This window comes from Pseudomonas sp. AM14(2022) (assembly GCF_036346455.1).
In the GTDB taxonomy this organism is placed as follows: Bacteria; Pseudomonadota; Gammaproteobacteria; order Pseudomonadales; family Pseudomonadaceae; genus Aquipseudomonas; species Aquipseudomonas putida_A.
This window is the reverse complement of record NZ_JAOTNY010000003.1, coordinates 451,888-561,659: the sequence shown is the minus strand read 5'-3', so window position 1 is coordinate 561,659 and position 109,772 is coordinate 451,888. Positions and strand designations below refer to the sequence as shown.

Annotated in this window: 102 protein-coding genes and 1 tRNA gene (1 of these 103 running past the window's edge); 46 read left to right on the top strand and 57 right to left on the bottom strand. The window is 60.3% G+C overall.

Annotation, left to right across the window (positions count from 1 at the left end):
* Window positions 1–699: 699 nt before the first annotated feature.
* Complete coding sequence (locus V3W27_RS09455) at window positions 700–9,306, bottom strand: retention module-containing protein (protein ID WP_330206453.1); 8,607 nt, start codon at window positions 9,304–9,306, stop codon at window positions 700–702.
* 531 nt (window positions 9,307–9,837) lie between these two features.
* Here V3W27_RS09455 and V3W27_RS09450 point away from each other — a divergent pair.
* The 3 genes from V3W27_RS09450 (at window position 9,838) to V3W27_RS09440 (ending at window position 15,048) form a co-directional block, all read left to right on the top strand.
* Window positions 9,838–11,196, top strand: coding sequence for a TolC family outer membrane protein (locus V3W27_RS09450; RefSeq protein ID WP_027614579.1), 1,359 nt, complete (start codon window positions 9,838–9,840; stop codon window positions 11,194–11,196).
* Between the two features lie 157 nt (window positions 11,197–11,353).
* The gene (locus V3W27_RS09445; protein ID WP_027614578.1) at window positions 11,354–13,516 is read left to right on the top strand and encodes a type I secretion system permease/ATPase; all 2,163 of its coding nucleotides are present in this window, start codon (window positions 11,354–11,356) and stop codon (window positions 13,514–13,516) included.
* A 173-nt stretch (window positions 13,517–13,689) separates the two neighbouring features.
* Entirely contained in the window at window positions 13,690–15,048 is a 1,359-nt protein-coding gene (locus tag V3W27_RS09440; RefSeq protein WP_139056004.1) for an HlyD family type I secretion periplasmic adaptor subunit, read from the top strand.
* Window positions 15,049–15,168: 120 nt separating this feature from the next.
* On the opposite strand, the gene V3W27_RS09435 is transcribed toward V3W27_RS09440, so the two are convergent.
* Window positions 15,169–15,765, bottom strand: coding sequence for a tRNA-uridine aminocarboxypropyltransferase (locus V3W27_RS09435; RefSeq protein WP_330206452.1), 597 nt, complete (start codon window positions 15,763–15,765; stop codon window positions 15,169–15,171).
* A 5-nt stretch (window positions 15,766–15,770) separates the two neighbouring features.
* Window positions 15,771–16,664 (bottom strand): LysR family transcriptional regulator, encoded by an 894-nt coding sequence (locus V3W27_RS09430; RefSeq protein WP_007956593.1) that lies wholly within the window; start codon window positions 16,662–16,664, stop codon window positions 15,771–15,773.
* A 340-nt stretch (window positions 16,665–17,004) separates the two neighbouring features.
* Here V3W27_RS09430 and speB point away from each other — a divergent pair, with 340 nt between their 5' ends.
* From speB to V3W27_RS09400, 6 genes are all read left to right on the top strand, one after another.
* The gene (gene speB / locus V3W27_RS09425) at window positions 17,005–17,955 is read left to right on the top strand and encodes an agmatinase (RefSeq protein WP_003222717.1); all 951 of its coding nucleotides are present in this window, start codon (window positions 17,005–17,007) and stop codon (window positions 17,953–17,955) included.
* Between the two features lie 10 nt (window positions 17,956–17,965).
* Window positions 17,966–18,388 carry a YybH family protein gene (locus tag V3W27_RS09420; RefSeq protein ID WP_330206451.1) on the top strand — a complete coding sequence of 141 codons (423 nt, stop codon included), beginning with the start codon at window positions 17,966–17,968 and terminating at the stop codon, window positions 18,386–18,388.
* Between the two features lie 56 nt (window positions 18,389–18,444).
* Entirely contained in the window at window positions 18,445–19,947 is a 1,503-nt protein-coding gene (locus tag V3W27_RS09415) for a purine-cytosine permease family protein (RefSeq protein WP_330206450.1), read from the top strand.
* Window positions 19,948–20,100: 153 nt separating this feature from the next.
* Window positions 20,101–21,480 (top strand): sodium:solute symporter, encoded by a 1,380-nt coding sequence (locus V3W27_RS09410; protein WP_247267753.1) that lies wholly within the window; start codon window positions 20,101–20,103, stop codon window positions 21,478–21,480.
* An 86-nt stretch (window positions 21,481–21,566) separates the two neighbouring features.
* A complete protein-coding gene (locus V3W27_RS09405) occupies window positions 21,567–22,292 on the top strand; it encodes an MBL fold metallo-hydrolase (protein ID WP_330206449.1) in 726 nt (241 codons plus the stop codon).
* Window positions 22,293–22,334: 42 nt separating this feature from the next.
* Window positions 22,335–22,583 (top strand): acyl carrier protein, encoded by a 249-nt coding sequence (locus tag V3W27_RS09400; protein WP_330206448.1) that lies wholly within the window; start codon window positions 22,335–22,337, stop codon window positions 22,581–22,583.
* Between the two features lie 202 nt (window positions 22,584–22,785).
* Here V3W27_RS09400 and V3W27_RS09395 read toward each other — a convergent pair whose 3' ends face one another.
* Window positions 22,786–22,914, bottom strand: coding sequence for a PA1414 family protein (locus V3W27_RS09395; protein ID WP_003184145.1), 129 nt, complete (start codon window positions 22,912–22,914; stop codon window positions 22,786–22,788).
* A gap of 142 nt (window positions 22,915–23,056) precedes the next feature.
* Window positions 23,057–23,950 (bottom strand): putrescine utilization regulator PtrR, encoded by an 894-nt coding sequence (gene ptrR / locus V3W27_RS09390; protein ID WP_330206447.1) that lies wholly within the window; start codon window positions 23,948–23,950, stop codon window positions 23,057–23,059.
* 104 nt (window positions 23,951–24,054) lie between these two features.
* On the opposite strand from ptrR, the gene V3W27_RS09385 reads away from it, so the two are divergent.
* On the top strand, window positions 24,055–25,236 hold the full coding sequence (locus V3W27_RS09385; RefSeq protein ID WP_330206446.1) for an MFS transporter: 1,182 nt from the start codon (window positions 24,055–24,057) through the stop codon (window positions 25,234–25,236).
* Here V3W27_RS09385 and V3W27_RS09380 read toward each other — a convergent pair.
* The 3 genes from V3W27_RS09380 to V3W27_RS09370 form a co-directional block, all read right to left on the bottom strand.
* Complete coding sequence (locus V3W27_RS09380; protein ID WP_330206445.1) at window positions 25,181–26,113, bottom strand: DMT family transporter; 933 nt, start codon at window positions 26,111–26,113, stop codon at window positions 25,181–25,183. The two genes, V3W27_RS09385 and V3W27_RS09380, sit on opposite strands and share 56 nt — an antisense overlap.
* A 256-nt stretch (window positions 26,114–26,369) precedes the next feature.
* Window positions 26,370–26,759, bottom strand: coding sequence for a DUF2177 family protein (locus tag V3W27_RS09375; protein WP_330206444.1), 390 nt, complete (start codon window positions 26,757–26,759; stop codon window positions 26,370–26,372).
* Between the two features lie 45 nt (window positions 26,760–26,804).
* Window positions 26,805–27,641, bottom strand: a complete 837-nt coding sequence (locus tag V3W27_RS09370) for a CvfB family protein (RefSeq protein ID WP_247267759.1) — start codon at window positions 27,639–27,641, stop codon at window positions 26,805–26,807.
* A 349-nt stretch (window positions 27,642–27,990) separates the two neighbouring features.
* On the opposite strand from V3W27_RS09370, the gene V3W27_RS09365 reads away from it, so the two are divergent.
* The 3 genes from V3W27_RS09365 to V3W27_RS09355 all read left to right on the top strand — a co-directional run bounded on the left by V3W27_RS09365 (window position 27,991) and on the right by V3W27_RS09355 (window position 30,043).
* The gene (locus tag V3W27_RS09365) at window positions 27,991–28,179 is read left to right on the top strand and encodes a hypothetical protein (protein WP_016985943.1); all 189 of its coding nucleotides are present in this window, start codon (window positions 27,991–27,993) and stop codon (window positions 28,177–28,179) included.
* A gap of 206 nt (window positions 28,180–28,385) precedes the next feature.
* A complete protein-coding gene (locus V3W27_RS09360; protein WP_330206443.1) occupies window positions 28,386–29,102 on the top strand; it encodes a TorF family putative porin in 717 nt (238 codons plus the stop codon).
* Between the two features lie 71 nt (window positions 29,103–29,173).
* The gene (locus V3W27_RS09355; protein WP_330206442.1) at window positions 29,174–30,043 is read left to right on the top strand and encodes a DUF6279 family lipoprotein; all 870 of its coding nucleotides are present in this window, start codon (window positions 29,174–29,176) and stop codon (window positions 30,041–30,043) included.
* A gap of 113 nt (window positions 30,044–30,156) precedes the next feature.
* On the opposite strand, the gene V3W27_RS09350 is transcribed toward V3W27_RS09355, so the two are convergent.
* On the bottom strand, window positions 30,157–30,549 hold the full coding sequence (locus V3W27_RS09350; protein ID WP_096797478.1) for a transcriptional regulator: 393 nt from the start codon (window positions 30,547–30,549) through the stop codon (window positions 30,157–30,159).
* Window positions 30,550–30,724: 175 nt separating this feature from the next.
* Between V3W27_RS09350 and V3W27_RS09345 the strand changes: the two genes are divergently transcribed.
* From V3W27_RS09345 to V3W27_RS09330, 4 genes are all read left to right on the top strand, one after another.
* Window positions 30,725–31,459, top strand: coding sequence for a DUF899 domain-containing protein (locus V3W27_RS09345; RefSeq protein WP_330206441.1), 735 nt, complete (start codon window positions 30,725–30,727; stop codon window positions 31,457–31,459).
* A 106-nt stretch (window positions 31,460–31,565) separates the two neighbouring features.
* On the top strand, window positions 31,566–31,841 hold the full coding sequence (locus V3W27_RS09340) for a hypothetical protein (RefSeq protein WP_097086740.1): 276 nt from the start codon (window positions 31,566–31,568) through the stop codon (window positions 31,839–31,841).
* 262 nt (window positions 31,842–32,103) lie between these two features.
* Window positions 32,104–32,688, top strand: coding sequence for a papain-like cysteine protease family protein (locus V3W27_RS09335; protein WP_097086739.1), 585 nt, complete (start codon window positions 32,104–32,106; stop codon window positions 32,686–32,688).
* 12 nt (window positions 32,689–32,700) lie between these two features.
* A complete protein-coding gene (locus V3W27_RS09330) occupies window positions 32,701–33,300 on the top strand; it encodes a hypothetical protein (RefSeq protein WP_330206440.1) in 600 nt (199 codons plus the stop codon).
* Between the two features lie 63 nt (window positions 33,301–33,363).
* Here V3W27_RS09330 and V3W27_RS09325 read toward each other — a convergent pair whose 3' ends face one another.
* A complete protein-coding gene (locus V3W27_RS09325; RefSeq protein WP_041070247.1) occupies window positions 33,364–34,704 on the bottom strand; it encodes a DEAD/DEAH box helicase in 1,341 nt (446 codons plus the stop codon).
* Between the two features lie 191 nt (window positions 34,705–34,895).
* On the opposite strand from V3W27_RS09325, the gene V3W27_RS09320 reads away from it, so the two are divergent.
* Entirely contained in the window at window positions 34,896–36,194 is a 1,299-nt protein-coding gene (locus tag V3W27_RS09320) for a mechanosensitive ion channel family protein (RefSeq protein ID WP_330206439.1), read from the top strand.
* Window positions 36,195–36,304: 110 nt separating this feature from the next.
* On the opposite strand, the gene V3W27_RS09315 is transcribed toward V3W27_RS09320, so the two are convergent.
* The 3 genes from V3W27_RS09315 to V3W27_RS09305 form a co-directional block, all read right to left on the bottom strand.
* The gene (locus tag V3W27_RS09315; RefSeq protein WP_247267767.1) at window positions 36,305–37,171 is read right to left on the bottom strand and encodes a carboxylate/amino acid/amine transporter; all 867 of its coding nucleotides are present in this window, start codon (window positions 37,169–37,171) and stop codon (window positions 36,305–36,307) included.
* A gap of 343 nt (window positions 37,172–37,514) precedes the next feature.
* Complete coding sequence (locus V3W27_RS09310) at window positions 37,515–38,114, bottom strand: FMN-dependent NADH-azoreductase (RefSeq protein ID WP_027614552.1); 600 nt, start codon at window positions 38,112–38,114, stop codon at window positions 37,515–37,517.
* Window positions 38,115–38,344: 230 nt separating this feature from the next.
* Window positions 38,345–38,659, bottom strand: a complete 315-nt coding sequence (locus V3W27_RS09305) for a 3-phosphoglycerate kinase (protein WP_202369388.1) — start codon at window positions 38,657–38,659, stop codon at window positions 38,345–38,347.
* 49 nt (window positions 38,660–38,708) lie between these two features.
* Between V3W27_RS09305 and V3W27_RS09300 the strand changes: the two genes are divergently transcribed.
* The 5 genes from V3W27_RS09300 (at window position 38,709) to aqpZ (ending at window position 43,925) form a co-directional block, all read left to right on the top strand.
* The gene (locus V3W27_RS09300) at window positions 38,709–39,632 is read left to right on the top strand and encodes a LysR family transcriptional regulator (protein WP_027614550.1); all 924 of its coding nucleotides are present in this window, start codon (window positions 38,709–38,711) and stop codon (window positions 39,630–39,632) included.
* 14 nt (window positions 39,633–39,646) lie between these two features.
* Window positions 39,647–40,450, top strand: a complete 804-nt coding sequence (locus V3W27_RS09295; protein ID WP_330206438.1) for an alpha/beta fold hydrolase — start codon at window positions 39,647–39,649, stop codon at window positions 40,448–40,450.
* 3 nt (window positions 40,451–40,453) lie between these two features.
* Window positions 40,454–41,017 (top strand): peptidylprolyl isomerase, encoded by a 564-nt coding sequence (locus V3W27_RS09290; protein WP_027614548.1) that lies wholly within the window; start codon window positions 40,454–40,456, stop codon window positions 41,015–41,017.
* An 88-nt stretch (window positions 41,018–41,105) separates the two neighbouring features.
* A complete protein-coding gene (locus V3W27_RS09285; protein ID WP_095138579.1) occupies window positions 41,106–42,938 on the top strand; it encodes an ABC transporter ATP-binding protein in 1,833 nt (610 codons plus the stop codon).
* Window positions 42,939–43,229: 291 nt separating this feature from the next.
* Window positions 43,230–43,925, top strand: coding sequence for an aquaporin Z (aqpZ, locus tag V3W27_RS09280; RefSeq protein WP_027614546.1), 696 nt, complete (start codon window positions 43,230–43,232; stop codon window positions 43,923–43,925).
* Window positions 43,926–44,083: 158 nt separating this feature from the next.
* Here aqpZ and V3W27_RS09275 read toward each other — a convergent pair whose 3' ends face one another.
* On the bottom strand, window positions 44,084–45,208 hold the full coding sequence (locus V3W27_RS09275; RefSeq protein WP_330206437.1) for a GNAT family N-acetyltransferase: 1,125 nt from the start codon (window positions 45,206–45,208) through the stop codon (window positions 44,084–44,086).
* 278 nt (window positions 45,209–45,486) lie between these two features.
* On the opposite strand from V3W27_RS09275, the gene V3W27_RS09270 reads away from it, so the two are divergent.
* Window positions 45,487–46,809, top strand: coding sequence for a putative porin (locus V3W27_RS09270; RefSeq protein WP_123586864.1), 1,323 nt, complete (start codon window positions 45,487–45,489; stop codon window positions 46,807–46,809).
* Between the two features lie 182 nt (window positions 46,810–46,991).
* Here V3W27_RS09270 and V3W27_RS09265 read toward each other — a convergent pair whose 3' ends face one another.
* The 5 genes from V3W27_RS09265 to aceK form a co-directional block, all read right to left on the bottom strand.
* Complete coding sequence (locus V3W27_RS09265) at window positions 46,992–47,225, bottom strand: anti-sigma factor family protein (RefSeq protein ID WP_330206436.1); 234 nt, start codon at window positions 47,223–47,225, stop codon at window positions 46,992–46,994.
* The gene (locus V3W27_RS09260; protein ID WP_003222662.1) at window positions 47,219–47,833 is read right to left on the bottom strand and encodes an RNA polymerase sigma factor; all 615 of its coding nucleotides are present in this window, start codon (window positions 47,831–47,833) and stop codon (window positions 47,219–47,221) included. The genes V3W27_RS09265 and V3W27_RS09260 overlap by 7 nt, the downstream gene beginning before the upstream one ends.
* Before the next feature lie 191 nt (window positions 47,834–48,024).
* Window positions 48,025–49,146, bottom strand: a complete 1,122-nt coding sequence (locus V3W27_RS09255; protein ID WP_027614543.1) for a beta-ketoacyl-ACP synthase III — start codon at window positions 49,144–49,146, stop codon at window positions 48,025–48,027.
* Between the two features lie 326 nt (window positions 49,147–49,472).
* Window positions 49,473–53,384: an ATP-dependent RNA helicase HrpA gene (gene hrpA, locus V3W27_RS09250; protein ID WP_330206435.1), complete on the bottom strand. Its 3,912-nt coding sequence runs from the start codon at window positions 53,382–53,384 to the stop codon at window positions 49,473–49,475.
* 212 nt (window positions 53,385–53,596) lie between these two features.
* Window positions 53,597–55,318: a bifunctional isocitrate dehydrogenase kinase/phosphatase gene (gene aceK, locus V3W27_RS09245; protein WP_096796623.1), complete on the bottom strand. Its 1,722-nt coding sequence runs from the start codon at window positions 55,316–55,318 to the stop codon at window positions 53,597–53,599.
* Between the two features lie 409 nt (window positions 55,319–55,727).
* Between aceK and V3W27_RS09240 the strand changes: the two genes are divergently transcribed.
* Window positions 55,728–57,353, top strand: coding sequence for a methyl-accepting chemotaxis protein (locus V3W27_RS09240; RefSeq protein WP_330206434.1), 1,626 nt, complete (start codon window positions 55,728–55,730; stop codon window positions 57,351–57,353).
* 85 nt (window positions 57,354–57,438) lie between these two features.
* Complete coding sequence (locus V3W27_RS09235; RefSeq protein ID WP_047598166.1) at window positions 57,439–58,347, top strand: DMT family transporter; 909 nt, start codon at window positions 57,439–57,441, stop codon at window positions 58,345–58,347.
* Window positions 58,348–58,483: 136 nt separating this feature from the next.
* Here V3W27_RS09235 and V3W27_RS09230 read toward each other — a convergent pair whose 3' ends face one another.
* On the bottom strand, window positions 58,484–59,347 hold the full coding sequence (locus tag V3W27_RS09230) for a DMT family transporter (RefSeq protein ID WP_330206433.1): 864 nt from the start codon (window positions 59,345–59,347) through the stop codon (window positions 58,484–58,486).
* A gap of 664 nt (window positions 59,348–60,011) precedes the next feature.
* Between V3W27_RS09230 and V3W27_RS09225 the strand changes: the two genes are divergently transcribed.
* On the top strand, window positions 60,012–60,344 hold the full coding sequence (locus V3W27_RS09225; RefSeq protein WP_330206432.1) for a hypothetical protein: 333 nt from the start codon (window positions 60,012–60,014) through the stop codon (window positions 60,342–60,344).
* Window positions 60,345–60,604: 260 nt separating this feature from the next.
* On the opposite strand, the gene V3W27_RS09220 is transcribed toward V3W27_RS09225, so the two are convergent.
* Both V3W27_RS09220 and cysK read right to left on the bottom strand, forming a co-directional pair.
* On the bottom strand, window positions 60,605–61,543 hold the full coding sequence (locus V3W27_RS09220; protein ID WP_027614536.1) for an aspartyl/asparaginyl beta-hydroxylase domain-containing protein: 939 nt from the start codon (window positions 61,541–61,543) through the stop codon (window positions 60,605–60,607).
* Window positions 61,544–61,727: 184 nt separating this feature from the next.
* Window positions 61,728–62,702: a cysteine synthase A gene (gene cysK / locus V3W27_RS09215; protein ID WP_041070300.1), complete on the bottom strand. Its 975-nt coding sequence runs from the start codon at window positions 62,700–62,702 to the stop codon at window positions 61,728–61,730.
* A gap of 127 nt (window positions 62,703–62,829) precedes the next feature.
* Here cysK and V3W27_RS09210 point away from each other — a divergent pair, with 127 nt between their 5' ends.
* On the top strand, window positions 62,830–63,906 hold the full coding sequence (locus tag V3W27_RS09210) for a DUF748 domain-containing protein (protein ID WP_096796619.1): 1,077 nt from the start codon (window positions 62,830–62,832) through the stop codon (window positions 63,904–63,906).
* On the opposite strand, the gene V3W27_RS09205 is transcribed toward V3W27_RS09210, so the two are convergent.
* Window positions 63,866–64,159: a DUF2442 domain-containing protein gene (locus tag V3W27_RS09205; RefSeq protein WP_247267776.1), complete on the bottom strand. Its 294-nt coding sequence runs from the start codon at window positions 64,157–64,159 to the stop codon at window positions 63,866–63,868. The genes V3W27_RS09210 and V3W27_RS09205 overlap by 41 nt on opposite strands.
* Before the next feature lie 291 nt (window positions 64,160–64,450).
* On the opposite strand from V3W27_RS09205, the gene V3W27_RS09200 reads away from it, so the two are divergent.
* Window positions 64,451–65,296 (top strand): AAA family ATPase, encoded by an 846-nt coding sequence (locus tag V3W27_RS09200; protein ID WP_003222636.1) that lies wholly within the window; start codon window positions 64,451–64,453, stop codon window positions 65,294–65,296.
* A 12-nt stretch (window positions 65,297–65,308) separates the two neighbouring features.
* Window positions 65,309–66,487 carry a vWA domain-containing protein gene (locus V3W27_RS09195; protein ID WP_007969609.1) on the top strand — a complete coding sequence of 393 codons (1,179 nt, stop codon included), beginning with the start codon at window positions 65,309–65,311 and terminating at the stop codon, window positions 66,485–66,487.
* A 92-nt stretch (window positions 66,488–66,579) separates the two neighbouring features.
* Here the strand turns inward: V3W27_RS09195 and V3W27_RS09190 are convergent, their stop codons facing one another.
* The 4 genes from V3W27_RS09190 to V3W27_RS09175 form a co-directional block, all read right to left on the bottom strand.
* The gene (locus tag V3W27_RS09190; protein ID WP_330206431.1) at window positions 66,580–67,503 is read right to left on the bottom strand and encodes a biotin-dependent carboxyltransferase family protein; all 924 of its coding nucleotides are present in this window, start codon (window positions 67,501–67,503) and stop codon (window positions 66,580–66,582) included.
* The gene (locus V3W27_RS09185; RefSeq protein ID WP_330206430.1) at window positions 67,500–68,204 is read right to left on the bottom strand and encodes a 5-oxoprolinase subunit B family protein; all 705 of its coding nucleotides are present in this window, start codon (window positions 68,202–68,204) and stop codon (window positions 67,500–67,502) included. The genes V3W27_RS09190 and V3W27_RS09185 overlap by 4 nt, the downstream gene beginning before the upstream one ends.
* Window positions 68,201–68,953, bottom strand: coding sequence for a 5-oxoprolinase subunit PxpA (locus V3W27_RS09180; RefSeq protein ID WP_330206429.1), 753 nt, complete (start codon window positions 68,951–68,953; stop codon window positions 68,201–68,203). Before V3W27_RS09180 ends, V3W27_RS09185 begins: the two co-directional genes overlap by 4 nt.
* 63 nt (window positions 68,954–69,016) lie before the next feature.
* Window positions 69,017–70,303 carry an MFS transporter gene (locus V3W27_RS09175; RefSeq protein WP_096796615.1) on the bottom strand — a complete coding sequence of 429 codons (1,287 nt, stop codon included), beginning with the start codon at window positions 70,301–70,303 and terminating at the stop codon, window positions 69,017–69,019.
* Between the two features lie 158 nt (window positions 70,304–70,461).
* Between V3W27_RS09175 and V3W27_RS09170 the strand changes: the two genes are divergently transcribed.
* Window positions 70,462–71,376 (top strand): LysR family transcriptional regulator, encoded by a 915-nt coding sequence (locus V3W27_RS09170; protein ID WP_330206428.1) that lies wholly within the window; start codon window positions 70,462–70,464, stop codon window positions 71,374–71,376.
* 95 nt (window positions 71,377–71,471) lie between these two features.
* On the opposite strand, the gene V3W27_RS09165 is transcribed toward V3W27_RS09170, so the two are convergent.
* From V3W27_RS09165 to V3W27_RS09155, 3 genes are read right to left on the bottom strand one after another with little or no spacing between them, the layout of a single operon-like run.
* Window positions 71,472–72,014 (bottom strand): DUF2937 family protein, encoded by a 543-nt coding sequence (locus tag V3W27_RS09165; protein WP_330206427.1) that lies wholly within the window; start codon window positions 72,012–72,014, stop codon window positions 71,472–71,474.
* Window positions 72,015–72,028: 14 nt separating this feature from the next.
* Window positions 72,029–72,805, bottom strand: a complete 777-nt coding sequence (locus V3W27_RS09160; protein ID WP_007969599.1) for a class II glutamine amidotransferase — start codon at window positions 72,803–72,805, stop codon at window positions 72,029–72,031.
* Window positions 72,806–72,821: 16 nt separating this feature from the next.
* Window positions 72,822–73,319: an MFS transporter gene (locus V3W27_RS09155; protein WP_247267782.1), complete on the bottom strand. Its 498-nt coding sequence runs from the start codon at window positions 73,317–73,319 to the stop codon at window positions 72,822–72,824.
* A 236-nt stretch (window positions 73,320–73,555) separates the two neighbouring features.
* On the opposite strand from V3W27_RS09155, the gene V3W27_RS09150 reads away from it, so the two are divergent.
* Window positions 73,556–75,610 (top strand): S9 family peptidase, encoded by a 2,055-nt coding sequence (locus tag V3W27_RS09150; protein ID WP_330206426.1) that lies wholly within the window; start codon window positions 73,556–73,558, stop codon window positions 75,608–75,610.
* Between the two features lie 206 nt (window positions 75,611–75,816).
* Window positions 75,817–76,290, top strand: coding sequence for a cyclic nucleotide-binding domain-containing protein (locus V3W27_RS09145; protein ID WP_097086754.1), 474 nt, complete (start codon window positions 75,817–75,819; stop codon window positions 76,288–76,290).
* On the opposite strand, the gene V3W27_RS09140 is transcribed toward V3W27_RS09145, so the two are convergent.
* Window positions 76,287–76,571, bottom strand: coding sequence for a hypothetical protein (locus V3W27_RS09140; protein ID WP_003222617.1), 285 nt, complete (start codon window positions 76,569–76,571; stop codon window positions 76,287–76,289). The two genes, V3W27_RS09145 and V3W27_RS09140, sit on opposite strands and share 4 nt — an antisense overlap.
* 80 nt (window positions 76,572–76,651) lie before the next feature.
* Here V3W27_RS09140 and V3W27_RS09135 point away from each other — a divergent pair, with 80 nt between their 5' ends.
* The 4 genes from V3W27_RS09135 to V3W27_RS09120 all read left to right on the top strand — a co-directional run bounded on the left by V3W27_RS09135 (window position 76,652) and on the right by V3W27_RS09120 (window position 78,883).
* Entirely contained in the window at window positions 76,652–77,338 is a 687-nt protein-coding gene (locus V3W27_RS09135) for a spermidine synthase (protein WP_330206425.1), read from the top strand.
* Window positions 77,339–77,387: 49 nt separating this feature from the next.
* Window positions 77,388–77,759, top strand: a complete 372-nt coding sequence (locus tag V3W27_RS09130) for a YajD family HNH nuclease (protein ID WP_003222612.1) — start codon at window positions 77,388–77,390, stop codon at window positions 77,757–77,759.
* Between the two features lie 192 nt (window positions 77,760–77,951).
* On the top strand, window positions 77,952–78,422 hold the full coding sequence (locus V3W27_RS09125; protein WP_007911337.1) for an RNA methyltransferase: 471 nt from the start codon (window positions 77,952–77,954) through the stop codon (window positions 78,420–78,422).
* 83 nt (window positions 78,423–78,505) lie between these two features.
* Entirely contained in the window at window positions 78,506–78,883 is a 378-nt protein-coding gene (locus V3W27_RS09120; RefSeq protein ID WP_047598116.1) for a YgaP family membrane protein, read from the top strand.
* A 108-nt stretch (window positions 78,884–78,991) separates the two neighbouring features.
* Here V3W27_RS09120 and V3W27_RS09115 read toward each other — a convergent pair whose 3' ends face one another.
* Both V3W27_RS09115 and V3W27_RS09110 read right to left on the bottom strand, forming a co-directional pair.
* Window positions 78,992–80,221 carry a hypothetical protein gene (locus V3W27_RS09115; RefSeq protein WP_247267785.1) on the bottom strand — a complete coding sequence of 410 codons (1,230 nt, stop codon included), beginning with the start codon at window positions 80,219–80,221 and terminating at the stop codon, window positions 78,992–78,994.
* Window positions 80,222–80,257: 36 nt separating this feature from the next.
* Window positions 80,258–80,707, bottom strand: a complete 450-nt coding sequence (locus V3W27_RS09110; protein ID WP_098967686.1) for a YcgN family cysteine cluster protein — start codon at window positions 80,705–80,707, stop codon at window positions 80,258–80,260.
* A 165-nt stretch (window positions 80,708–80,872) separates the two neighbouring features.
* On the opposite strand from V3W27_RS09110, the gene V3W27_RS09105 reads away from it, so the two are divergent.
* On the top strand, window positions 80,873–81,466 hold the full coding sequence (locus V3W27_RS09105) for a nitroreductase family protein (RefSeq protein ID WP_330206424.1): 594 nt from the start codon (window positions 80,873–80,875) through the stop codon (window positions 81,464–81,466).
* 124 nt (window positions 81,467–81,590) lie between these two features.
* Here V3W27_RS09105 and V3W27_RS09100 read toward each other — a convergent pair whose 3' ends face one another.
* The 3 genes from V3W27_RS09100 to rnd form a co-directional block, all read right to left on the bottom strand.
* Window positions 81,591–82,523: a D-2-hydroxyacid dehydrogenase gene (locus V3W27_RS09100; protein WP_003222601.1), complete on the bottom strand. Its 933-nt coding sequence runs from the start codon at window positions 82,521–82,523 to the stop codon at window positions 81,591–81,593.
* Window positions 82,524–82,641: 118 nt separating this feature from the next.
* Window positions 82,642–82,935: a YcgL domain-containing protein gene (locus V3W27_RS09095; RefSeq protein WP_097086697.1), complete on the bottom strand. Its 294-nt coding sequence runs from the start codon at window positions 82,933–82,935 to the stop codon at window positions 82,642–82,644.
* The gene (rnd, locus tag V3W27_RS09090; protein WP_097086696.1) at window positions 82,932–84,065 is read right to left on the bottom strand and encodes a ribonuclease D; all 1,134 of its coding nucleotides are present in this window, start codon (window positions 84,063–84,065) and stop codon (window positions 82,932–82,934) included. The genes V3W27_RS09095 and rnd overlap by 4 nt, the downstream gene beginning before the upstream one ends.
* A gap of 254 nt (window positions 84,066–84,319) precedes the next feature.
* On the opposite strand from rnd, the gene V3W27_RS09085 reads away from it, so the two are divergent.
* Together V3W27_RS09085 and V3W27_RS09080 are read left to right on the top strand one after the other, a co-directional pair.
* A complete protein-coding gene (locus V3W27_RS09085; protein WP_330206423.1) occupies window positions 84,320–85,501 on the top strand; it encodes a cyanate transporter in 1,182 nt (393 codons plus the stop codon).
* 200 nt (window positions 85,502–85,701) lie between these two features.
* A complete protein-coding gene (locus V3W27_RS09080; RefSeq protein WP_027614513.1) occupies window positions 85,702–86,637 on the top strand; it encodes a LysR family transcriptional regulator in 936 nt (311 codons plus the stop codon).
* Window positions 86,638–86,640: 3 nt separating this feature from the next.
* Here the strand turns inward: V3W27_RS09080 and V3W27_RS09075 are convergent, their stop codons facing one another.
* The 7 genes from V3W27_RS09075 to V3W27_RS09045 form a co-directional block, all read right to left on the bottom strand.
* Window positions 86,641–87,006, bottom strand: coding sequence for a 5-carboxymethyl-2-hydroxymuconate Delta-isomerase (locus tag V3W27_RS09075; RefSeq protein WP_330206422.1), 366 nt, complete (start codon window positions 87,004–87,006; stop codon window positions 86,641–86,643).
* A gap of 52 nt (window positions 87,007–87,058) precedes the next feature.
* Window positions 87,059–88,267: a low temperature requirement protein A gene (locus V3W27_RS09070; protein WP_247267787.1), complete on the bottom strand. Its 1,209-nt coding sequence runs from the start codon at window positions 88,265–88,267 to the stop codon at window positions 87,059–87,061.
* A 176-nt stretch (window positions 88,268–88,443) separates the two neighbouring features.
* Window positions 88,444–89,364, bottom strand: a complete 921-nt coding sequence (locus V3W27_RS09065; protein ID WP_027614510.1) for a LysR substrate-binding domain-containing protein — start codon at window positions 89,362–89,364, stop codon at window positions 88,444–88,446.
* An 81-nt stretch (window positions 89,365–89,445) separates the two neighbouring features.
* Window positions 89,446–91,551: a DUF6311 domain-containing protein gene (locus V3W27_RS09060; protein ID WP_330206421.1), complete on the bottom strand. Its 2,106-nt coding sequence runs from the start codon at window positions 91,549–91,551 to the stop codon at window positions 89,446–89,448.
* Window positions 91,548–91,934, bottom strand: a complete 387-nt coding sequence (locus V3W27_RS09055; RefSeq protein WP_027614508.1) for a GtrA family protein — start codon at window positions 91,932–91,934, stop codon at window positions 91,548–91,550. Before V3W27_RS09055 ends, V3W27_RS09060 begins: the two co-directional genes overlap by 4 nt.
* Window positions 91,931–92,641 carry a class I SAM-dependent methyltransferase gene (locus V3W27_RS09050; RefSeq protein ID WP_210557897.1) on the bottom strand — a complete coding sequence of 237 codons (711 nt, stop codon included), beginning with the start codon at window positions 92,639–92,641 and terminating at the stop codon, window positions 91,931–91,933. The genes V3W27_RS09055 and V3W27_RS09050 overlap by 4 nt, the downstream gene beginning before the upstream one ends.
* 3 nt (window positions 92,642–92,644) lie before the next feature.
* Window positions 92,645–93,610 carry a glycosyltransferase family 2 protein gene (locus tag V3W27_RS09045; RefSeq protein WP_330206420.1) on the bottom strand — a complete coding sequence of 322 codons (966 nt, stop codon included), beginning with the start codon at window positions 93,608–93,610 and terminating at the stop codon, window positions 92,645–92,647.
* A gap of 276 nt (window positions 93,611–93,886) precedes the next feature.
* Between V3W27_RS09045 and V3W27_RS09040 the strand changes: the two genes are divergently transcribed.
* Together V3W27_RS09040 and V3W27_RS09035 are read left to right on the top strand one after the other, a co-directional pair.
* Entirely contained in the window at window positions 93,887–94,078 is a 192-nt protein-coding gene (locus tag V3W27_RS09040) for a YegP family protein (protein WP_007963291.1), read from the top strand.
* 138 nt (window positions 94,079–94,216) lie between these two features.
* On the top strand, window positions 94,217–94,423 hold the full coding sequence (locus V3W27_RS09035) for a hypothetical protein (RefSeq protein ID WP_027614505.1): 207 nt from the start codon (window positions 94,217–94,219) through the stop codon (window positions 94,421–94,423).
* A gap of 128 nt (window positions 94,424–94,551) precedes the next feature.
* On the opposite strand, the gene V3W27_RS09030 is transcribed toward V3W27_RS09035, so the two are convergent.
* The 7 genes from V3W27_RS09030 to dapA form a co-directional block, all read right to left on the bottom strand.
* The gene (locus V3W27_RS09030) at window positions 94,552–94,884 is read right to left on the bottom strand and encodes a type II toxin-antitoxin system HicB family antitoxin (RefSeq protein WP_027614504.1); all 333 of its coding nucleotides are present in this window, start codon (window positions 94,882–94,884) and stop codon (window positions 94,552–94,554) included.
* Window positions 94,881–95,075, bottom strand: a complete 195-nt coding sequence (locus tag V3W27_RS09025) for a type II toxin-antitoxin system HicA family toxin (RefSeq protein WP_330206419.1) — start codon at window positions 95,073–95,075, stop codon at window positions 94,881–94,883. The genes V3W27_RS09030 and V3W27_RS09025 overlap by 4 nt, the downstream gene beginning before the upstream one ends.
* Window positions 95,076–95,481: 406 nt before the next feature.
* Window positions 95,482–95,571, bottom strand: a tRNA-Ser gene (locus V3W27_RS09020).
* A gap of 84 nt (window positions 95,572–95,655) precedes the next feature.
* Entirely contained in the window at window positions 95,656–96,369 is a 714-nt protein-coding gene (purC, locus tag V3W27_RS09015; RefSeq protein ID WP_007963288.1) for a phosphoribosylaminoimidazolesuccinocarboxamide synthase, read from the bottom strand.
* Between the two features lie 28 nt (window positions 96,370–96,397).
* Window positions 96,398–97,159 (bottom strand): MBL fold metallo-hydrolase, encoded by a 762-nt coding sequence (locus tag V3W27_RS09010; protein WP_330206418.1) that lies wholly within the window; start codon window positions 97,157–97,159, stop codon window positions 96,398–96,400.
* 4 nt (window positions 97,160–97,163) lie between these two features.
* Window positions 97,164–98,279 (bottom strand): outer membrane protein assembly factor BamC, encoded by a 1,116-nt coding sequence (bamC, locus tag V3W27_RS09005; RefSeq protein ID WP_027614466.1) that lies wholly within the window; start codon window positions 98,277–98,279, stop codon window positions 97,164–97,166.
* Window positions 98,280–98,296: 17 nt separating this feature from the next.
* Window positions 98,297–99,175, bottom strand: a complete 879-nt coding sequence (gene dapA, locus V3W27_RS09000; protein WP_330206417.1) for a 4-hydroxy-tetrahydrodipicolinate synthase — start codon at window positions 99,173–99,175, stop codon at window positions 98,297–98,299.
* 325 nt (window positions 99,176–99,500) lie between these two features.
* On the opposite strand from dapA, the gene V3W27_RS08995 reads away from it, so the two are divergent.
* Window positions 99,501–100,061 carry a glycine cleavage system protein R gene (locus tag V3W27_RS08995; RefSeq protein ID WP_007963284.1) on the top strand — a complete coding sequence of 187 codons (561 nt, stop codon included), beginning with the start codon at window positions 99,501–99,503 and terminating at the stop codon, window positions 100,059–100,061.
* A gap of 10 nt (window positions 100,062–100,071) precedes the next feature.
* Entirely contained in the window at window positions 100,072–100,545 is a 474-nt protein-coding gene (locus tag V3W27_RS08990; RefSeq protein ID WP_003222570.1) for a peroxiredoxin, read from the top strand.
* 124 nt (window positions 100,546–100,669) lie between these two features.
* On the opposite strand, the gene V3W27_RS08985 is transcribed toward V3W27_RS08990, so the two are convergent.
* On the bottom strand, window positions 100,670–101,740 hold the full coding sequence (locus V3W27_RS08985) for an AI-2E family transporter (RefSeq protein ID WP_027614463.1): 1,071 nt from the start codon (window positions 101,738–101,740) through the stop codon (window positions 100,670–100,672).
* 31 nt (window positions 101,741–101,771) lie between these two features.
* Window positions 101,772–102,011 carry a sulfurtransferase TusA family protein gene (locus V3W27_RS08980; RefSeq protein ID WP_007963279.1) on the bottom strand — a complete coding sequence of 80 codons (240 nt, stop codon included), beginning with the start codon at window positions 102,009–102,011 and terminating at the stop codon, window positions 101,772–101,774.
* 98 nt (window positions 102,012–102,109) lie between these two features.
* On the opposite strand from V3W27_RS08980, the gene V3W27_RS08975 reads away from it, so the two are divergent.
* The gene (locus V3W27_RS08975; RefSeq protein WP_007963277.1) at window positions 102,110–103,543 is read left to right on the top strand and encodes a M48 family metalloprotease; all 1,434 of its coding nucleotides are present in this window, start codon (window positions 102,110–102,112) and stop codon (window positions 103,541–103,543) included.
* Window positions 103,544–103,621: 78 nt separating this feature from the next.
* Here the strand turns inward: V3W27_RS08975 and V3W27_RS08970 are convergent, their stop codons facing one another.
* The 4 genes from V3W27_RS08970 to rpoE form a co-directional block, all read right to left on the bottom strand.
* Window positions 103,622–105,052 carry a DegQ family serine endoprotease gene (locus V3W27_RS08970; protein WP_330206416.1) on the bottom strand — a complete coding sequence of 477 codons (1,431 nt, stop codon included), beginning with the start codon at window positions 105,050–105,052 and terminating at the stop codon, window positions 103,622–103,624.
* Between the two features lie 210 nt (window positions 105,053–105,262).
* Entirely contained in the window at window positions 105,263–106,225 is a 963-nt protein-coding gene (locus V3W27_RS08965) for a MucB/RseB C-terminal domain-containing protein (RefSeq protein ID WP_115988030.1), read from the bottom strand.
* An 8-nt stretch (window positions 106,226–106,233) separates the two neighbouring features.
* A complete protein-coding gene (locus V3W27_RS08960) occupies window positions 106,234–106,821 on the bottom strand; it encodes a sigma-E factor negative regulatory protein (RefSeq protein WP_003222558.1) in 588 nt (195 codons plus the stop codon).
* A 30-nt stretch (window positions 106,822–106,851) separates the two neighbouring features.
* Window positions 106,852–107,433: an RNA polymerase sigma factor RpoE gene (gene rpoE / locus V3W27_RS08955; RefSeq protein WP_003172477.1), complete on the bottom strand. Its 582-nt coding sequence runs from the start codon at window positions 107,431–107,433 to the stop codon at window positions 106,852–106,854.
* Window positions 107,434–107,991: 558 nt separating this feature from the next.
* Here rpoE and nadB point away from each other — a divergent pair.
* Window positions 107,992–109,608, top strand: a complete 1,617-nt coding sequence (gene nadB, locus V3W27_RS08950; RefSeq protein WP_330206415.1) for an L-aspartate oxidase — start codon at window positions 107,992–107,994, stop codon at window positions 109,606–109,608.
* On the opposite strand, the gene V3W27_RS08945 is transcribed toward nadB, so the two are convergent.
* Window positions 109,577–109,772, bottom strand: partial view of a protein YgfX gene (locus tag V3W27_RS08945; RefSeq protein ID WP_330206414.1) — the 3' end only. The gene runs 257 nt beyond the window's last position; only the last 196 of its 453 coding nucleotides appear in the window; its start codon lies beyond the right edge, outside the window — the gene reads right to left on this strand; it ends in the stop codon at window positions 109,577–109,579. The two genes, nadB and V3W27_RS08945, sit on opposite strands and share 32 nt — an antisense overlap.

Genomic DNA, 109,772 nt, shown 5'->3' with positions numbered 1-109,772 from the left:
TAGGCCGCCATCGCTGGCAAGCCAGCTCCCACCATTTGACCGAGTGTATTCAGTTGGGGATTGGTCGATTGTGAGGCCGCTTTCGCGAGCAGGCTCGCTCCCACAGTTGGATTGCGTGCATTCAGATGGGAGGTTGGTCGGCTGGTTGGCCGCCATCGCTGGCAAGCCAGCTCCCACCATTTGACCGAGTGTATTCAGTTGGGGATTGGTCGATTGTGAGGCCGCTTTCGCGAGCAGGCTCGCTCCCACAGTTGGAATGCGTGCATTCAGGTGGGAGGTTGGTCGGCTGGGAGGCCGCCATCGCTGGCAAGCCAGCTCCCACCATTTGACCGAGTGTATTCAGTTGGGGATTGGTCGACTGTGAGGCCGCTTTCGCGAGCAAGCTCGCTCCCACAGTTGGAATGCGTGCATTCAGGTGGGAGGTTGGTCGGCGGGTAGGCCGCCATCGCTGGCAAGCCAGCTCCCACCATTTGACCGAGTGTATTCAGTTGGGGATTGGTCGGCTGGGAGGCCGCTTTCGCGAGCAAGCCCGCTCCCACAGGGGAGCCTTGTTGTTCACACAATGGTGAGCACCCTAAATCCAATGTGGGAGCGAGCTTGCTCGCGAAGGCTGACTCACTGGCAACACAGTTCTCCAGACAGACAAAACCCGCCGTCCCGACTGATCGGGGCGGCGGGTTTTGTCGTTTCAGGCCTTGATCACACCGTGTCCACTTTCAGCGAATGATCATTGAGCATGCCGCTGATGATCGTCGCCGTGTCGTGCCCGCCGGCCACTACGCCGCCCGCCCCCGGGGTCACGCCGTAGTGGCTGGCGAGGTTGACGCCGGCGAGGTCGATGGTCTGGTTCGGGGTGGCGCCGGCCAGGGAGCTGACGTCGATGCTGGTGAGCACCGAGGCGCCGCTGCCGGTGACGGTGAAGTGCAGGTAATCGTCGAGCGACGCGGTGGTGCCGTTTTCACCTTGCAGCAGTTGCGACAGGTCGAGCTTGTCGGTGCCGGGGGTGAAATCGGTGATGGTGTCGTGGCCACTGTTGCCCTTGAGGTACTGGAAGGTGTCCGCGCCGGCCCCGCCCGTCAGGGTGTTGTTGCCCATGCCGCCGATCAGTAGGTCATCACCGCCGCCACCGTTGAGGATGTCGTTACCCAGCCCGCCGTTGATCACGTTGTTATTGTTGTCGCCGGTCAGGGTGTCGTTGAAGTTCGAGCCGACCAGGTTTTCGATGTTGCTGATCGTGTCGGTGCCGGCGCCGATGGTGTTCTGCGCGCCGAGCAGGCCGAGGTTGACCGTGACCCCGGCGGTGGCGTGGGCATAGCTGACCGTGTCGATGCCGGTGCCGCCGTCGAGAATGTCATTGCCCGGGCCGCTGTAGAGCAAGTCGTTACCCGCGCCGCCGTGCATCTCGTTGTTGCCGGAACCGGCGGTCAGTACATCATTGCCGTCGCCGCCATTGAGGATGTTGTTGCCGGTGCCCGCCACCAGAATGTCATCCCCGGCCGTGCCGGTGAGGGTGTGGCCATCCTGATAGGTGATGCTGACGTTGGCGGTGTCGCTGCCGCCATGGTTGTCATTGGCGGTGTAGGTGCCGTTGAAGTCCGGCGTCACGTCATGGGCGCCGGCGTAGTTGACCGTCATGGTCAATTGATAGTTTTCCGCTGCCGTCGGATTGCTGCCACTGGTGTTGCTGATGTTGGTCACGTGAATCTGGTAGGTGCCATCGGCGCTGGCGGTGATGGTGCCGCCATCGGCGATGCTGACGAACGCGCCGCCGTTGACCGAGTACTCCATGGTGACGTGGCCGGCCGCGAGGTTGTGATCCAGGTTCAGCGTCTCGCCCTGTTTCAGTTTGACGGTGATCAGGTCTTCATCGTTGGCATTGGCGCTGGTCACCGCACCGAGGTAACCGCTGACCACCAGCACTGCGGTCATCGCGGCGGTGTTGGCGGCGAACGCAGCGCGTACGTCAGCCAGGTTCTGGTTGGCGGCAGTGTTGCCGGTGCCGGCGAAGTTGATCGCGCCGGTACCGGTGAAGTCCGCGCCCTTGGCTACCCAACCGGTGTTGAAGCTGGTCGGCGAGGCGTTGAGCGTGTCGCCGTCCGGGTCGGTGTCGTTGGCCAGCAACAGTTCGCCCGGCACGGTGATGTTGCTCGACAGCACGTTGGTGATGACGTGGTCGTCCGTCGCCACCGGTGGCGAGTTGGGGATCACTTTCACGGTCAGCGTCGAGCTGGCGAGGTCGCCGTCGTTGTCGCTGAGGGTGAAACCGATGTTCTCGGTGATCACCGTGGTTGTGGTTTTCTGCGAGGTGTAGCTGTAGTCACCGGTGTCGAGGTTGATTACCAGCGTGCCGCTGTTGTTGGTGGCGATGCTGATCGTGTTGTTCACGGTGTTGAACGTGCCGTGGTTGGTGCCGCCGGATGCGGTCAACGAACCCTGGCCGCTGTTGGCGCGCGGGTCATAGGTGTAGGTGGTGCCGTCGACCACGATGGATTTGATGAAACCGCCATCGGCGCCGAAGGTACCGCCCTCGCCCAGCAGCGAACCGGTGACCGGCGCGCCTTCGACGGTGCCCGAGAGCACCGAGTTGAGCTGATTGAGATCTGTGACCACCACCGCGTTGGTGTTGGTGTGGCTGATGCCGTCATAGGCCAGCGGATCGAGGTTGGCGTTGCTCACGCCGCTGCCCAGACCGATGGCGTAGTTCTTGATGTTGTTGGCATCGAGGAAGTTTTTCAGCGCGGCTTCGTCGGCAGCGTTGATGTCGCCTTCGTTGGGTTTGCCGTCGGAGAAGAAGTAGCCGACGTTCTGCGCCCCGGTGAGTTTGCCCGAGGTGTTGAACGCGGTCTGCATCACCGCCACGGCAGCGTCGTAGTTGGTACCGCCACCGGCGGTGAGGCCAGCGAGTATGGACTTGGCCGTCGCCACATCGACCCACACCGAAGTCCGGTCAGTGGCATTACTGCTGAAGGTGACGAGCTGTACCTTCACATCGCCAAGATCATCGTACTTGTCGAGCAAGGCACTGATGGCCTGCTTGGCCAGCGCCAGCCGTGACAGCCCCGGTACACCGGAGGCGTCGGCCATACTGCCGGAGATGTCGAGGACGATCAGCAGGTTGGAATCGATCTCCACCGCCGCCACCGAACGATCCGACGCCACGGCTTTGGGCACGTCGTCGATGATGTTGACCACAATCGTGCTGGTGGTGCTGTTGCCCAGCGCATCGGTGGCTTTGTAGGTAAAACTTTCGCTCAGGGTGTTGGCGCCGTCGTTGGCGTTCGGCGTGGTTTTCGGTGCCGAGGTCAGGGTGTAAGTGTAAGTGCCGTCGGCGTTGAGCTGGATCTGCCCGTAAGTGCCGGTGGCGCTGCCGACCAGGGTGTAGGTGAGCGCCCCGCTGCCGCCAGTGACCGCACCGACCAGTGTGCCGGTGGCGGTTTCGCCGGTGTTGGTCGGGTCGCTGCCGGTGACCGTGCCGGGGGCCAGGTCCTGGCCGTCCTTGGTCAGGTCGAGGGCTTTTTCGTAGACCGTCACGTCCTGATCGACCGAAGCAATCAGTTTGCTGTCGGCGACATTGATGGTGATGGTGGTGGTGCTTTCGTCGCCGTCACCGTCGCGGATGGTATAGGTGAATGTATCGGTGGCGCCCGGTGGGCTCACCGAGTTCGGGTTGCTGTGGTAAATGGCGTTGCCCGCCGCGTCCAGAGTCAGGTAGCCGTAGGCGCCGTTGATGTTGCTGTTGAGGCCGCCGATGGCCGAGGTCGCGGTGTTGCTGCCGGCGCGCACGCCGACCACGGCCCCGCCTGCCGCTGCGCCATCGGCACCGGTGACGTCGTTGCCGAGCACGCTGATATTGAGCGTGCCGCCCTCCGCCACCGAGCCGGTGTCGGCCTTGGCGGTCGGCAGGTCATCGATGATGTTGACGTTGATCTGGCCGCTGGCGGTGCTGCCGTCGGTGTCGGTCGCGACCACGTTGAAGTTTTCGGTGAGGCTGTTGGCGCCGTTACCGGTCGGGTGGTTTTCGTTGTCCACCAGGGTGTAGCTGTAGCTGACCACGCCGGTCGCCGGGTTGTAACCGGTGACGGTGAACGTGCTGCCCAGCGGCGACACCACCGATTGCGGGAAGCCTGCGGCGACCCCGTTGGTCACGACGGCAATGCCACCGACGGTGAGGGTTTGCAGGCCATCCAGGGCAGTGACGGTGAACGTACCGCTCTGGGTCAGTGCCGGGGTGTCAGGGCTGGTGCCGTCACTGAGGTTTTTCTCGTAGACGGTGAGTTCGCCGCCATTGACGTCGAGGCCGTTGAGCACCACCGGATCGTCGTTGTTGTGGATGTTCAGCACCAGGTTGGCGGTGCTGGTATCGCCGTCGGCATCGGTGAGCGTGTAGGTGAATGTCTCGGTGCCGTTTCCACCGCCGTGCAGCGCTTTGAAGTCGGCGTCAGCCGGGTTAAGCGTGTAGGTGTAAGTGCCGTTGGCATTGAGCACCAGCGTGCCGTAAGTCCCGGTGAAGGTACCGGCGGTGATCGGCCCGGCATTCGGTCCGGTGGCGACCACGTCCGCACCCTGCACGTCGTTGCTCAGCACGTTGCCGGTCAGGGTCAGCTGGGTTTCCGAGGCGCTGGTGGCGTTACTGTCGTTCATCGCCTTGGGCACGTCATCGACAATGCTGACAACGATGGTGCTGGTGACCACATTGCCCAGCGAATCGGTGGCCTGATAGGTGAAGGTTTCAGTCAGGGTATTGGCCCCGTCGTCGGCATGCGGTGTGGTGGTCGCGGGCGAGGTCAGGGTGTAGGTGTAAGTGCCGTTGGGGTTGAGCACGATCTGCCCATAGTTGCCGGTGGCACTGCCGACCAGCGCATAGCTGATGGCGCCGACCGCACCGGTGACCGAACCGACCAGTGTGCCGGAGGCGGTTTCGCCAGTGTTGGTCGGATCGCTGCCGATGACCGTACCCGGGGCCAGATCGGCGCCGTCCTTGGTCAGGTCGAGGGCTTTTTCGTAGACGGTGACGTCGGTGTCGCTGGTCGCATACAGCTTGCTATTGGCGACATCGATGGTGATGGTGGTGGTGCTTTCATCGCCATCGGAATCGCGCACGGTGTAGGTGAATACATCCACCGCACCGGGGCCGCTCACGGTATTGGGGTTGCTGTGATAGACCGCGTTGCCGTTGGCATCGAGGGTCAGGTAACCGTAGGTGCCATTGATGTTGCTGTTGAGGCCGCCGATGGCCGAGGTGGATGTGTCGGAGCCGGCGCGCACACCGACCACCGCGCCGGTCACGGCCGGGCCGTCGGCGCCGCCGATGTCATTGTCAAGCACGTTGCCGCTGACGGTGCCGCCCTCCGCCACCGACGCGGCATCGGCATGCGCGCTCGGCAGGTCATCGATGATGTTGACGTTGATCTGGCCGCTGGCGGTGCTGCCGTCAGTGTCAGTCGCCACCACGTTGAAGTTCTCGGTGATGCTGTTGGCGCCATTGCCGTTCGGATGGGTTTCGTTATCGACCAGGGTGTAGCTGTAGCTGACCACGCCAGTCGCCGGGTTGTAGCCGGTGATGGTCAGCGTGCTGCCCAACGGCGTAACGATCGATTGCGGGAAGCCTGCGGCCACACCACCGGTGACGACGTTGATGCCGCCCACGGTCAGGGTTTGCAGACCGTCGAGCGCGGTCACGGTGAAGGTGCCGCTTTGAGTCAGCGCCGACGCATTGGGGCTGGTGCCGTCGCTGAGGTTTTTTTCGTAGACGGTGAGTTCGCCGCCATTCACATCGAGACCGTTAAGGATCACCGGATCGTCGTTGTTGTGGATCTGCAGAACGAGGTTGGCGGTGCTGGTATCGCCGTCGGAATCGGTGATGGTGTAAGTGAAATTCTCGGTGCCGTTGCCGCCGCCGTGCAGGTTTTTGAAGTCGGCGTCGTTGGTGTTCAGCGTGTAGGTGTAGGTGCCGTCGGTGTGCAGTTCCAGCGTGCCGTAGGTGCCGGTGAACGTACCGGCAGTGACCGGGCCGGTGGGCACGCGGTCGGCGCCTTGCACGTCGTTGGTCAGCACATTGCCAGTCAGGATCAACTGACTTTCCGACGCGGTGTTGGCGTTGCTGTCGTTCACGGCTTTTGGCAGGTCATCGATGATGTTCACATCGAGGGTTGCGTTAGCGGTGGTGCCGTTGTCGTCCACTACGGTGACGGCGAACTGTTCAGGCAGATTGTTGGCGCCGTTGGCGGTTGGGTGTGCCTCGTTGTCGACCAGGGTGTAGCTGTAGCTGACGACACCCGTAGTCGCGTTGAATCCGGTGATGGTCAACGTGCTGCCCAGCGGTGTGGTGACCGATTGCGGGAAGCCTGCGGCTACACCGTTGGTGACCACGGCGATGCCACCGACGGTCAGGCTCGTCACGCCGTCCAGCGCAGTGATGGTGAAGGTGCCGCTTTGGGTCAGTGCGGTGGAATCCGGTGCGCTGCCGTCAGTGAGATTTTTCTCGTAGACGGTGAGTTCACCGCCATTGACGTCGAGCCCGTTGATGATCACCGGATCGTCGTTGTTGTGGATCTGCAGGACGAGGTTGGCGGTGCTGGTATCGCCGTCGGAATCGGTGATGGTGTAGGTGAAGGTTTCGGTGCCATTGCCGCCACCGTGCAGGTTTTTGAAGTCGGCGTCGCTGGTATTCAGCGTGTAGGTGTAGGTGCCGTCGGTGTGCAGTTCCAGGGTGCCGTAGGTGCCGGTGAACGTACCGGCAGTCACTGGGCCGGTCGGTACGCGGTCGGCGCCTTGCACGTCGTTGGTCAGGACATTGCCGGTGAGGGTCAGATTGGTCTCTGACGCGGTATTGGCGTTGCTGTCGTTCGCGGCTTTTGGCAGGTCATCGATGATGTTCACATCGAGGGTCGCGTTGGCGGTGGTGCCATTGTCATCCACTACCGTTACGGCGAACTGCTCGGGCAAGTTGTTTGCGCCGTTGGCGGTTGGGTGTGCCTCGTTGTCGATCAACGTGTAGCTGTAACTCACAACACCCGTAGTGGCGTTGAAACCGGTGATGGTCAGCGTGCTGCCGAGCGGTGTAGTAACCGATTGCGGGAAACCTGCGGCCACGCCGTTGGTGACCACCGCAATGCCGCCGACGGTCAGCGTGGTGACGCCGTCCAGAGCGGTGATGGTGAAGGTGCCGCTTTGAGTTAGCGCGTTGGTATCAGGCGCGCTGCCGGTGCTGAGGTTTTTTTCGTAAACGGTGAGTTCGCCGCCATTCACATCCAGGCCACTGATGACCACCGGATCGTCGTTGTTGTGGATCTGCAAAACCAGATTCGCGGTGCTGGTATCGCCGTCCGAATCGGTGATGGTGTAGGTGAAAGTCTCGGTGCCATTACCGCCGCCGTGCAGGTTTTTGAAGTCGGCGTCGTTGGTGTTCAGCGTGTAGGTGTAAGTGCCGTCGGTGTGCAGTTCGAGGGTGCCGTAGGTACCGGTGAAAGTGCCGGCAGTGACGGGCCCGGTGGGCACGCGGTCGGCACCTTGCACGTCGTTGGTCAGCACGTTGCCAGTGAGGGTCAGATTGGTTTCCGACGCAGTGTTGGCGTTGGAATCATTCACCGCTTTTGGCAGGTCGTCGACCACATTAACGTCAAGGGTCGCATTGGCAGTCGTGCCGTTGTCGTCCACCACGGTGACAGCAAATTGCTCAGGCAAGGTATTGGCACCGTTGCCGGTCGGATGCGCATCGTTGTGATCGAGGGTGTAGCTGTAACTCACCACCCCGGTGGTCGCATTGAAACCGGTGATAGTCAGCGTGCTGCCCAGCGGTGTAGTCACCGATTGCGGGAAGCCTGCAGCAACGCCGTTGGTGACCACGGCAATGCCGCCCACCGTCAGCGTGGTGACGCCGTCCAGCGCAGTGATAGTAAACGTGCCGCTCTGGGTCAGCGCAGCGGAATCCGGCTCGCTGCCGGTGCCGAGGTTTTTTTCATAAACCGTCAGCTCGCCACCCTCGACGCTCAAGCCGTTGATCAGCACCGGATCGTCGTTGTTGTGAATCTGCAGAACCAGATTCGCAGTGCTGGTATCGCCGTCCGAATCGGTGAGGGTGTAGGTGAAAGTCTCGGTGCCATTGCCGCCACCGTGCAGCGCTTTGAAGTCTGCGTCGCTGGTATTCAGCGTGTAGGTGTACGTGCCATTGGCATTCAATACGAGGGTGCCGAAAGTGCCGGTAAAGGTACCGGCAGTGACCGGGCCGGTGGGCACGCGGTCAGCGCCTTGCACGTCGTTGGTCAGGACGTTGCCGGTCAAGGTCAACTGGGTTTCCGAGGCGGTGTTGGCGTTGCTGTCATTCGCCGCTTTGGGCACGTCATCAATGATGTTGACGTCGAGCGAGCCGGTGGCGCTGTCGCCATTGCTGTCGCTTGCGGCCACGGTGAAATGTTCACTGAGGCTGTTGGCGCCGTCACCGGCCGGATGGGCATCGTTGCCGTTGAGGGTGTAACTGTAGCTGACCACGCCGGTGCTGGCGTTATACCCGGTGATGGTCAGGGTGTTGCCCAGTTGCGTGGTGATCGACTGCGGGAAACCGGCCGCCACACCACCGCTGATCACGTTGATACCGCCGATGTTCAGGCTGCTCAGACCGTCCGGCGCCGACACCGTAAAGCTGCCGCTCTGGGTCAGCGCGCCGGGGTTGGCCGAGGAGCCGGCAGGCAGGTTGGCTTCGTTGAGGGTCAGCTCACCGCCAGGCACGGCGAGGCCACTGAGGGTCACCAGGTTGTTGACCGGTGGCGGCACGATCGGCGTGTTGTCGCCATTGTCGATGACTGCGTTATGCCGCTCTTCGGGAAACTCGGGAATACCGTTGAACCCGGCGGTCGGGAAGCCGATCACCGGATCCACGCGCCCACCGACTTCCGTCAGCAGCACAAAACTGTGGCCGCCACCCAACTCACCTGGCGCGCCGCCCGGTGCATTCGGGCCGGCGGCGGTGGCCTCTGCCGCTTTGGTCGGGTCTTCGCCGGCGGCGATGGCTTTCTGAATCTGCTCGACATCGGTCAGTTGCGCTTCGCTCGGCGTCAGCGCTTCAGGGGAATCAATGTGCACCGCCTGATTGGCCAGCAGCTGCCCGGACATGGTCATGCTGCTGTCGCGGCCCAGGGTCAACTCGTGGCCATTTTGCAGATGAATGGCGACGGCACCTTCTGCGCCGGTGATCACTTGATCGCCGGCAAACAAGCGGTCGCCCTCGATCAGGGCGCGGCGCGTGCCGTCGGTGCCCTGCGCAAAAACCTGACCAATGACTTTAGTGACTGTCCCGATGAGCGTTGCCATGTGAATTCCTCCGCTGCCGACCACCGTCGGCACTGGTTCGCGAAGCAGCCCATGGCTCAATCGGGTTGTCGGGGCGACGCTCGCACCTCGACAGTTCGTTTCGCAGGTTGCGCAAACGAGGAAACTTCAGTGCTTTCAAGCACTTCAGAATCCTGATCAATGCAGCGAACCCACTAACGCTACGTAACGGTGGTGAATCACCCGAGTGACAAAAATCTGTCGCTCATCTGCCGCTACGCGTCCCTCCCCTTCAGCAGTACTTCGCCGTATGTCGCAAAGTGAATGGAACTTTCCTCAAGCCTTTTTGTGCTCCCTAAAGCGCATGAAACAAAGGCTTTCGATCTGAACAATGTGCTGGTTTTCGCCAAGCGCATAAGTTTTTTTCGGCATAAGCCTTATGAAAATTTTTTCTTAGCTACGCTTCAGGATGTTCTTAGCTCTGTTGTTACAAGAGTGAAACGCTTACACCTCAAATTATCGTCAAATATTTGGCGACAGTAACGCACCATCAGGACCAGGGAGATGCACCCCATGCGCGTTTTAACCCCCCTCTGCAGCGCGGTTTTGCTGGCCATGGCTTGCACTTCCCAAGCCCAGGCCATGAATCTGACCGAAGCGATTCAAAGCACCATCGCCACCCACCCGGATCTCGCCTCGCGCGTGGACGCCAAACTGTCCGCCGATGAACAGGTGAAAGTGGCCAAGGGTGGCTTCTATCCGTCCGTCGATTTGAATGCCGCCTACGGGCGCGGCTACAGCGACAACACCAATACCCGGGCTTTCGGTAATCACCACACCGAAATCCTCAATTACACCCAGTCGGAACTGCGCCTGCGGCAGATGATCTTCGACGGCTTCAACACCGCCAACGAGGTCGAGCGCACCAAGGGCGTTTCCAACTCGCGCGCCTATTACGCGCAAGGCACCGCTCAGGATCTGGCGTTGCGTACCATCGAGGTCTACCTCGAAGTGCTCAAGCGCCGTGAACTGGTGACCCTGGCCCGGAACAACCTGCAAGCGCACTTGCGCGTCAACGATCAGATCGGCCTGCGCACCCAGCGCGGCATCGGCAGCACCGCCGACTCCGATCAGTCGGTCGCCCGTAAGGCGCTGGCGCAGAACAACCTCGACACCGCCGAAGTCGATCTGGCCGACGCCGAATCGAACTTCTACGCTGTGGTCGGGCGCATGCCCGATGAACTGGAAGCGCCACCGTCGACCCGCGGCGAGGTTCCTGCCAGCCTGCCGGAAGCCCAGCAGAGCATGGTCGAGAACAACCCGTACCTGAAATCCGCGCAGGCGGACGTGCAGTCGGCCGAGAGCCAGTATGAAGTTGCCAAGTCGCCGTTCTACCCACGTTTCGATGCCGAGGCCGCAGTGGGTGCGAACAACAACGTGCAAGGTGATGAAGGCCACGACAACGAATGGCGCGTCGGCGTGATCATGAATTACAACCTGTTCCGTGGCGGCAGCGACAAGGCTCGTCTGGCCTCCGATGCGCACCAGATCAATCAGGCGATGGACATCCGCAACAACGCCTTGCGTCAGTTGAACGAGAACATTCACCTGGCCTGGAACGCCATGGTCAACGCGAACAAACAGACCCCGACCGCCCGCGAATACGCCGAGACCACCAAGCGTGTGCGCGCGGCGTATCAGGATCAGTTCGGCCTCGGCCAACGCACCCTGCTCGACTTGCTCGACAGTGAAAACGAGCTCTACAACGCCAACCGTCGCTACACCGAAATTCGCTACACCGAGGAATATTCGATGTACCGCGTGCTGGCGAACATGGGCCAGTTGCTGAGCAAGCAACGGGTGGTGCTGCCGGCGGATGCCATTGCGGCGACCGAAGTCAAAAACGAAGCACGCCTGCCTGAGCTGAAGTAAGTCCCACGACCCTTTGTGGCGAGGGAGCTTGCTCCCGCTGGGTTGCGCAGTGACCCCAAAGATTTGAGCAGCAATGAGTTCCATGGGGCTGCTGCGCAGCCATCGGGGATAAATCCCCTCGCCACAGGTTGGACCAGTCATTACAGGGGCGATCAATATGACCAGCATGGCCGAAGGCGGACACTCCGGGATTGATCCGCGGCTGAGCTTCGATGACCCGTTACTCGACGGTCTGCTGATCCTCTGCAAACTCCACGGCGCGACGGTCAGTCGTGCCAGCCTGAGTGCCGGGCTGCCCCTGAACAAGCAACGTCTGAGCCTGGATCTGCTGCCCCGTGCAGCGGCGCGGGCCGGTTTGCAGGCGCGCTTGTTGCGCCGCGAACTGAAGGATATTTCCGCGCTGAATCTGCCGATTCTGTTGCTGCTCAAGGATGGGCGCACCGCCGTCCTGCGGCGTTTCGCCGACGACGGCAAGGCGCTGATCCTGCCCAGCGAAGCCGATGGCGGCGAGCAATGGGTCGAGCGCGAAGAACTCGCCGAACACTACAGCGGCCAGGCCTTGTTCGCCCGGCCGCGCCACGAACTTGAAGACTTGCGTTCACCGCTGGTGCCGCGAGTGCATGCCTGGTTTCGCGACACTCTCAAGCTGTCGAAATGGCTGTACAGCGATGCGATCCTCGCCAGCTTTCTGATCAACCTTTTAGGCCTGATGGTGCCGCTGTTCGTCATGCAGACCTACGACCGCGTGGTGCCGAATCAGGCCACGTCGACCCTGTGGGTGTTGGCGATCGGCCTGCTGATCGGCACCGGTTTCGAACTGGTGCTGCGGGTGGTGCGCGCGCACCTGCTGGACACCGCCGGGAAGAAAACCGATGTGATCCTTTCCGCGACTTTATTTGAACGGATCACCGGCATGGCGATGAAGGCGCGGCCGGCAACCATCGGCGGTTTCGCCCAGAGCATTCATGACTTTCAGGGCCTGCGCGAATTCCTCACCGCCGTGACCCTGACCAGCCTGATCGACCTGCCCTTCGTGGTGTTGATGCTGGTGGTGATCGGTCTGCTCGGTGGCTGGCTGGTGGTGATTCCGCTGCTGGCGTTTCCAATCACGATCATATTTGCTCTGGCGATTCAGGTGCGCCTGCGTGACACCGTGCAGAAAAGCCTGAGCCTGGGTGCCGAACGGCAGGCGCTGCTGATCGAAACCCTCGGCGGCCTGGAAACCCTCAAGGCCTGCAGCGCCGAAAGCGAGCGCCAGCACAAATGGGAAAGTACCCACGGCGCCCTCACCCGCCTCGACAGCCACGCGCGCAACCTCTCGGCGCTGGCGACCAACGGCACGCTGTTCATCCAGCAGTTCTCGGGGATGGCGACGATTGTCGCCGGGGTCTACAGCATCATCGCCGGCAACCTCAGCGTCGGTGCGCTGGTGGCCAGCTACATGCTCGGCAGCCGGGTACTCGCGCCGCTGGGGCAGATCGCCGGGCTGATCACCCGCTACCAGCAAGCGCAACTGACCATGAAAAGCACCGACGCGCTGATGGGCCTGCCACAGGAGCGCGACGGCAAGCAGCGGCCACTGGAACGCACGCAGCTGCAAGGTGCGCTGGACGTCAGCGGCGTGACCTTTCACTACAACGGCCAGAACGCACCGGCGCTGAGCAACGTCAGCTTCAGCATGAAACCCGGCGAGCGGATCGGCATCATCGGCCGTAGCGGCTCGGGCAAGAGCACCCTGGCGCGACTGGTGATGGGCTTCTATGAACCCGAGGAAGGCCAGTTGCTGCTCGACGGTCTCGACCTGCGGCAACTGGATGTCGCCGACCTGCGCCAGCAGATCGGTTATGTCGCGCACGACCTGCCGCTGCTGGCCGGCAGCCTGCGCGACAACCTGACCCTCGGCGCCCGCTACATCAGCGATTCACGCATGCTCGAAGTTGCCGAGCTGACCGGCGTCACTGAACTGGCCCGCCAGCATCCGCAAGGGTTCGACCGGCCAGTGGGCGAACGCGGGCAACTGCTTTCCGGTGGTCAACGCCAGGCCGTATTGCTGGCCCGGGCGTTGCTGCTCGACCCGCCGATCATGCTGCTCGACGAACCCACCAGCGCCATGGACAACAGCAGCGAAGACCTGCTGCGCCAGAAGCTCCACGGTTGGGTGCAAGGCAAGACCCTGCTGCTGGTCACCCACCGCACCTCGATGCTGAGTCTGGTGGACCGGTTGCTGGTACTGGACAACGGCCGGGTTGTCGCCGACGGCCCGAAAGAAGCGGTCATCGATGCACTGCGCAAGGGCCGCGTCGGCTCGGCGGCGGTTTAGTCGATGCAACACAAACCTGTGGTCACCTGCTGTCTGTGGCGAGGGAGCTTGCTCCCGCTGGGTTGCGAAGCAGCCCCAAAGATCTTGTGGGCGCTGCGCACCCAAGCGGGAGCAAGCTCCCTCGCCACAAGGAATGTTTTGACCTGTTTCTCTTGAGTGAGGGGTATCGCCGCATGTCAGCTTCATCTTCGAAAGAGCGCGGCTACTTCGACAGTTTCGGCAAAAGCGCCGAAGCCGAGTTCATGCCGGAAACCGCCGGCGCTTCGTTGCAGGATTCGCCGCGCTGGTCGCGGATCACCGTGTGGCTGGCGGCAGCGCTGTTGATCAGTGCGCTGGTCTGGGCCAAGTTCGCCGTGCTGGAAGAAGTGACCATGGGCGAAGGCAAGGCGATTCCGTCAAGCAAGGTCCAGGTGATCCAGAACCTGGAGGGCGGGATCGTCACCGAGATTTTTGTTCGTGAAGGACAAATGGTGAACAAGGGTGACAAGCTGCTGCGCCTGGATGACACACGCTTCCTCTCGAACAAGGGTGAGAGCGAGGCCGATCGTTACGCCCTGACCGCGCAAGTCGAACGCCTTTCCGCCGAAGCCGAGGGCCGTCCGTTCAAACTGTCTGACGAGGTGATCGCCAAGGCGCCACAGGTCGCCGAAGACGAGCGCGCGCTGTACGACCAGCGCCAACGGCGTCTGGCCAGCGAACAACGCACCCTCACCGAACAGCTGCGGCAGAAGACTCAGGAGCTGGCGGAGTTCCGCTCCAAGCAAGGCCAGTACAGTTCCAGCCTGGCGCTGCTGCAGCAAGAGATGAACATGTCGGCGCCACTGGTCGGCACGGGTGCGGTGTCACCGGTGGAGATCCTGCGACTCAAGCGCAGCGCGGTGGAAATTCGCGGTTCACTGAACGCAACGACTCTGGCCATCCCAAGGGCGGAATCGGCAATCAACGAGATCAAGAGCAAGATCGACGAATCGGAACAGACCTTCCGCTCCGACGCGGCCAAGGACCTCAATCAGAAACGCACCGACCTGTCGAAAATCACCGCGTCGAGCATCGCCATCGACGACCGCGTCAGCCGTACCACCGTGACTTCGCCGGTGCACGGAGTGATCAAGCAACTCAAGGTCAACACCATCGGCGGCGTGGTGCAGCCGGGCAGCGACATGGTGGAAATCGTGCCGCTGGAAGACAACCTGCTGATCGAAGCCAAGGTCCGTCCGCAAGACGTCGCGTTCCTCCATCCGGGCCAGAAAGCCATGGTCAAGTTCAGTGCCTATGACTACACGATCTACGGCGGGCTGAGCGCAAAACTGGAACTGATCGGCGCCGACACCATCACCGATGACAAGGGCAACAGCTTCTACCTGATTCAGGTACGCACCGATAAAAACCATTTGGGCGGCGATGTGAAACCGCTGCTGATCATCCCGGGGATGGTGGCGACGGTGGACATTATTACCGGGGAGAAAAGTGTGCTGGATTATCTGCTTAAACCAGTGCTCAAAGCCCGGACCGAGGCGATGCGCGAGCGGTAGGTATTGTTGAGATTTGCGGTGATTGATCCGGCGCCTTCGCGAGCAAGCCCGCTCCCACATTTGGAATGCATTCCCCTGTGGGAGCGGGCTTGCTCGCGAAGAGGCCAGCTTAGACGACGACTATCTGTCGCCATGATTACGCTGAAAAACCTCCTCCCCCATCGCCGCAATCTGCCCCTCGATCAGCGCCTCGAACGGCTTGAGCAACGGCGCAAACGTCGTCGGCGCTTCCAGAGTTTCCAGCGCATGCACAATCGCCTCAATGGTCGACAACGCCCCCGGCCCTGGTGGCTTGCGCAACCGGTAGCGCGACACCCCGTCCTGCGCCAGCGTCACCCGCGGCAACGCCGCCAACAACGGATTGAGATGAAGCATTTTGCGCGCCTTGCGCCAGGTGCCATCCGGCACCACCAGCAACAACGGTTCAGCGGATTCGCGGTAAGCCTGCATCGGCTGCGCATCGTCAGCGGGAAACAACAACCGCGCCTGATACCCCCGCCGATTGAGCAGCGTCGGCAGATCCTCGAACACTTCACCGACAATCAACTCGGCATTGGTCAAACCCAGAGCTGCCAGTCGCGCGGTGTTAAGCGCGTGATTGACCTCGCTCGGATGCTGCAACAGCAACACCCGGGTGCGGCTATCGAGGCTCGGGATCAGCGGGCACAGGCAATGGGTGTGTGGGCGCAGGCAGCGCGGGCATTGGGGTCTGGACATGGTTCTTATGCCTGATTGAGCTGTGCTTTGAGCAAATCACGGAAGGTCTGGATCAGCGGCTCGCGGCTGCGGCCACGGCGCATGATCATCGAGAATGGCGCCTGATAACCGAAGGTCGCCGGCAGCAACACGCGCAGGTCGCCCTTGTCGGCCCAGGCCTGGGCGTAGTGTTCTGGCAAGTAACCGATGTAGGCGCCGGAGAGCACCAGAATCAGTTGCGCCTCCATACTTTCCACAGTCGCCGCGCTGTGTTTGAAACCGTGCCGTGCCAGCTCGGCCTGGCTCCAGTAACCACGGCCGACCATGCGTTGCTGGGTGATGACCTGCTCGGGGATCCGCCGCTCGTTGAACAGCGGATGCCGGCTGCTGCAATACAGCCAGTGCTGCTCGCGGTACAGCGGCATGTACACCAGACCGCTCATGCGCGTGGAGAACGCGCCGATGGCCAAGTCGAGGCGGTTGTCCTGCACGCCGAGTTGCAGTTCGTAGGGGCTCATCACCGACAGATGCAAATGCACCGCCGGGTGTTCCTGACTGTAGGCGCCAATGGCCTCGGCGAACGGCAAGGCCTTGTCGCTGACGGTGGAGTCGATCACCCCGAGGTTGAGCGTGCCGCGCAGTTCGCCCTTGAGCGCCGCGGCGTATTGCTCGAAACCTTCGAGTTCGGCGAGCAGGCGCAGGGTTTCCTGATGGAACAGCTCGCCCTTGCTGGTCAGGCTGAACCCACCGCGCCCGCGATGGCACAGCACCAGACCGAGCGCCGCTTCGAGCTGGCTCATGTAAGTGCTGATCGCCGAGGTCGACAGGTTGAGTTCCTGCTGCGCATTGGCAAAGCCCTGATGCCGGACCACGCTGACGAAGATGCGCAATAGTTTCAGGTCGGGTAAAGCGTTGGCCATGTCTACTCCATCACAACAAGCATTCGGTGCGTCCGAAGAAACACAGTTCCTGTGGGAGCGGGCTTGCTCGCGAAGGCGTCGTATCAGTTGGCATCCATGTTGCTGACACACCGCATTCGCGAGCAAGCCCGCTCCCACACAGGCGTCATGTTCACCCCGGCGAACAACGACGAGTCTATCTCCAGCCTCCGCATTAGTTTAGAAAAATCTGAACTAAGTTTTTGCCCGTAGCGATTCTTCCCCGCCACTACATTTCGCAGAATCGGCCCCACAGCGGCGTCCGAACCTGTGCTCAACGGTGCGCCGACATAAATAAAACAAAGACGATGAGGCCCTACCCGTGGACAAGATTCTTCACCAACCACTGGGCGGCAACGAAATGCCGCGCTTCGGCGGCATCGCCACCATGCTCCGACTCCCCCATGTACCGACCGCTGCCGGCCTGGACGCTGCCTTCGTTGGCGTGCCACTGGACATCGGTACTTCGTTGCGCCCCGGCACCCGCTTCGGGCCGCGCGACATCCGCACCGAATCGGTGATGATCCGCCCGTACAACATGGCCACCGGCGCCGCGCCGTTCGACTCGCTGTCGGTTGCCGACATCGGTGACGTGGCGATCAACACCTTCAACCTGCTCGACGCCGTGCGCATCATCGAAGAAGCCTACGACAACATCCTCGAGCACAACGTGATCCCGATGACCCTGGGTGGCGACCACACCATCACCCTGCCGATCCTGCGGGCGATTCACAAGAAGCACGGCAAGGTCGGTCTGGTGCACATCGATGCCCACGCTGACGTCAACGATCACATGTTTGGCGAGAAAATCGCCCACGGCACGACCTTCCGTCGTGCCGTCGAAGAGGGTCTTCTGGACTGCGACCGCGTGGTGCAGATTGGTCTGCGCGCGCAGGGTTACACCGCTGACGACTTCAACTGGAGCCGCGATCAGGGCTTCCGCGTCGTACAAGCCGAAGAGTGCTGGCACAAGTCACTGGCGCCGCTGATGGCCGAAGTGCGCGAGAAAGTCGGTGGCGGCCCGGTGTACCTGAGCTTCGACATCGACGGCATCGATCCGGCCTGGGCGCCAGGCACCGGCACCCCGGAAATCGGTGGTCTGACGACCATTCAGGCGATTGAAATCGTACGCGGCTGCCAAGGCCTCGACCTGATCGGCTGCGATCTGGTAGAAGTCTCGCCGGCCTACGACACCACCGGCAACACCTCGCTGCTGGCCGCCAACCTGCTGTACGAAATGCTCTGCGTACTGCCAGGCGTGGTCCACCGCTGAGGGTTCGGCCATGAACGAACGTGATCAGGTGTTGAAAGCGGCTGCCGATCTGGTGTCCGCCTTCGCTCGTAACGATCGCGAGGCTTATTTCGGCGCGTTCAGCGCCGATGCAAGTTTCGTGTTTTACACCCTCGAACAGCCGCTGCTGTCGCGCGATGCCTATCAGGCCTTGTGGGACAGCTGGCGCGCCGAGGATGGCTTTGAAGTGCTGTCGTGCACTTCGAGCAACGCCTTCGTCAGCCTGCAAGGTAACGTGGCGGTGTTTATCCATGACGTGGCCACCGAGCTGCGCATGCAAGGGGAGCAACATTTCAGCCAGGAGCGCGAGACGATTGTTTTCAAGAAACAAGCGTCGAGCCTAGAACAACAAGGCCATTGGCTGGCCTGCCACGAACATTTGTCCGCAATGCCGGAAGGGCTGCCATCCCCTTAGCCAAACAGGTGACGCCTCACACACGATGAGGCGCGCCTTTATGATCGGAGCAGATCATGAATAACAACAACAACGACCAAAGCCTTACGCAAATTGAAACCCACGGGGTCGAACAGATCCCGGATCACGAACGCACCGCAGGCCCGACGGAATTGTTCCGGATGATCTTCGGTGGTTCCAATACCTTTGCCACCGCCGTGCTCGGCAGTTTCCCGGTGCTGTTCGGTCTGTCGTTTCAGGCCGGTGTCTGGGCGATTGTGTCGGGCGTACTGCTCGGCTCGCTGATCCTTGCGCCCATGGGCCTGTTCGGCCCGATCAATGGCACCAACAACGCCGTGTCGTCAGGTGCGCACTTCGGCGTGCACGGGCGGATCGTCGGTTCGTTCCTGTCGCTGTTGACCGCCATCGCGTTTTTCTCGCTCTCGGTGTGGAGTTCGGGGGATGCGTTGATCGGTGGGGCGAAACGCCTGATCGGTCTGCCGGAAACCGACTTGACCCTGGGCCTGGCCTACGGCTTGTTCGCGATTCTGGTGCTGACCGTGTGCATCTACGGCTTCCGCTTTCTGCTGTGGGTGAACAAGATCGCGGTATGGAGCGCCAGCCTGTTGTTCCTGCTGGGCATCTTCGCCTTCGCCGGTCCTTTCGACGTCAACTACGCCGGTACGGTGAGCCTCGGTCAGCCGGGCTTCTGGGCCGCGTTCATCGGCGCCGCGCTGGTAGCCATGAGCAACCCGATTTCCTTCGGTGCGTTCCTCGGCGACTGGTCGCGCTACATCCCGCGTGACACCTCCAAGCAGCGGATCATGGCCGCTGTGGTGCTGTCGCAGATCGCCACGTTCATCCCGTTCCTGTTCGGCCTGAGCACCGCGACCATCGTCGCGATCAAGGCGCCGGACTACATCGCGGCGAACAACTATGTGGGCGGCCTGCTGGCGGTATCGCCGAGCTGGTTCTTCCTGCCGGTGTGCCTGATTGCGGTGATCGGCGGCATGTCCACCGGCACCACCTCGCTGTATGGCACCGGGCTGGACATGTCCAGCGTATTCCCACGGGTGCTGTCGCGGGTCAAGGCGACGTTGCTGATCGGCCTGCTGTCGATTGCCTTCATCTTCATCGGGCGCTTCGCGGCGAACCTGGTGCAAAGCGTGTCGACCTTCGCCGTGCTGATCATCACCTGCACCACCCCTTGGATGGTGATCATGATCATCGGCCTGCTGGTGCGTCGCGGCTTCTACTGCCCGGACGACCTGCAAGTGTTCACTCGCGGTGAGCAAGGCGGACGCTACTGGTTCAATCACGGCTGGAACTGGCGTGGTCTAGGCGCATGGATCCCGAGCGCGGCGGTCGGCCTGTGCTTCGTCAACCTGCCGGGGCAGTTCGTCGGTCCGCTGGGTGAGCTGGCCGGCGGCATCGACATCAGCCTGCCGGTGACTCTGGGCCTGGCCTCGGTGGTGTACCTGACGCTGCTGAGCCTGTTCCCGGAACCGCGGGAGGTGTTCGGGCCCACGGATGCACGCCGCAAAGCCGCAGAAACACCTGAACTGCGCCAGGCCGTCTGACGCAAATCCCCTGTGGGAGCGGGCTTGCTCGCGAAGACGGCGGCACATCCAACATAGATGTGACTGACCCAAAGCATTCGCGAGCAAGCCCGCTCCCACAAGGGCAAATCGAATTCAGCCTCACATAAAAAAGACAATCGGAGACACGCCATCATGGCTTTGGATTTATTCGTCGTCCTCATCTACGCCGCCGGCATGCTGTTGCTCGGCTACTACGGCATGCGCAAGGCCAAGACCAACGAGGACTTTCTGGTCGCCGGGCGTAACCTGGGCCCAAGCCTGTATATGGGCACCATGGCCGCGACCGTACTGGGTGGCGCGTCCACCGTCGGCACCGTGCGCCTGGGTTACGTGCATGGCATCTCCGGTTTCTGGCTGTGTGCGGCGCTGGGTTGCGGCATCGTCGCGCTGAATCTGTTCCTCGCCAAACCGCTGCTGAAACTGAAGATCTACACCGTTACCCAGGTGCTTGAAAAACGCTATAACCCGATGGCCCGCTCGGCGAGCGCGGCGATCATGCTGGCGTACGCGCTGATGATCGGCGTGACCTCGATCCTGGCGATCGGCACCGTGCTGCAAGTGCTGTTCGGCCTGCCGTTCTGGATCTCGGTATTGCTCGGCGGTGGCGTGGTGGTGATCTACTCGGCGATCGGCGGCATGTGGTCGCTGACCCTGACCGACATCGTCCAGTTCATCATCAAGACCGTAGGTCTGATGTTCATCCTGTTGCCGATCTGCCTGTACCGCGTCGGCGGCTGGGACGAACTGGTGCTGAAACTGCCGGCAGCGGCGTTCAACTTCACCACCATCGGCTGGGACACGATCATCACCTACTTCATGATCTACTTCTTCGGCATCCTGATCGGTCAGGACATCTGGCAACGGGTGTTCACCGTCAAGACCGCCAAAGTCGCCCAGTACGCCGGCAGCATCGCCGGTATCTACTGCATCCTCTACGGTCTGGCCTGCGCGCTGATCGGCATGGCCGCTCACGTGCTGATCCCGGATCTGGACAACGTCAACAACGCCTTCGCCGCCATCGTCAAACTGTCGCTGCCGGACGGCATCCGTGGCCTGGTGATCGCTGCGGCTCTGGCGGCGATGATGTCCACCGCCAGCGCCGGCCTCCTGGCTGCTGCCACCACGCTGACTGAAGACCTGCTGCCGAAACTGCGCGGCGGCAAACAGTCGAGCCTGGCAATCAACCGCCTGTTCACCTTGCTGACTGGTGTTGCGGTACTGGGCATCGCGCTGGTGGTGAATGACGTGATCAGCGCCCTGACCCTGGCCTACAACCTGCTGGTGGGCGGCATGCTGATTCCGCTGATCGGTGCGATCTTCTGGAAACGCGCGACCACCGCCGGCGCCATCGCCAGCATGGGCCTGGGTTTCGCCACCGCACTGCTGTTCATGTTCAAGGACGGTCTGGATGCGAACACGCCGATCTACTACAGCCTGGCTGTGGGTCTGATCAGCTTTGTGGTGGTCAGCCTGGTCTCCCCTCGCCCGGCGACGGTGGCGAGTGCGATCTAAGCTTTGATGTAACGACTTGATGCTTTCTTCGACGGGTGTGGCGTCGGTTGCCACACCCGTTTTTTTACGTCTGGAGAAAATGGCTCATGAAGATCGTTTCGCGCGATCAGTGGTTCGAAGTTCAGCACTTGAGCGATGGCATTCGGCTGATCCATGAGCCGTATATCCGCCCGTTCTACCGCTGCAATTTGTGGCACGTGCAGGGGCGCGACAAAGACTTGTTGCTCGACAGCGGCTCGGGGCTGGTCAGCCTGCGCGAGCAGTTACCGTGGATTACCGAGCGGCCATTGGTGGCGGTGGCCAGTCATTGCCACTTCGACCACATTGCCGGGCATCACGAATTCGCCGAACGCCTGGTGCATCGCGCCGAGGCCGACATCCTCGCCGCGCCGGACGGCGAGAATGACCTGAGCCGGGCCTTCGTCGGCGACGACATGTTCGAGGCGCACCCGGACTGCCCGCTGTGCTACGCCGAATACCGGGTCAAGGCAGCGCCGGCCACCGGGTTTGTCGAGGATGGCGACGTGCTGGATCTGGGCAATCGCACCTTGCAGGTGCTGCACACGCCGGGGCATTCGCCGGGCGGGATCAGCCTGTATGAAGCGGCGACCGAAACGTTGTTCAGCGGCGACATCATCTACGACGGGCCGCTGATCGAAGACGCCTACCACTCCAATCTGCAGGATTACGCGGCCAGTCTGCGGCGTTTGCAGGCGCTGCCGATCCGCACCGTGCATGGCGGGCATTTCGGCAGTTTTTCCGGCGGGCATTTACGTTCGATGATTGACGAATGGCTGCGCGGGCACGCTTGAGGCCTGCTGTAATCAGTCGAAACAACCACGAATACCTCTGCCATGAGAAGAGCTGCCGTGCGTGCTGCGGTGCACCGATATATTCAGCGCCTGCTGGACTCCCGCGAATTCAACGACGACACCAGCCTGGTGCAATTAGGGCTGGAGAAGGCGGATATCGAGGATCTGATCTTTCATCTGGAAGATGAGTTCGGACTGACGGCGTTTACTGCCGAAGAGGATCACATGCTCAAGACCGCGAGGACTACGAAGGACCTGAGTCGATTTCTGCTAGAGATTGGAAGGCATTGAGAGGGTTTGCCAAATACAACCATCAGGGTGATCTGAAACCCTGTGGCGAGGGAGCTTGCTCCCGCTGGGCTGCGAAGCAGCCCCAAAACCATTCAGCCCGGTTATGTCAGACGGACCTTGTTCAGTGACCTTACGACTGCTGCGCAGCCGAGCGGGAGCAAGCTCCCTCGCCACAACAAGCGTCACTCACATGGAGCCGTACTTACCGCCGGCGAGGCTGACGCCGGCGCTGTTCGTCATCGGTGCGGATCGGTACGGGTTGCAGAGGCGGTTCGATCAAGCCGAGGGCAACACCCAAATCGTGCAGCCAGTTCTGAATTTTCTCTTTCATCGTCATGCCCCCTTCAGGGTAGTGCTGAGCGGCCGGAATTCTGAGGCCGCTTCGCACTGATAATAGTCCGAAGTCCTACGCAATGCTCGGCCAAATCCGCAATGATCTGTTACTGAATTGAACAGAATTATCATCGGTTGGTTCATGCCGTCTGCCGGGTTTCTTTCGCAGCCACGGGATAGAGCGCTTGCTGCTGTTCAATCCAGGCATTGAGGTTGGCCCCGACCATGCCCTTGCGCCACATGAGCCATGTTGTCGCACTGGCAAACGGTTCGGCCAACGGGTGCACTGCAACGCTCTCGCGCCCCGGCAGACTGGCGAGCATCGACTCCGACATCAATGCCACACCGCTGCCGGCAATCACGCAGGCGAGCATGCCCTGATACGACTCGATCTCCATCGCCCGTCCCATCGCCGCCTGATAGTGAACGAACCACGCCTCCAGCCGCGCGCGGTAGGCGCAACCATGACGAAAGGTGAACACCGCCCTGCCCTCGACCTCCTTGGCGCTGCGGATCGGCGGATGGTCAGCTTCGCTGATCAGCACCAGACGCTCGTCGTACAGCGGCACGCCGTCGATCCCCGCCAATTGTGGCGGGCCGTCCACCAACGCCGCATCGAGACGCCCGGAGACCAGACCTTCGAGCAACTCGCCGCTAGGCCCGGACTGCACTTGCAGATTCACCGCCGGATATTGCTTGTGATAGCGCGCCAGCAACGCCGGCAAATGGATCGCCGCGGTGCTGTACAGCGTGCCGAGGACAAAATCACCGGCCGGCTGCCCGCCCATCACCGCTGCACTGGCCTGATCGCGCAAGGCAAACAGCTTGCCGGTGTAGTCCAGCAGGACTTTTCCCGCAGGCGATAACTGCAAACGCTGACGCTCACGAACGAAAAGTTCGACGCCCAATTGCTCTTCCAGCTGTTTGAGCCGGGTCGACAGGTTGGACGGCACTCGGTGCAGGCGTTCTGCTGCGCGGGTGATCGAACCTTCCTCGGCGACTGCCTGAAAGATCCGCAACTGGCTGAACTCCACGACCTTTCTCCATAACAGAACAAGTTACTCACTATTATTCAATTTTAAAGAAAGTCAATCGCTTCTAGCCTGACGGTCATTGCTCCTTCAAAGGAATCCCGACCATGTCGCCCCTGATTCGCTTATCCGCCTGTTTCGTCGCCCTGATGATGGCCATGGGCATCGGGCGCTTCGCCCTCACCCCGCAACTGCCGCACCTGCTCAGCGAAGGCCAGGTCGACCTGACGGCCGCCGGTCTGATTGCTGCGGCCAACTACCTCGGTTACCTGCTGGGCGCGGTGGACGCGATGTTCGCCCACCGTCCGCAGCAAGTGCAGCGCCGGTTGCATGGCGGTTTGTGGCTGTGTGTGCTGCTGACCCTGGCATCGTTCTGGGCCAACGGCTTCTGGGCGCATTTGCTGCTGCGCTTTGGCACCGGCGTGGCGAGTGCCTTGGTGCTGGTGATGATCACCGCACTGAGTCAACCACTGGCAGCGGCGGCAGGCCGGCCACGGCTGGGGGCACTGGTATTTGCCGGTCCCGGACTGGGAATTTTTCTGACCGGGTTACTGGCACTGTTCTCACATCTGCTGAACCAGACATCTGCCACCTTGTGGCTGATCTATGCCGCCGTGGCGCTGGTGATATTGCTGGGGATCGTGCGGATCCTGCCGCAACCGGGCCTGCACACGCCGGTCGCCACCCTCAACGTCAATCATTCGAATCGCGGCATCCCGCGACTGGCAGCGGTGTATGCGTTATATGGCGTGGGTTACATCATCCCGGCCACGTTTCTCTCGCAAATGGCCAACGCGCAGTTTCACGGGCAATGGCAGGCCGACCTGTTCTGGCCGTGCTTCGGTCTTGGTGCGGCGATTGGCGTGCTGTTGGTGAGCCTGCGTCGCCATGATCCGAACACCACACGGCACTGGCTGACCGCCACCCTGTGGTTGCAGGCGCTCGGGGTCTTCGCCTGTCTGTTGGGCAGTGGTTATGGCCTGGCGCTGGGGGTGGTGTTGTGCGGCATGCCGTTCCTGGCCTGCATGCAACTGGTGATGCAACGCTCGCGAGAACTGGCGCCGCACACAACTCAGCGCAACGCCGGACTACTGACCGCATGCTTCGCCGTTGGCCAGCTCAGCGGCCCGTTGCTGGCGGCGCTGAGCAGCCATTTCAGCGGTGGTCTGCAACCGGCGCTGATCATTGCCGGCAGCGGTCTGCTGATTGCCGGCGGGCTTGCGCTGCAATCGGTCAGCGCTGGCCGAGGGCTTTGCGCAAACGCCGACGCACCCACTGTTCAGCGCTGACAAAGGTGATGCCGAGCAACACCAGCACCGCGCCGATGACGAAGTTCACGCTCAATTCCTCACCGAGCAGCACCACGCCGAACGTGACGCCGAACAACGGCGTCATGAACGAAAACACCGCAAGGTTAGCCGCCAGATAGCGGCGCAGCAGCCAGAACCAGGTCAGGTAACTGAAGAACGACACCACCAGGCCCTGGAACAGCACGCTGGCCACCGCCACGGTGGTCAGGCTGACGTGGCTGATCTGGCCGCTGAACAGCGCGATCAACAGCAGGCCGACGAAGCCGACGATCAGTTGATAGAACAGAGTCAACGTCACCGGTGCTTCCGACAGACGCGAGGCGCGCACCACCACGGTGGTCGCGCCCCAGCAGGCGCCGGCAATGACCCCGAACGCATCGCCCAACAGCATGCGCCGGTCGAGGTTGCCCCACGACACGCCGCCGGCGAAGGCGATGGCGATACCGACGAACGCGAGCAGAATCCCCAGCCATTGCAAAGGTCGCAGGCGTTCACTCGCCAGCAGGAAATGCACGCCGAGTGCGGTGAAAATCGGCGCGGTGTAGAGGAACACCGACATGTGCGCGGCGGTGGTCAGTTGCAGACCTTCGGCGATGAAGAAGAACTCCAGACCGAACAGCGCACCGGCCAGCAGCCCCCCACGCCAAGTGGTGCCGACCTGATCCCAGCCGCCCTTCCAGCACAGCAGCAAACCCACCAGCAACGCGGAAATCCCCGAACGCCCGGCCGCCTGCATCACCGGCGCGATGTCGGGCGCGGCCCACTTGATCATCACTTGCTGCACGCCCCAGATCAGGCAGAGGCCGATCATCACCTGCAAGGCAAACCCGTCGGCATTGCGCCGCTCGACACTCACCGCAACACCTCGAACACACACAACATGGCAGCCGTCCAATGGTCAAAAATCTGTGTCGGGGATTATCAATCAGTCGGACAGAAAAAGCCGTCTGGAAAAGACATTTTGTGCTTCAGTGGCGTCAGGGGTGAATGGTTGTCGGCTGCGCCGCCATTCGCGAGCAAGCCCGCTCCCACAGGATGATCGCATTCCCCCTGTGGGAGCGGGCTTGCTCGCGAAGGCGTCGCTCCAGACAACAAAGATTACGGGGCTGACTTCAAAATCGCTTTGCCACCAAAAAGCCGACCGTACACGCCACAGCCGTAGCAAACGTCCCCCACGCCCAATCCATCAAACTCACCTGCACCGACCAGCCGCGCAATGTCGCCCAATTGGTCAGGTCATACGTGCCGTACGCCACCAGCCCCAGCAGCGCGCCCATCTTTGCCGCACGTTGCCAGCTCTGTGCCGGCAAGACCACAAACAGCACGCAGCCAAAAACATACAGGCAATAAAAAACCGCTGCCGGAACCAGCAGCGGTTTTTCGAGCATCAGCGAACCGAGCAGCTCGCGGTAGGTTGGCGCCATCAGCACGCCGAGCCAGATACCGTCGAGCAACAGAAACGCCAGCAGAGTGGCGATATAAGCAAGCAACGGCTTTTTCATTTACCCGACCTCAAGTGACCCCATGCAACATGGGCCCCGGAAGGCTCAGGTTAGTTCAATGCGATCGGCATGAATGACGATCTTGCCTTCCTTGTACAGCGAACCGATGGCCTTCTTGAAGTTGCCCTTGCTGACACCGAACAGACTGCTGATCAACGCCGGATCGCTCTTGTCGCTGACGCCCAGCGTGCCATTGTTTTCACGCAACTTGGCGAGGATCTTCGAGCTCAGGCTGCTGGCCGCTTCCTGACCCACCGGTTGCAGGCTGAGGCTGATCTTGCCGTCGGCGCGCACTTCCTTGATGAAGCCCTTCTCGCGCATGCCGGAACGCATGAACTTGAAGATTTCATTCTTGTGGATCAAGCCCCAGTGCTTGTTGTTGATGATCGCCTTGAAGCCCATGTCGGTGGCTTCGGCCACCAGCAGATCAACTTCCTGACCGGCGCTGTAGTTGGCCGGGGTCTTGTCGAGATAGCGATCCAGACGTGCGGTGGCGGTGATGCGGCGCGTGTGTTTATCGAGGTAGACGTGCACCACGCAGTACTCACCAGCGGTCATCTGCCGCTTTTCTTCGGAATACGGCAGCAACAGATCTTTGGGCAGGCCCCAATCGAGGAACACACCGATGCTGTTGATCTCAACAACTTTCAGGCTGGCAAATTCGCCGACCTGAACTTTTGGTTTTTCAGTGGTAGCGATAAGTTTGTCATCGCTGTCCAGATAAATAAAAACGTTGAGCCAGTCTTCATCTTCGCTGGGAATATCTTTAGGGATATAACGGTTGGGCAAAAGAATTTCGCCGTCGGCACCGCCGTCCAGATATAAACCGAAGTTAGTGTGTTTAACCACTTGCAAACTGTTGTAACGCCCGACTAAAGCCATTTTCCAAAACCCTCATTGCGTGGGCGGCATTCTACCCGGTTTTGCCGGTCTCGTTCGCTGGGCAAGCAGCCTGCCGTAGAAAATCTGCGGAAGCCTTGATTTTCCTTGGTTTGCGCAGGCGGCTTGCCATTCGTCAGGCCAGCGCGAAGCCTGCTGTGCCGCTTCACGGCGGACATTTGCGCCAATGAAGAATAAATGTTGTTATTTAAAACAGTGGCTTAGGGGGATATTTCGGATAATTAATCGAGAATAATCCACCCACGCGCTCAGTTATTCCCGGGGATATTTATCAAGCAATTGTCAAGTTATTCCTGTACGATGCCTGGCCGAGTTACTTTTCTACAGGTTAATGGCCGCCATGCGTGTAAAAGCATCCACCAGCAAAGCAAAGCCAGCTCCAGCCGTTGAAACCAGCGAATCGATCAACGATCAGATCGCAGCGTTCCTCAAGTCCGGCGGCGAAATCCAGCAAATTGCCAAAGGCGTCAGCGGCCAGACGTTCGGTCCGTCCAAGCAGATCAGCCTGGGCAAGAAGTAACACCCGGTAATACACCCGTCCTGAGACGCTTTGAGCTTCGAAGCGTCTGGACTGGCACCCGCGTTACACCCTCCTTCTGTTTAACCAAATCTTTGAAAATCGACGAACGGCCATCATTGCCGAGCATTCGCCGGTATCCTTGCACGCGTCTGGATCAAGCGTTTCAGCAGGCTCAAGCCCTGCCCTCGCTGTTCATGGAGTGACGCATGCTCAAATCTTCCCGTTTATTGCTTGTAGGCCTGCTGGTTTGCTCGTCCGCGCACGCGCAGATTTTCCAGCGCGAGCTTGGCGACTTCGACCTCAAACTCGGCACCACACCCAGCCGCAGCATGGCCCAAGGGCTGGTCAAACCGGCGGCAGTCGGCTCGTTTCACGGCGGCCTCGATCTGAGCCACGACAGCGGTTTGTATGTCGGCCAGTACGCACCGAGCATGGGCCTCACACCGGGCAAGAACCTCGAAATCGACTCCTACATCGGCTTTAAACAACCTTTCGATCAGACCCTCGGCTACGAAGTCGGGATGATCCATTACAGCTATCCCAAAGTAGACACCCTCGACAGCCAGGAGCTGTTCGGCGGCCTGACCCTGCTCGGCAGCCGCTTCGGTGTGGCCGTCAGCAACGACCCGGACAAACAGAACAACACGCTGTTCGCCGACCTCGGCGGCAATCAGCCCTTCGGCATCGGGATCAGCATGAAATACACCACCCACCAACTGAACACGCCAGTGTCGGTGGACGGTGGTTATGTCAGCAGTTTTACCGACTGGTCGGTGAAATTTTCCCGGCCGATCATGGGCGTCGATCTCGATCTGATCTACAGCAATTCCAACCTCAGCGGCAGCGAATGTTCGGCGTACTCGGGGCACAACAGTCAGTGTGACGGGCTGGTGACGCTCAAGGCCGAGCGCGCGTTCTATTGATCGGCTGAACTGCCGGGAGCTTCCTGCGTTCACATGAGAATCAGACGTCAGGCTCTCGCAAGGATTCGCTCATGTCTCGCTGGTTCAAACACCTCGCCACCTTGCTGATCTTCACCCTCGCCCTCGGCGCCTGCAGCCGCGTCGGCCTGGCCTATCGCAATCTCGACGTGATCATTCCATGGACGCTTGGCGACTACCTGGACATGAACGGTGAGCAGAAGGACTGGTTCAACGAACGGCTCAAGGAACACCTGAACTGGCACTGCACCACGCAGCTGCCGGGCTACCTCGACTGGCTGGATCGCTTGCAGGCAATGGTCGAAAGCAATCAGGTGACCGACGCTGCGCTGCAAGCACGAACCGAGGAAGCGAAAAAAGCCATTGCCGAAACTGCACGGCAGATCACACCGTCGGCCATCGAGCTGCTGCAAGGGCTGGACGACAAGCAAGTCGCCGAGATGAACGATGCGTTTGCCAAGGATCTGCGCAAACGGGAAAAGGAATCCGTCAAACCGCCACTGGCGCAGCAGATCGCCGAGCGCGGCGCGCGCATGGACAAACGCCTGACCGATTGGCTTGGCCCGTTGAGCGCCACTCAGGAACAACGGGTGATGGCCTGGTCGACCGCGCTGGGTGATCAGAACACTCAATGGATCGCCAACCGCGCGCACTGGCAGCAGCAGTTCAGTAACGCCGTTGCCCAGCGTAAAAGTGCCGAATTCCCACAACGAATCGAGACACTTCTGGTCAACCGCGAGCGTTTATGGACAGCGGATTACCAGAAGGCCTACGCCAACACCGAAGCACAGGCGCGCTCGCTGGCAGTGGATTTGATGGCCGAAAGTACGCCGCAGCAGCGTCAGCGGTTGCTCAAGAAAATCGAAGGGGTGCGTAAAGATTTCAACGACCTCGAATGCCTCAAGGCCGCACAAAAACCTTAAGGCTATGCAAAAAACAAAGTGGGAGCGGGCTTGCTCGCGAATGCGGTGTATCAGACACGTAAAGGGTGAATGACACGCCGCATTCGCGAGCAAGCCCGCTCCCACAAAGGCTGTCAGGCAATCTGCGCTTTGGAAGCCACCTCATCAAACGTCGCTTCATCCAGCGCATCTTCCTGCTCGTCCAACACCTGCCGCGGATGATCATTGCCGGGAATGCTGCTGTCGATCAGGCTCAGCAGGCTTGATCCGCGTGGCGTCAGAATGAAATTGCTGCCGGTACTGCCCATATGATCCGGGCGCGGTTCGATAAATCCACGATCGAGCAACAAGCCTTCATATTCGCAGGCCACCGTTTTCAGGTGATCCAGATTCTCGATCGGCTCGCCTGCACTGGCTTTCTGCGCCGCATAGTCCTCGGCATATTTTCGCGGCGCGAAACTTTCGCCTGCGCTGTTCTGCACTTCATGCAGCAAGCGTTCAATCAAATCCCAGTTATAAGTCGTCATCCTGATTCAACCTCCGGTGCGCGTGATTTGGGGCGCTGTCATAGGTTGTGACCCGGACGCATCGCAGCCGTTCAGCGGCATTTTCCGCGGCGACCGACCGGCGGTCTGTCGAATTGATCGAGGGTTAAACGACTAGTCTGACAAAGACGGTTTCAACCCCGCAGGAGAAATCATCATGAACGTCGAGAATCATCCAGTGGTATCGCGCGAAGAATGGCTCGCTGCGCGCAAACAACATCTGGCCGAAGAAAAGGCCTTCACCAAGGAACGCGACCGCCTCAGCGCCAAGCGCCGCGCGTTGCCCTGGGTCAAAGTCGACAAGGACTATCAATTTCAAGGCCCAAACGGCGAACTGAAACTGGCCGACCTGTTCGGCAAGCACAGCCAGTTGATCGTTTACCATTTCATGTTCGCCAAGGACTGGGAGGAAGGCTGTCAGGGCTGCTCGTTCCTGTCCGACCACATCGACGGCGCCAATCTGCATCTGGCCCACCACGACATCGCCATGGTCGCGGTCTCCCACGCCCCGTTCGAGCAGTTTCAGGCCTTCAAGCGGCGTATGGGCTGGAAATTCGACTGGGTCTCGTCAGACGGTTCCGATTTCAACTACGACTTTGGTGTTTGCGCCAGAACCGAGGACGCCGAAGCCGGAAAGGCTACCTACAACTACGAAAAGACTGACAGCGCCGAGGAAGAAATGCCGGGGCTGAGTGTGTTTTATCGCAATGAATCCGGGGAGATTTTCCATACCTATTCAACTTATGCCCGTGGGCTGGATATGTTGGTAGGGGCCTACAACTATCTCGACCTCACGCCCAAGGGCCGCAATGAGGACGAGATCATGGAATGGGTACGACACCACGACCGATATGAGAGAGAAACAAAATCCAGTTGCTGTCATGGCAGTTGATAAACCTGTGGGGGCAAGCCTTGCTGGCAGCCACAACTCTGAACTTTTTATGTCATCCAGCTCTCCACCGGTTAACCCGCCCTACCCGGAACGGAGGCCTGCCCCCATGAAAACCCTGCTCAAGCTCACCCTCGCCGCCACCCTAGCCTGCGCCCTGCCGGTCTGGGCCTGCACACCAGAAGAGGCCACCGCCAAACGCGAACAACTGGCCAAGGAAGTGGCCAAGCTCACCGAACAGAATCCGGCCAAGGCCAAGGAAATCAATGCCGAGTTGCAGAAGATGGACTTGGGCACGGCCAGCGCCGATCTGCCGGACAAGTGCCAGTTGATTGATCAGCGCTTGAAGGAACTGGACTCGGCTGAGAAAAAAGCCGACAGCTAAAAGCAAGATCAAAAGATCGCAGCCTGCGGCAGCTCCTACACCAGACCCTGTAGGAGCTGCCGAAGGCTGCGATCTTTTGATCTTAAAAATGCATTTGTGCATTTATTTTCTTGCATAAATGCATATCCGGACTAAGGTTACATCGAGCAAGGAGATCGGCACCGTTCATCGCAGATGAAAACCGTTAACCACCGATCGCTCGGCAATACCGCAACACAATCACAAGCTGGACGCTTGTTTTCATTCATGGAGGACTGAAAAAATGTTAACCACTCAAGCAACATCGTTCACCGGCGAGAGCCTGCCAAGGTGCCTTGTTGGCCACCTGATCGACCCGCAACTGGTCGAGGTTGAAGCCACTGCGCAAACGGCAGCACTGGCCGCTGCCAACCTTAACTTCACGATGCAGAAACAGACTCAGACCAATTGGTGCTGGGCCGCTGTTTCCGCTTCGGTCGGCAATTATTACGGCACTGGAAACTGGACCCAGTGCGGCGTCGCCAGCACCCAACTGGACCGCAATTGCTGCAGCCAGCCGGGGCCGTGCAACGTCTACGGCTATCTGGATTCGGCCCTGCAAACCACCCGCAGCTATAACGGGATGAATCAGGGTTCGCTGCAGATGTCGGCCATTCAGAACCAGATCAACATGGGCCGCCCGGTCGGCTTGCGCTGTGCCTGGTACGGGGGTGGCGCGCACTTTCTGGCGATCTACGGCACCAACGGCAACTACGTGCTGATCGCCGACTCGATCTACGGTTACTCGACCCGCGCGCTGAACTCATTCCCCGGTTCGTACAACGGCGGCGGCAACTGGACTCACACTTATTTCACCGCAAAAAACTAGAAGGGCGACATCATGCAACTGACTTATCCAAAGGCGCCTTCCAACGGCGTACAGACTTTGCGTCCGGTGCTGCAAGCCGCGCTGCAAAACCACGGCTTCGGCATCAACCGCCAGTTCGCCAACGCAACACCGGCCAAAGTCAGCCTCAGCGAAGCCTATCGCGGCTACTCGCTGACACTCGACGACCTGAGCCAAGGCAAGGGTCTGAAAGACGCACGTATCGGCGACTGGCATTACCTGGTGTTTGCCGACGGCGTAAGCATTGCCGATGCGCAACTGGCCGAGATGCGTGGCCATGTCGAGTTCGCTTCGCTGAACCACGGCACCCGGGCCGCCGACACCGTGGGCGCGTTGAAACTGGCGGAACAGGCGCCGCAATTGCAGGGCAAAAGCGTTGAACTGCGGGTGCTGTTTGTCTCGGCACTGCACGTCGTGGCGATCTGGCTGCACGCTGACGGTGAAGATGTACTGATCCCGATCGAGCCGACGCCGAAAGAGCTCGGGAACTTGCGGCTGTACAGCGAAGCTGCGTTGCTCGCGCAGCTCAAACCGGCGGCAGATCGCGCCAAACAGCGCTTTGACGCAGACACCAGCGGACAGTTGGGGAACTGACAAACCCTGCGCATAAAAAAACCCGGACACTGTCCGGGTTTTTTATTGGCCATTTGTGGCGATTTATTCAGCCGCAGGCTCAGCCGGCTTGCGACGCTTGAGCGGGGCCATGCCGTCGCTGCTCACCAGCGAATCCGGCTTTGGACGGTTGGCGCTCTTGCGCTTGGTCGGGGTCTTGGCGGCTGTTTTCTTCTTGTCGCCCTTGGCGTCGGTCTTTTTCTTCTTCACGCCGACGGCTTTGCCCGAGGCCTTGACCTTTTTCGGTCCGCCGTAGGTGCCTTTGACTTCCTTGATGGTGCGGCGCTCGAAGCTCTGCTTCAGGTAGCGCTCGATGCTCGACATCAGGTTCCAGTCACCGTGGCAGATCAGCGAGATCGCCAGACCGTCGTTGCCGGCGCGACCGGTACGACCGATGCGGTGCACGTATTCGTCGCCGCTGCGCGGCATGTCGAAGTTGATCACCAGATCCAGGCCATCAACGTCCAGACCACGGGCCGCGACGTCGGTAGCGACCAGAATCTTCACGCCGCCCTGCTTCAGACGATCGATCGCCAGTTTGCGATCCTTCTGGTCTTTCTCGCCGTGCAGCACGAACGCCTTGTATTCCTGAGCCACGAGGCGGCCGTAGATGCGGTCGGCCATGGCCCGGGTGTTGGTGAAGACGATGGCCTTCTGATAGGTCTCGTTGGCCAGCAGCCAGTTGACGATCTGTTCTTTGTGCTGGTTGTGGTCGGCAGTGATGATCTGCTGACGGGTGGTCGAGTTCAGCTGGCTGACCGCGTTGAGCTGCAGATGCTCAGGGTTGTTCAGCACCTTGGCGATCATCTCGCGCAGGCCGGAACCACCGGTGGTGGCGGAGAACAGCATGGTCTGCTGACGGTTCGGGCATTCGTCGACCAGACGTTGCACGTCTTCAGCGAAACCCATGTCGAGCATGCGGTCGGCTTCGTCGAGCACCAGCACTTCGACTTCTTTGAGGTCGAGGTTGCCGGCGTTGAGTTGCTCGATCATCCGGCCCGGCGTACCGATCAGGATGTCCGGCACCTTGCGCAGCATCGCGGCCTGCACCTTGAAGTCTTCACCGCCGGTGATCAGGCCGGACTTGATGAAGGTGAACTGCGAGAAGCGTTCAACTTCTTTCAGGGTCTGCTGGGCCAGTTCGCGGGTCGGCAGCAGGATCAGGGTCTTGATGCTGACGCGGATCTTCGCCGGGCCGATCAGGCGATTGAGGATCGGCAGGACAAAAGCGGCGGTCTTGCCGCTACCGGTTTGCGCCGTCACCCGCAGGTCACGCCCCTGGAGCGCCAGCGGAATGGCCGCTGCTTGCACAGGCGTTGGCTCGACAAATTTCAGCTCGGCCACGGCTTTGAGCAGGCGTTCGTGCAGGGCGAATTGGGAAAACACGGGTGCTACCTCGAAGATATGCAAAAAAACAGCTGCATAGGTTACCGGTTTCGAGCGCTCAGGCCGAGTTTCTTTATACAAACGGGCGTAATCAGTGGCTTTTTTGTTGCTCGATTTGTCTCCAACGGTAATACACAGCGTCTTAAATGCTCTAATCGCCCATCGCGTCTTACAGAAGAATCGTTGCTCACATGGATTTCAAACAGCTCTGGCTCAACGCCCAAGACCTCTGGGGTGCCCTCGAAAAGCACCCATTCCTGCAATCCGGCCTGGCGCTGATGCTGCTATTGGTGATCGCGCTGGTGCTCGGACGAGTGGCACGCTATCTGATCCTGCATGCCAGCCGCATGCTCGGGCGTCAGCCAGCCCTGCACTGGATCAACGACTTTCGCCACAACAAGGTGTTTCAACGTCTGGCGCAGATGACGCCGTCGCTGGTGATCCAGTTCGGCCTGCACTTGGTGCCGGAACTGAGCAAAACCGCGATGACCTTTCTCGGCAACGTGGCGCTGTCGTTCACCATTCTGTTCCTGCTGCTATCGGTCAGTGCCCTGCTCAATGCGCTGCTGGACATCTACGCCCGCACCGAACACGCCCGCACCCGCTCGATCAAGGGCTATGTGCAACTGGCGAAAATGGTCTTGTACGTGTTTGGTGCGATCATCATCGTCGCCACCCTCATCGACCGTTCGCCGCTGTTGCTGCTCTCCGGTCTGGGTGCGATGTCGGCGGTGATTCTGTTGGTCTACAAGGACACGTTGCTGTCGTTCGTTGCCAGCGTGCAACTGACCAGCAACGACATGCTGCGAGTCGGCGACTGGATCGAGATGCCGCAAGTCGGTGCCGATGGCGACGTGGTCGACATCACCCTGCACACGGTCAAGGTGCAGAACTTCGACAAGACCATCGTTTCGATCCCGACCTGGCGCCTGATGTCCGAGTCGTTCCGCAACTGGCGCGGCATGCAACAGTCCGGCGGGCGACGGATCAAGCGCAGCCTGTTCATCGACGCCAGCGGCGTGCGCTTCATTCGTGACGATGAGGAAGAAAAGCTCTCCCAGGTACACCTGCTGACCGGCTACATGGGCCGCAAGAAAGCCGAACTCAAGGCATGGAACGAGGCGCAGGGCAACGTCGCCGCGATGTCAGCCAACCGCCGGCGCATGACCAACATCGGCACCTTCCGCGCTTATGCGCTGGCGTATTTGAAGAGTCACCCGGAGGTGCAGCCGAACATGACCTGCATGGTGCGCCAGATGCAGACCACGGCGCAGGGCATTCCACTGGAAATCTACTGCTTCACCACCACCACGGTGTGGGCCGATTACGAGCGGATTCAGGGGGATATTTTCGACTATCTGCTGGCGGTGCTGCCGGAGTTTGGCTTGAGCCTGTATCAGCAGCCGAGTGGCGGGGATTTGCGTTCGGGGTTGTTGCCGGCGGTGTTGGGGGCGGCGAGCATTCCCGAGCCGCAGAAACACCTCATGTAACGCCACCGATCAAAACTGTGGGAGCGGGCTTGCTCGCGAAGGCGTCAGGTCAGTCAACATAATCGTTGAATGACGCACCGCTTTCGCGAGCAAGCCCGCTCCCACAGGGGTTATGCGGTGGCTTGAGTTTTGCGGATGCCCAACCGGCTGATCCACACCGCCGCCAGAATCACACTCCCGCCCAGCAACAACCTTCCCAGTTCCTCATGCTGATTCCAGATCAGCAGATTCAGCAGCAAGCCCACTGGCACATGCAGGTTGTTCATCACCGCCAGCGTGCCGCCGTTGACCATGCACGCGCCCTTGTTCCACCAGTACATGCCCAACGCCGTCGAGACCAGACCGAGGAACAGCAACACGCCCCATTGCAACGGCGCTTCGGGCAGGAAGTTGGACTTGCCGAACAGCAGAAACGCCGGCAACACCACTGCCAACGCGCCGAGATAGAAGAAGCCGAAACGCCGGTAATGCGGCAGATCACTCGGGTGTTTTGCCACCAGATGCTTGTACATCACCTGCCCTGCGGCGTAGGTGAAGTTGGCCAGTTGCAGCAGCAAAAAGCCCATGAAGAAATCCGGGTTGATCCGGTCAAAACGAATCACCGCCGCACCGCCCACCGCTACCAACGCGGCCACTAGCGCCCACGGATTGAAGCGGCGGTTCAGCGCATCTTCGATCAGCGTCACGTGCAGCGGCGTGAGGATCGTGAACAGCAACACCTCCGGCACCGTCAGTACACGGAAGCTCAGGTACAGGCAAACGTAGGTGATGCCGAACTGCAACGCGCCGATCAGCAGCATGCCGCGCATGAACGAAGGCTCCACCGAGCGCCAGCGGGTCAACGGAATGAACACCAGCCCGGCCAGCACCACGCGCACCAGCACTGCAAAGTAGCTGTCGACATGCCCGGCGAGGTATTCGCCGATCAGACTGAAGGAAAACGCCTGGATCAGCGTGACAAAAAGTAGATAGCCCATGGTCGCCTCTGTTTCGAATGGCGGCGACGATAGCGGTTTTTGCGCCAGACCGCGAACCTCAGGCAACACTCAACCCTGTGGGAGCGGGCTTGCTCGCGAAAGCATCGTGTCAGTCGACGAATATTTGACTGACACACCGCCTTCGCGAGCAAGCCCGCTCCCACACGGGTTACACGTGGCTCAGATAATCCCGGGCAAAAAAAAGCCCGATCTCGCTAAAGCGTTCAATCGGGCTACAGCACTCAGGAGCAACAAGTGCAAAGGGAGGTTCGATGCGCGTAGAGCCTTGAAGGGGTTGCGCCAGGTCACTTAACCAAGCGGCGATTATCTGGCGATTAACATATCAAGCGACCTGAGACAGTTTGGCGTTGGCCTGATTCAGGCCCTTCTCCTGGAAGTCGCCACCCAGGTTCATGCCTTCGGCGTGAATGAAGGTCACGTCATGGATGCCGATGAAACCCATGACCTGACGCAGGTACGGTTCCTGATGGTCGGCCGGGCCGCCAGCGTAGATCCCGCCGCGAGCGGTCAGCACGTAGGCACGTTTGCCGCTGAGCAGGCCTTGCGGGCCGGTTTCGGTGTACTTGAAGGTCACGCCGGCACGCAGCACGTGGTCGAGCCAGGCCTTGAGGGTGCTCGGGATCGCGAAGTTGTACATCGGCGCAGCCATCACCAGTACGTCGGCGGCGAGCAGCTCGTCGGTCAATTCGTTGGAGCGCTCCAGCGACGATTGTTCGCTGGCATTGCGCTGCTCGGCAGGCTTCATCCAGCCGCCCAGCAGGTTGGCGTCCAGGTGTGGAACGGGATTCACGGCGAGGTCACGCACGCTGATCTGATCGTTGGGATGCGCCGCTTTCCACTGACCGATGAAGGTCTGGGTCAGTTGACGGGAAACCGAATCTTGCTGGCGGGCGCTGCTTTCGATGATCAGAACGCGGGACATGGTGTGTAGTCTCCATCCGAGAATGTTGTAGGTCGATGGAGTGAAGGTTAAACAGGGTCGTATCGATGAAAAAGCGCAAATAATTGCTGCAAAGCATCGAATAATTCGTTTAGATGCAGTTTGTACCCTTGTAGGAGTGAGCCTGCTCGCGATTGCGGTGTGTCAGGTACATCAGGATTTAACTGACACACCGCAATCGCGAGCAGGCTCACTCCTACAGGGGATTGCCGTTATTTCGGGCTGCAGCTCAAATCGATGCGCAGCCTGATGATCTCGCGGGAGAACTTGGCCGTGGCATTCGTATGCTTGCGGGCCGGGATTTCGATGTTGCGCGTACGCGGTGCTTCCGGACCATTGTTGAAAACGACTTTGCAGGTCGCGTCGACATCACCGTAGTTGGCGACCCGGATGGAGCCGATGTCTTTGTCGGTGTCGAAGGTCTCGTAGTCGATCTTCAAGCCATTGAGGTTCTTCTGCACATCGATCGGGTAAGCAAACGCAGTCAGCGGCAGCAACGCGAGCACCACACAACAGAATTTTTTCATTCGCCAGTCTCCATGAGGGACGGCCAGCTTAGGACAAGAGGAGCTATTGATGAAAGCGCCCCGCGTGACCCTTGATCAATGGCGAACATTGCAGGCCGTGGTCGACCACGGTGGTTTCGCCCAGGCCGCCGAGGTTCTGCACCGTTCGCAATCGTCGGTGAGTTATACCGTCGCCCGCATGCAGGACCAGCTCGGCGTGCCGTTGCTGCGCATCGACGGGCGTAAAGCGGTGCTCACCGAAGCCGGCGGCGTACTGCTGCGCCGCTCGCGACAACTGGTGAAACAGGCCAGCCAACTGGAAGACCTCGCCCACCACATGGAGCAAGGTTGGGAAGCCGAAGTGCGGCTGGTGGTCGATGCGGCTTACCCAAGCGCACGCATCGTGCGGGCGCTGACCGCGTTCATGCCGCAGAGTCGCGGCTGCCGCGTGCGTCTGCGCGAGGAGGTGTTGTCGGGGGTCGAGGAGGTCTTGCTCGAGGGCGTGGCCGATCTGGCAATCACCGGCCTGAGCATCCCCGGCTACCTCGGCGCGGAATTGAGCGACGTCGAATTTGTCGCGGTCGCCCACCCTGATCACGCGCTACATCGGCTCAACCGCGAACTGAGCTTCCAGGACCTGGAAACCCAGATGCAGGTGGTGATTCGCGACTCCGGCCGCCAGCAACCACGCGACGTCGGCTGGCTCGGCGCCGAACAGCGCTGGACCGTCGGCAGCCTCGCCACGGCTGCCACGTTCGTCAGCAGCGGCCTGGGCTTTGCCTGGCTGCCACGGCACATGATCGAACGGGAATTGAAGGAAGGCACGCTCAAGCTGCTACCGTTGGATCAGGGCGGCAGCCGCAACCCGAGCTTCTATCTGTATTCGAACAAGGACAAACCGCTGGGCCCGGCAACGCAAATCCTCATCGAACTGTTGCGCACCTTCGACACTTTGCCGCTTGACGCACCGTTCGCCGCCCCCGAGCAAGCCTGACACGGAGTTCACCGATGGCCTATTTCGAACATGAAGGTTGCAACCTGCACTACGAGGAATATGGCCACGGCACCCCGTTGCTACTGGTTCACGGACTGGGTTCGAGCACCCTGGACTGGGAAATGCAGATCCCGGCGCTGTCGGCGCACTACCGGGTGATCGTTCCGGATATACGTGGTCACGGTCGCTCGGACAAACCTCGCGAGCGCTACAGCATCGCCGGGTTCAGCGCCGATCTGCTGGCGTTGATCGAACACCTGAAACTCGGCCCGGTACATTACGTCGGGCTGTCGATGGGCGGGATGATCGGCTTTCAGTTCGGTGTCGATCAGCCGCAAATGCTGAAAAGCCTGACCATCGTCAACAGCGCCCCCGAGGTCAAACTGCGCAGCTGCGACGATTACTGGCAGTGGTTCAAGCGCTGGAGCCTGATGCGCGTGCTCAGCCTCGCGACCATTGGCAAGGCATTAGGCGGCAAACTGTTCCCGAAACCCGAGCAGGCTGTTCTGCGACAGAAAATGGCCGAACGCTGGGCAAAAAACGACAAACGTGCTTATCTCGCCAGCTTCGATGCGATTGTTGGCTGGGGCGTTCAGGAACGACTTTCCCGGGTGAAATGTCCAACGCTCATCGTCACTGCCGACCGTGACTACACACCGGTAGCACTGAAAGAAACCTATGTAAAACTGCTGCCCGATGCGCGGCTGGTGGTCATCGCCGATTCGCGCCACGCCACCCCGCTCGATCAACCCGAACGCTTCAATCAAACGCTGCTGGATTTTCTCGCCGCAGCCGATACTCAAACTCAGGATCACTGACCCATGCTGAAAAAACTCGCCCTCGCCGCCGGCACCGTGCTGTTTGCTGCCAACCTGATGGCTGCCACGCCTGCAAAAGCACCGCACGTGCTGCTGGACACCACCAACGGCCAGATCGAAATCGAACTGGATCCGGTCAAAGCGCCGATCAGTACCAAAAACTTTCTGGATTACGTCAACAGCGGCTTTTACACCAACACCATTTTCCATCGCGTGATCCCGGGTTTCATGGCTCAGGGCGGCGGTTTCACCCAGCAGATGCAGCAGAAAGAGACCAAGGCACCGATCAAGAACGAAGCCAGCAATGGCCTGCACAACGTTCGCGGCACCTTGTCGATGGCCCGTACCTCCAACCCTGATTCGGCCACCAGCCAGTTCTTCATCAACGTCGCCGACAACGCCTTCCTCGATCCGGGCCGTGATGCCGGTTACGCGGTATTCGCCAAAGTGGTCAAAGGCATGGACGTGGTCGACATCATCGTCAACTCGCAGACCACCACCAAACAGGGCATGCAAAACGTGCCTGTCGACCCTGTGATCATCAAGTCGGCCAAAGTCATCGACTAAGCTGTACAGGGCATTTCGAGCGGCGCTGGCCTGAAGCCACGCCGCTCACACCGATAAAAGGAGAGCCCGGCATCCGGGCGGTTATCTGATGCTCTATCGCCGTTTCGAACAACTGATCGACATATTCCGCGACGCCCCCACGGCCTCCCCTCCGGATCGTGTCTGGCCCTTCTATACCTATTACCTCAAGCAGGTCTGGCCGAGTTTTGCCGCCCTGCTCGTCGTCGGCCTGTTTGCCGCGTTGATCGAAGTGGCGCTGTTCAGTTACCTGAGCCGCATCATCGACCTGGCCCAGGGCACGCCCAACCCGAATTTCTTCAGCGACCACGCCCTCGAACTGACGTGGATGGTGGTGGTCGCCTTGGTACTGCGGCCGATCTTTTTCGGCCTGCACGACCTGCTGGTGCATCAGACCCTCAGCCCCGGCATGACCAGCATGATCCGCTGGCAGAACCACAGTTACGTGCTCAAGCAGAGCCTGAATTTCTTCCAGAACGACTTCGCCGGGCGCATCGCCCAACGCATCATGCAGACCGGCAACTCGCTGCGCGATTCGGCGGTGCAAGCGGTGGATGCGCTGTGGCACGTGGTGATCTACGCGATCAGTTCGCTGGTGCTGTTCGCCGAAGCCGACTGGCGCCTGATGATCCCGCTGCTGACGTGGATCGTCGCCTACATCGGCGCGCTGTATTACTTCGTGCCACGGGTGAAAGAGCGTTCGGTGGAAGCTTCCGACGCGCGCTCGAAACTGATGGGACGAATCGTCGACGGCTACACCAACATCGCCACCCTCAAGTTGTTCGCCCACACCAACTTCGAACAGCATTACGCCAAGGAAGCCATCGAAGAACAGACGGTCAAGGCGCAGATGGCCGGCCGCGTGGTGACCAGCATGGACGTGGCGATCACCACCATGAACGGTCTGCTGATCGTTGGCACCACCGCGCTGGCGCTGTGGCTGTGGACACAGTCGCTGATTACCGTCGGCGCGATTGCCCTGGCGACCGGCCTGGTGATCCGCATCGTCAACATGTCCGGCTGGATCATGTGGGTGGTCACCGGCATTTTCGAGAACATCGGCATGGTGCAGGACGGTCTGCAGACCATCTCGCAACCGGTCAGCGTCACTGATCGCGAGCAGGCCAAACCGCTGGCCGTGGCTCGTGGCGAAGTGCGTTTCGAGCACGTGGATTTTCACTACGGCAAGAAGAAAGGCATCATCGGCGACCTCAACCTGACCATCAAACCCGGCGAAAAAATCGGCCTGATCGGGCCGTCCGGCGCTGGCAAATCGACCTTGGTCAACCTGCTGCTGCGCCTGTATGACGTAGAGGGCGGACGGATCCTGATCGATGGGCAGAACATCGCCGAAGTCGGCCAGGAAAGCCTGCGCGCACGCATCGGCATGATCACGCAGGACACCTCCCTGCTGCACCGCTCGATCCGCGACAACTTGTTGTATGGCAAGCCTGACGCCACCGACGCCGAGCTCTGGGACGCGGTGCACAAGGCTCGCGCCGACGAGTTCATTCCGCTGCTGTCGGACGCTGAGGGCCGCACCGGTTTCGACGCGCACGTCGGCGAACGCGGGGTGAAACTGTCCGGCGGTCAGCGCCAGCGCATTGCGATTGCCCGGGTGCTGCTCAAGGACGCGCCGATCCTGATCATGGACGAAGCAACCTCGGCACTCGACTCGGAAGTCGAAGCGGCGATCCAGGAAAGCCTGGAAACCCTGATGCAAGGCAAAACCGTGATCGCCATTGCTCACCGTCTCTCGACCATCGCTCGCATGGATCGGCTGGTAGTGCTGGAAAACGGCAAGATCGCCGAGAGCGGTACCCACGCCGAACTGCTGGCGCATCGCGGATTGTATGCGCGGTTGTGGGCGCACCAGACCGGGGGATTTGTCGGGATCGATTGATCATTGAATCAATACAACTCCAATGTGGGAGGGGGCTTGCTCCCGAAAGCAGGGTGTCAGTACCGAACATTTGTCTGACACACCGCATTCGGGAGCAAGCCCCCTCCCACAATATATTGAGAACCGCCACAGCCCTCTAACCACGGGCTCTGGCGGTTTTTTGATGGCTGCTGGAAATCCATCCAAAGCGTGCTGTACTCAGCCAAGGTTCCAGCACGGAACCTGTCGTAAATCTGCAGGGAAGCACAACGCAATACAGTCTCGATAGCATGGGCTATCAAGGACTCTCTCATGTCTCTGTTCAAACGTTCAGTTACTGAGTTGTTGGGTACGTTCTGGCTGGTTCTGGGTGGTTGTGGCAGTGCGGTGCTCGCCGCGTCTTCGCCTCTGGGCATCGGGGTGCTGGGGGTGGCCCTGGCGTTTGGTCTGACGGTGCTGACCATGGCGTTCGCCATCGGCCACATCAGCGGATGTCATCTCAATCCCGCAGTGTCGGTGGGGTTGGTGGTCGGCGGGCGGTTTCCAGCAAAAGAGCTACCCGCCTACATCATCGCCCAGGTGCTCGGCGGGATACTCGCCGCCGCGCTGCTCTACTACATCGCCAGCGGCAAGGAAGGTTTCGACATCGCAGCAGGTCTGGCGTCCAATGGGTACGGCGAGCACTCGCCCGGCAAATACTCGATGGCGGCAGGCTTTGTCACCGAGCTGGTGATGACCGGGATGTTCGTGATCATCATCCTCGGCGCCACCGACAAACGCGCCCCGGCGGGCCTCGCACCGATTGCCATCGGCCTGGGGCTGACGCTGATTCACCTGATCTCGATTCCGGTCACCAACACCTCGGTCAACCCGGCGCGTAGCACCGGGCCGGCGCTGATGGTCGGCGGCTGGGCGATCGCGCAGTTGTGGATGTTCTGGGTCGCGCCGCTGATTGGCGCGATAGTGGGCGGGACGATTTATCGCTGGCTGGGCAAAGAGCAATCCTGAACCCACTGGAAATCCCCTGTGGGAGGGGGCTTGCTCCCGAAGGCGTCGTGTCAGTCATAGCTACCGTACTGACACACCGCATTCGGGAGCAAGCCCCCTCCCACAGTAATAAATCAACCATGCCCGGTAATCGATGTCTGCCCTGGTCAAAAACGAGATCAGGCCTGGCGGTATGGCAAGGCTGTTCTGGCTTCCTCGGCGTACGCGAGGACGCCAGCACGTTCCTGTTGCAGGAAGTCTTTGACTGCGGCTTTCAGACCGGGATGACGCAGGTAGTGCCACGAGTGGGTGATCACCGGTTCAAAGCCGCGAATCAGCTTGTGCTCGCCCTGAGCGCCGGCATCAAAGCGCTGATACCCATGGGCAATCGCATAGTTCATGCCCTGATAGAAACATGTCTCGAAATGCAGCCGGTCAAACTCGGCCAGACAGCCCCAATAACGTCCGTAGAAGCTGTCGCCTCCGACAAGACTGAAGGCCATCGCCACCGGACGTGAACCCTGTTTGGCCAGCACCACCCGAATCGCCTCCGGCATCCGCGCAGCCAGCAGACTGAAAAACTCGCGCGTCAGGTACGGCGCCTGGCGGCGCACGGCGTAGGTGTTGGCATAGCAGGCGTAGACAAAATCCCATTGCGCCTCGTCCAGCTCACGCCCTTCCAGCCATTCGAATTCGAAGCCGTGCCCCGCCACCTGCTCGCGCTCTTTACGCATTTGCTTGCGCTTGCGCGAACTGAGCGCGTCGAGAAAATCCTGGAAGTCCCGATAACCGCGATTCTGCCAGTGATACTGACAGCCGATACGTTGCAGCCAGCCCGGCTGCTCGGCCATGGCGGCATCGGTGAACGGGTCGGTGAAATTGATGTGCGCGCTGGAAAGCTCTTCGATTTCCAGATAACCCGGCAGGCTCTTGAGCAGTTCGAAACCGTCTTCGACCCGGGCGGCCAGCAAGCGTGGTCCGCTGACCGGGCTGAACGGCACCGCCGTCAGCAGTTTGGGGTAGTAATCGATGCCGGCCCGGGCACAGGCATCGGCCCAGCCGTGATCGAACACGTACTCGCCATAGGAATGCCACTTGCGATAACTGGGCAGCGCCGTGATCAGCCGATCGTCTTCGACGTGCAGCAGATGCTCGGGCTGCCAGCCGGTATGGGGTCCGACGCTACCGCTGTCTTCCAGTGCGCTGAGGAACGCATGGCGCAAAAACGGCTGGTTCTCAGGCACCAGCGCGTCCCATGTCGCCGGGACGATTTCTGACAGGTTTTGCAGACGTTGCAACGGCATCAACTGGCTCTCCACATCTTGGCGTCAAAGCCCCGCGAGTATCGCTGATCGGCATCCATTGCACACGCTCATTCGGGCGACAGTGCTCTAGCTCAATAGTTCACGAGGACTTTGTATCGTCATCGACATGACATCACTTAGCCACTGCTCTGTCATAAACCATCGCGATACTCGCTCCTGTTTTTAGAGCGCCGGGGTCTACCCGGACACTGTTTTCCGACGTGCGCGTCGGTGTGCCCCGGATGGTTCTGCCATCCCTCTCATCTTCGGAGATTGCTATGCGTCTTGCTTCCACGAAAACTGCGGCGGCCCTGTGCGGTGGCCTGTTGCTGGCCATGAGCGTTCCGGCCAGTGCTGCAGTCGACGCCAAACTGCTCGACATGCTCAAGGCCAACGGTTCCATTTCCCAGGCGCAGTACGTCGAACTGCAAACTGAACTGGCCAAGGATCAGAAGGCTCAGCAAATCGCGCAGCAGGCGCAGCAAGAGACCAACGAGCAGATCGCGGCGACCGCGAAGAAAACCAATGAGCTGAGCTCCTTCGACCAGAAACTCGCCTGGGCCGCCAAGACCCAGTTCAAAGGCGACGTGCGTATTCGTCAGGAGACCGTCAAGATCGACGGCGAATCCAACAACGGCGGCCGAGACAAGGATCGCCAGCGCATCCGCGCCCGCCTCGGCGCCTACACCGAGATCAACCCGCAAGTCGACACCGGTATCCGTATCGCTACCGGCGGCGGCGACGATGCCCGTTCGACCAACCAGGACATGGACAACTACTTCGACAAGAAGCAGATCTGGCTCGACCTGGGCTACATCGACTACCACCCGGATGCGATCAAGAACCTGCACGTGATCGGCGGCAAGATGCTGCAACCGTGGGTCAGCATGGGCGACGTGATCTGGGACAGCGACATCAACCCGGAAGGTCTGGCCGTCACCTACAAATACCCACTGGGCAGCAGCGCCGAACTGTTCGGCAGCCTGGGTAACTACACCCTCAAGGACAACGTCGACGGCGAAGGCGTGCAATTCCGTCACGACCTGCGTCTGACTGCCGGGCAGTTGGGCAGCCGTTTCGCGATCACCGACAACCTGAAACTGACCCTGGGCGGCAGCGTCTACGCCTACCAAAACGATGAAGACAGCCGCTGCACCGGGACATCCACACCGTGCGCGCTGTCGGTCAACGGCAACTCGGCCAACAACGAGTTCCGCCTGTACGAAGGTTTCAGCCAGATCGACATCGGTGGCCTGCCAATGCCGCTGTCGTTCTACGGCCAGTACGTGAAGAACAACGATGCCGTGACCGACGCCGATACCGCGTGGCTGGTCGGCGCCAAGTCGAAAGTCTTCGGTCTGAACCTGGATTACAACTATCGTGACGTACAGCGTGACGCCGTGGTCGGCGCGTTCACCGACTCCGACTTCGCCAACGGCACCACCGGTTCCCGTGGGCACAAGTTCAAGGTCGGTTACGACATCGACAAGAACTTCGCCATCGGCGCCACGTACTTCCTGACCAAGGCCGACTTCTCCAGCCGTACCCAGCGTGACGCAGACACCAACACTCTGCAGCTGGATGCCGAAGCCAAGTTCTAAAACGCGTCACCCTGTAGCCTGACGTGGGCGGGACGATCCCCATCATCCGTTCGTGTCGTCCGCGTCGGGCTATTTCTGCAGGATGCAAAAACACTGTTGGAGCTGCCGGAGGCTGCGATCTTTTGATCTTGTTTTTGAGGATCAAAAGATCGCAGCCTTCGGCAGCTCCTACAGGTGGAATTCTATTTTTCCTTGCGGCGTTGCTCGGCCAGACGCTCAGCCAGCGCATCCACACCCTCTTGCGGCCTCTCCGGCATCGCCTTCAACGAGGCCTGCATCAAACGCATCTGACGAATGAAGCGCCGACAGTTCGGGCAGAACATCAGGTGATGGCGCACCAGCAGTTTCTCGCGAAAGCTCAATTGGCCATCGAGATAATCGCTGGAACGCGCTACTTGTTCCTTGCAGGTCAGCATTCGCCGGTCTCCTCAAAATGCTCCACCGTGGCGAAGACTTTCAGCCGCGCCCGATGCAGCAGCACACGGACATTGGAGAGCGAGATCTCCAGAAGATTACAGATCTCTTCCAGCTCCAGGCCCTGACGCTCGCGTAGCAGCAACACGCTGCTTTGCAGTTCCGACAGGCTGAGCAAGGTGTGCTCCAGGCAGTCACGCAACTCGCTTTCGGTGAGCAAGGCTTCCGGGGTGTCCTGATGCCAGGCGAACGGCGCCACCAGCCAATGACCGTCACCGGGCGAAAAACGATCGTCGTCGATGGTGCCGTGGGGAGACGGCAGATCATCCATCAACACTTCGCGGCGGTTTTGCTTGTAACGACTCTTGGCGGAATTGGCGGTGATGGTCAGCAGCCAGGTCTTGAGACTGGAACGACCCTCGAAGCTGCCGATATGGCGCACCACCGAAAGCCAGGCGTCCTGCACCACTTCTTCGACATGGCGCTGGCCGACGATGGCATACGCCACGGCGCGCATGGCGCTCTGGTAGGTGCTGACCAGTTCCTTGAAAGCCTTTTGCTCACCCGCGAGCAGACGTTCGAGCAGTTGGGTGTCGTCCGTTGCGGCCATGCACGCCTCGTTTGCAATTACCGATTAACGTTAACGCACTCGACCCTGTGGCGAGCGAGCTTGCTCGCGCTCGACTGCGCAGCAGTCGCAAAACCGGCGATTGCGGTTCTTCAGCAAGACCGCAATCGCCGGTGTCGGGAGCGCTACGCACTCGAGCGGGAGCAAGCTCCCTCGCCACAAGAGCGGGTGACTCAGCGCTTGCGCAGAATCACGCTGCCGATCGAGTAACCGGCGCCGAACGAGCTCAGCACGGCCAGCGAACCGGCGGCCAGATCGTCCTGATATTTGTGGAAGGCAATCACCGAGCCGGCAGAGCTGGTGTTGGCGTAGGTGTCGAGAATCACCGGGGCTTCTTCTTCGGTGGCTTCGCGGCCCAGCAGCTTGCGCACGATCAGGTGGTTCATGCTCAGGTTGGCCTGGTGCAGCCAGAAGCGCTTGACGTCGCCGACGTTGAGTTTGTTCTCCTCCAGGTGCTCACCGATCAGCTCGGCGACCATCGGGCAGACGTCCTTGAACACCTTGCGACCTTCCTGCACGAACAGCTTGTCACGGGCACCGATGCCCTCTTCCGCGGCGCGGTTGAGGAAGCCGAAGTTGTTGCGGATGTTGTTGGAGAACTTGGTCAGCAGTTTGGTGCTGACCACGTCGAACTGGTACTTGGACGTCGCCAGGTCAGCGCGTTCGATGATCACTGCCGTTGCGGCGTCACCGAAGATGAAGTGGCTGTCGCGGTCGCGGAAGTTCAGGTGACCGGTGCAGACTTCCGGGTTGACCATCAGGATCGCCCGGGCCTGGCCCAGTTGCACGCTGTTGGCCGCGGCCTGAATGCCGAAGGTCGCCGAGGAGCAGGCGACGTTCATGTCGAAACCGAAACCCTGAATGCCCAGTGCTTCCTGGACTTCGATGGCGATGGCCGGGTAGGCGCGTTGCAGATTGGAGCAGGCAACGATCACGCCGTCGATGTCGGCGGCGGTCTTGCCGGCACGTTGCAGCGCCTGTTCAGCGGCGCCGATGGCCATCTGGCACAGCACCGACCATTCGTCGTTGGAACGCTCCGGCAGGCGCGGGGCCATGCGCGCAGGATCGAGAATGCCGTCCTTGTCCATGACAAAGCGGCTCTTGATGCCCGAGGCTTTTTCGATGAATGCAGCACTGGATTCGGTCAGCGCCTGGACTTCACCGCTGGCGATGGCGTCGGCGTTGTCGGCGTTGAACTGCGCGACGTAGGTATTGAAAGACTGCACCAGCTCTTCGTTGGAGATGCTGTTGGCCGGGGTGTACAGGCCGGTGCCGCTGATGACGACGTTATGCATGGTCGTTTCTCTAATCTGTTCAGGCAGAAAGCGCTGGCACCGACGTACCAACACACAAAGGGTCTGTTCCCGTCCGGGGACGCTGACCTGGCATCGCTTTATTCCGCCACGTGACCCGGCCGAAGGCTCTGGGTCACGAAACCGGCGTTTATGGTCGCGAAGTTTGCCATAAACCCAAGGTTTTGGCGCCTTTCTCAAGCACCACCCAGATCCAATGTGGGAGCGAGCCTGCTCGCGAAGGCAGTGTGTCAGTCACGAGGATGGTGTCTGATATACCGCTTTCGCGAGCAGGCTCGCTCCCACACGGGATCGTGTACGACTCAAGATCAGGCCTCGACCTGACTCCACTGCTTGCTCAGCCGTTTGTCCGAGATCGGCGCTTTCGTCCCCAACTGCTGGGCGAACAGCGACACCCGGTATTCCTCCAGCCACCAGCGGTACAGCTCCAGCTGTGGATCGCGTTTGCCTTCCTGCGCATGCTTGGCGGCGCGTGTCTGGTATTGCGCCCAGAGGCCGGCCAGTTCACCGCTCCAGACGCGATCCTTCTGCACCTGCGCACCGAGTTTCTCGAAACGCTGCTCGACCGCCTTCAGATAACGCGGCAACTCTTTGAGCCATTGCATCGGTGTTTCCCGGACGAAACCCGGATACACCAGATGGCTGATTTGCTGCTTGATGTCATTCAGCGCCACAGCCTGCGCCAAATCGATCTTGCCCTTGAAGCGTTTTTGCAGGCCGTGCCACAGCTTGAGAATCTCCAGCGTCAACCGCGCGACGCGCTCGGCGTGTTCGGTCCAGCTGCCGCGTTTGCGCTCAGCCAATGCCGCCAGCCCGGCGCCGTCACGGGGCAACGGGTCTTCGCCTTCCAGGATGCAGCTGTCGAGACTGGCCAGCAAAATGTCTTCGACCAGCGCATCGACCCGGCCCAACTCGCGATACAGCAGGCCCAGCTCAGTGATGCCCGGCAGTTTGCTGCGCAGGAACTTCGCCGGCTCCGCCAGTTGCTGCAGCAGCAGCCGCTGCAAGGCGCGGCGATGCTGGAACTCAGCTTCGGCCGGGGTCGAGAACCGCCCTTCCTTGACCGTGCCGCCCTCTTCCACCAGCGCCGGATAGACCGTCATCGACAATCCGGCAATCTTCTGCTGGGTCTTTTCCGCCACCGGGGCGAAGACCTTGGCCTCCACCGGTTGCTGACTTTTCGCACTCTGCGGCACGGCCAAAGCCGCCTGGCTGGCTTCGGCAAAACGCGCGGTCAGCTCGGCCAGGTCGCGGCCCTCGCCGAGGAACTTGCCCTGGCCGTCGACGATTTCCAGGTTCATCCGCAGATGGCTTTCGACCTGCTGCGCGGCTTCCGCCCATGCTTCATCGCTGACGCGCGCACCGGTCATGCGCAGCAACTCGCGACCGAGCGCTTGCGGCAATGAGCCTTCAGCGAAGGTCATGCGCTGCAACGCCGCCTTGATGAAATCCGGCACCGGCACGAAGTTCTTGCGCAAGGCTTTCGGCAGATTGCGCACCAGCGCAATGCACTTGGCCTCGATCAGCCCCGGCACCAGCCATTCCAGACGTTCCGGTGGCAGCATCGGCAGCAGCGGCGCGGGCACGCGCAGGGTCACGCCGTCGCGCGGGTGATTGGGTTCGAAGTGGTAGCTGAGCGCCAGTTCCAGATCACCAATGTGCAGCGTGTCCGGGTAGTCGCGCGCGGTGACTTCACTGGCCTCGCGGGCCAGCACGTCTTCTTCGCGCATGATCAGCAATTGCGGGTCTTTCTGGCTGTTGACCCGATACCAGCTGTCGAACGTCGCGGTCTGGTGAATCTCCGCCGGCAAGCGCGCATCGTAGAACGCGTACAGGGTTTCTTCGTCAGCGAGAATGTCGCGGCGCCGAGCCTTGGCTTCCAGCTCGTCGAGCTGTTCGAGCAACTGCTTGTTGGCGGTCAGGCACTTGGCTTTCGACTGAATCTCGCCCCGCACCAGCCCTTCACGGATAAACAGCTCACGCGAGACCAGCGGATCCACCGGGCCGTAATGCACCGGGCGGCGACCGACCACGATCAGCCCGAACAGGGTGATCTGCTCGTAAGCCACGACCTGGCCGCGCTTCTTCTCCCAGTGCGGTTCGAAATGGTTTTTCTTGATCAGGTGCCCGGCCAGCGGCTCGATCCAGTCGGCATCGATCTTGGCGACCATCCGCGCGTAAAGCTTGGTGGTTTCCACCAGTTCGGCGGTCATCAGCCACTGCGGACGTTTCTTGCCGATGCCCGACGACGGATGAATCCAGAAGCGCCGCTGACGGGCACCGAGGTAATCGCCGTCCTCGGTTTTCTGGCCGATCTGGCTGAGCAGACCGACCAATACCGCTTTGTGCAGTTTCGGGTAATCCGCCGGCTCTTTATTGGGGCTCAACTGCATGTCGCGGCAGATCAGACTCAACTGGCGATGGGAATCACGCCACTCGCGCAGACGCAGGTAGTTGAGGAAATTCTTCCGGCACCAGTTGCGCAGCGGGCTGGCGGTCAGTGCCTGGCGCTGTTCTTCAAAGCCGCGCCACAGATTGACCAGCCCGGCGAAGTCCGAATCGCTGTCTTTCCATTGTGCGTGGGCCTGATCGGCTGCTTGTTGACGCTCCGGCGGACGCTCGCGCGGGTCCTGAATCGACATGGCGCTGGCGACGATCAGCACTTCCTGCAGGCTGCCGAGCTTGGCGGCTTCGAGCAGCATGCGGCCCATGCGCGGGTCTACCGGCAGGCGCGCCAACTGGCGGCCGAGCGGGGTCAGCTGACTGTTGCGATCCACCGCCGAAAGCTCTTGCAGCAGGTTGAAGCCGTCGCTGATCGCCTTGCCGTCCGGCGGCTCGATGAACGGGAACGCAGTGATTTCGCCGAGGCGCAGGTGCAGCATCTGCAAGATCACGGCGGCAAGGTTGGTACGCAGAATTTCCGGATCGGTGAATTCCGGGCGACCGAGGAAGTCTTCTTCGCTGTACAGGCGCACGCAGATCCCCGGCTCGACCCGGCCGCAACGACCCTTACGCTGATTGGCGCTGGCCTGGGAAATCGCTTCGATCGGCAGACGCTGGACCTTGGCGCGGTAGCTGTAGCGACTGATGCGCGCGGTGCCGCTGTCGATCACGTAGCGGATGCCCGGCACGGTCAGCGAGGTCTCGGCAACGTTGGTCGCCAGCACCACGCGCCGCCCCGGGTGCGACTGGAAAATCCGCTGCTGCTCGGCCGGCGACAGGCGCGCGTACAGCGGCAGGATTTCCGTGTGTTTGAGCTGGGCCTTGCGCAGCATGTCGGCGGCATCGCGGATCTCGCGCTCGCCGGGCAGGAACACCAGCACATCGCCGGGACCGCGGCGTTCGCTGCGCTCGTAGGCGGCAATTTCGTCGAGGGTGGCGAGGATCGCCTGATCCACGGTCAGGTCGTCTTCGACACGGTTGCCCTCTTCGTCTTGCTCCAGCGTCAGCGGGCGATACCAGGTGTCCACCGGGAAAGTCCGCCCGGAGACCTCGACAATCGGCGCATCCTCGAAATGCTTGGAGAAGCGCTCCAGATCGATGGTCGCCGAAGTGATGATGACCTTCAGATCCGGGCGACGCGGCAGCAGGGTTTTCAGGTAACCGAGCAGGAAGTCGATGTTCAGGCTGCGCTCGTGGGCTTCGTCGACGATGATCGTGTCGTAGCGTTCGAGGTAGCGGTCGTTCTGGGTTTCCGCCAGCAGGATGCCGTCGGTCATCAGTTTGATCAGGGTGTTGGAATCGCTTTGATCCTCGAAGCGCACCTGATAGCCAACCAGCGAACCGAGCGGTGTGCCGAGTTCTTCGGCCACCCGGCTGGCGACGCTGCGCGCAGCGATTCGGCGTGGCTGGGTATGGCCGATCAAGCCATGCTGGCCGCGACCGATTTCCAGGCAGATTTTCGGCAACTGGGTGGTTTTACCCGAGCCGGTTTCGCCAGCGATGATCAGCACTTGATGCTTCTCCAGCGCTGCCTTGATTTCGTCGCGCTTGGCGGCGATCGGCAGGCTGTCGTCGTAACGAATCACTGGCAGGCTGGCACGGCGCGCCAGCACCTGATCACAGGACGCCTGCATGCGCGCCACCCACTGGGCCAGTTTGACCTCGTCGGGTTTCTTGCGCAGCTCGAGCAACTGCCGCCGCAGCCGGTGACGGTCGGCGAGCATGGCGTGATCGAGGTTTTTCAGCAGTTTGTCGATGGAGGGCGATTCGTCGGTCATCGGGTACGCAATTCGGTCGTCTGTTTATGCAGGGGGCGATTGTCGCAGATTTGCCTCCTACTGTGGCGAGGGAGCTTGCTCCCGCTCGGTTGCGCAGCAATCGTAATCCGGTTGTCGGGAGGTCACTGTCAGGACGCGGCGGATGGTTTCGGGGCCGCTTCGCAGCCCAGCGGGAGCAAGCTCCCTCGCCACAAATTCGTCATGCTCCGGGATTATTCGTTGTCGAGGCCTTTGCGGCGGTAGGGGAAGACGTCGATGACTTTGCCGGCGCGAATCGCCTCCTGCAAACCCTTCCAGTAATCGGCGTTGTACAACTCGCCATGCAGTTGATCGAACAGTTTGCGCTGCCCGGCATCGGCAAACAGAAACGGCGGAAACTCTTCCGGGAACACATCCAGCGGCCCGATCGAGTACCACGGTTCGGAAGCCATTTCGTCCTCGGGGGTGCGCGGCGCGGGGATGTGGCGGAAGTTGGCTTCGGTCAGGAAGCAGATCTCGTCGTAGTCGTAGAACACCACTCGGCCGTGACGAGTGACGCCGAAGTTCTTCAGCAACATGTCGCCGGGAAAGATGTTGGCCGCCGCCAGTTGTTTGATCGCCAGGCCGTAATCCTCCAGTGCCTCGCGCACCTGTGCTTCATTGGCGTTTTCCAGATAGAGGTTGAGCGGGGTCATGCGGCGCTCGGTCCAGCAGTGGCGGATCAGCACCGTGTCGCCTTCGACCGAGACCGTCGACGGCGCGACCTCGAGCAGTTCTTCCAGGCACGCCGGATCGAACTTGCTCAGCGGAAAACGGAAGTCGGCGAACTCCTGGGTATCGGCCATGCGCCCGACCCGGTCGACACTTTTCACCAGACGATATTTTTCGATCACCGTCGCCCGGTCGACGTTTTTCGACGGCGAGAAACGGTCCTTGATGATCTTGAACACGGTGTTGAAGCCCGGCAGGGTGAACACGCTCATGACCATGCCGCGCACGCCGGGGGCCATGATGAACTGGTCGTCGGTGTTGGCCAGATGATTGATCAGCGCCCGGTAGAACTCGGATTTGCCGTGCTTGTAGAAACCGATCGAGGTGTACAGCTCGGCGATGTGCTTACCCGGCAGAATGCGCCGCAGGAAACCGATGAACTCCGCCGGCACCGGCACATCGACCATGAAATACGAACGGGTGAAAGAGAAGATGATCGACACATCGGCTTCGTCGGTGATCAGCGCGTCGATCTGAATCCCGCGGCCTTCGCGGTGCAGCAGCGGAATCACCAGCGGCCACTGCTCGTCGCGGGTGTAGATACGCCCGACCAGATACGCGCCCTTGTTGCGGTACAACACCGAGGAAAACAGCTCGACGCTCAGCTCCGGATCCTTGCACACCCAGTCCGGCAAATTCTCGCGCAGTTGCGCTTCGAGGCGCTGCAGGTCGCCGGGCAGATCGGCGTAATCCTCGCTGAAGCGATAGTCGGCAAAGATGCTCGCGAGCATCGATGACAACTGCCCTTGCGGCTTGTAGGTGCGGGTTTGCGCAGCCCGGGCGCGGCGCAGGCTCGGCCGCGTGGTGTGGATGAACATGCAGCCGTCGCTGATCAGGTCGTGACTGAACAGCCCGCAGAAAATCGAGTTGTACCAGGTCTCGGACAGTTCATCGTCGAAGCGCAGGTCGATGACACTGATGTAAGCACTTTTCACCAACGGCCAACTGCCGACATTCATCAGCGTCTCGTCGTCGAAATGCTCGCGCAGGCGGGCGATGGTTTCGCCGACCTTTTCCTCGTAGAGATTGATCCGCGCCGCCGACGCGGTCTGCGTCTCCTGCCAGCGCGCCTGCTCGAAGCGCTCGCGCGCACCGTCGGTGATCCGCCGGAAATGCTCGCGGTAATCGTCAAAGCCATCGAGGATCATGCGGGCGATGTCGGTGGCTGGCCATTGCTGCGGCATAGAGGAGACCTCGGCGTGCAAGTGGAAATCTGTGCCTGAGCTTAGCCACGGATGCATGCGCAGGAGAAGTGCAATTTCTGCCAAAAGCGCGGCAGGGTTGTACAGCGACACAGTTTTTAGCAAAGTTTTTTGAGTCGACCGTTCGGTCAATTAACCGCCCTCTCAGTCTCGCCTGCCGCCCCGCGCCAGCCCGCGAATTCCCTGGGATTCGGATCCAATCCCTGCCCCACCGCTCTGGCTCGCGGTTTTACCGCTGCGTTCCCGCCTGTCGATGAAAGAGAAGAACTGCTCACAGATTGGTCTTACCAAAATAGTGGCACTTTGATATACAGCCCGCCAGTACCCGCCTCACAACAAGATCCTCGGCCCACGAGGACGACCTCTTCCTCATAGATCAAGGAGCACATTGATGTCTATCCGCAATCTGCGCATCGGTTTGCGCGCCAGTTTGAGTTTTGCCGTATTGGCCGCCCTGCTGGTGGTGGTCGGCCTGTTCGGCCTGGGCCAGATGAAAAATCTGCGTGAGAGCGCAACGGTGATCGAGGAATCGTGGATGCCCAGCATCGAGAGCATTCACGATGCGGCGGCGAACATCGCCAACATCCGCCTCGAATCCCTGCGCCTGATTACCAGCACCCAGCCGGCTGTTCGCGACACAAGCAAAGGCATCATCAAGGTGCAGCGCGAAGAATTGTCGAAGCGCCTGAAGGACCACACCGCTTTGCTGGCCAGCGATGCGGAACGGGCGATGCTCGACGGTTTGAATAGCGACGTCGCCAAGTACATGAGCATCCTGGACCAGATCATCGCTCAGATCGACGCCGGGCAAAGTGAACAGGCCTATGCCCGTCTGAACAATGAACTGGCGCCACAGGGCCGGATCCTCGACAAAGCGCTGGAGCAGATGATCAGCTTCAACCAGCAAGGCGCCGACAGCGCCGCCGAAGCTGCTGCCGGGGTTTATCAGCAGGCGCTGTGGATTGTCGCGACGATCATCATTGTCGCCCTGATCGCTACCCTGTTGCTGGCCTGGCTGCTGACCCGCAGCATCACCGCACCGATCAATCAGGCCCTGTCCGTCGCGCAAAAAATTGCCGCCGGCGACCTCAGCGGCCAGATTGCCGATCACGGTAGCGATGAGGCGGCGCAGTTGCTCAGCGCCCTCGCCGAGATGCAGAACAACCTGCGCTCGACCATCCGTGGCATCAGCGAATCGGCGCAGCAACTGGCCTCGGCCGCCGAAGAAATGAGCTCGGTGATGGAGCAAAGCACCCGTGGCCTGCAACAGCAGAACGATCAGATCGAACAGGCCGCCACCGCCGTCACCGAGATGAGCACGGCGGTGGATGAAGTTGCCGCCAACGCAGTGTCCAGCGCCGAGGCCTCCGAAGCCTCGAACGAGGACAGCAAACACGGGCATGTGCAGGTCAGCGAGACCATCAGCTCGATTCAGGAACTGGTCAGCGCGGTGCTCGGTGCGTCGGAACAGGCCGAAGGCCTCGCCACTCAGGCTCAGGACATCAGCAAGGTGCTGGAGGTGATTCGCGGCATCGCCGGGCAAACCAACCTGCTGGCGCTCAACGCCGCCATCGAAGCGGCGCGCGCGGGTGAGGCCGGACGCGGTTTTGCGGTGGTCGCCGATGAAGTGCGTTCGCTGGCGCAACGCACGCAGAACTCCACCGAAGAAATCGAGCTGATGATCAGCAGCATCCAGCAAGGCACCGGCGCCACCGTCGGCGCCTTGCAAAGCAGTGCCGAGCAGGCCAGCCACACGTTGCGCCGGGCGAACAGTGCCGGTCAGGCACTGGAGAAAATCACCGCGTCGATCTCGCAGATCAACCAGCGCAACCTGGTGATCGCCAGCGCGGCCGAGCAGCAAGCGCTGGTCGCGCGCGAGGTTGATCAGAATCTGGTGACCATCCGCGATCTCTCGACCCAGACCGCCGCCGGCGCTACCCAGACCTCCGCTGCCAGTCAGGAACTGTCGCGCCTGGCGATCGACCTCAACGGCCTGGTGACGCGCTTCGTGCTCTGAATGAAAAATTAAATGCCCGATTGACGGTTGCCATCGACAGGGCGCTCGGCAACACTCTCGTCCCGATCAAGGAAGGAGTGCCATCGTGAGCGCTGTCGATATTTTCCGCATGCTGTCGCTGGCAGCCATCTGGGGCGCGAGCTTCCTGTTCATGCGCATTATTGCGCCGGTGATCGGCACCATTCCGACCGCGTTCTTTCGGGTGTCGATTGCTGCCGTCGGTCTGCTGGTGATTCTCGGGCTGATGCGCATCAGCTGGGATTTCAAGGGCAAACTGAAAACCGTGATGTTGCTGGGCGTGATCAACTCGGGGATTCCGGCGACGTTGTATTCGGTGGCGGCGCAAGTGTTGCCGGCCGGTTACTCGGCGATCTTCAACGCCACCACGCCGTTGATGGGCGTGTTGATTGGCGGGCTGTTTTTCAGCGAAAAACTCACTGTCGCGAAACTGACCGGGGTGTTTCTCGGCTTGTTCGGTGTCGGTGTGCTGACGCGCGCAGGTCCGGTCGCGTTCGATCTGCAATTGCTGATGGGCGCCCTCGCCTGCCTGCTCGCTACCACTTGCTACGGCTTCGCCGGGTTCCTCACGCGGCGCTGGCTGGATCACAGCGGCGGGCTCGACAGTCGTCTCTCCGCCGTGGGCAGCATGCTCGGCGCCTCGCTGTTTCTGTTGCCACTGTTCGGCTACAGCGTGATCACCGCCCCTCCGGCAAGCTGGGGTGGGTGGAATGTCTGGCTGTCGCTGCTGGGCCTGGGTCTGGGCTGCACGGCGTTCGCCTACATCATCTATTTCCGCCTGCTCAGCTCCATCGGCCCGGTCAAATCGATGACCGTGACCTTCATGATTCCGGCGTTCGGCGTGTTGTGGGGCGCATTGTTGCTGGATGAACCGCTGTCGATGGCGCACCTGTATGGCGGGGTGTTGATTGCGCTAGCGTTGTGGCTGGTGTTGAAGCCGGCGGTGGTGAAGCCTTCTGCCGTTACAGCCCGATGATTTTGCGGCGTTAACAAGTCAGTCTTCGCGAGCAAGCCCGCTCCCACAGGAGGAATGAATTCCAATTGTGGGAGCGGGCTTGCTCGCGAAGAGGCCGGCCCAGACACTGAAAATGCCCGGGTCGGCCTGAAGGTTTTCAAGCAGTTTTACGGAACACAAACGCCAGACCGACAATGATCAACAGCATCCCCAGCACACTCAACGCCGCCAGACGATTGCCGAAAATCAGGTAATCCATCACCGCCGTCACCGCCGGCACCAGATAGAACAGACTGGTGACATTCACCAGATTGCCCCGGGCGATCAGGCGATAGAGCAACAGTGTCGCCAGCACCGACACCACCAGTCCCATCCACAACACCGGCACGATGAAACCCGTGCTCTGTTCAAAGTGGAACGGCTGAAATGGCACAAATATCCCGCACAACAACAGCCCGGCCAGATACTGCACCGGCAATGTGCCGAGGGGATTGTCGGTGATGCGTTTCTGCATGATCGAGCCCACCGTCATGCTCGCCAGCGCCAACAGACCGAACAGCATCCCTGCCCAGGACATCCCCGCCAGTCCGATACCCTGATAAACCACCATAATCAGCCCGGCCAGGCCCAGCGCCAGACCGAACATCCGGCTCGCCGAGCGCTGGCGCTCCATCAACACCACAGTGAGGATCGGCTGTACGCCCATGATGGTCGCCATCACCCCCGGCGTGACTCTGGTATTCAGGGCCAGCAGATAGAAAATCTGATACGCCCCCAACAACACCACGCCCGTCGCAATCGCAAACAGCATCGGCCTGCCGCCCTTGGGCAACTTCAGTTTGAGTAACGGCATCAACAACATCAGCCCGCACAGGGCGATCACAAAGCGCATCAGCAGAAAGGCAAAGGGTGACGCATGGGCCAGGCCCCATTTGGAGAAGATCGCCCCGCTGCTCCACAGTAGAACGAACAGGCTCGTGGACGTCGCCGCGAGCGCGGATTTTTTCGAAAGGACAAACATGAATACCACCTGTAGTCAGGCAAACAGCCAACTCAGCCGAGGCTGAAATTCAGTAGGTTTTTCTGGCGGGCGCAGGGGTCAGCAAAGAATGCCGATCAGCCCGAAACGCCAACGCCCGGCGGTGATACGACGGCGCACACCGGCGTGCTACTGACAGGTGGAGGGTAATGACTGATCTGCCCAGGCTGCTGATTCCCGCACGGCACGACGCCAGCGTTGACCGCTGAATCGACTACCGCGTTGATGAGGAATGCAGGCATTGGGGCTGATCTTTTTTGAAGGGTTTGGAGAGTGAATCAGATGATTCACGAGCGCCGACTATAACCAGCGTGGGACATGGATTGCAATGATTTGGACAAAGGGCCAGCAGGGACAGCTCGATGGCAGGCGCATAGGCTGATGAGCAACGGATAGGCCCATTGATGGGGAGACAGGGAATGCTCGGGATCACATGCCAAGGGAACGGACGAATTTGCGGTATCAGTTGTATCGGTCAGAGGCGAGGAAGCAGGCTGCTTTCGTTACTGTTCAACTACAGCTTCAGTTGGAAAACCATGGTCCGACTGCCATCGATTTGTCGAAAGTACGTTTCGAACCTATCGACCAACAAGCACTACAAGCATCAACTCTCTGGAGAGACCAGCACTTTTGCTGGAATGAGGTCATGGAGTGGAAAGGTCGAGAGCCCTTATCTCTGGACATCGCTATCTGGTTTGGAGAGGAACTTTGCGGGCTGTGTTTCGCAAATCCAAATGCCAGCAAAAACAGAATACGAATTGTGCGTCTGGAGGGACGCCCCTATGAGTTCCATCCGTTAAAAAGACGTATCGGGGCGCTGGCGATGATTGTGATTGAACAATACGCCCAACTCATTGGCAGCAAGGTTCTCGAGATCCAAGAACCTTTGAAGGGCGCGATTTCCCACTATCAAGAGCTTGGCTTCGGCTTCGACGCTGGTGGCCGCCTTGTCAAAACCCTGGAGAACCTAGTATCGTGAAAACTGTTCAATTAACGATCAACACTGGTGGAGAAATGAGCAAATCAACCAAAAAGCCTTCCTCCAGAAAAGACACACTTCCTCTCGGCAAAAAAAACGGTGAGGTAATGCTCACTGCGAGTCAGAGGCGTCTGCTGCAGTTACTGATAACAGGCACTGAAAGCGAAGAGCCGAGTGTACTCGCCGCTGGCCGACTGTAGACTTATCAGCAAACAAAAAACCGCTCACAAGGAGCGGTTTTTTCATTTCAACATCCGGCCTCAACCAAACAGCCAATACCCCAGCAGAGTCAGCACCACCACCGCCAATACCGGACGCAGGATGCGGTAGGCCTTGGGATTGCGGCGTTTCCACTGTTTGACCACGCCGCTAAACCGGTCGCTGAAGTTCTTGCTCCAGGCGTAGGCCTGGTTGATGCCGCCGACACGTTCATCATCAAGGTTCTGCGGCGCGGTGGCGCGGCCCAGCCAAGCGCTGATGGCGCGGTTGATGCGGGTCATCAGGCGGTTGCTCAGCGGGCGTTCGACATCGCAGAACAGGATGACGCGGGTTTGTTCGGTTTCGTTCTTGACCCAGTGCACGTAGGTCTCGTCGAACATCACGTCTTCACCGTCGCGCCAGGCGTAGACCTGACCATCAACGAAGATCCGGCAATCGTCGGAGTTCGGTGTCGACAGGCCCAGGTGATAACGCAGCGAGCCGGCAAACGGGTCACGGTGCGGGTTCAGATGGCTGCCACCTGGCAACAGCGCGAACATCGCGCCTTTGACGTTAGGGATCGCACTGACCAGCGCCACGGTCTTCGGGCACAGGGTTTCGGCCGACGGCAGCGGTTTGTCGTACCACTTGAGGTAGAAACGTTTCCAGCCCTTCTTGAAGAACGAGCCGAAACCGGCGTCATTGTTCTTTTCGGCGGCGCGGATGTAGCCCTCGTCGAACAGGTGCATGGCTTCGTCGCGAATGGTTTCCCAGTTATCGCGCAACACATCCAGCTCCGGAAACTTGCTGCGATCCAGATACGGTTTGGAGGGAACGCCGGAGAACAGGTACATCAGCGCGTTGTACGGGGCGAACAGCGCCGAGTGGTTGACGAACTGACGCAGTACCGGCAGACGCGCCTTGCCGCGCAAATGCACATAGAGGATGCTGCCCACAAACAGCAGCAACACCAACACCTTGGCGGCTAACGAAAAGGTCATCAACAACTCCTTGAATAAAGACAACGCTGCGCAATGCCCATTACCCGGCATGGCAGCCGGCCATGATAAACACTACCGGCCTCGGGAAAAACCCGCTGAACCCAAGATTCAGTGTTAAGAATTGCGCAACAAAGCATTTATTAGCATAACGATCCTGAACCCTGGCTGATCTGAGTCAATTCGACTACTGCTGATTCTCCTGCTCGGTGAACAGATCGCTGAACAGCATGCTCGACAGATAGCGCTCACCGGAGTCCGGCAAAATCACCACGATGGTCTTGCCCTGCATTTCAGGCTTCTCGGCTAAACGCACGGCCACGGCCATGGCCGCGCCGCAAGAGATACCGCACAAAATCCCTTCTTCCTGCATCAGGCGCAGCGCCATGGCCTTGGACTCGTCGTCAGTGACCTGCTCCACCCGGTCGACCATCGACAGATCGAGGTTCTTCGGCACGAAACCCGCGCCAATCCCCTGAATCTTGTGTGGGCTCGGCTTGATCTCTTCACCCGCGAGCGCCTGGCTGATCACCGGCGAAGACACCGGCTCCACTGCCACCGACAGAATCGGTTTGCCCTGGGTATTCTTGATATACCGCGAAACGCCGGTGATGGTTCCGCCGGTCCCGACGCCAGCCACCAGCACATCGACGGCGCCATCGGTGTCGTTCCAGATTTCCGGGCCGGTGGTTTTTTCGTGGATCGCCGGGTTGGCCGGGTTATCGAACTGCGACGGCATGAAGTATTTGCCGGTGTCGCTGGCAACAATTTCGGCAGCCTTCTCGATCGCGCCTTTCATGCCCTTGGCCGGTTCGGTCAGGACCAGCTCTGCGCCGAGGGCCTTGAGCACCTTGCGCCGCTCGATACTCATTGATGCCGGCATGGTCAGCATCAATTTGTAACCACGGGCGGCGGCGACGAAGGCCAGACCGATGCCGGTATTGCCCGACGTCGGTTCGACGATGGTCATGCCCGGCTTGAGTTTGCCGCTGCTTTCGGCGTCCCAGATCATGTTCGCGCCGATCCGGCACTTGACCGAATAACCGGGGTTGCGCCCCTCGATCTTGGCCAGAATGGTCACGCCGCGCGGCGCGATGCGGTTGATCTGCACCAGCGGCGTGTTGCCGATGGAATGGGCGTTGTCAGCGAAAATACGGCTCATGGCTGGGTCCTTATGCAGCGTTGAATTCAGCCTTTCAAGGTATGCCTGTTGCCGGGCGCAGTCCAGTCGGGTCGAACGTCTGCGCCGCGCCACAGTCAATCGCTTACATCGTTCGGGAATTGTTGTCATGAAGCGTCGTTATAGCTGGCCAATAGGGATTTTTGCCGTCGTGGTTGTGCTGCTGATCGCCCTGCACATCGCCCTGCCCTACGTGGTGCGCGATTACCTGAACGGCAAACTGGCCGACATGGGTGACTACCGCGGCCAGGTCACCGACGTCGATCTGGCCCTGTGGCGCGGCGCCTACCGGATCAACGGCCTGAAGATCGTCAAGGTCGACGGCAAGGTGCCGGTGCCGTTTGTCAACGCGCCCGTGATCGATCTGGCGGTCAGCTGGCATTCGCTGTGGTACGACCATGCCGTGGTGGCGCAGGTGCAATTCTTCAATCCCGAGGTCAACTTCGTCGATGGCGGCCCCAACAAGCAGAACTCGCAGACTGGTAAAGGCACCGACTGGCGGGCGCAACTGGGCAAGTTGCTGCCGATCACTCTCGACGAGGTGCAGATCCACGACGGCAAGATCACTTTCCGCAATTTCAACTCCAAACCGCCGGTCAACATGAACGCCAGCAACGTCGAGGCGAGCATCTACAACCTGACCAACGTGGTCGACAAACAGGGCAAGCGCGATGCCCGCTTCGAAGGCAAGGCCAAGCTGCTCGGCCACGCACCACTGGAAACCACGGCCACTTTCGATCCGCTGAGCAATTTCGAGGACTTCCAGTTCCGCCTGCGCGCCCGCGACATCGAACTCAAGCGCATGAACGACTTCGCCTCGGCCTACGGCAAGTTCGACTTCAACGCCGGCCACGGCGACGTGGTCATCGAAGCCCAGGCGAAAAAAGCCCAGGTCACTGGCTACATCAAACCGCTGCTGCGCGACGTCGAAGTGTTCAACTGGCAGCAGGACGTGGAGAACAAGGACAAGAGCATCTTCCGCTCAGTCTGGGAGGCCATCGTCGGCGGCACGGAAACCGTGCTGAAGAACCAGGCCAAAAATCAGTTCGCCACCAAGGTCGAACTCAGTGGCAACGTGCATCAGCAAAACATCAGTGCGTTCGAAGCGTTTTTGCAGATTTTGCGTAATGGCTTCATTCAGGCTTTCAATGCGCGGTATGAGCGGCCGAAGCCGGATGCGGGCTAGAGCGCTGCGCCAGCATTTCCAAATAGAGTGTATCAGCGCCGATCTGAATATCCGGCTCTGGCCATTCCACACTCCAGCCGTGATCGCCCAGGATTACAGAGGCGAATATCTCAGGATCCAGCAACGGCTGGAGCCCTGGAGCGTCTTGAAGATCTTGACTCAAATCGACCACCCATCGCTGATCATCGATAAAGGTCAGTTCCAGACAAAAATCAGACCAGACACGAACCGCCGACAGGCGGGGGCGTTTCATCCGTAACATCAGTGCAAGTCCTCCATCAGATGATTGGGCTGCTTCGCAGCCCAGCGGGAGCAAGCTCCCTCGCCACAGATTTTGTAAACATCCTGAAGGCTATCGTTAAATCAGCAAGGCCTGAATGCTGGCCATCAGCCGAAACCGAGTCAACATGTGACGCCCCATTCAGAGACTGAATAAGCCGTCTGCGTTCACAGTCGACCGGGCTGCGCGTTATAGTCGGGGCATCCGATTTTTTCGCCCCCGCCCTGCCTGTGCAGGTCGGCGTTACCGTTCGAGGATTAGCAGATGAAGTTCGAAGGCACCCAGGCCTACGTCGCCACCGATGACCTGAAGCTGGCGGTCAATGCCGCCATCACCCTGGAGCGGCCGCTGCTGGTCAAGGGCGAACCCGGCACCGGCAAGACCATGCTCGCCGAGCAACTGGCCGAATCGTTCGGCGCCAAGCTGATCACCTGGCACATCAAGTCCACCACCAAGGCCCATCAGGGTCTGTACGAGTACGATGCGGTCAGCCGTCTGCGCGACTCGCAACTGGGCAACGAAAAAGTCCACGACGTGCGCAACTACCTGAAGAAGGGCAAGCTGTGGGAGGCTTTCGAGTCCGAAGAACGGGTGATTCTGCTGATCGACGAAATCGACAAGGCCGACATCGAGTTCCCCAACGACTTGCTGCAAGAACTCGACAAGATGGAGTTCTACGTTTACGAGATCGACGAGACCATCAAGGCCAAGAAGCGCCCGATCATCATCATTACCTCGAACAACGAGAAAGAGCTGCCGGACGCCTTCCTGCGCCGCTGCTTCTTCCACTACATCGCCTTCCCCGACCGCAGCACCCTGCAGAAAATCGTCGACGTGCACTACCCGGACATCAAGAAGGATCTGGTCAGCGAAGCGCTGGACGTGTTCTTCGACGTGCGCAAGGTGCCGGGCCTGAAGAAGAAGCCGTCGACCTCGGAATTGGTCGACTGGCTGAAGCTGCTGATGGCCGACAACATTGGCGAAGCGGTGCTGCGCGAACGCGATCCGACCAAGGCCATTCCACCGCTGGCCGGTGCGCTGGTGAAGAACGAGCAGGACGTGCAGTTGCTTGAGCGCCTGGCGTTCATGAGCCGCCGCGGTTCTCGCTAAGAGGCTGATGCCATGTTGCTCAACCTGTTCAATGAAATGCGTGCAGCCAAGGTGCCAGTGTCGGTGCGCGAACTGCTCGACCTGATCAACGCGCTGAAGCAGCGCGTGACCTTCGCCGACATGGACGAGTTCTATTACTTGTCGCGGGCGATTCTGGTCAAGGACGAACGGCATTTCGACAAGTTCGACCGCGCATTCGGCGCCTACTTCAACGGCCTGGAAAAGCTCGACGATCACTTGCAGGCGCTGATTCCCGAAGACTGGTTGCGCAAGGAATTCGAGCGCTCGCTGACCGACGAGGAACGGGCGCAGATCCAGTCCCTCGGTGGCCTGGACAAGCTGATCGAAGAGTTCAAGAAGCGCCTCGAAGAACAAAAGGAACGTCACGCCGGCGGCAACAAATGGATCGGCACCGGCGGCACCAGCCCGTTCGGTTCCGGCGGCTTCAACCCGGAAGGCATTCGGGTCGGCGATGCCGGCAAGCGTCAGGGCAAAGCGGTCAAGGTGTGGGATCAGCGCGAGTACAAGAACCTCGACGATTCGGTGGAACTGGGCACGCGCAACATCAAGGTCGCCCTGCGTCGTCTGCGCAAATTCGCCCGTCAGGGCGCGGCGGAAGAGCTGGACATCGACGGCACCATCGACCACACCGCCAAAGACGCCGGCCTGCTGAATATCCAGATGCGTCCGGAACGGCGCAACACGGTGAAGCTGTTGTTGCTGTTCGACATCGGCGGCTCGATGGATGCGCACGTGAAGATCTGCGAGGAACTGTTCTCGGCCTGCAAGACCGAGTTCAAGCATCTGGAGTACTTCTACTTCCACAACTTCATTTATGAGTCGGTGTGGAAGAACAACCTGCGCCGCACGTCCGAGCGTTTCTCGACCCAGGATCTGCTGCACAAATACGGCGCCGACTACAAAGTGATCTTCATCGGTGACGCCGCCATGGCGCCCTACGAAATCACCCAGGCCGGCGGCAGCGTCGAGCACTGGAACGAAGAGCCGGGCTACCTGTGGATGCAGCGGTTCATGGAGAAGTACAAGAAGCTCATCTGGATCAATCCGTATCCGAAGGACACCTGGGGCTACACCTCGTCGACCAATATCGTGCGCGATTTGATCGAGGATCAGATGTATCCGTTGACGTTGCGTGGGCTTGAGGAAGGGATGAGATTTCTGTCCAAGTAATCTTTGTTGTCAGTGATGCCTTCTTCGCGAGCAGGCTCGCTCCCACAGGTGAAATACATTCCAATGTGGGAGCGGGCTTGCTCGCGAAGCCCTTAGCTAATTATGAAACGCTGCAAATACTCGACATGCTCGCGATGTGCGACTTCCTGCACCACCGGCCTAAACCGCACCTGCGCCCCCGGCAGGCACTGCGCCAGCCGCGCCAGCGCCAACGGCGTCAACGCTCCCAAGCGCGGATAGCCACCAATCGTCTGCCGATCATTGAGCAGCACAATCGGCTGTCCATCCGGCGGCACCTGCACCGCGCCAAGCGGAATACCCTCGGAAATCATCGGCCGGCCCTGATACTGCAACGCCTTGCCCAGCAACCGAATGCCCATGCGATCAGCGCGACTGTCCAGCGTCCACGGACTGTTGAACACATCGAACAGACTCTGCCCGCTGAACTGGCCGATCTGTGCGCCAAGCACCAGATCCAGCGGCGCGTTGAGGCGCAGATCAGGTCGATGCGCCAGCGGCACTTCACGCACCTGCAAAACCGCACTGCGATAACTCAGTGTCGCGCCCTTGGTCAGCGGTAACCCCATACCATCCAATCCACCGAGTTTTTCGCGCACCACCGTAGCACTGCTGCCCAGCACCTGCGGCGCGTCGAAACCACCGGGCGCCGCCAGGTAAGCCCGGGCACCGAGCAGCGGTTGAGTGAACTTCAATGTCTGGCCTTTGCCCAGTTTGAAACTGCGCCACGGCGCCAGCGCCTGCCCATCGATCTGCGCACCAAGATCAGCGCCGGCCAGCGCCAGCAGGCAGTCGTCCTGCGCCACCACGGCAAACCCGCCTAGGGTGATTTCGATCACCGGCAGATCCAGCGCATTACCGAGCAACCAATTGCCCCAACTCATCGAACTCCAATCCGCTGCGCCGCCCTGGGTCACGCCCAAATGGCGCACGCCGAAGCGCCCGGCGTCCTGCAACAGGCACAGCGGCGTGCTGGCTTCAATCGTCAGTCGGCTCATGCCAGCGCCTCCAGTGGCGTGTCATCGCCGCCCAGGTTGACGAACTCGGCGTGGCTCACCGCTTCGAAACGCACGGTGTCGCCGGGTTGCATCAGGCTGTAGCCGTCGCGATGACGGTCGAACAGTTTCGCCGGGGTGCGGCCGATCAGGTTCCAGCCACCGGGGGACACCACCGGATAAGCCGCGGTCTGCCGCTCGGCAATCCCGACGCTGCCAGCCGCGACTTTCTTGCGTGGGGTGTCCAGGCGTGGCGCCGCGAGGATTTCTTCCACCAGCCCCATGAAGGCGAATCCCGGCGCGAAGCCGAGGGCGAACACCTGATATTCACGAGCGCTGTGACGGCGGATCACCTCCTCCACCGCCAACCCGCTGCGCTGCGCCAGCAGGCTCAGTTCGGGGCCGACACTCAGGTCGTACCAGACCGGCAACACATGGCACTGGCCGCCAGTGCGCGCATTCGGCGACAGGTCGATCAAGGCTTCAGCGATCAGTTCACGCGCGTGGCCCGGATTCAATAATGTCAGGTCGTAATGCACCATCAACGTGGTGTAGGACGGCACCAGATCGATCAACTGTGCACCGAACACCGCGCGCAAACGCTCACTGGCGGCGAGCATCCACGGCATGTTGGTTTCGGCGATTTCATCGAACAGGCGCAGCATCAGGCAGTCCAGGGCCACCAATTCAATCCGTGGGTTCATGGCGCGCTCTGCTGATTCAGGGCTTCGCGAATGCGCTGCACGGCGGCCACCGAACTGGCGTTATCGCCATGCACGCACAAGGTGTTGGCCTGCAGGTGCAGCGCGCTGCCGTCGCTGGCGACGAGCTCGCCGCCACGGGCGATGGTCAGGGCCTGTTCGATGATTTTTTCTGCTTCGTGATGCACCGCACCCGGCAGTTGCCGCGAAACCAGTCGACCTGCACTGTCGTAGGCGCGGTCGGCGAAGGCTTCGAACCACAGGGTCACGCCGTATTCGTCACTGAGTTGCTGCGCCGCTGAATTGTCGCGGGTGGCCATCAGCATCAACGGCAAGCTGCGATCGTAAGCAGCCACGGCCTGAATCACCGCCCGCAACTGTGCCGGGTTGGCCATCATGTCGTTGTACATCGCGCCGTGGGGTTTGACGTAACTGACTCGCCCGCCCTGCGCCTTGCAGATGCCGTCGAGCGCGCCGATCTGGTAATGCAGGATGTCTTGCAGTTCCTGGGCGGAATAGGCCATGGAGCGCCGGCCGAAACCGACCAGATCCTGATAGGCCGGGTGCGCGCCGATCTGCACGCCGTGGCTCAGGGCCAGGCTGACGGTCTTGCGCATGATGCTCGGGTCACCGGCATGGAAGCCGCAGGCCACGTTGGCGCAGTCGATGAAGGGCATGACCTCGGCGTCCAGACCCATGGTCCAGCTGCCGAAACTCTCGCCGATATCACAATTCAATAGCAGGCGGCTCACGGTGAACACTCCTGTAGCTTCTGGTCTTTTTATCTGTAGGACGCTTGCCCGGCAGGTTATCAGTTACTGCGCATCCAGTTGCTTGCCACGGGTCTCCGGCAGGCTCAGTGCGGCGAGAATCACCACGCCGTAGGACACCGCAGCAAACGCGCCGATCCCAACGCTCAACGGCACCTTCTGGCTGAGCAAGCCGATCAGCAGCGGAAACAAAGCCGCCAGCGCCCGACCGATGTTGTAGCAGAAGCCCTGCCCCGAGCCGCGAATTCGCGTTGGAAACAGCTCGGTGAGAAACGCGCCCATGCCGCTGAAAATTCCCGAAGCGAAGAAGCCCAGCGGAAAGCCCAGCCACAGCATCACCCCGTTGCTGACCGGCATCTGCGTGTAAAGCAAGACGATGGTGAACGAACCGACCGCAAACAGGATGAAGTTCTTTTTACGTCCCAGCAGATCGGTCAGATAAGCGCTGATCACATAGCCGACGTAGGAGCCGACAATCACCATCGCCAGATACCCGCCAGTGCCGAGCACACTCAAGCCGCGTTCATTCTTCAGGAAGGTCGGCAGCCACGAGGTGATCGCGTAGTAACCGCCGAGCGCACCGGTGGTCAGCAAGGAAGCACGGAACGTGGTGAACAGCATGCCGGGGGCAAAGATCTCGTAGAACTTCGCCGGATTCTGCGGAGTTTGCGCCGCCTTGGCTTCGCGATAGATCTCCGGGTCTTTCACCAGACGGCGGACGAAGATCACGAAAATCGCCGGGACGATGCCGAGGATGAACAGCGCTCGCCAGGCATCTTCCGGCGGCAACACCGAGAACAGCAGCGCATACAGAATCGCCGTCAATCCCCAGCCCAAGGCCCAACCGCTCTGCACCATGCCCACCGCTTTGCCGCGATCCTTGGCGCGGATCACTTCACCGATCAGCACCGCGCCAGCGGTCCATTCGCCACCGAAACCGAAGCCCATCAGGGTGCGGGCGATCAGCAGTTGCTCGTAGTTCTGGGCGAAGCCGCAAAGGAAAGTGAAGAAGGCGAACCACAGCACCGTCAGTTGCAGGGTGCGCACACGGCCGATGCGATCGGAGAGAATCCCCGCCACCCAGCCACCAATGGCCGAAGCGATCAGGGTGCTGGTGTGAATCAGCCCGGCCTGTCCGGTGGTGATGCCCCACATGGCGATCAGGGTCGGTACCACGAAGCTGAGCATCTGCGTGTCCATGCCATCCAGGCCATAGCCGATCTTGCAGCTCCAGAAGGTGCGACGCTCTTGCTGATTGATGTTGCGATACCAGTCGAACGGGCCGGGGCGGGCCGTGTTCTTGGGGAGGTCGAGGGTGTCGGGCGCACGCATGGCAAGTCTCCGCAGGCTTTTATTGGTCTTGTTCGAAGTTCCGACGACGCCTATCGTGGGAACCGGATGCGCCGATTTTTCGTCGCCCGGCCCTGCTGCGTCCAACGAATAAAAACCCGCCTTAGGCATAAGAAAAATTTGTCACCCGAGCCGTTGCCATGAACCTGAAGTTTCTCGAGACCTTTGTCTGGGTCGCCCGGCTGAAGAGTTTTCGCCTGACCGCCGACAAGCTGTTCACCACCCAGGCGTCGATTTCCAGCCGCATCGCAGTGCTCGAAGGCGAGCTGGGGGTGAAGCTGTTTCTGCGCGATTCACGCGGCGTCAGCCTGACACCCGAAGGCCTGAAAGTGCTGGATTATGCCGAGCAGATGCTTGATACGATGTCGGCGCTGAAGCAATCGATCGAGACCCGTTCGAGCAAGGTCGGGCGAGTGCGCATCGGCGTGATGGACACGGTGATCCACACCTGGCTCAGCCCGTTGGTGGCGCAGATGACCGATCTGTATCCACGGGTAGAAATCGAGCTGGTGGCGGATACTTCGCTTAACCTCTGCGATCAGCTGCAAAAAGGCTTTCTCGACATCGTTCTGCAAACCGATCTGGTGCGCCACGAAAGCGTGCGCAGCCTCGAGCTGGCCAGCCATCCGCTGGGCTGGATCGTTGCGAGCAATTCGATCTACAACCGTGACTACGCCGACCTCGGCGAACTCGCGCAGGAGCGGATCATCACCTACTCGAAGAACTCCCGACCGCATCAGGATCTGCTGGCATTGATGCAGGCCAACGGTGTGTTGGCGCCGCGCCTGAACTGCGTGAATTCGGTGTCGGCGATTACCCGGCTGTTGCGTGATGGTTTTGGGATTGGCGTGCTGCCACCGGTGCTGGTGGCCGAGGAACTGGCGCGGGGTGAACTGACCTTGCTCGACATCGACCAACGACCGCCGAATCTGCAGGTGGTGGTGTCGTGGCGAGTTGGCGTGGAGTGGGTCGAGGAGATGGTGACGTTGTGTCAGCAGGTGCTGGCGGGGTATGCGCGCAAGGTCGGTGAAAAGTACATTGTCTTGAGTTCCTGAAAAACAAAAGATCGCAGCCTGCGGCAGCTCCTACAGGGAAACGCATATTCTCGTGTAGGAGCTGCCGCAGGCTGCGATCTTTTGCTCTTGACCTTTTACAAGCCGCGCACGTCGCGGTCTTCTATCGGCCGGCTCTGGCGCAAGCGCCGGCCGCCGAGCACCACCCAGTCAATCAGACGAATCAGGCACTCGATGCCGAACGACAGCAGCAACGCGCCGCTCATGCCCCAGATCATCGCTTCCGGGGTCAGCAGGATCTGGTAGCTGTAGCCGTTCCAGGTTTCCTTGCGAATGTCCGGATCGGCGGCCAGCACCACTTGCAGGAAGCGGATGTACCACGGGCCCTGCATCGCCTGGAACTGTTTATCCAGCACAATCTGGCGGTTGAGCAAGGTGCTCAGGCTGTCGGCATCGCTGCGAAATACCGGGTCGTCACTGGCGCGGTAATGCGCGACCAGCGCCTGCAAGTCGCCCTTGAAGAACTGCTCGGCGGTGCCCTGAAAACCGCGCAGACCGGTCTGCGCTTCGATCAGATGGGCTTCGATGCGTTTGGCGTAATCGTTGATGAAACCCGGCACCTGGACACCGATCAACAGGCCCGCCGCAAACAACACCAGCCGTAGATAACTGAGCAACATCGGGGAGAGATCCTTTATTCGGTCGTGCCCTGGCTGACGCATTCGCCGCGTCGCCACAGGCTCCATTGGCCCGGTTGGTAACGGGTCCAGGTTTCGTTTTCGGTCAAAGGCTCGGTGGCGATCACCGTGACCACGTCGTTAGGCGTGGTTTCCGCCTGGAAATCGACGATCACATCGACATCCTTGAGCCGCGCCGGGCCGAACGGTGCGCGCCGGGTGATCTGTGCCAGTTTGGTCGAGCAATAGCAGAACAGCCAGTCGCCGTCGCTGAGCAGGCAGTTGAACACGCCTTTGCTGCGGTATTCGGCACATGCAGCGACCAGATCCGGCAGCAGCACTTCTATATCGACCGGTTCGGGGAAGGCTGCACGCACGCGGTTGAGCAAATCGCAGAACGCCGCTTCGCTGTCGGTATCGCCCACCGGGCGGTAGAAACTCTTGATCGGGGTGAAATCGGCGAGCTGGCCGTTGTGCGCGAAACACCAGTTGCGCCCCCACAGTTCGCGGACGAACGGGTGGGTGTTGGACAGGCAGACCTTGCCGACGTTGGCCTGACGAATGTGGCCGATGACCACTTCGCTCTTGATCGGATAGCGCTGCACCAGGTTGGCGACTTCCGATTCGCTGCTGGCAGCCGGATCCTGAAACAGACGCAAGCCGCGGCCTTCATAGAAGGCGATACCCCAGCCGTCGCGGTGCGGGCCGGTACGCCCGCCGCGCTGCATCAGGCCGGTGAAGCTGAACACGATATCGGTCGGCACGTTGGCACTCATGCCCAGTAATTCACACATGTGCGGACTCTCGTGATTACAGACGCGGCTCGACGCGCATGCGCTGCGGATTGTTCGGCACCGGCGGGCGACCGTAGCGGTCATCACCGGCAGCGCCGAACGGCTGATCGTCGTCGCGATCATCGACACGCGCCGCCGCTTTGGCGGCCTCGGCCTGCTCGCGTCGGGCGCGTGAGGCGCGTTCGATCGGGAAGCGGATCAGCACGAAAATCAGGTAGATGCCGAACGCAATCATGCCGTACATGAACAGATCGGAAATCGCCCGCCAGGCGTTGTTGCCGACCTTGAAGGCCAGATCCAGCGCGGTAATGGCGATCGACGGCGCAACCTTGGCTTTAACCGGGTCAATGATGGTCGGGCTGAACAGCAACACTGCCATCAGCACCCGCAGCGGCTCGCGCAGCCAGCGCCACATCCAGCGGGTCAGGCGCATCCATACCAACAGGCAGCCCACAGCGGCAAAGGCGTAGAGGCCCCAGGCGATCAGATAGTCGTTCTCGGTCATGGTGTCCATGGCAAGGCAGGCAAAGAGGCGCTTATAGTAACGACTTTTCGCCCGTCAGGCTTGTCCCAATGCCAGACGGCCCGCCGCAATCAGTGTGGGAGCGGGCTTGCTCGCGAAAGCGGTGTGTCAGACAAATACGTCTTTACTGAAAGGACGCCTTCGCGAGCAAGCCCGCTCCCACAGGGTCGGCAGCGCCGGCACGACCTGCAAAAACCCTTATTCCGAATACTGTCCGAGAGCCTTCCATGCCCGAATCCGCCCACGTCATCCGCGCCCCGATCGCCCGCAAGGCAGCCGGTGCCGACCCGTATGCCTGGCTGCAGGAACGCGACACCGACGCGGTGCTCGACTACCTCAAGGCCGAAAATGCCTATCAGGAAGCGCAAACCGCCGATCAGGCCGGCTTGCGCGAAAGCCTGTTCGAAGAGATCAAGGGCAGGATCCTCGAAACCGACCTGTCCCTGCCCTCGCCATGGGGCCCATATCTGTATTACACGCGCACCACGGCGGGTGACGAATACGCCCGCCATTACCGCTGCCCGCGTCCGGCCGACGACAGCCTGACCCTCGACGAAAGCCGCGAGCAATTGCTGCTCGACCCCAACGTGCTGGCCAACGGCGGCTTCTTCTCGCTCGGCGCGTTCAGCATCAGCCCCGACCACCAGCGTCTGGCCTACAGCGTCGACGCCTCGGGCGACGAGATCTACACGCTGTTCGTCAAGGAGCTGGCCAATGACAAGGTCAGCGAACTGGAATTCCAGGACTGCGACGGCAGCATGACCTGGGCCAACGACAGCCTGACCCTGTTCTTCGGCGAGCTCGACGATACCCATCGCCCGCACAAGCTGTTTCGCTATCGCCTCGATGGCACCGCCGCCGAAGAGGTATTCCACGAGCCGGACGGGCGTTTCTTCCTGCATTGCTATCGCTCCAGTTCCGAGCAACAATTGCTGCTGACCCTGGGCAGCAAGACCACCAGCGAAGTCTGGGCGCTGGACGCGCATCAGCCGCACCTGCCCTTCACTTGCCTGGCGCCACGGGTCGAGGATCACGAATACGATGTCGACCACGGCGCGCTGGATGGCGTGTGGACCTGGTTCATCCGCACCAACCGTGACGGCATCAATTTCGCCCTGTATCAGGCGCCGGACACCGGTGTGGTACCGAGCGAAGCCGACTGGCAGAAGCTGATCCCGCACAGCGACACGGTGATGCTCGACGGCGTGACGCTGAACACCGCGGCCATGACCCTGAGCCTGCGCGAAGGCGGTCTGCCGATCATCGAAGTTCATCCGCAAGGCCAGACGGCGTACCGCGTGCAATTGCCGGACGCGGCTTACAGCCTCTATGTGCAGAACAGCCTGGAGTTCGAGAGCGACCGCATCCGTCTGCGTTACGAGGCGCTGAATCGTCCGGCACAGGTGCGCCAATTGCTGCTGGCCAGCGGCGAGCAAACCGTCCTGAAAGAAACCCCGGTGCTCGGCCCGTTCGACGCCGACGCCTACGTCAGCCAACGCCTGTGGGCCACCGCGCCGGACGGCACGCAGGTGCCGATCAGTCTGGTGATGAAACGCGAAATGGTCGGCAAACCAGTGCCGCTGTACCTGTACGGTTATGGCGCCTACGGTTCCAGCCTCGACCCGTGGTTCTCCCACGCACGCCTGAGCCTGCTGGATCGCGGCATGGCCTTCGCCATCGCCCACGTGCGTGGCGGTGGTGAGCTGGGCGAGGCGTGGTATCGCGCCGGCAAACAGGAACACAAGCACAACACCTTCAGCGACTTCATTGCCTGCGCCGAATTCCTGATCCTCAACGGCATCACCACCGCCGAGAAACTGGCGATCAGCGGCGGCAGCGCTGGCGGCCTGTTGATTGGCGCGGTGCTCAATCAGCGCCCGGACCTGTTCGGCGTGGCGATTGCCGAAGTGCCGTTCGTCGACGTGCTCAACACCATGCTCGACCCGGACTTGCCGTTGACCGTCACCGAGTACGACGAGTGGGGCAACCCTGAAGAGCCGGAGGTCTACGAGCGGATCAAGGCGTACGCGCCGTACGAAAATGTCACAGCGCAGGATTACCCGGCAACCCTGGTCATCGCCGGCTACAACGACAGCCGCGTGCAGTACTGGGAAGCGGCCAAGTGGGTGGCGAAACTGCGCGCGACCAAGACCGACGACAACCTGCTGCTGCTCAAGACCGAACTCGGCGCCGGGCATGGCGGAATGAGCGGGCGTTATCAGGGATTACGTGACGTAGCGCTCGAATATGCATTTGTGTTCAAGGTTTTGGGCCTGGCCTGAGGAACTCCGTCGGTCACTTGGGTCTTAACTCCAGACCCCGGTGGTCGATACACCACAGATCCCATTGTGGGAGCGGGCTTGCTCGCGAATGCGGTGGGTCAGTCGACACTGATATTGACTGAACCACCGCATTCGCGAGCAAGCCCGCTCCCACAGGGGTCCGTGTAGTGCCTGAAAACCGTGAAAACAATAAAGACCGCAACGACATGTCAGAACCGACCTTACTGAACAACGAAATTCGCGACTGGCTGATGGATTGTGGCCTGTTCGATCAATTGCAACTGGCGGACTTTGCCGCAGCCTCGGGCTACTTCAGCATCAGCACCGTGGCGGAGGGCGAAGCGATCTTCCGTGAGGGTGATGCCGGCAGTTTCATGTGCATCCTCCACAGCGGCCAGGTCGCCGTGCAAAAGACTGGCCCCGACGGCCAGGTCATCACCATGGCCACCCTGCGCAGCGGTCGGGCGTTCGGCGAAATGGCGGTGCTCGATGGTGAGCGCCGTTCGGCCACCTGCGTCGCGGCGAGCAACTGTCAGTTGCTCAACCTGGGCAAGGACTCGCTGGAAAAAATGCTCAACGACGCGCCGAAGATCGCCGCCAAGATCATCCGCGCCCTCGCCGTGTCCCTCTCCAAACGTCTGCGCATGGCCGACGGCCAACTGGCGGCGCAACAGGTTTAACCGCCGGGGGATTTAACCTTGGTGCCGCTCGGTTCGATGCCCGGCACCGGTTGATCCTTGCTCGGCGGGCTGGGCATTTCGATCGGCACCAGCGGCGGGCTACCACTGCCGGCACCGGCCTTCGGTGCGCTGATCGGGGTGATTTGCGGATACGGCGTCGGCGTGGCGGTTCCTGGCGAGCCGGGTTGCGGCGTCGGGCTGACCGGAATGGTCTGCTGCGCCTGCACTGCAGTAATCGAGAGCGCGGCCAGGGCAATGACCGTTAGAATGGTGCGCTTCATCAAGGGCTCCGTTTGGCCTTTAGTCTGCGCTCAGGCTACTCCCAACGGGCCTGCTTGCCTTCCCCCTTGTAGAGATTTCCATGAAACGTTTCGTTCTGCTCGACACCACGCCGATCCCTGACAACGGTGGCGCCCTGTGCCTGTTCGAGTATGGCGAGGATTTCGTCATCAAGATCCAGGGTGGCGACGGCGGGCAATTGATGAACACCCGCATGCACGGTTCGGAAGATGCGCTGGCCGAGATTCCTTGCCGCAAGGTGGCGGGCCGGCCGAATTCGCGGGTGCTGATTGGCGGTCTGGGCATGGGCTTCACGCTTGCCTCGGCGCTCAAGCATCTGGGCAAGAGCGCCGAAGTGGTGGTCGCCGAACTGGTGCCCGGCGTGGTCGAATGGAATCGCGGGCCGCTCGGTGAAAAGTCCGGGCGACCATTGCTTGATCCGCGCACGGTGATCCGTCAGGACGACGTGGCCAAGGTCCTGCAAAGCGAGCCGAACGGCTTCGACGCGATCATGCTCGACGTCGACAATGGTCCCGAAGGTTTGACGCAGCAGGCCAACAGCTGGCTGTACTCGGCCGCTGGTCTGAACGCCTGCGCCAAGGCGCTGCGCCCCAAGGGCGTGCTGGCGGTGTGGTCGGCCAGCGCTGACCGGCAGTTTTCCGACAAATTGAAGAAGGCCGGATTCAAGGCCGAAGAAGTCCAGGTCTTCGCCCACGGCAACAAGGGCACGCGCCACACGATCTGGATTGCCGAGAAGCTCAAGGGCTGAGCTAAACTCTGCACATAACCGTCATTAGTCTTTTTACAAAGGTGAACCCATGAGTTCGTCCACCCCGACCAACACGTCGAAGCTTGATCGCATCCTTGCCGACAACCAGCGCGACAAGGAAATGGGCTACCGCGACAAGGCCCTGAAAATGTACCCGCACGTCTGCGGCCGCTGCGCCCGTGAGTTTTCCGGCAAGCGCCTGAGCGAGTTGACCGTGCACCACCGCGACCACAACCACGACAACAACCCGCAGGACGGCTCGAACTGGGAGCTGTTGTGCCTGTACTGCCACGACAACGAACACTCGCGCTACACCGACCAGCAATATTTCGGCGACGGCTCGCTGAGCACGCCAAAAATCGCCAAGGCCACGCATAACCCGTTTGCTGCCCTCGCCGGGTTGATGAAAAAAGAAGACTGAAGATCTTCAGCGCCTGAACCGGCCCTTTCGCGAGCAGGCTCGCTCCCACATTTGATCGGTGGTGTACACAAAATCAATGTAGGAGCGAGCCTGCTCGCGAAGGCGGCCGGCCAGACACAACAGATCTCGAATCTGCCCGCCCTCCCCCAATCCCCGTATAATCGCCCTCTTTTTCCCGAAGGCACCCCGCTCGTGGCAGACAAACGTTACAGCTGCATTGGTTTGTACAACCCCAAATCACCGGAGAACGTCGGTTCGGTGATGCGCGCCGCAGGCTGTTACGGCGTGGCGTCGGTGTTCTACACCGGCAAGCGTTATGAACGCGCCGCCGATTTCGTCACCGATACCAAGCGCGTGCATTACGACATTCCGCTGATCGGCATCGACGACCTGAAAAAGATCCTCCCGCTCAACTGCGTCCCGGTCGCCGTGGAACTGGTCGAGGGCGCCCGCCCGCTGCCGGAATACACCCATCCAGATCGTGCGCTGTACATCTTCGGCCCGGAAGACGGCTCGCTGGATAAAGAGATCCGCGACTGGTGCGAAGACGTCGTGTACATCCCGACCACCGGCTGCATGAACCTCGCTGCCACGGTCAACGTCGTGCTCTACGACCGCATGGCCAAGGGCCTGAATACCCGCTCCGGGCCGAAATTCCGCTGAAACGTCGCACATTCGATGGAACGAGCCGGCCGCTGCGGCAGTCAGCTTATCTATCTATATGCACATTGCCTGGGAGACAGATCATGACCGAACTCAAACGCGTCCAACGTATCGATTCCACCCCGTTCCAGAGCCCGACCGAGCAGAACGTCCAGGGCTGGGAGCGCATCGGCTCCCTGGCCGGTGGCGTGATCATGGTCGGCAAAGGCCTGCGCCGTGGCGGCGTGTTCGGTCTGATTCAGGTGGCGATTGGCGGCGTGGCGATGGCCCGTGGCATCACCGGCCACAGCTCGGTGAAAAGCCTGCTGGAGAAAAGCCGTCAGGACATAAACAACGTGCGGGCGAAGATCGAGCGCGCCGGGGAAGAGCTGAGCCAGCTCAAGGCCAATGCCGAGGCGGCGACCAGCACCGCGACGGTGACTGGCAATGATTCGGTGAAATCGCCGAAGGCCGGGGTTTGAGCCTGAATTTTTGTTGAGGCTTCTGGCCTCTTCGCGAGCAAGCCCGCTCCCACATTGAAAGCTGGAATGCGATCAAAAGTGGGAGCGGGCTTGCTCGCGAAGGCGGTATTACTGAAGTAATGCGCTATCGAGGACTTTGGAAGACTCGCCCAGAACACTCTCGGCCAGTTGCACAAACTCCTTGGTACTCACCGTCCCCAGATGCATCGCCCCTCGCAACACGTCATCCAGCGAACGCTTGTTACGGGTCTTCAGGCGAATCTCGCGATCCAGTTCCTGCAAGACAATCACCGCTTTTGCAAGCTGCGCCGGGCTGATCTGTTCGCCGCGCAGGGACGTGACTTTCTGACTGTCCTTGGTCAACTTCGTCTGCAACGCCTGATAGCGTTCATCGCTCATGCCCCCGGCACGCCGCAGCAGTTCGATCGCGTAGTACTCGGCAAAGCCTTCGCTGATCCAGTCGCTGCGCTGCTCGTCATTGATGCGCCCGAACACCTGCGCCAGCTCACGCACCAGCGCACTGCTGCCACTCTCGCTGACCAGCGGCAGACGCGTGTTCAAGTAGATCGATTCATGTGCGCCCAGACTGCCGCGCCACATCGGGTCGTTGGCGCCGACGATCAGCAGTTTTTTCGGATGCCGGGGATAGACCGCTTGCACCTGCGGCCAGACGAACGTCAGCAAGGTCAGCACATCCATGCGACGCATGCCCTGCCCTTGCGGTGAGGCCACGGTGACTTCGGTTTCGCCCAGGCGCGTGCGACGGCTGCCAAGGTGACCGGCGAGCATCCAGCCGGTCGGGCGGTCGAACAGGCGTGACGGGTTGTCGATGCGGAATTTGTTCTTGCCGATGCGCGGCCAGGCGGTTTCAACGCTTTGCCAGCCATTGGGCAATTCGAATTGCAGACGCGACACCAGCTCGACGCCATCCTGCTGATCGAGCCTGGCCGGCGGCACCAGATCATCGCCGCGCAGCAGCGCCCAGCTCGGGGTCATGCGCGTATCGAAACTGCCGCTCTTGCGACCGTGGCTGATGCGTACGCGGTAGGTCAGACTGGGATTGTCGCCGATCGGGCGCCAGAGGCCCCGGGTCTGTTTGCCCGGGGTCAGTTGCCATTGGCCGTCGGCCTTGAAGTCGCTGTAGTGGCTGCCGTCGCCGAGGTCGAAATCGAGACTGCGCACCGCTTCGCCTTTGGCCAGGGTCAGGCGCACTTCGGCCTGATCGCTTTGCGGCAACAGGCGTACGTGGTAATCGAGGTCGACTTTTTTCGCCGCCCACACTGGTGCGCTTAGCGCCAGCAGGCCGATCAGCGATGCCCGCAGCAATCCCCCAGCCATACACACTCCTTGTTGAATCCTGGAAACCCTTGGTGCTTAACCGGCGCGGAAAATCAGGTGATCTTCCCAGTCGTCCTCCGGCACGCTGCCTTCGGCGAGCATGCGCCCGGACTGGGAAATCCGTTCGTGGTGCACGGCGTCACGATCGCCGCACACCAGGTGGTGCCACAGCGGCAGATCCTTGCCTTCGCTGACCAGACGATAACCGCAAGTCGGCGGCAGCCATTTGAATTCTTCGGCCTGGCCAGGAGTGAGCTGGATACAGTCCGGGACAAACTTGATGCGATTCGGGTAGTCGCTGCACTGGCAGGTTTTCAGGTCCAGCAGTTTGCAGGCGATGCGCGTGTAATAGACGCTGTTGTCTTCTTCATCTTCGAGTTTCTGCAGGCAGCACAGACCGCAGCCGTCGCACAGCGATTCCCATTCCTCGTGATCCAGTTGCTCGAGGGTTTTGCGTTTCCAGAACGGTTCGACTATGGCGGCCATGGTTCAAGCATCAACATCAGGTGGTGAAAAGGCCGCCAGTCTAGTGCCCAAGGCCTTGCGGGCCAAGCGCTGGCGACTGTCGGTAAATCGCGCTTGTCAGCCGAATCGCCGCCCAGTAGGGTTTTGCCACGAATTCATGACTCAAACACAGCAAGGAATCTTTCGATGAGTGCCAACCCTCGCGTCGCCGATTACGCCATTCACCCGCAGTTCACCGACCGCTGGTCGCCCCGCGCCTTCACCGGCGAAGCGATCCCGGAAGAAACCCTGCTGAGCTTTTTCGAAGCCGCACGCTGGGCGCCGTCGGCCTACAACTCGCAGCCATGGCGCTTTCTGTATGCGCGCCGTGACACGCCGAACTGGGAACGCTTCCTGGGTCTGCTGAATGAATTCAACCGCAGCTGGGCGCAACACGCTTCGGCGCTGGTGATCGTGATTTCGAAAACCACCTTCACCGCACCCGGTGCCAGCGAAGAGTCCCCGGCGCTGTGGCACACCTTCGACACCGGCTCGGCCTGGGGCCACCTGGCGCTGCAAGCGAGCATCAGCGGCTGGCACACCCACGGCATGGCCGGTTTCGATCAGGAGCTGGCCCGCAAGGAGCTGAACATCCCTGAAGGTTATGCACTGCACGCAGCGGTCGCGATCGGCAAGCTGGGTGACAAGGCGACCCTGGCCGAGTACTTGCAGGCCCGTGAGGTGCCGAGCCCGCGTCGCCCGCTGAGCGAGCTGGCCGCAGAAGGCAACTTCACCCTCTAAGCCACAACGCAAAAACCACTGTAGGAGTGAGCCTGCTCGCGATGGCGTAGTGTCAGACAACATCAATGTCGACTGACACACCCTCATCGCGAGCAGGCTCACTCCTACAGGTATCGCGGTGGATTTAATATCCGCGGTTGAAATCCACTTCCCCGCGCAACGCTTCTCCCGCCTGATACGCCTTCAGGTTCTCGACAAACAACTGCACCATCAACGCCGGCGACGTTGGTGCCGAGCTGTGCCCGGTCAGCAGCAGGCCCCAGGCGGTCCAGAACGGATGGCGTTGCGGCAACGGCTCCTGACGGCAGACGTCGATCACCGCGCCCGCCAGATGCCCTTCCTTCAGGGCTTCCACCAGATCCGCATCAACCACTGCCACGCCGCGCCCGACGTTGATGAACAACCCGGTCGGCTTGAATTGCTTGAACAGCGCCGCGTCGTAAATGTCGTGGGTGTGCTCGGTATTCGGCAGCAGATTGACCACGTAATCGACCGCGCCCACCAGCCGTGGCAGATCCGCCATCGAGCCGACTTCGACGAACGGCGCCTGCTCGCGCGCACTGCTGGCGATGCCGTACAGCTCGACGCCAAACGGCAGCAGAAACTGCGCCACGCTCTGGCCGATATCGCCGGTGCCAACGATCAACACCTTGCGCCCGACCAGACTCTGGCCGGTGCGGTTGTCCCACTTGCGCTCGACCTGGCTGACCAGGCGCGCCAGCACTTCACGCTCGTGGCCAAGCATGTAGGTCAGCACGTATTCGGCCATCACCTGACCGAAGATCCCCACCGCGCGGGTCAGGCGGTAATCGCGGCGCAAGCCGTCGGCGAGCAGCGGCGTGATGCCGGCCCAGGTCGATTGCAGCCATTGCGGCTGATGGCCCTGACGCAGCAGGGTCGCCAGCAGATCCGGCTGCCCCAGCCACACCGGGCAATCGGCCGCCTGACGGGCCAGTTCGGCAGAGTCGCCACTGGTCAGTACTTCAAGTTCGGGGGCCGCCTGACGCAACAGCCGGGCGTACACCGCGTGGTCGTGTTCAGCAATCAGAACGCGCATCTTCAAACCTTTCGCAAACCGTGCAGGCAACCGCCGAAGGAGTCGCGCTCCTTCGTGGCGGTCGTCGCCGTAAAATCAGTTCCAGGGTGGCAAGAGGCCCAGAACAGGGCCTCGCAGATCAGACCGGGTCGTTGCGTCGCAGCAATTCTTCGGGCAGGTGTTCGATGTACTCGTCCTCGGCCGGCGGCATCTGCAGGTGATAGCCCTGCTTGTCGAGGTTTTCCAGGACCACGACGATGTCCTCGCTGGCCAGCTTGCGCTCAGGCGACAGCACCAGATCGAAGGCATGTTTCGGCTTGCCGAACGCCAGCATCAGGGGTTCCGGCACACGCTCCAGAGCATCGCTCTTGAGCACATAAAGGTACATTCCGCTTCGCTTGGAGCTTTGATAAATGGAGCAAATACGTTTCAAGGCTGTTCTCCGGCGGTGGCCAGGCTGTCGAGCAGCTTCTGGCCCATGAGTTCGCGGCGCCAGCCACGCAGCGACTCAGGCAATTGATAAGGACCCTCGGGGAAGCCGCTTTTGACCAGCGCTTCGAGGGTTTTCTTGCGCAGCATCAGTTCCGGCGCGATGCCCAGGCGTTCGGCTTCGACCTGGCCGAGGGCGCGCAGTTGCTTGATCAGCGCCGCCGCTTCGACCGGCAATGGTTCCGGCACCGCCGGCGGCCATTGATCAGGCCCCACACTGCCAGAGCGCTTGATCAGATCAAGCAGAAATTGGCCGTCCTGACGCACGGTACGCGGGTGCATGTCTTCGATCTTGCCCAGCGCGGCGAGGTTGTCCGGTTGCGTGCGGGCCAGCGGCCACAGCGAATGTTCACGGACGATGCGGTTGCGCGGCAGATCACGGGCACGCGCTTCTTTTTCACGCCAGGCGCACAACTCACGCAGCACAGCCAGTTGCGCACGGGACAGTTTCCACGCCAGTTTGGCTTCGCGATAGACCTCGTACGGATCGGTCTCGCGGCGCAGGTTGGCGACCAGTTCGGCGCCGTCCTCCAGCACCCAGGCGAATTTGTCGTCGGACAGCTTCGGCCGCAGCTGTACGAAAACTTCCGCCAGATGCACTGCGTCTTCAGCGGCATAGCTGATTTGTGTGTCGGAAAGTGGACGCTGCAACCAGTCGGAACGGGTTTCGCCCTTCGGCAACTCAATGCCCAGCACTTCCTGCACCAGCCGCGAATAGCCCATCGAGAACCCGAGGTTCAGGTAGGCCGCCGCCAGTTGCGTGTCGAACAACGGCGCCGGCAGGCTGCCGGTCAGACGCAGCAGCACTTCGAGGTCTTCGCTGCAGGCGTGCAGGACTTTGAGCACCGCCGGGTTTTCCAGCAACGCCGCCAGCGGTTGCCAGGCGTCGATGCTCAGCGGATCGATCAGGTAGGCGCGTTTGCCGTCGCCGACCTGCAGTAAACCGGCAATCGGGTAGAAGGTGTCGACCCGCATGAATTCGGTGTCGAGGGCAACGAACGGCAGTTGCTGCCACTCGGCGCAAAACTGCGCGAGGCTTTCGTTGTCGCGAATCCAGTGAATATCGATGGCCACACGGCTCTCCCTTGAAGAATGGCGCGCAGTATATATCGCCGCCGGCGTTTTACGCGCCTGCGCTGGGCCAGAGCTGTAACGAAATGTCCTGCCAGAAAGAAAGAATAGTCTTACAGCGTGATCAGCAAGAGGAATCCGAACCTCCCCATGTAGGAGAGCCATATTTAATTTTTAAATAATGCTCGGGAAATCTGATTTGCCGATTAGTACGCTGCGCCGCCTAATCGACAGCCTCCGCAATCCAGAGTCTGCCGATGGAACACGTCCGCGCCCCCGCTCGCCCCGCTGCCTGGCTGATGTTCGGGATCATTCTCGTCGCACTCAATCTGCGCCCATCCATGGCCGCCGTCGGGCCGTTGCTGTCGGCAATTCGTGGCGATATCCCGCTGAGTTTCAGCGTGGCTTCGCTGCTGACCATGCTGCCGGTGGTGGCGATGGGGCTGGCGATGTTTTTCGGTATCGGCATCAGCCGGCGCCTGGGCGAGCAACGCACGGTGATCTTGTCATTGTCGATCATCGGTCTGGCGACGCTGTCGCGGCTGGTGCTCGATTCGGCACCGCAGTTGATTGGCAGCGCGGTGCTGGCCGGGATGGGTATCGCCCTGATTCAGGCGCTGATGCCGGTGCTGATCAAGTCACGCTTCCCCGACCATGTGGCGCTGTGCATGGGCCTGTATGTCACATCGATCATGGGCGGCGCCGCGCTGGCCGCCTCATTTTCGCCGCTGGTGCTGGGGCAGACCGGCAGCTGGCGCATCGGCTTGGCGATCTGGGCGGCACTTTCCTTGCTCGCGTTGCTGGTCTGGTGGACACAGTCGATCCCGTCATCCCTCCAGATCACGCCTGTAGGAAAAGAGTCCTTCACGCGTAATTCCCGCGCCTGGCTGCTCGCCATCTTCTTCGGCCTCGGCACGGCGTCCTACACCTGCGTACTCGCGTGGCTGGCGCCGTACTACGTGGAGCAAGGCTGGAGCGAACAGCAGGCCGGGCTGCTGCTGGGTTTTCTGACCGCCATGGAGGTGATTTCCGGGCTGCTGACGCCGGCCATCGCCAATCGCAGCCGTGATCGCCGTACCGTCCTCGCAGCGTTGCTGTTGCTGATCATCGGCGGCTTCTGCGGATTGATCCTCAGCCCGCAACACCTGAGCCTGCTGTGGCCGTGCCTGTTGGGGCTGGGGATTGGCGGCTTGTTTCCGATGAGTTTGATCGTCTCCCTCGATCACCTCGACAACCCGCAGCGCGCCGGCAGCCTGACCGCGTTCGTGCAAGGCATCGGCTACCTGATCGCCGGGCTTTCGCCACTGCTGGCCGGAATCATCCGCGACCGGCTCGGCAGCTTTGAATGGGCCTGGTGGTCGCTGACCGCAGTGATGGTGGTGATGCTGCTGATAGTGCTGCGCTTTGACCCTCGGCTGTACGCCCGGCACATCCGTTGAAGCCGAATGCCGCCGCCGGGCTAGAGGCCTCTTGCCATCTTTTTGCGGTTTATTTGCCGACGTCGTGTTGCTAAAAGTTTCTGTCCCACTGGCGACATTGAAACGTCCTACAGGGCTTTGTCCTGGCACCATCGTTCCGCTACGATCATGCGCACACGTTTGCGCGGATTCAGCGCAAGGAGCACAGCGGGACGGAACGGATGCTGAACAGTAACTTGCTTCGAAAGCTCGACATGCAGGACCTCATGGTGTTTATCGCCGTGTATGAGCAAAGCAGCGTCACGGATGTCTCGGAGACGCTGTGCGTCAGCCAGTCCACTGTCAGCTATTGCCTGAAAAAATTGCGCACCAGTTTTGAAGACGAGTTGTTCATCAACACCCGCACGGGCATGCGTCCCACCTACAAGGCCGGCACCATGTACGGCCATGTGCAGAAGATCCTCGAAAGCATCAACCTGTGCCACGCCGGCGCCCCGGCCTTCGATCCGACCCGGCAAGCGGTGACCTTCAATATCTGTGCCCCGGAATACTTCGAGCAACTGGTGCTGCCACGGCTGTTGAAGCGTTTCGACTTCGACGATTTGCCGGTGGTGGTCAACATGCACAAGTTCGAGACCGATGTGCCCGCCGACGAACTGCGCGACGGCAGCCTCGACCTGGTGATCTGTTTCGGCCCCAACTTCCACCGCAGCCACACCGACCTTAAATCGCGGATGCTGCTGGAGGACGATCTGGTCTGTGTCTTCGACAAACGTGCCACGCCGCTGGAACCGCGCCTGAGCCTGCAGGCCTTCACTGAGCGGCGCCATGTGTTCCCGACGCCGTGGACTTCCACCACCAACATGGTCGATGGCTGGCTGGCGCGTCAGGCGCAGAAACGGCAGATCGTCGCGCGTTCCAACAGCTACAGCGCGGCATTGAAGATGATCACCGGCACCGACTTCATCCTCACCCTGCCCCGGCGCATCCAGCGCCTGCTGACCAACGACGCGGTGTTCAATCACTGCGAGGCGCCGAACGGCCTGCCGGGGTTTACCCTCGACATGCAATGGAGCCAGAACGCCGATCAGGACAGCGCCAACGTCTGGCTGCGCGAGCAGGTGATCAAGGTGTGCAGTGAGCTGGAAGCGGCCTGAGTCCTAAATGCCGATGGCGGTCTTGGTGTAGGAATCGCGGTCGATATCGAGCAACTCCACACACAACTGCACTTCGACCCCGGCCGGCCATTCGCACAGATCCTGCAACACCGCCAGCAGGCTGTCCGAGAGCTGCTTCTTGATCTGCGGCGAACGACCGCTGAGCAGCGCCAGCTTCACATGGATGAAAGCACGCTCACCCAAGCCGGTACCGACCTTGAAGGTCTCGACCTTCACCGCCCGGCTTTTGATATCAAACTCCGCAGCGAACTGACCGGAACCCACCAGGGCGTTGTTGAGCCGGATCAACGCCACATCAGCGTTCAACTGCGGCAGGTTGGCGGTGTATTCCATGTGCAGGTGTGGCATGGGGTGCTCCAGTCAATCGGCAGAAAGGTTGTACATATACCACAGCGCTGGCCTACTCTCCTGCGGGTTTTTCCGAGGTTATCGAGGCCGACGTCTGACGCAATGCCAGGCTTTCCCACAGCGCCACCAGCACCACGATCGCCGTGGTCAGCGCCCCGAGCATCAGCGCCGAAAACCAGTGGTTCAACGCCAGCGGCAGCGCCAGCGTAAGCATCACAAGCCCCGCCAAATGCGACAACGGCGGCAGCGGTCGGTCGGACATGACCCACTTGAACAGCGCATTGCCCAACAGAAACAGCCATGGACCGCCCACGATCACCAGGATCCCGGCGTCACTGGCGTGATCCGGATGCACCAGCACCAGTTCGTCGGCCACCGCACTGACAATCACCCCGGCAACAATCAGCACGTGCAGGTAGGTGTAGGCGATGCGCGCCTGGCGCCCGGGATCGCTCGAATGCGCGATGCGGTGATGCGCGCGCTCGGCGCCGCTGTCGAAGTACACCCACCACATGCCGATGCTGCCCAGCACCGCCACCAGAAACGCCATGACTCCGGTGGCGTTCAGCGTCAGTTCGGCGAACGTCGCGCCGGTGACCAGCAACGATTCGCCCAGGGCGATGATCACGAACAGCGCGCAGCGCTCGGCCATGTGATTGCCTTCGACGTTCCAGTCGTTCAACGACGAACGCCCCAGCCCCGGCACCCAGAAATACAGCGAAGGCGAGATCAGCTCGATCAGCAGCGCCAGCGCCCAACACAGCAGACGTTGTTGCCCGTCAAGAAAGGCTCCGACGATCCAGAACACGCCGGAGCACATCAACCACGCCAGAATTCGCTGGAAGTTACGGGTCATGCTCAGCGATTCGCCACGCACCGCCCAGATCGCAAACAACGTGCGCCCGACCTGCATGAACACGAACGCCGAGGCAAACATCAGCCCGCGCTCGGTGAAAGCCCTGGGGATCGAGGACGACAGCAACAGACCGGCGATCATCAGCCCGAACAGGCCGAGACGGATCGGCAATTTTTCCGGGTCGAGCCAGTTGGTGATCCACGAAGTGAAAATCCACACCCACCACACCGCGACCATCAACAGCGCCACCTGCACCGCGCCCAGGATCGACAAATGCGCGAGCAACGAATGCGAGAGCTGAGTCACGGCAAACACGAACACCAGATCGAAAAACAACTCGACCATGCCGACCTTGCCACTGTCGAGACTGCCGCGCCCACGCAGCAACGATCGGGAAATGCTCATCGGGACAGGCCTCCGCCAAGGTTACTGCCATTGAGCAAAGCAGCCCGACCAGACGAACGCAAACCCTTGTAGGAGTGAGCCTGCTCGCGAAAGCGCTGCGTCAGAGAACATTGATGTGACTGACACACCCTCATCGCGAGCAGGCTCACTCCTACAGGGGAGATTTGTGGTGGGATTCAGGGCGCGGTCAGTGGCCGCTCACTCATGAACGCCTCAAGCCGCGAACGCAGCCAGCGCTCGGCCGGGTCGCTGTCGACGTGGCTGAGCCAGACCATCGACAGATCCAGCATCGGCGTCTTGAACGGAAACGGTTCCTTGAACAGCAGCCCGGAGGCAGCCATGGCTTCGGCGGTGTAGTCCGGCAGGCTGGCGATCAGGTCGGTGCCGGCCAGCAATGCCGGCAGCGCACTGTATTGCGGCACCGACAACACCACATGCCGGGTGCGGCCGATTTCCGCCAGCCACTCATCGGCATAGCCGCTGATGTTGGCGGTGTGCGACACCAGTACGTGTGGGCGCGAACAGTATTCATCGAGAGTCAGCGGCGAATCCGAGGCGTCGGCGCGCAGGATGCTTGGCTGGATATGCCGCAGCAGTTTGCGCTTGGCATTGGCCGGCAGGCCCCGGGTCTGGCTGATGCCGACGGTGATGTCGCCGGCGGCCAGCAGGTCGGGGATCCGCCAGTAGTCGACGTGTTGCACCACGAATACCACGCTCGGTGCTTCCTGACGCAGCGCCCGCAGCAACGGTGGCAGCAGGCCGAACTCGACGTCATCGGACAGGCCGATGCGGAACGTCATGTTGCTCACGGCCGGGTCGAAATCGTGAGTCAGGCTCAGCGCCACCGACAGCGAGTCAAGGGCCGGCGACAGGTACTTGAACAGCTCTTCGGCCCGGGCAGTCGGCTCCATGCGATGGCCGACGCGAATGAACAGCGGATCGTTGAACATCGCGCGCAAGCGATTGAGCGCCGAACTGATGGTCGGCTGGCCGAGAAACAGCTTCTCCGCCGCCCGGGTCACGTTGCGTTCGAGCATCAAGGTCTCGAACACCACCATCAGATTGATGTCGGCCTTGCGTAATTCATTTCGATTCATCCATTGCCCCTACTCCCCGGTCTGCGGGCAGTTTAGAAAGGCCCATGGACAGCGTCTATGGGCGAAAGGAACAACACCGGCTCAATTCACCGTCAACGCCTGTATCCCGATCGCCAGCTTGCGCATGTCCTTGCCCATGCCCAACTCCCCCGGGCTGATAGCGTTGGCGTATTTGAAACGAATATTCAGTACACCTTGTTGCTCGACACGCTGCTGCACTTCGACCGGCAACTCGACATTCAGGCGATTCGCTTCAGACTTGACCAGCCGGGTGGACAGCACGCGTACATCGTTGACGAAAATTTCCACTGCTTGCTCGGTGTGTGAAGGGGCCAGTAACGCAGTGGTTTCCAGCAAGAACGAGTGCACCCGAGCAGTCGGTCGCAGGGCAATTTGCGACTCACTGCCCTCGGACCAGGTGCCCCACGGTTCATTGTTCGACCACCCTTTACCGAGGAAAAACGTCGCCAGACTGCTGGGATTGAACACGACTCTCTCGCCCGACTTGAGTGGCGGGATCAGCGTCAATGGGTCCGGGGCCGATATCGGCAGGCAGTCGGCGCAACGCTTCCAGCCCGGCGCCAACACGTTCAACCCGTCAATTCTGGCGAGCACATCGGTGTCGCGATTCACGGTCAGAGCTGCTTCCAGCACAGTACGGTTACTGAACACGTACAGGGTATCGGCTGCATAGTTTCCAGAACTGACCATTCGATCCGACACCGCTTGAGCGGCTTCAGTGGCAACCGTACTGACGCGCCCAAGGTAGACCGCGTTGGTCGGCAAGTGATGGCGACCCGAGTAGTCGGCCAGGGTCATCCACTGTTCCGGATAATTCTCCGGGCGCAGCCAGCGCACTGCCTGATAACGCTTCGCCGCCTGCTCCCAGAACGGGTCGACCAATGGCGTCTTCCATGTGGGCGACGGCGTGGCCATGAATAAACCGCGCGACACCGCCCAACCGGCGCGCGTGTCTGCCACCTGAACCACCAGCGCCACACTCAGCAGCATCAACGCCACGCGCGAGGAGTGCCCGCGAATCACCACATAAAGGATCGCAAAAATGGCCATGTACATGAGCGGCCAGATCATTCGCCCCGAGCCACGAAAAATCGTGGCCACGGCAACCACCGCATCCGGCAGCGGAATCCTGAATTCGAATGGCCCCACGCCAATATTGTTGGAAACGGCGAATATCGCCAGCCCTGCCAGCGCGAGCAAAACCAACGGGTAACGGCGAGCCTTGGCTCCCAGGTCAGTCGTCCCTTGCAGCACCGGCACCAAGGCAAAGATCCCCAGGCAGATCACGCCCAGGCCCAGAAATGCGAACCCGTCGCCGTCGCCCAGTACACCCGGCATGTCCTGCAAGGTATAGGACCAGACACCCGCATCGAAAAAGGTCAGCACATTCGCCCGGAACAGGCCATACCCCATCAACGCCAGACCGCTGTCGCCTATGCTGAAATAACCCGCCTGCCAGCAGCAGACACTGACCAGCAGAAACAGACCGATCAACTCGATCAAGGCCTTACCCGGCGTCTGGCGCCGCTGAAGGGTTTTGGCGGCAAGGTCGGCAAGCCAGATCAACGCAACCATCGCCAGCAAATAAGCGTGCACCAGCGCAGCCGCCGCCAGCAGCGCGCCCCAGGCGAGGCGGCGTTTCGGCGTAAAGGGGCGCAATGCCAGATATAACCCTGCCAGCAACAGAAAATGCCCAGCCAGGGACAGATGTACGCTCATGCGGACGATCATCGCCGGAATGAACAAAAACATTCCTGCACCAAGCAAACGCAACGCCACGTCGCGACTGAACAGGCCAATCAGCTTCCAGGCAAACCAGCTCTGCAGAATGAAACACGTCAGTAGCCACAACCCGAAATACTGGAAGGGTTCAGGCAACAGGGCTGAGAACGGTTTGAAGATAAAAGCGAACAACGGATTGGAATCCGAGAAAATTATCCCGTTACCCAACTCCAGCCCATAGCTCGGGTTAAGCCCCAGTGGAAACGTCCAGGGCGAATGACGAAAAAAAAACCAACCCTGATAGTGCGTGGCGGGGTCGCCGTCGCCCAGCCATGCAATGTTCATCGGGTTCAAGGCACGTGGGCCGACCACAATGAAAAACGCCAGAATTCCCAAGAGCACGGGCAGCAGCGCAGTCGCCCGATGTGTTGCGGAGAGCTTCATCGATACGTCCAGAAGTTGTGCAAGACAAACGTGAATGCCGGAATCGTCAGCGCCACCGCGACAATGCCCAACAGATAATTCAACCCGGCCACCTGCGCGGCCCAGGCGACAAACATCGCCAAGAGAAAACCGCACGCCGATACCGATAAAAATCGCAGCAATGTTCTGCCGTGCAGTCGGGCGGAGAAACTCCAGGTGGTGTTGATCACGTAAGACACCACCGTCGCCACGGCAAACGCCACACCGTTGGCCAGCGGCGGTTGCGGCGCAACGAAATTGATGAACAGCACAGCCACCAGCGCATGCAGCGCGGTGACGAACAGACCGGTCACGGCAAAGCGCAGACCGCGCTGGATCAGCGTTTTCCTTTCAACTGAAGTCACGGTTTTTGCGCCAGCACGAACACGCTCAGCCCGGCCAGACGGTTGTGGCTCATCAGCGGCAACTCGAGGCTGCACAACGTCTTGAGCACGCCGTTGACCAAGGGATGATGGCGTTTGAGCTGAGACTGCGGCGCTGCGGCCTGCGGCCCTTTGGGCAGCAAACGCAACGCCGCCGCGATCGGAAACACCGCGCCGAAATAGTAGGCACCACGCTGCACGCTCAAACCGGCATCACGGGCCAGGGTTTCAAACTGCGGCAGGGTGTAGCGGCGCTTGTGTTCGAGGAAGTCGTCGTGACCGCTCCACAGGAACTGAAACGCCGGCACGGTCATCAGGAAACGGCTGCCGGACGGCACCTTGTCAACGTAAGCCTTGAGCAGACCAAGGTCATCGTCGACATGCTCCAGCACATCCATGAGCAGCACCAGATCGGCGTCGATGGCGTCGATATCGCGGCGGTAATGCACCGGTTTGCCGGCGGTGGTCGCATCGGAATCGGCGGGGTAACTGATGTCGACGCACCACGCCTCTTGCGCCGCGGTTTGGGTCAATAAATGGTGCGAGAAAAACCCGGAACCGGCGCCCACGTCGAGAATCCGCGTGATCGGTACATCACCGAGCAGACGACGAGTCGCCGCCGCTTTGGAGCAGTAATACCAATGCTCACCGATGCTGTCGCCGAGGATATCGGTTTCCTTGAGATCCATGTTTCAGTCCTTGGGGTCGTAGACGCGACGCACCAGAAAAACCGGCCGGCGTTTGGATTCGATATAAGTGCGGCCGAGGTACTCGCCGAGTACGCCGATGCCAATCAATTGCAGGCCACCGAGGAACGTCACGGCCACCATCAGCGAGGCATAACCGGGCATGTCGACGCCGTGGATCAGCGTGCGCAACACGATAAAAATGGCAAAGGCAAAGGACACCAGCGACACCGCGGCGCCGATGTAAGTCCAGATCCGCAACGGTTCGGTACTGAAACTGGTGATGCCTTCCAGGGCAAAATTCCACAGCCGCCAGCCGTTGAATTTGCTCTGCCCCGCCACGCGCTCGGGCCGCTCGTAATCAACGTGGGTAGTCCGAAAACCGACCCAGGCGAACAGGCCCTTCATGAAGCGCCGGGACTCGGGCAAAGTCAGCAAGGCATCGACTACACAACGGTCCATCAGGCGGAAATCGCCGACGTTTTCCGGCAGCGCTTGCTCGGCGATCTTGTTATGCAGGCGGTAGAACCAATGCGCCGACGTCTGCTTGGCCCAGGTGTCGCTGCGGCGGCTGACGCGATGACCGAGCACCACTTCATAGCCCTCGCGCCATCGCTCGATCATTTGCAGAATGACTTCGGGTGGGTCCTGCAGATCGGCATCGATAGGCACCACAATCTGCCCGGTGGCGATTTGCAATCCCGCAGACAACGCCGCCTCTTTGCCGAAGTTACGGCTCAGATCGACGATGCGCAGCCGCGAGTCGTGCCGCTGACGATCCAACAGCCGCTCAAGTGTGGCATCAGTGCTACCGTCATTGATGAACACCAGCTCCAAAGTAATTGAGGCTTGGTGCTGGAAGACTTCATCGATGCGCAGAATGAACGCGTCGAGACTGTCCTCCTCGTTAAAAACCGGGACAACCAGCGATAACGTGACCCGTGTGGCCTGTGCCGTTCCATGCTCAGTCAATGGAGTGCTCTTTTTATAGTGTTTGTCGGTCGTCGAAGCATTTTCAACGCCATGAGCCGTCCCGTATTAAGCAGTAGCGTCGATAGCCTTGCAAGGTGCAAAGGGCGACATTCTGGCCAATCCAGACGCCGATGCGTGCGCTCTAGCCCGCACTCTTCAGAAACATCTGCCAACGATTGGAAACAAATACCCGATAGCGAAAAAAACTCGCTCCGCTAGGCTTGCGACGATGCGCCACACAGGTTGTCGCAAACACCATCGCAAGGAGCGAACTGAATGTATTTCGAGATCTACAGGCAATCCCGAGGCACCCCGAGCACCGGCAAAGGCCAATGGCGCTGGAGACTGCGGGCGGGGAACCACGAGACGATTGCCAGTGGCGAGTCGTATGTGAACAAGGCCGATTGTTTACACGTGATCGAGTTGATCAAGGGTGTGCAGGGGGAGACGCCGGTGAAGGAAATCTGATGGCGCCGCGTCCTACAGCCTCTTCCTTTTTCGTCTGAAGCACTGGCAAAGCACTTTTGCGCCCCTACGCTGTTCAGCGTACGGGGCCATCCAGCCCTGTTTCGCCAAATGATGTTCAAACTCAAAAGGAGCCGCACCATGGCTAGAGACAAAGCGAAAGACGACAAGCACTTCAACTGCACCCAAACACACGAAGCCGACTACGTCGCCAGCCTCTATCCGCACGCCAAGGACGAAGTGAAAACCTTCCTGGCCTCGGCTTGCAAGGACAACACGCTGCGCAACTCGACGCACAAGGAAGTGTATGACCTGATCAAACAGAAGCTCGGGCATCCGCAGCCGTGAGTGGCTGAGGCGGGTGCTCGGTAAAACTCGCAGATACAAAAAAGCCCCGTAGCTTCTCAGCTACGGGGCTATTTGCTCTGCTCGGGAACGACGTACATAAGATCTTGTAGTTCCACATCAGAATAAAGCTAGGCATGGGCCTCTCGGTCAAGAACATCCGCAACCCACTGATTAATGCTTTTTTGAGCCAATTGCGCTTTTACGGCAACAGTCGCATGAAGAGCTGGCGCCAAACGCAGACTGAGATTGCCCGAATAAGGCCTTTGCGGGGCACGACCCAGTTTTGCGCAAGTCTCCAGATAGTCAGTAACAGCCTCTTCGAATGCTGACCGAAGCTCTTTCACAGATTCGCCATGAAAACCTACTACGTCCTTGATCCCAGCGATATGACCAACAAAAAGACCATCTTCATCACTGTATTCAATTCGGGCTGCATACCCGTTGTAATTCATCACGTTCATGGAGTGACTCCTGCTTGTTCAAGAAAAGCCCGAGCATCACGAACCTGATAGGGCTTTGCTTCTTTATCCGGGTGAGGTCGGTGGAACGTAGCAACCACACCTCTTAATTCAAACCGAACTCGCGAACTATTGCCTTCCACGGGTCTGGCCCCGACCGCATTGAACAGAGACTCGATGCGCGCCCATTCCAACGTGGCGGGTGTGGGTCGTGAAAATATAGCTGCGAGCGTACCGAGTTATTTGTTGTTCATAGTATTACACTATGATACCGCGCAGGAAAAATTGACAATCGCGATTCATATCGCTGATCCATGAAGCGCCCCCTTGAACAAGCGGACAACGCCACCCTCCAAGCTTGAAAACGGCGTCTTTTTATCCGAATCCGGTCAATATTGGGCACATAGGTCAGGATAAGGAGTGATTTGAAATAGAGCTGTAGGTAGACTCCGAGAGTTACGTACGAACCGGCATCAATCGAGTCACATCCGATTATCGAGTTTTCAATCTCGGGTTCCGGCGACAGGATTTGCTGATTACTCAAGCGAGCAGAAACAAAAAAGCCCCGTAGCTTCTCAGCTACGGGGCTTTTTCTATATATGGCGGAGAGATAGGGATTCGAACCCTAGGTACCGGTGAAGGTACAACGGATTTCGAATCCGTCCCATTCGGCCACTCTGGCATCTCTCCAACGGCGCGCATCATAACAACACTTCTGCCGAAAGCAAACCCTCTTTCGAAAATTTTCTTCGTGCTATCAGATGCTTGCGTCGATTAAAGCGGTACACCCAGACGATTGGCGACTTCTTCGTAGGCTTCGATGACGTCACCGAGGCCCTGGCGGAAGCGGTCTTTGTCCATCTTCTTCTTGGTGTCCTTGTCCCACAGGCGGCAGCCGTCCGGGCTGAACTCGTCGCCGAGGACGATCGAGCCGTCGCTGAACACGCCGAATTCAAGCTTGAAGTCCACCAGCAGCAGGCCTGCGTCGTCGAACAGTTTGCTCAGGACTTCGTTGACCTTGAGCGACAGTTCTTTCATGCGTGCCAGTTGCTCGGCGGTGCCCCAGCCGAATGCCACGACGTGGGATTCATTGATGAACGGATCGCCCTTGGCGTCGTCCTTGAGGAACAGTTCGAAGGTGTACGGGTTGAGCTTCATGCCCTCTTCGACGCCCAGACGTTTTACCAGGCTGCCGGCGGCGTAGTTACGCACGACGCACTCGACCGGGATCATGTCCAGCTTCTTCACCAGGCACTCGTTGTCGCCCAGCAGTTTGTCGAATTGGGTCGGAATGCCGGCCGCTTCGAGTTTCTGCATGATGAAGGCGTTGAACTTGTTGTTCACCATGCCTTTGCGGTCGAGCTGCTCGATGCGCTTGCCGTCGAACGCCGAGGTGTCGTTGCGAAACAGCAGGATCAAACGGTCAGCGTCGTCGGTCTTGTAAACCGATTTGGCTTTGCCGCGGTAGAGTTCTTCACGTTTTTCCATGATGGGCTCCGCTTGCTAAGTAGATGGGCTAGGCGATATGGCGCCAGTCGAGCCCTGAATCTTGATCGGCCAGTTGCAGCCAGTCCGGGTCGCACCCGAGGGTGTCGACGAAACATTGCCGGGCCAGCTGCGGCAGGTTGTTCTTGCTGCTCAGGTGGGCGAGAACCAGATGCTGCAAGCCCTGCCACCCCAACTCGGCCACCAGGAATGCCGCCTGATGGTTGTTCAAATGTCCCAGCTCGCCGCCCACCCGTTGCTTGAGAAAGTACGGATAGTGACCACGGGCCAGCATGTCGCGGCAATGGTTGGACTCGATCATCAACGCATCGAGATCCCGATAGCCGTCCAGCACCCGCTCGCAATAGGAACCCAGGTCGGTCAGCAGGCCGAAGCGCCGCCGCTCGTTATCACTGAATACATACTGGGTCGGCTCCTGCGCATCATGGGCCACGGCAATGACCCCGATGTTCAGTGCGCCGATCTGCAGCTGCTCGCCGCCGGCCAGAAAGCTTGCGGGTTCGATCGGTTTGCGCATCCCGCGCAGTGTGCCGCGACTGAGGTAGACCGGCAGATTGTAGCGCCGAGACAGCAAACCCACGCCATGCACGTGGTCGGCATGTTCGTGGGTTACGAGTATCGCGCTCAGTTGCGCCGGGTGAACCCCCAGACGCAACAGGCGTTTTTCGGTTTCCCGCAGGGAAAAACCACAATCCACCAGCACATAGGTATCAGCGCTGGCGATCAGCGTGCCGTTCCCTTGGCTACCGCTGCCGAGAACGGCAAAGCGCATGTGATCAGCCCAGGTTGTCCTGAATCACGCTCAACACTTTGCGCGCCACATCGGCCGGCGCAACGGTATTGATGTTCTTCTCTACGGTCACCTGAACGTTTTCACCGACCTTGCTCAGGCGAACCTGATAACGCTCGGCGCGGGCTTCAACTTCTTCCTTGGTCGGCGCACTGCCGAACAGGCTGCTGAAGAAACCAGGCTTGTCGTCTTTCTTCTCGGCTTTTTCGGCCAGGTTGATGTAGTACAGGCCCAGGCTGCGGTTGATGTCTTCAACGCGCCACTGACCTTGCTCCAGCGCACGACCGACGCTCGACCAGGCACGATCCAGGTCAGGACCGACGTTCAGCACCGGGTTGCCGCTGCCGTCTTCGCTGAGGCTGACACGGCTCGGGGTATCGAAGTCACGCGAAGCCAGCATCGACACCGAACCACCCTTCTCGGAGATCCGGCTCATGCTCGCGAGCATGTCGTCGACCAGCGCTGCGTCCAGGCCTGTGTTGACCGAACGGTTGGTGAAATCGACGTCGGCGGTGCTGCCGGCAGGACGCTCGGCGCTGACCACGTAGATTTCACTGGTGTTGCGCTGCACGCCTGGCTCGATACGCACCCGCACGCGGGTTTCGCTGTCGGCACCGACACCGGCGGCGCTCAGGCGCTTGGCCATGGCGGCGGACAGTTCGTCGGAATGCTGCCAGGTGGTGGTGAATTCGCCGGTTTGCGGACGCTGTTCATCCAGCCGGAAACCATTGTCCTGGAAGAACTGTACCGCCACTGGCCAGACTTCGGCCGGAGGGTGCTGGGCCACGACCCAACGCGAGTCACCGCTCTTCTGCAGCGAGTAGTCGGTCGCCTCGGCAACCGCCGTCAGCGGTTGCGGGCGCGGTACCACGTATTCGCCCTTCGCCGTGTCATCAGCCACGTTGCGCGGGATCGGCAACAGCGGATCCAGACGCTTGGAGGTGCTGACATTCGGTGGCAGTTGCATCGGTGCAGTCTGTTGCGCTTCCAGGTAATCGCTACCACGGTCACGGAAATAACCTTCCGGGCCCCAGACCCATCCGCAGCCACTGGTGCTGGAGATAATCAAGGCAAGTGCGGAAAGTCCGGCCATTCGCTTCATGCGTTGTACTTCCTCAATTAAACCAGGACGCTGCACTGGCGCAGGGCCGTGCGAAGCGTTTCATGACAAGGAGCGCTCAGCCAGGTCAACGGCAGGCGGATGCCTTCGTGCATCAGGCCCATTTCAACCAAAGCCCACTTCACCGGAATCGGGTTGGCTTCGATGAACAGGTCCTTGTGCAGCGGCATCAATTTTTCGTTGATCGCCCGTGCGGTCTCGGCGTCGCCTTTCAGCGCGGCCTCGCACAGGTCGGCCATTTCGCGCGGGGCGACGTTGGCCGTTACGGAGATGTTGCCTTTGCCGCCCAGCAGGATCAGCTCGACCGCGGTCGGATCATCGCCGGACAGCACGATGAAGTCGTTGCTCACGCCGTCGATGATGGCTTTGGCGCGTTTCAGGTCGCCGGTGGCTTCCTTGATGCCGATGATGTTCGGCACGGTGGACAGGCGAATCACGGTCTCGGCCTGCATGTCGCAGGAGGTGCGGCCGGGAACGTTGTAGAGAATCTGTGGAATGTCGACGGCTTCGGCAATGTGCTTGAAGTGCTGGTACAGGCCTTCCTGGGTCGGCTTGTTGTAGTACGGAACTACCAGCAGGCAGGCGTCGGCGCCGGCTTCCTTGGCGTTGCGGGTCAGCTCGACGGCTTCGCGGGTCGAGTTGGCGCCGGTACCGGCGATCACCGGAATGCGCCCGGCTACCTGTTTGACCACGGCTTTGATGACGGCGATGTGTTCTTCTACATCAAGGGTCGCCGACTCGCCGGTAGTACCGACCGCGACAATGGCATGGGTGCCGTTCTTGAGATGGAAGTCCACGAGTTTGCTGAGGCTGTCCCAGTCAAGACGCCCTTGTGCATCCATGGGAGTGACCAGTGCCACCATACTGCCCGCAATCATGAAACCGCTCCTGCCGGAAAAAGAGAGCGGTAATGGTACTGGCGCCAAGATGCTTGCACAAGCGAAGTACTGCGCCGCCATTCCCCTTGGCGTCGGTTTTCGCTACCCTTCAGACTTTGATCGGTACAGATCAGCTTGTACGCCGGGTTCCAGCCTCCCCTTTCGGCCTCCCAGGCCCCGTTCCAGTGTCGCTGCTGCACGCTCCGCCTTTATTGGAGCGAATTGCGAGCCACGGCCCGGGGCTTTCTGAACGGGCACGCGCAGACGCTTCCCGACGGCCAACGCCCATCGACCTACCGACCGCTCATCGCTTTAGGAATGCTGCATGTCCACCCCCACAGTTCGCGAACAATTCCTTGTCATCAGTGCCCTTGGCGCCAACCCCATGGAGCTGACTAACGTCCTGTGCCGCGCCAGCCATGAAAATCGCTGCGCCGTCGTCACCTCCCGCCTGACTCGCCATGGCGAATGCAGCGCCCTGGTGCTGGAAATCTCCGGCAGCTGGGATGCGCTGGCCCGCCTCGAAGGCAGTCTGCCGACCCTGGCCAAGCGCCACGCATTTACCGTCAACGTGGTGCGCAGTGCGGCCCTGGAAAATCGTCCACAGGCCCTGCCGTACGTGGCTTATGTCAGTTCGGCGTATCGCCCGGACATCATCAATGAGCTGTGCCAGTTCTTCATGGATCACAACGTCGAGCTGGAAAACCTGACCTGCGATACCTATCAGGCCCCGCAGACCGGCGGCACCATGCTCAACGCCACGTTCACCGTAACGCTGCCGGCCGGCACCCAGATCAGCTGGCTGCGCGACCAGTTCCTGGATTTCGCCGACGCGATGAACCTGGATGCGCTGATCGAACCTTGGCGCCCACAAAACCCAATGTAAGGAAGCTTTCATGGCCGTTGTCATCGACCAACCGGTTGCGGATTTCGAAGCACCTGCCACCAGCGGGCAGACCGTCAGCTTGTCCGCCCTGAAGGGCAAGCAAGTGGTGATCTACTTCTATCCGAAGGACAGCACCCCCGGCTGCACCACCGAAGGCCAGGGTTTTCGTGACCAGTACGCGGCGTTCCAAGCCGCTAATACCGAGATTTTCGGTATCTCCCGCGACAGCCTGAAGTCTCACGAGAACTTCAAGTGCAAGCAGGAATTTCCGTTCGAGCTGATCAGCGACAAGGACGAAGCCGTCTGCCAGCTGTTCGACGTGATCAAGTTGAAGAAACTGTATGGCAAGGAATATCTGGGCGTTGATCGCAGCACGTTCCTGATCGACAAGAATGGCGTGCTGCGCCAGGAATGGCGCGGCGTGAAAGTGCCGGGACATGTGGATGCTGTGCTGGCTGCGGCTCAGGCCTTGAATAAAGCCTGATATTTCTGCGTCGTTTTCACTGACGCCCTCGCGAGCAAGCCCGCTCCCACATCTGGAATGCATTTCAAATGTGGGAGCGGGCTTGCTCGCGAAGGGGACATAAGCCGCAACGAATAATCCGGCTTTAAAGTAACGGAGCGACAACCGGCTCCTTGCGCGGCCACGCATCCAGCACGGCCTTGAACAGCGTCGCCAGCGGAATCGCGAAGAACACGCCCCAGAACCCCCACAACCCGCCAAACAACAGCACCGCGCAGATGATGGCCACCGGGTGCAGGTTGACTGCCTCGGAAAACAGCAACGGCACCAGCACGTTGCCATCCAGCGTTTGAATGATCCCGTAGACCGCCATCAGATAGATGAACTGATCGCTCCAACCCCACTGGAACAGCGCGATCAGTAACACCGGCACGGTCACCACCACCGCGCCGACGTACGGCACCACCACCGATACCCCGACCAGCAACGCCAGCAGCGCCGCATAGTTGAGGCCAAGCGCGACGAAGGCGATGTAGGTCACGCCGCCACAGATCACGATCTCGATGACCTTGCCGCGAATGTAGTTGGCGATCTGCCGGTTCATTTCCTGCGCCACGCGGGTGATCAGCGCCCGCTCACGGGGCAGATAGCCGCGCACCCACTCGCCGATCATGGCCCGATCCTTGAGAAAGAAGAACACCAGAATCGGCACCAGCACCAGATAGATCATGATATTGACCAGCAGCGGCAGGCTCGACAGCGAAAAGGTCAGCGCCCATTGGCCGAACTTGCCGATTTCGCCACGCGCCGCTTCGATAGCCTGCAGCACCTGCTCGTCAGAGACCAGATGCGGATAGCGCTCCGGCAGCAACAGCAACAGCGACTGCCATTTGGCCAGCATCCCCGGCAGCTCGTTGAACAGCGTGATCAACTGATGCCACAGCAACGGCAACACTACCACGATGAACACTAGCAACACGCCCATGAACAGCGCAAATACCAGCCCCACCGCCGCCGCACCAGGCACGCGCATACGCTCCAGTGCGAGTACCAGCCCCTGCATCAGATACGCCAGCACCATCCCGGCCAATACCGGCGCGAGCATGCCACCGAGCGTGAGCACCGCGGTGAAGGCGAGAAACAGCAGCACCGCCAGCACCACCGCTTCTTCGTCGGAAAAGTAGCGCTGAATCCAGTCGCGTAACACTTTGAACATCAATAATCCTTAGGTCTTTTACGCTGTCGGTTCAGGCTTTTTTCAACCAGTAACGGTAGACGCCCGCTTCGTCTTCTTCGCGCAGCAGCGTATGACCGGCCAGACGGGCAAAGGTGCGGAAGTCGCGCTGCGAACCCGCGTCCGTGGCGATCACCTTGAGCACCGCGCCGCTGGGCAGCTTGTTGAGTTCCATCTTGGCCTTGAGCAACGGCAACGGGCAATTCAGGCCACTGGCGTCCAATTCACAGTCATGGGCTACAGCGTCAGTCATTGCGTCACTCCGGTTCAGGTGGTTGAGGTGCCTAGAATATCTGGTCGCAAGCCCGGTGTCCGGCTACAGTAAGGTCTTTGTCTTCTAAGGCTTTGTGCATGACATTTCTGCGCCCTACCCTGCTGACGCTCGCTTGCCTGCTCGCCTCACCGGGCTTTGCCGACGATCTGCCGTCACTTGGCGACGCCAGTTCTGCCATTGTCTCTCCGCAACAGGAATACCAGTTGGGCCGCGCCTGGCTGGCGATGTTGCGCAGTCAGGTTGCACAGCTCAACGATCCGCAGCTCAAAGACTACGTCGAATCCAGCGTCTACAAGCTGGTGGAAACCAGCCAGGTGACCGATCGGCGCCTGGAATTCATCCTGATCAACAGCCCGCAACTCAACGCCTTCGCAGCGCCGGGTGGCGTGGTCGGGGTCAACGGCGGCCTGTTCCTCAACGCGCAGACCGAAGGCGAATACGCCTCGGTACTGGCCCACGAACTGGCTCACTTGTCGCAACGCCACTTCGCGCGCGGCGTCGAAGCTTCGCAGCGGATGCAGGTACCGATGATGGCGGCGCTGCTCGCCGGGATCGTGATTGCCGCCGCCGGTGGCGGTGATGCCGGGATCGCGACCATCGCCGGTACTCAGGCCGCAGCCATTCAGTCGCAGCGTACCTTCTCGCGCCAAAACGAGCAGGAAGCCGACCGTATCGGCATCCTCAACCTGGAAAAGGCCGGATACGACCCGCGCTCGATGCCGACCATGTTCGAACGTCTGATGCGCCAATACCGCTTCGACGCCAAGCCGCCAGAATTTCTGCTGACTCACCCGGTGACCGAATCGCGTATCGCCGACACCCGTAACCGCGCAGAACAAGCGCCGGCGGGCGGCATCGAAGACAGCATGCGCTATCAGCTGATCCGCGCCCGTGTTCAGCTGATCTACGAAGAAACCCCGGGACTGGGCGCCAAGCGCTTTCGTGCACAACTGGATGAGAATCCGAAAAACGACGTGGCGCGCTACGGCCTGGCGATCGCCCAGATCAAGGGCGGCCAGCTCAATGAAGCCAGGGAGAATCTCAAACAGCTGCTGGCCAAGTCACCCAACGAGATCATCTACAACCTCGCGCAGATCGACCTGGACATCACCAACAACCGCCTGCCGGATGCGCAAACGCGGGTTGACCGGATGCTCACCCAGTATCCGGGCAACTACCCACTGAATCAGGTTCGGGTCGATCTGTTGCTGAAACAGAATCGCACCGCCGACGCCGAGAAAGCCCTCGACAGCTTGCTCAAATCCCGTCCGAATGATCCGGACGTGTGGTATCAGGTCGCCGAAACCCGTGGCCTCTCTGGCAACATCATTGGTCTGCATCAGGCCCGCGCCGAGTACTTCGCGCTGGTCGGCGATTATCGTCAGGCGATCCAGCAGCTTGATTTTGCCAAGCGCAAGGCGGGCAGCAACTTCCCGCTGTCCTCGCGGATCGATGCACGCCAGCGCGAGCTGATGGAGCAGGAGCGCATGATCAAGGACATGATGGGCTGAGTTTTCATCAGCGACAAAAAAATTCAGGTATAAAAAAACCGCCTCTTTCGAGGCGGTTTTTATTTCACCGCAACCGGGTTATTCAGCCAGTTTGAAGGTGATGAAGCTCGCGCGACCTTCACGCAGAACACGCATCGACACCGAACGATTCTTTGGCAGCGCCTTGGCGATCTCGGCGAACTCCTTGGTGGAGCCGATGGCCTGGTTGTTCAGGTGAGTGATCACGTCACCCGGCTGCAGACCGATCAGTGCCGCAGGACCATCCTGAACATCCTTGATCACCACACCACCCTTGAGGTCGTAGGTTTTCTTTTGCTCGGCGGTCAGCTCGATCACCGACACACCGAGGCGGTTACTGCTGCTTTCCGCGCCGGATTTCGGCAGTGCTGCCAGCTCTTTGTCCTCGTCCGGAATCGCACCGACGGTCAGCTCGACATTCTTGCGCTTGCCGTCACGGATCACTTCGAGGCTGGCCTTGGCGCCCGCTTTCAGCGCACCGACCAAGTGTGGCAGGTCGGCGGACATGACGATCGGCTGACCGTTCATGCTCAGGATCACGTCGCCCACTTGCAGGCCACCCTTGGCTGCCGGACCGTCATCCTGAATCTGCGCAACCAGCGCACCGGCCGGCTTATCAAGACCGAACGACTCGGCCAGATCCTTGTTCACTTCCTGGATGACCACGCCCAGCCAGCCGCGGCTGACTTTGCCACCGCTTTTCAGCTGATTGGAAACGTCCATCGCCACGTCGATCGGAATGGCGAACGACACACCCATGAAGCCACCGGAACGGGTGTAGATCTGCGAGTTGATCCCGACCACTTCACCGTTCAGGTTGAACAGCGGGCCACCGGAGTTACCCGGGTTGATCGGTACGTCGGTCTGGATGAACGGCACGTAGTTTTCGTTCGGCAGGCTACGGCCGACGGCGCTGACAATACCTTGGGTCACGGTGTGGTCAAAGCCGAACGGCGAACCGATCGCCACGACCCACTGACCCGCCTTCAGGTCCTGGGACTTGCCGAGCTTGAGCACCGGCAGGTCCTTGCCATCGATTTTCAGCAGGGCCACGTCGGAGCGTGGGTCAGTGCCGATCAGCTTGGCTTTCATTTCACTGCGATCAGCCAGACGCACGAGGATTTCGTCGGCATCGGCAATCACATGGTTGTTGGTCAGGATGTAGCCATCGGAGGAAATGATGAAGCCCGAACCGAGCGATTGCGCTTCACGCTGACGATCGCCGCGCGGCGAACGCTGCTGAGGCGGCATGCCACGCTCGAAGAACTCGCGCAACATCGGCGGCAAGCCTTCCAGGTCAGGCATCTGCTGGTTCACCTTGCGGTCCGGCAGCTTCTGCGTGGTACTGATGTTCACCACTGCAGGCGAGGCCTGTTCAACCAGTTGGGTGAAATCCGGCAGGTCGGCCGCCTGGACAGCGGGGACAGCCTGACCCAGCACCAGCACGGTGGCGAAAATGGAGAGATAAGACTTCAAGCTAAGTATCGACATACAGCTCCCGTTACGACGAGCAGGGTTAAGCGATATGGAGCAAGGAACACCGGGAACCGCGGGCCGGTATTTTTGTTCCGGGAACAACAGACAAGGCCAGAGCCGTGAGGCTCTGACCTATAAAAAACTTTCGGGTGATTTGCAAATGAAAATGCTGAGCAAACATTTCATCTACGTCTCGAAGAAGAAGTGGAAATGACTGAAATCAGCTCACTGCTTGCTGGTTGCAGCGCCATCGTTGCGCATCGAAAGGGCAATCCTCTCGGCCGTGCCGATTGGAATTTCGCCGACCACCGTCACCATCATCTCGCCCTCAGGCGTAGTGAGGCGGCGGGAAACAGCGACAGTTGGCCCCAACTGCGTGCGGGTATCGGTCACTGTTGCACCGTTCAACGGCTCAAGAAATACCGAAAACCGTGCCAGCCCGTCGTCATACATCAGGCTACTGACTTGAGTCTTGGTTTCAGAATCTTTGTGTGAAGTGCTGCTGGTCAGCACAAAACCCGGAGGCAGCCAGTCGGAATGCCAGACCTGAGCCGTTTTCACGGCCGACGCCTTGTCACTATCAATAGTGACGGCCTTGCACTCAGTGCCAGCTTGCAGATCTTTGTCCGACGGGACATCAGCGGTATTCAGGCTGGTGAACTGGAAACGCTCGAGTAGCTGCCCCTTGTCGTTGAGCAACAACGACTTCAGTGGCAAACCGGTCTGTTTATCCAGATGCAGCTCGAAACCATAGCGATGCTGGTCGCGGGGCGTCAGCGATACGATGACCGCATCACGCCCGGCCACGCGCGATTTGCCGATGACGGCAAGCTCATACCAGTTTTTCAGCTTTTGGGGATCAAGCGAACGAGCGGTCGAGTTGGGAGAGTCTCCCAACCCCGCAATCAGAGTGCCGCTGACGCATTGAGTATGCCCATCAACACGCACGACTTCCTGAGCCGAGCCGTCGAGCTGAAGCAAACGCTCGCGGACCTGACCGTTCTGGACACGATGCCAGATATTGTGGGTAGAAAAACTACCGTTACGCTCGTATACGAAAGTGCCTTGGAAGCTTTGCTGCTGCTCGGCCTGACCCAGGCGGATCAGCCAGTCCTGGGCCTCGTCGGCATGGGCTGGAACAATGAACCAGCCGCTAAGCAGAAGCGAAAGTAGAGGTATGGCGCGCATGATCCTCCTTAACGGTTTTCCATGCTTGCTGCACGCGCATAAGGCAGAGCGCTTTCAGTACCTTTCAACGCAGCTTGCTGGGCATGCTGACGCAGATAGCCTGGCAGACGCTGATCGTGCCAGCCTGGCTGACCTTGCAGGACGCCATTGGCCATCGGACCAGTGGTTTCCGAGCTTTCCTTGTAGCCAGCCAGGACGGCCGGGCCTTTGACCTGCGGCGCAACCAGCGAAGGCTGATTGGACTGCTGGGCCAGTTCGACGCCAGCGATTTCGTCCTGGTTGTACAGGCGCACACCAGCCAGTACCGCAACGGTCACCGAAGCCGCAACGGCCAGACGACCCAGGTTGCGCCAAGGGCCGCGGGATACTTTGGCTGGAGCCGTTTCGTCTTCCAGCGCAGCAGAAACTGCCGCAGCAATGTCCAGACGCGGAAGCAGCAGATCCTTGTGCATGGCTGCCCGAGCGATCTGATAACGAGCCCAGGTCTCACGGGTTTCAACATCGTCCAGTGCATTGATCACTCGACGCAATTCCAGTTCGTCCGCTTCGTTATCCATCACTGCGGACAGCGATTCCTGCAGGGCTTCACGACTCATGGCGTTCCTCTCTTGGCTGTCGCCGCTGTCTCAGTTTTCCTGCAACAACGGCTGCAGGGCTTTATCGATGGCCTCCCGGGCGCGGAAAATCCGGGAGCGCACGGTACCCACCGGACACTGCATGACGCTCGCAATGTCCTCGTAACTCAGACCATCGAATTCACGTAAAGTTAAAGCCGTACGTAAATCCTCTGGCAGTTGCTGAATGGTTCGATGGACGGTGCCTTCGATCTCATCCCGCAGCAACGCGCGTTCCGGCGATTCGAGATCCTTCAGGCCATGATCGCCGTCGTAGAACTCTGCATCTTCAGAACTTACATCGCTATCCGGCGGCCGGCGGCCGCGTGAAACCAGATAGTTCTTTGCCGTGTTGATGGCAATGCGGTAAAGCCACGTATAGAACGCGCTGTCTCCGCGAAAGTTTCCTAGCGCTCGGTAGGCCTTGATAAAGGCTTCCTGAGCCACATCCTGGGCTTCATGGGTGTCGTGCACGAAACGCACGATCAACCCGAGAATTTTGTGCTGATATTTCAGCACCAGCAGATCGAAAGCTCGCTTGTCGCCACGCTGAACGCGCTCGACCAGCTGCTGATCCTCTTCCTGGGTTAGCATGAACACTCCTCGATAAGCATGGAGGAGGCTTGCATAACTAAACGACCAGACTTGCAAACATAGACTCGGGCTTTTCGCAAAAGTTCTCCCCCTCCAGGCAAGTTTCCTGCGGGCTCTGATTTGGCACGCACGAAAAACGCAGCGCGGGATAAACCGGCTGCGCGAATAATCTTGTCATCGGTTCGCCGGCAAAAACCCAATCGCAGGTTCTGCATTGAAGCCGACACTGTCCCGTGCTTCTGGCAACTGACTATTGATCTTGGGCCTCTGGCAAAAGTTCCAATTATTTATAGCCGTGCTGAAGCGACATTGAGCAACCGCGTGCTGAAAAAGCCTGTTTCATCCTCGATACAGTCGCCTTTTCCCAAAACGACAGAAAAAAACGTCCGACGAAACGTCAAGCTTTTGTCGTCACAGTAGTTTCACAATGCCATACGGGCCCGGCTATTGTGCCGCTCCACCCCTCTATATACTAGTGGGCTGTGTGGCTGTCTTGACTCGCCGATCCAGCTGTCCTGCGCCACCCCCGATCCGGGTCGCTTTGAGCGGAATCCTGAAATGAGCCAACAGTTTCAACACGATGTTCTGGTGATTGGCAGCGGCGCTGCCGGTTTGAGTCTCGCGCTGACCCTGCCGGGTCATTTGCGCATTGCCGTATTGAGCAAAGGTGATCTGGCCAACGGCTCGACTTATTGGGCCCAGGGCGGCGTCGCTGCCGTGCTGGACGATACCGATACTGTCGAATCCCACGTCGACGACACCCTGAATGCCGGCGGCGGTCTGTGCCATGAAAACGCGGTGCGTTTTACCGTCGAGCACAGCCGCGAAGCCATCCAGTGGCTGATCGACCAGGGGGTGCCGTTCACCCGCGACGAACAGTCCGGCACCGAAGACGGCGGTTTCGAATTCCACCTGACTCGCGAAGGCGGCCACAGCCATCGGCGCATCATCCATGCCGCGGACGCAACCGGCGCAGCGATTTTCACCACCCTCCTCGCCCAGGCCAGAGAGCGCAGCAACATCGAACTGCTGGAGCAGCGAGTTGCCGTTGATCTGATCACCGAACGCCGTCTGGGCATGAATGGCGAGCGCTGCCTCGGCGCCTATGTGCTGAATCGCGCGACCGGCGAAGTCGACACCTACGGCGCACGCTTCGTGATCCTCGCGTCCGGCGGCGCCGCCAAGGTCTACCTCTATACCAGTAACCCCGACGGCGCTTGCGGTGACGGCATCGCCATGGCCTGGCGCTCGGGCTGCCGAGTGGCGAACCTGGAATTCAACCAGTTCCACCCTACGTGCCTGTATCACCCGCAGGCCAAGAGTTTCCTGATCACTGAAGCCTTGCGTGGCGAAGGCGCGCACCTGAAGCTGCCCAACGGCGAACGGTTCATGCCGCGCTTCGACAAACGTGCCGAACTGGCGCCACGCGACATCGTCGCCCGCGCCATCGACCATGAAATGAAGCGCCTGGGCGTCGACTGCGTGTATCTCGACATCAGCCACAAACCTGAAGCCTTCATCAAAAGCCACTTTCCGACGGTTTACGAACGCTGCCTGGGTTTCGGCATCGACATCACCAAGCAGCCGATCCCGGTCGTACCGGCGGCGCACTACACCTGTGGCGGGGTGATGGTTGACCAGCACGGTCGCACCGACGTGCCGGGGCTGTACGCCATCGGCGAAACCAGCTTCACCGGCCTGCACGGGGCCAACCGCATGGCCAGCAACTCGCTGCTCGAATGCTTCGTTTATGCCCGCTCGGCGGCTGCGGACATCCTTGCACAACTGGATGACGTCACCGCGCCAACCGCCCTGCCCGAGTGGGACGCCAGCCAGGTCACCGATTCCGACGAAGACGTGATCATCGCCCACAACTGGGACGAGCTGCGCCGCTTCATGTGGGACTACGTGGGGATCGTGCGCACCAATAAGCGCCTGCAACGAGCGCAGCACCGCGTGCGTCTGTTGCTGGACGAGATCGACGAGTTCTACAGCAACTATAAAGTCAGCCGCGACCTGATCGAGCTGCGTAATCTGGCGCAAGTCGCCGAACTGATGATCTGCTCTGCCATGGAGCGCAAGGAAAGTCGCGGTCTGCATTACACCCTCGACTACCCGAACCTGCTGTCCGAGGCGCTCGACACTATTCTGGTGCCGCCCACCTACGCCGGCTGAACTTGAGCCGCACTCGCAGGCGTCGGTGCACATCCGCTGTCTGCGAGTCTCGCGGTACACAGATCGAGCGCACCCGCCGCTCCCCGCGCAAACGAAAGCGCAGCACCACGATCAACGGCAACGCCAGGCTGTCAGGGCGCAGCTGGACCGCTTGCCAGCCGCCC

Excerpts from the sequence above, each read along its gene's own strand:
- V3W27_RS09455 (WP_330206453.1), bottom strand. The coding sequence starts at position 9,306 with ATGGCAACGCTCATCGGGACAGTCACTAAAGTCATTGGTCAGGTTTTT.
- V3W27_RS09450 (WP_027614579.1), top strand. The coding sequence starts at position 9,838 with ATGCGCGTTTTAACCCCCCTCTGCAGCGCGGTTTTGCTGGCCATGGCT.
- V3W27_RS09445 (WP_027614578.1), top strand. The coding sequence starts at position 11,354 with ATGACCAGCATGGCCGAAGGCGGACACTCCGGGATTGATCCGCGGCTG.
- V3W27_RS09440 (WP_139056004.1), top strand. The coding sequence starts at position 13,690 with ATGTCAGCTTCATCTTCGAAAGAGCGCGGCTACTTCGACAGTTTCGGC.
- V3W27_RS09435 (WP_330206452.1), bottom strand. The coding sequence starts at position 15,765 with ATGTCCAGACCCCAATGCCCGCGCTGCCTGCGCCCACACACCCATTGC.
- V3W27_RS09430 (WP_007956593.1), bottom strand. The coding sequence starts at position 16,664 with ATGGCCAACGCTTTACCCGACCTGAAACTATTGCGCATCTTCGTCAGC.
- V3W27_RS09420 (WP_330206451.1), top strand. The coding sequence starts at position 17,966 with ATGAACGAACGTGATCAGGTGTTGAAAGCGGCTGCCGATCTGGTGTCC.
- V3W27_RS09415 (WP_330206450.1), top strand. The coding sequence starts at position 18,445 with ATGAATAACAACAACAACGACCAAAGCCTTACGCAAATTGAAACCCAC.
- V3W27_RS09410 (WP_247267753.1), top strand. The coding sequence starts at position 20,101 with ATGGCTTTGGATTTATTCGTCGTCCTCATCTACGCCGCCGGCATGCTG.
- V3W27_RS09405 (WP_330206449.1), top strand. The coding sequence starts at position 21,567 with ATGAAGATCGTTTCGCGCGATCAGTGGTTCGAAGTTCAGCACTTGAGC.
- V3W27_RS09400 (WP_330206448.1), top strand. The coding sequence starts at position 22,335 with ATGAGAAGAGCTGCCGTGCGTGCTGCGGTGCACCGATATATTCAGCGC.
- V3W27_RS09395 (WP_003184145.1), bottom strand. The coding sequence starts at position 22,914 with ATGAAAGAGAAAATTCAGAACTGGCTGCACGATTTGGGTGTTGCCCTC.
- V3W27_RS09385 (WP_330206446.1), top strand. The coding sequence starts at position 24,055 with ATGTCGCCCCTGATTCGCTTATCCGCCTGTTTCGTCGCCCTGATGATG.
- V3W27_RS09375 (WP_330206444.1), bottom strand. The coding sequence starts at position 26,759 with ATGAAAAAGCCGTTGCTTGCTTATATCGCCACTCTGCTGGCGTTTCTG.
- V3W27_RS09370 (WP_247267759.1), bottom strand. The coding sequence starts at position 27,641 with ATGGCTTTAGTCGGGCGTTACAACAGTTTGCAAGTGGTTAAACACACT.
- V3W27_RS09365 (WP_016985943.1), top strand. The coding sequence starts at position 27,991 with ATGGCCGCCATGCGTGTAAAAGCATCCACCAGCAAAGCAAAGCCAGCT.
- V3W27_RS09360 (WP_330206443.1), top strand. The coding sequence starts at position 28,386 with ATGCTCAAATCTTCCCGTTTATTGCTTGTAGGCCTGCTGGTTTGCTCG.
- V3W27_RS09355 (WP_330206442.1), top strand. The coding sequence starts at position 29,174 with ATGTCTCGCTGGTTCAAACACCTCGCCACCTTGCTGATCTTCACCCTC.
- V3W27_RS09350 (WP_096797478.1), bottom strand. The coding sequence starts at position 30,549 with ATGACGACTTATAACTGGGATTTGATTGAACGCTTGCTGCATGAAGTG.
- V3W27_RS09345 (WP_330206441.1), top strand. The coding sequence starts at position 30,725 with ATGAACGTCGAGAATCATCCAGTGGTATCGCGCGAAGAATGGCTCGCT.
- V3W27_RS09340 (WP_097086740.1), top strand. The coding sequence starts at position 31,566 with ATGAAAACCCTGCTCAAGCTCACCCTCGCCGCCACCCTAGCCTGCGCC.
- V3W27_RS09335 (WP_097086739.1), top strand. The coding sequence starts at position 32,104 with ATGTTAACCACTCAAGCAACATCGTTCACCGGCGAGAGCCTGCCAAGG.
- V3W27_RS09330 (WP_330206440.1), top strand. The coding sequence starts at position 32,701 with ATGCAACTGACTTATCCAAAGGCGCCTTCCAACGGCGTACAGACTTTG.
- V3W27_RS09320 (WP_330206439.1), top strand. The coding sequence starts at position 34,896 with ATGGATTTCAAACAGCTCTGGCTCAACGCCCAAGACCTCTGGGGTGCC.
- V3W27_RS09315 (WP_247267767.1), bottom strand. The coding sequence starts at position 37,171 with ATGGGCTATCTACTTTTTGTCACGCTGATCCAGGCGTTTTCCTTCAGT.
- V3W27_RS09310 (WP_027614552.1), bottom strand. The coding sequence starts at position 38,114 with ATGTCCCGCGTTCTGATCATCGAAAGCAGCGCCCGCCAGCAAGATTCG.
- V3W27_RS09305 (WP_202369388.1), bottom strand. The coding sequence starts at position 38,659 with ATGAAAAAATTCTGTTGTGTGGTGCTCGCGTTGCTGCCGCTGACTGCG.
- V3W27_RS09300 (WP_027614550.1), top strand. The coding sequence starts at position 38,709 with ATGAAAGCGCCCCGCGTGACCCTTGATCAATGGCGAACATTGCAGGCC.
- V3W27_RS09295 (WP_330206438.1), top strand. The coding sequence starts at position 39,647 with ATGGCCTATTTCGAACATGAAGGTTGCAACCTGCACTACGAGGAATAT.
- V3W27_RS09290 (WP_027614548.1), top strand. The coding sequence starts at position 40,454 with ATGCTGAAAAAACTCGCCCTCGCCGCCGGCACCGTGCTGTTTGCTGCC.
- V3W27_RS09285 (WP_095138579.1), top strand. The coding sequence starts at position 41,106 with ATGCTCTATCGCCGTTTCGAACAACTGATCGACATATTCCGCGACGCC.
- aqpZ (WP_027614546.1), top strand. The coding sequence starts at position 43,230 with ATGTCTCTGTTCAAACGTTCAGTTACTGAGTTGTTGGGTACGTTCTGG.
- V3W27_RS09275 (WP_330206437.1), bottom strand. The coding sequence starts at position 45,208 with ATGCCGTTGCAACGTCTGCAAAACCTGTCAGAAATCGTCCCGGCGACA.
- V3W27_RS09270 (WP_123586864.1), top strand. The coding sequence starts at position 45,487 with ATGCGTCTTGCTTCCACGAAAACTGCGGCGGCCCTGTGCGGTGGCCTG.
- V3W27_RS09265 (WP_330206436.1), bottom strand. The coding sequence starts at position 47,225 with ATGCTGACCTGCAAGGAACAAGTAGCGCGTTCCAGCGATTATCTCGAT.
- V3W27_RS09260 (WP_003222662.1), bottom strand. The coding sequence starts at position 47,833 with ATGGCCGCAACGGACGACACCCAACTGCTCGAACGTCTGCTCGCGGGT.
- V3W27_RS09255 (WP_027614543.1), bottom strand. The coding sequence starts at position 49,146 with ATGCATAACGTCGTCATCAGCGGCACCGGCCTGTACACCCCGGCCAAC.
- hrpA (WP_330206435.1), bottom strand. The coding sequence starts at position 53,384 with ATGACCGACGAATCGCCCTCCATCGACAAACTGCTGAAAAACCTCGAT.
- aceK (WP_096796623.1), bottom strand. The coding sequence starts at position 55,318 with ATGCCGCAGCAATGGCCAGCCACCGACATCGCCCGCATGATCCTCGAT.
- V3W27_RS09240 (WP_330206434.1), top strand. The coding sequence starts at position 55,728 with ATGTCTATCCGCAATCTGCGCATCGGTTTGCGCGCCAGTTTGAGTTTT.
- V3W27_RS09230 (WP_330206433.1), bottom strand. The coding sequence starts at position 59,347 with ATGTTTGTCCTTTCGAAAAAATCCGCGCTCGCGGCGACGTCCACGAGC.
- V3W27_RS09225 (WP_330206432.1), top strand. The coding sequence starts at position 60,012 with ATGGAGTGGAAAGGTCGAGAGCCCTTATCTCTGGACATCGCTATCTGG.
- V3W27_RS09220 (WP_027614536.1), bottom strand. The coding sequence starts at position 61,543 with ATGACCTTTTCGTTAGCCGCCAAGGTGTTGGTGTTGCTGCTGTTTGTG.
- cysK (WP_041070300.1), bottom strand. The coding sequence starts at position 62,702 with ATGAGCCGTATTTTCGCTGACAACGCCCATTCCATCGGCAACACGCCG.
- V3W27_RS09210 (WP_096796619.1), top strand. The coding sequence starts at position 62,830 with ATGAAGCGTCGTTATAGCTGGCCAATAGGGATTTTTGCCGTCGTGGTT.
- V3W27_RS09205 (WP_247267776.1), bottom strand. The coding sequence starts at position 64,159 with ATGAAACGCCCCCGCCTGTCGGCGGTTCGTGTCTGGTCTGATTTTTGT.
- V3W27_RS09200 (WP_003222636.1), top strand. The coding sequence starts at position 64,451 with ATGAAGTTCGAAGGCACCCAGGCCTACGTCGCCACCGATGACCTGAAG.
- V3W27_RS09195 (WP_007969609.1), top strand. The coding sequence starts at position 65,309 with ATGTTGCTCAACCTGTTCAATGAAATGCGTGCAGCCAAGGTGCCAGTG.
- V3W27_RS09190 (WP_330206431.1), bottom strand. The coding sequence starts at position 67,503 with ATGAGCCGACTGACGATTGAAGCCAGCACGCCGCTGTGCCTGTTGCAG.
- V3W27_RS09185 (WP_330206430.1), bottom strand. The coding sequence starts at position 68,204 with ATGAACCCACGGATTGAATTGGTGGCCCTGGACTGCCTGATGCTGCGC.
- V3W27_RS09175 (WP_096796615.1), bottom strand. The coding sequence starts at position 70,303 with ATGCGTGCGCCCGACACCCTCGACCTCCCCAAGAACACGGCCCGCCCC.
- V3W27_RS09170 (WP_330206428.1), top strand. The coding sequence starts at position 70,462 with ATGAACCTGAAGTTTCTCGAGACCTTTGTCTGGGTCGCCCGGCTGAAG.
- V3W27_RS09165 (WP_330206427.1), bottom strand. The coding sequence starts at position 72,014 with ATGTTGCTCAGTTATCTACGGCTGGTGTTGTTTGCGGCGGGCCTGTTG.
- V3W27_RS09160 (WP_007969599.1), bottom strand. The coding sequence starts at position 72,805 with ATGTGTGAATTACTGGGCATGAGTGCCAACGTGCCGACCGATATCGTG.
- V3W27_RS09155 (WP_247267782.1), bottom strand. The coding sequence starts at position 73,319 with ATGGACACCATGACCGAGAACGACTATCTGATCGCCTGGGGCCTCTAC.
- V3W27_RS09150 (WP_330206426.1), top strand. The coding sequence starts at position 73,556 with ATGCCCGAATCCGCCCACGTCATCCGCGCCCCGATCGCCCGCAAGGCA.
- V3W27_RS09145 (WP_097086754.1), top strand. The coding sequence starts at position 75,817 with ATGTCAGAACCGACCTTACTGAACAACGAAATTCGCGACTGGCTGATG.
- V3W27_RS09140 (WP_003222617.1), bottom strand. The coding sequence starts at position 76,571 with ATGAAGCGCACCATTCTAACGGTCATTGCCCTGGCCGCGCTCTCGATT.
- V3W27_RS09135 (WP_330206425.1), top strand. The coding sequence starts at position 76,652 with ATGAAACGTTTCGTTCTGCTCGACACCACGCCGATCCCTGACAACGGT.
- V3W27_RS09130 (WP_003222612.1), top strand. The coding sequence starts at position 77,388 with ATGAGTTCGTCCACCCCGACCAACACGTCGAAGCTTGATCGCATCCTT.
- V3W27_RS09120 (WP_047598116.1), top strand. The coding sequence starts at position 78,506 with ATGACCGAACTCAAACGCGTCCAACGTATCGATTCCACCCCGTTCCAG.
- V3W27_RS09115 (WP_247267785.1), bottom strand. The coding sequence starts at position 80,221 with ATGGCTGGGGGATTGCTGCGGGCATCGCTGATCGGCCTGCTGGCGCTA.
- V3W27_RS09110 (WP_098967686.1), bottom strand. The coding sequence starts at position 80,707 with ATGGCCGCCATAGTCGAACCGTTCTGGAAACGCAAAACCCTCGAGCAA.
- V3W27_RS09105 (WP_330206424.1), top strand. The coding sequence starts at position 80,873 with ATGAGTGCCAACCCTCGCGTCGCCGATTACGCCATTCACCCGCAGTTC.
- V3W27_RS09100 (WP_003222601.1), bottom strand. The coding sequence starts at position 82,523 with ATGCGCGTTCTGATTGCTGAACACGACCACGCGGTGTACGCCCGGCTG.
- V3W27_RS09085 (WP_330206423.1), top strand. The coding sequence starts at position 84,320 with ATGGAACACGTCCGCGCCCCCGCTCGCCCCGCTGCCTGGCTGATGTTC.
- V3W27_RS09080 (WP_027614513.1), top strand. The coding sequence starts at position 85,702 with ATGCTGAACAGTAACTTGCTTCGAAAGCTCGACATGCAGGACCTCATG.
- V3W27_RS09075 (WP_330206422.1), bottom strand. The coding sequence starts at position 87,006 with ATGCCACACCTGCACATGGAATACACCGCCAACCTGCCGCAGTTGAAC.
- V3W27_RS09070 (WP_247267787.1), bottom strand. The coding sequence starts at position 88,267 with ATGAGCATTTCCCGATCGTTGCTGCGTGGGCGCGGCAGTCTCGACAGT.
- V3W27_RS09065 (WP_027614510.1), bottom strand. The coding sequence starts at position 89,364 with ATGAATCGAAATGAATTACGCAAGGCCGACATCAATCTGATGGTGGTG.
- V3W27_RS09060 (WP_330206421.1), bottom strand. The coding sequence starts at position 91,551 with ATGAAGCTCTCCGCAACACATCGGGCGACTGCGCTGCTGCCCGTGCTC.
- V3W27_RS09050 (WP_210557897.1), bottom strand. The coding sequence starts at position 92,641 with ATGGATCTCAAGGAAACCGATATCCTCGGCGACAGCATCGGTGAGCAT.
- V3W27_RS09040 (WP_007963291.1), top strand. The coding sequence starts at position 93,887 with ATGTATTTCGAGATCTACAGGCAATCCCGAGGCACCCCGAGCACCGGC.
- V3W27_RS09035 (WP_027614505.1), top strand. The coding sequence starts at position 94,217 with ATGGCTAGAGACAAAGCGAAAGACGACAAGCACTTCAACTGCACCCAA.
- V3W27_RS09030 (WP_027614504.1), bottom strand. The coding sequence starts at position 94,884 with ATGAACGTGATGAATTACAACGGGTATGCAGCCCGAATTGAATACAGT.
- purC (WP_007963288.1), bottom strand. The coding sequence starts at position 96,369 with ATGGAAAAACGTGAAGAACTCTACCGCGGCAAAGCCAAATCGGTTTAC.
- V3W27_RS09010 (WP_330206418.1), bottom strand. The coding sequence starts at position 97,159 with ATGCGCTTTGCCGTTCTCGGCAGCGGTAGCCAAGGGAACGGCACGCTG.
- bamC (WP_027614466.1), bottom strand. The coding sequence starts at position 98,279 with ATGAAGCGAATGGCCGGACTTTCCGCACTTGCCTTGATTATCTCCAGC.
- dapA (WP_330206417.1), bottom strand. The coding sequence starts at position 99,175 with ATGATTGCGGGCAGTATGGTGGCACTGGTCACTCCCATGGATGCACAA.
- V3W27_RS08995 (WP_007963284.1), top strand. The coding sequence starts at position 99,501 with ATGTCCACCCCCACAGTTCGCGAACAATTCCTTGTCATCAGTGCCCTT.
- V3W27_RS08990 (WP_003222570.1), top strand. The coding sequence starts at position 100,072 with ATGGCCGTTGTCATCGACCAACCGGTTGCGGATTTCGAAGCACCTGCC.
- V3W27_RS08985 (WP_027614463.1), bottom strand. The coding sequence starts at position 101,740 with ATGTTCAAAGTGTTACGCGACTGGATTCAGCGCTACTTTTCCGACGAA.
- V3W27_RS08980 (WP_007963279.1), bottom strand. The coding sequence starts at position 102,011 with ATGACTGACGCTGTAGCCCATGACTGTGAATTGGACGCCAGTGGCCTG.
- V3W27_RS08975 (WP_007963277.1), top strand. The coding sequence starts at position 102,110 with ATGACATTTCTGCGCCCTACCCTGCTGACGCTCGCTTGCCTGCTCGCC.
- V3W27_RS08970 (WP_330206416.1), bottom strand. The coding sequence starts at position 105,052 with ATGTCGATACTTAGCTTGAAGTCTTATCTCTCCATTTTCGCCACCGTG.
- V3W27_RS08965 (WP_115988030.1), bottom strand. The coding sequence starts at position 106,225 with ATGCGCGCCATACCTCTACTTTCGCTTCTGCTTAGCGGCTGGTTCATT.
- V3W27_RS08960 (WP_003222558.1), bottom strand. The coding sequence starts at position 106,821 with ATGAGTCGTGAAGCCCTGCAGGAATCGCTGTCCGCAGTGATGGATAAC.
- rpoE (WP_003172477.1), bottom strand. The coding sequence starts at position 107,433 with ATGCTAACCCAGGAAGAGGATCAGCAGCTGGTCGAGCGCGTTCAGCGT.
- nadB (WP_330206415.1), top strand. The coding sequence starts at position 107,992 with ATGAGCCAACAGTTTCAACACGATGTTCTGGTGATTGGCAGCGGCGCT.